General features: G+C 61.2%; 113 protein-coding genes, 2 tRNA genes and 2 pseudogenes (2 of these 117 running past the window's edge). 57 read left to right on the top strand and 60 right to left on the bottom strand.

From position 1 onward, the window contains the following. Together OIU37_RS17140 and OIU37_RS17135 are read right to left on the bottom strand one after the other, a co-directional pair. A protein-coding gene (locus tag OIU37_RS17140; RefSeq protein ID WP_264258120.1) for a ribokinase crosses the window boundary here: on the bottom strand, positions 1–591 show its 5' portion. 309 nt of this gene lie to the left of the window's left edge; 591 of the gene's 900 nt are visible here — the first part of the coding sequence; its start codon is at positions 589–591; the stop codon falls past the left edge of the window. Between the two features lie 104 nt (positions 592–695). Next, a complete protein-coding gene (locus OIU37_RS17135) occupies positions 696–1922 on the bottom strand; it encodes a DNA recombination protein RmuC (RefSeq protein ID WP_171601804.1) in 1227 nt (408 codons plus the stop codon). A 207-nt stretch (positions 1923–2129) separates the two neighbouring features. Here OIU37_RS17135 and OIU37_RS17130 point away from each other — a divergent pair, with 207 nt between their 5' ends. The 6 genes from OIU37_RS17130 to truA all read left to right on the top strand — a co-directional run bounded on the left by OIU37_RS17130 (position 2130) and on the right by truA (position 6774). Further along, positions 2130–3626: a globin-coupled sensor protein gene (locus tag OIU37_RS17130; protein ID WP_264258119.1), complete on the top strand. Its 1497-nt coding sequence runs from the start codon at positions 2130–2132 to the stop codon at positions 3624–3626. A gap of 97 nt (positions 3627–3723) precedes the next feature. Beyond that, on the top strand, positions 3724–4239 hold the full coding sequence (gene def / locus OIU37_RS17125; protein WP_020397424.1) for a peptide deformylase: 516 nt from the start codon (positions 3724–3726) through the stop codon (positions 4237–4239). A 63-nt stretch (positions 4240–4302) separates the two neighbouring features. Next, entirely contained in the window at positions 4303–4587 is a 285-nt protein-coding gene (locus tag OIU37_RS17120) for a plasmid stabilization protein (RefSeq protein WP_171602175.1), read from the top strand. Further along, positions 4584–5006 (top strand): type II toxin-antitoxin system VapC family toxin, encoded by a 423-nt coding sequence (locus tag OIU37_RS17115; RefSeq protein WP_171601802.1) that lies wholly within the window; start codon positions 4584–4586, stop codon positions 5004–5006. Before OIU37_RS17120 ends, OIU37_RS17115 begins: the two co-directional genes overlap by 4 nt. A gap of 20 nt (positions 5007–5026) precedes the next feature. Then, complete coding sequence (gene fmt, locus OIU37_RS17110) at positions 5027–5962, top strand: methionyl-tRNA formyltransferase (protein ID WP_264258118.1); 936 nt, start codon at positions 5027–5029, stop codon at positions 5960–5962. Further along, the gene (gene truA, locus OIU37_RS17105; RefSeq protein ID WP_264258117.1) at positions 5962–6774 is read left to right on the top strand and encodes a tRNA pseudouridine(38-40) synthase TruA; all 813 of its coding nucleotides are present in this window, start codon (positions 5962–5964) and stop codon (positions 6772–6774) included. The genes fmt and truA overlap by 1 nt, the downstream gene beginning before the upstream one ends. 6 nt (positions 6775–6780) lie before the next feature. Here the strand turns inward: truA and OIU37_RS17100 are convergent, their stop codons facing one another. The 3 genes from OIU37_RS17100 to dapD all read right to left on the bottom strand — a co-directional run bounded on the left by OIU37_RS17100 (position 6781) and on the right by dapD (position 9518). Beyond that, the gene (locus tag OIU37_RS17100) at positions 6781–7377 is read right to left on the bottom strand and encodes a hypothetical protein (protein ID WP_264258116.1); all 597 of its coding nucleotides are present in this window, start codon (positions 7375–7377) and stop codon (positions 6781–6783) included. Next, positions 7364–8557: a succinyl-diaminopimelate desuccinylase gene (gene dapE / locus OIU37_RS17095; RefSeq protein ID WP_171601798.1), complete on the bottom strand. Its 1194-nt coding sequence runs from the start codon at positions 8555–8557 to the stop codon at positions 7364–7366. Before dapE ends, OIU37_RS17100 begins: the two co-directional genes overlap by 14 nt. A 100-nt stretch (positions 8558–8657) precedes the next feature. Then, complete coding sequence (dapD, locus tag OIU37_RS17090) at positions 8658–9518, bottom strand: 2,3,4,5-tetrahydropyridine-2,6-dicarboxylate N-succinyltransferase (RefSeq protein ID WP_180693936.1); 861 nt, start codon at positions 9516–9518, stop codon at positions 8658–8660. A gap of 192 nt (positions 9519–9710) precedes the next feature. Here dapD and OIU37_RS17085 point away from each other — a divergent pair, with 192 nt between their 5' ends. Further along, positions 9711–10577 carry an LOG family protein gene (locus OIU37_RS17085; protein WP_171601796.1) on the top strand — a complete coding sequence of 289 codons (867 nt, stop codon included), beginning with the start codon at positions 9711–9713 and terminating at the stop codon, positions 10575–10577. Between the two features lie 86 nt (positions 10578–10663). Here the strand turns inward: OIU37_RS17085 and OIU37_RS17080 are convergent, their stop codons facing one another. Then, entirely contained in the window at positions 10664–11302 is a 639-nt protein-coding gene (locus OIU37_RS17080) for an EF-hand domain-containing protein (RefSeq protein ID WP_171601795.1), read from the bottom strand. Positions 11303–11407: 105 nt separating this feature from the next. Next, on the bottom strand, positions 11408–12115 hold the full coding sequence (locus OIU37_RS17075; protein ID WP_171601794.1) for a pyrimidine 5'-nucleotidase: 708 nt from the start codon (positions 12113–12115) through the stop codon (positions 11408–11410). 189 nt (positions 12116–12304) lie between these two features. On the opposite strand from OIU37_RS17075, the gene bchE reads away from it, so the two are divergent. Genes bchE through OIU37_RS17060 form a run of 3 tightly spaced genes read left to right on the top strand, consistent with a single transcriptional unit; the run spans position 12305 to position 15733 of the window. Continuing rightward, on the top strand, positions 12305–13834 hold the full coding sequence (gene bchE, locus OIU37_RS17070; protein WP_180693934.1) for a magnesium-protoporphyrin IX monomethyl ester anaerobic oxidative cyclase: 1530 nt from the start codon (positions 12305–12307) through the stop codon (positions 13832–13834). A gap of 55 nt (positions 13835–13889) precedes the next feature. Next, the gene (locus OIU37_RS17065) at positions 13890–14966 is read left to right on the top strand and encodes a bifunctional transcriptional activator/DNA repair enzyme AdaA (RefSeq protein WP_180693933.1); all 1077 of its coding nucleotides are present in this window, start codon (positions 13890–13892) and stop codon (positions 14964–14966) included. Beyond that, positions 14963–15733 (top strand): isocitrate lyase/phosphoenolpyruvate mutase family protein, encoded by a 771-nt coding sequence (locus OIU37_RS17060; RefSeq protein WP_180693932.1) that lies wholly within the window; start codon positions 14963–14965, stop codon positions 15731–15733. Before OIU37_RS17065 ends, OIU37_RS17060 begins: the two co-directional genes overlap by 4 nt. A 67-nt stretch (positions 15734–15800) precedes the next feature. Here OIU37_RS17060 and OIU37_RS17055 read toward each other — a convergent pair whose 3' ends face one another. Continuing rightward, on the bottom strand, positions 15801–16949 hold the full coding sequence (locus OIU37_RS17055) for an alpha-hydroxy acid oxidase (RefSeq protein WP_264258115.1): 1149 nt from the start codon (positions 16947–16949) through the stop codon (positions 15801–15803). Between the two features lie 68 nt (positions 16950–17017). Further along, positions 17018–17905, bottom strand: coding sequence for an acetylglutamate kinase (argB, locus tag OIU37_RS17050; protein WP_171601789.1), 888 nt, complete (start codon positions 17903–17905; stop codon positions 17018–17020). Between the two features lie 143 nt (positions 17906–18048). On the opposite strand from argB, the gene OIU37_RS17045 reads away from it, so the two are divergent. The 3 genes from OIU37_RS17045 to OIU37_RS17035 all read left to right on the top strand — a co-directional run bounded on the left by OIU37_RS17045 (position 18049) and on the right by OIU37_RS17035 (position 19998). Further along, a complete protein-coding gene (locus OIU37_RS17045; RefSeq protein ID WP_180693930.1) occupies positions 18049–18588 on the top strand; it encodes a sigma-70 family RNA polymerase sigma factor in 540 nt (179 codons plus the stop codon). Continuing rightward, positions 18585–19304 carry an anti-sigma factor domain-containing protein gene (locus OIU37_RS17040; RefSeq protein WP_180693929.1) on the top strand — a complete coding sequence of 240 codons (720 nt, stop codon included), beginning with the start codon at positions 18585–18587 and terminating at the stop codon, positions 19302–19304. The genes OIU37_RS17045 and OIU37_RS17040 overlap by 4 nt, the downstream gene beginning before the upstream one ends. Positions 19305–19443: 139 nt before the next feature. Further along, a complete protein-coding gene (locus tag OIU37_RS17035) occupies positions 19444–19998 on the top strand; it encodes a fasciclin domain-containing protein (protein WP_171601786.1) in 555 nt (184 codons plus the stop codon). A 171-nt stretch (positions 19999–20169) separates the two neighbouring features. Here OIU37_RS17035 and OIU37_RS17030 read toward each other — a convergent pair whose 3' ends face one another. From OIU37_RS17030 to rpmH, 8 genes are all read right to left on the bottom strand, one after another. Then, the gene (locus OIU37_RS17030) at positions 20170–21246 is read right to left on the bottom strand and encodes a sensor histidine kinase (RefSeq protein ID WP_240604173.1); all 1077 of its coding nucleotides are present in this window, start codon (positions 21244–21246) and stop codon (positions 20170–20172) included. A 136-nt stretch (positions 21247–21382) separates the two neighbouring features. Continuing rightward, complete coding sequence (locus OIU37_RS17025) at positions 21383–21658, bottom strand: hypothetical protein (RefSeq protein ID WP_003556110.1); 276 nt, start codon at positions 21656–21658, stop codon at positions 21383–21385. 121 nt (positions 21659–21779) lie between these two features. Next, complete coding sequence (locus OIU37_RS17020) at positions 21780–22004, bottom strand: hypothetical protein (protein WP_027666179.1); 225 nt, start codon at positions 22002–22004, stop codon at positions 21780–21782. Positions 22005–22134: 130 nt separating this feature from the next. Then, positions 22135–22344 carry a cold-shock protein gene (locus OIU37_RS17015; protein WP_003545000.1) on the bottom strand — a complete coding sequence of 70 codons (210 nt, stop codon included), beginning with the start codon at positions 22342–22344 and terminating at the stop codon, positions 22135–22137. Positions 22345–22610: 266 nt separating this feature from the next. Next, a complete protein-coding gene (gene yihA / locus OIU37_RS17010) occupies positions 22611–23264 on the bottom strand; it encodes a ribosome biogenesis GTP-binding protein YihA/YsxC (RefSeq protein WP_027689529.1) in 654 nt (217 codons plus the stop codon). A gap of 154 nt (positions 23265–23418) precedes the next feature. Beyond that, positions 23419–25209: a membrane protein insertase YidC gene (yidC, locus tag OIU37_RS17005; protein ID WP_264258114.1), complete on the bottom strand. Its 1791-nt coding sequence runs from the start codon at positions 25207–25209 to the stop codon at positions 23419–23421. Further along, positions 25209–25610, bottom strand: coding sequence for a ribonuclease P protein component (gene rnpA / locus OIU37_RS17000; RefSeq protein WP_064245136.1), 402 nt, complete (start codon positions 25608–25610; stop codon positions 25209–25211). The genes yidC and rnpA overlap by 1 nt, the downstream gene beginning before the upstream one ends. A gap of 20 nt (positions 25611–25630) precedes the next feature. Further along, positions 25631–25765, bottom strand: a complete 135-nt coding sequence (rpmH, locus tag OIU37_RS16995) for a 50S ribosomal protein L34 (RefSeq protein ID WP_003545006.1) — start codon at positions 25763–25765, stop codon at positions 25631–25633. A 419-nt stretch (positions 25766–26184) separates the two neighbouring features. Between rpmH and OIU37_RS16990 the strand changes: the two genes are divergently transcribed. The 5 genes and pseudogenes from OIU37_RS16990 to OIU37_RS16970 all read left to right on the top strand — a co-directional run bounded on the left by OIU37_RS16990 (position 26185) and on the right by OIU37_RS16970 (position 32865). Then, a complete protein-coding gene (locus OIU37_RS16990; protein ID WP_264258113.1) occupies positions 26185–28182 on the top strand; it encodes a methyl-accepting chemotaxis protein in 1998 nt (665 codons plus the stop codon). 287 nt (positions 28183–28469) lie between these two features. Next, positions 28470–29990 (top strand): ATP-binding protein, encoded by a 1521-nt coding sequence (locus OIU37_RS16985; RefSeq protein WP_171601779.1) that lies wholly within the window; start codon positions 28470–28472, stop codon positions 29988–29990. A 122-nt stretch (positions 29991–30112) separates the two neighbouring features. Beyond that, a tRNA-Arg gene (locus tag OIU37_RS16980) sits at positions 30113–30189 on the top strand. 590 nt (positions 30190–30779) lie between these two features. Beyond that, on the top strand, positions 30780–32651 hold the full coding sequence (locus OIU37_RS16975; protein WP_180693925.1) for an adenylate/guanylate cyclase domain-containing protein: 1872 nt from the start codon (positions 30780–30782) through the stop codon (positions 32649–32651). A gap of 30 nt (positions 32652–32681) precedes the next feature. After that, positions 32682–32865, top strand: a pseudogene (locus OIU37_RS16970) (hypothetical protein). 92 nt (positions 32866–32957) lie between these two features. Here OIU37_RS16970 and OIU37_RS16965 read toward each other — a convergent pair. The 3 genes from OIU37_RS16965 to OIU37_RS16955 form a co-directional block, all read right to left on the bottom strand. Continuing rightward, on the bottom strand, positions 32958–33209 hold the full coding sequence (locus tag OIU37_RS16965) for a hypothetical protein (protein WP_312864197.1): 252 nt from the start codon (positions 33207–33209) through the stop codon (positions 32958–32960). Next, entirely contained in the window at positions 33206–33400 is a 195-nt protein-coding gene (locus OIU37_RS16960) for a hypothetical protein (RefSeq protein WP_168314397.1), read from the bottom strand. The genes OIU37_RS16965 and OIU37_RS16960 overlap by 4 nt, the downstream gene beginning before the upstream one ends. A 214-nt stretch (positions 33401–33614) precedes the next feature. Then, the gene (locus tag OIU37_RS16955) at positions 33615–34040 is read right to left on the bottom strand and encodes a hypothetical protein (protein ID WP_168307900.1); all 426 of its coding nucleotides are present in this window, start codon (positions 34038–34040) and stop codon (positions 33615–33617) included. A gap of 276 nt (positions 34041–34316) precedes the next feature. On the opposite strand from OIU37_RS16955, the gene OIU37_RS16950 reads away from it, so the two are divergent. Next, positions 34317–34904, top strand: a complete 588-nt coding sequence (locus OIU37_RS16950; RefSeq protein WP_264258112.1) for a hypothetical protein — start codon at positions 34317–34319, stop codon at positions 34902–34904. A 64-nt stretch (positions 34905–34968) separates the two neighbouring features. Here OIU37_RS16950 and OIU37_RS16945 read toward each other — a convergent pair whose 3' ends face one another. Then, positions 34969–35691, bottom strand: coding sequence for a bifunctional 2-polyprenyl-6-hydroxyphenol methylase/3-demethylubiquinol 3-O-methyltransferase UbiG (locus tag OIU37_RS16945; protein ID WP_180693923.1), 723 nt, complete (start codon positions 35689–35691; stop codon positions 34969–34971). Positions 35692–35952: 261 nt separating this feature from the next. Here OIU37_RS16945 and OIU37_RS16940 point away from each other — a divergent pair, with 261 nt between their 5' ends. From OIU37_RS16940 to OIU37_RS16885, 12 genes are all read left to right on the top strand, one after another. Beyond that, the gene (locus tag OIU37_RS16940; protein WP_180693922.1) at positions 35953–36273 is read left to right on the top strand and encodes a hypothetical protein; all 321 of its coding nucleotides are present in this window, start codon (positions 35953–35955) and stop codon (positions 36271–36273) included. A 189-nt stretch (positions 36274–36462) separates the two neighbouring features. Further along, entirely contained in the window at positions 36463–36834 is a 372-nt protein-coding gene (locus OIU37_RS16935) for a cell surface protein (RefSeq protein ID WP_180693921.1), read from the top strand. Between the two features lie 154 nt (positions 36835–36988). Next, positions 36989–37294: a hypothetical protein gene (locus OIU37_RS16930; protein ID WP_180693920.1), complete on the top strand. Its 306-nt coding sequence runs from the start codon at positions 36989–36991 to the stop codon at positions 37292–37294. A gap of 291 nt (positions 37295–37585) precedes the next feature. Continuing rightward, complete coding sequence (locus OIU37_RS16925; protein ID WP_180693919.1) at positions 37586–38257, top strand: class I SAM-dependent methyltransferase; 672 nt, start codon at positions 37586–37588, stop codon at positions 38255–38257. A gap of 19 nt (positions 38258–38276) precedes the next feature. Then, positions 38277–38912, top strand: coding sequence for a TetR family transcriptional regulator (locus OIU37_RS16920; RefSeq protein WP_180693918.1), 636 nt, complete (start codon positions 38277–38279; stop codon positions 38910–38912). A 308-nt stretch (positions 38913–39220) separates the two neighbouring features. Then, a complete protein-coding gene (locus OIU37_RS16915; protein ID WP_264258111.1) occupies positions 39221–40117 on the top strand; it encodes an aldo/keto reductase in 897 nt (298 codons plus the stop codon). A gap of 629 nt (positions 40118–40746) precedes the next feature. Continuing rightward, the gene (locus OIU37_RS16910) at positions 40747–42024 is read left to right on the top strand and encodes an alpha/beta hydrolase (RefSeq protein WP_171601768.1); all 1278 of its coding nucleotides are present in this window, start codon (positions 40747–40749) and stop codon (positions 42022–42024) included. Positions 42025–42201: 177 nt separating this feature from the next. After that, positions 42202–43452, top strand: coding sequence for an FAD-binding oxidoreductase (locus tag OIU37_RS16905; protein ID WP_264258110.1), 1251 nt, complete (start codon positions 42202–42204; stop codon positions 43450–43452). Between the two features lie 9 nt (positions 43453–43461). After that, positions 43462–44172 carry an SDR family oxidoreductase gene (locus OIU37_RS16900; protein ID WP_171601766.1) on the top strand — a complete coding sequence of 237 codons (711 nt, stop codon included), beginning with the start codon at positions 43462–43464 and terminating at the stop codon, positions 44170–44172. Between the two features lie 15 nt (positions 44173–44187). After that, complete coding sequence (locus OIU37_RS16895) at positions 44188–45225, top strand: 4-hydroxyproline epimerase (protein ID WP_171601765.1); 1038 nt, start codon at positions 44188–44190, stop codon at positions 45223–45225. 28 nt (positions 45226–45253) lie between these two features. Beyond that, on the top strand, positions 45254–45676 hold the full coding sequence (locus OIU37_RS16890) for a hypothetical protein (RefSeq protein WP_171601764.1): 423 nt from the start codon (positions 45254–45256) through the stop codon (positions 45674–45676). Between the two features lie 236 nt (positions 45677–45912). Further along, on the top strand, positions 45913–46266 hold the full coding sequence (locus tag OIU37_RS16885; protein WP_171601763.1) for an ADP-ribosylation/crystallin J1: 354 nt from the start codon (positions 45913–45915) through the stop codon (positions 46264–46266). 132 nt (positions 46267–46398) lie between these two features. On the opposite strand, the gene OIU37_RS16880 is transcribed toward OIU37_RS16885, so the two are convergent. Next, positions 46399–47067, bottom strand: a complete 669-nt coding sequence (locus tag OIU37_RS16880) for a TetR/AcrR family transcriptional regulator (RefSeq protein ID WP_171601762.1) — start codon at positions 47065–47067, stop codon at positions 46399–46401. 81 nt (positions 47068–47148) lie between these two features. Between OIU37_RS16880 and OIU37_RS16875 the strand changes: the two genes are divergently transcribed. Continuing rightward, the gene (locus OIU37_RS16875) at positions 47149–47889 is read left to right on the top strand and encodes an SDR family NAD(P)-dependent oxidoreductase (protein ID WP_180693914.1); all 741 of its coding nucleotides are present in this window, start codon (positions 47149–47151) and stop codon (positions 47887–47889) included. Between the two features lie 144 nt (positions 47890–48033). On the opposite strand, the gene OIU37_RS16870 is transcribed toward OIU37_RS16875, so the two are convergent. Both OIU37_RS16870 and OIU37_RS16865 read right to left on the bottom strand, forming a co-directional pair. Continuing rightward, positions 48034–48849 (bottom strand): oxidoreductase, encoded by an 816-nt coding sequence (locus tag OIU37_RS16870; RefSeq protein WP_264258109.1) that lies wholly within the window; start codon positions 48847–48849, stop codon positions 48034–48036. A 179-nt stretch (positions 48850–49028) separates the two neighbouring features. Then, positions 49029–49325, bottom strand: a complete 297-nt coding sequence (locus OIU37_RS16865) for a YciI family protein (protein WP_171601759.1) — start codon at positions 49323–49325, stop codon at positions 49029–49031. Between the two features lie 149 nt (positions 49326–49474). Here OIU37_RS16865 and OIU37_RS16860 point away from each other — a divergent pair, with 149 nt between their 5' ends. Further along, complete coding sequence (locus tag OIU37_RS16860) at positions 49475–49915, top strand: helix-turn-helix domain-containing protein (protein WP_182210742.1); 441 nt, start codon at positions 49475–49477, stop codon at positions 49913–49915. Between the two features lie 63 nt (positions 49916–49978). Here OIU37_RS16860 and OIU37_RS16855 read toward each other — a convergent pair whose 3' ends face one another. Continuing rightward, complete coding sequence (locus OIU37_RS16855; protein ID WP_180693912.1) at positions 49979–50575, bottom strand: TetR/AcrR family transcriptional regulator; 597 nt, start codon at positions 50573–50575, stop codon at positions 49979–49981. Positions 50576–50628: 53 nt separating this feature from the next. Between OIU37_RS16855 and OIU37_RS16850 the strand changes: the two genes are divergently transcribed. Both OIU37_RS16850 and OIU37_RS16845 read left to right on the top strand, forming a co-directional pair. Beyond that, a complete protein-coding gene (locus OIU37_RS16850) occupies positions 50629–50868 on the top strand; it encodes an SDR family oxidoreductase (RefSeq protein ID WP_319004733.1) in 240 nt (79 codons plus the stop codon). Positions 50869–50918: 50 nt separating this feature from the next. After that, positions 50919–51884 (top strand): SDR family NAD(P)-dependent oxidoreductase, encoded by a 966-nt coding sequence (locus OIU37_RS16845; protein WP_264258108.1) that lies wholly within the window; start codon positions 50919–50921, stop codon positions 51882–51884. A gap of 53 nt (positions 51885–51937) precedes the next feature. Here OIU37_RS16845 and OIU37_RS16840 read toward each other — a convergent pair whose 3' ends face one another. From OIU37_RS16840 to OIU37_RS16830, 3 genes are all read right to left on the bottom strand, one after another. Beyond that, positions 51938–53482: a bifunctional diguanylate cyclase/phosphodiesterase gene (locus OIU37_RS16840; RefSeq protein WP_264258107.1), complete on the bottom strand. Its 1545-nt coding sequence runs from the start codon at positions 53480–53482 to the stop codon at positions 51938–51940. Positions 53483–54045: 563 nt separating this feature from the next. Then, positions 54046–54720: a hypothetical protein gene (locus OIU37_RS16835; RefSeq protein ID WP_264258106.1), complete on the bottom strand. Its 675-nt coding sequence runs from the start codon at positions 54718–54720 to the stop codon at positions 54046–54048. Between the two features lie 84 nt (positions 54721–54804). Then, a complete protein-coding gene (locus OIU37_RS16830) occupies positions 54805–56337 on the bottom strand; it encodes a winged helix-turn-helix domain-containing protein (protein WP_168307881.1) in 1533 nt (510 codons plus the stop codon). A gap of 118 nt (positions 56338–56455) precedes the next feature. Here OIU37_RS16830 and OIU37_RS16825 point away from each other — a divergent pair, with 118 nt between their 5' ends. Together OIU37_RS16825 and OIU37_RS16820 are read left to right on the top strand one after the other, a co-directional pair. Further along, complete coding sequence (locus tag OIU37_RS16825) at positions 56456–56890, top strand: cupin domain-containing protein (protein WP_168314566.1); 435 nt, start codon at positions 56456–56458, stop codon at positions 56888–56890. A gap of 20 nt (positions 56891–56910) precedes the next feature. Further along, on the top strand, positions 56911–57393 hold the full coding sequence (locus OIU37_RS16820) for a RidA family protein (RefSeq protein WP_168307879.1): 483 nt from the start codon (positions 56911–56913) through the stop codon (positions 57391–57393). A 4-nt stretch (positions 57394–57397) separates the two neighbouring features. On the opposite strand, the gene OIU37_RS16815 is transcribed toward OIU37_RS16820, so the two are convergent. Beyond that, positions 57398–57874, bottom strand: coding sequence for an RbsD/FucU family protein (locus OIU37_RS16815; RefSeq protein ID WP_182210672.1), 477 nt, complete (start codon positions 57872–57874; stop codon positions 57398–57400). Continuing rightward, positions 57858–59105, bottom strand: coding sequence for an ROK family transcriptional regulator (locus OIU37_RS16810; protein ID WP_182210674.1), 1248 nt, complete (start codon positions 59103–59105; stop codon positions 57858–57860). Before OIU37_RS16810 ends, OIU37_RS16815 begins: the two co-directional genes overlap by 17 nt. Positions 59106–59330: 225 nt before the next feature. Between OIU37_RS16810 and OIU37_RS16805 the strand changes: the two genes are divergently transcribed. From OIU37_RS16805 to OIU37_RS16775, 7 genes are all read left to right on the top strand, one after another. Then, positions 59331–60350 (top strand): sugar ABC transporter substrate-binding protein, encoded by a 1020-nt coding sequence (locus OIU37_RS16805; RefSeq protein ID WP_182210676.1) that lies wholly within the window; start codon positions 59331–59333, stop codon positions 60348–60350. A gap of 156 nt (positions 60351–60506) precedes the next feature. Then, positions 60507–61571 carry an ABC transporter permease gene (locus OIU37_RS16800; RefSeq protein WP_182210678.1) on the top strand — a complete coding sequence of 355 codons (1065 nt, stop codon included), beginning with the start codon at positions 60507–60509 and terminating at the stop codon, positions 61569–61571. A gap of 2 nt (positions 61572–61573) precedes the next feature. Further along, positions 61574–62356 (top strand): ATP-binding cassette domain-containing protein, encoded by a 783-nt coding sequence (locus OIU37_RS16795; RefSeq protein ID WP_180693908.1) that lies wholly within the window; start codon positions 61574–61576, stop codon positions 62354–62356. Next, a complete protein-coding gene (locus tag OIU37_RS16790) occupies positions 62353–62985 on the top strand; it encodes a nucleoside triphosphate hydrolase (RefSeq protein ID WP_264258105.1) in 633 nt (210 codons plus the stop codon). The genes OIU37_RS16795 and OIU37_RS16790 overlap by 4 nt, the downstream gene beginning before the upstream one ends. Before the next feature lie 175 nt (positions 62986–63160). Continuing rightward, positions 63161–64207, top strand: coding sequence for a dihydroorotase (gene pyrC, locus OIU37_RS16785; protein WP_264258104.1), 1047 nt, complete (start codon positions 63161–63163; stop codon positions 64205–64207). A 180-nt stretch (positions 64208–64387) separates the two neighbouring features. Continuing rightward, a complete protein-coding gene (locus OIU37_RS16780) occupies positions 64388–65566 on the top strand; it encodes a GGDEF domain-containing protein (RefSeq protein WP_240604153.1) in 1179 nt (392 codons plus the stop codon). A 190-nt stretch (positions 65567–65756) separates the two neighbouring features. After that, on the top strand, positions 65757–66293 hold the full coding sequence (locus OIU37_RS16775) for a VOC family protein (RefSeq protein WP_264258103.1): 537 nt from the start codon (positions 65757–65759) through the stop codon (positions 66291–66293). A 659-nt stretch (positions 66294–66952) separates the two neighbouring features. Here OIU37_RS16775 and OIU37_RS16770 read toward each other — a convergent pair. Next, entirely contained in the window at positions 66953–67435 is a 483-nt protein-coding gene (locus OIU37_RS16770; protein ID WP_264258102.1) for a DUF1772 domain-containing protein, read from the bottom strand. 2 nt (positions 67436–67437) lie between these two features. Continuing rightward, positions 67438–68259 (bottom strand): NmrA family NAD(P)-binding protein, encoded by an 822-nt coding sequence (locus OIU37_RS16765; RefSeq protein WP_264258101.1) that lies wholly within the window; start codon positions 68257–68259, stop codon positions 67438–67440. A gap of 101 nt (positions 68260–68360) precedes the next feature. Here OIU37_RS16765 and OIU37_RS16760 point away from each other — a divergent pair, with 101 nt between their 5' ends. The 3 genes from OIU37_RS16760 (at position 68361) to OIU37_RS16750 (ending at position 70767) form a co-directional block, all read left to right on the top strand. Then, complete coding sequence (locus tag OIU37_RS16760; protein WP_171601750.1) at positions 68361–69017, top strand: TetR/AcrR family transcriptional regulator; 657 nt, start codon at positions 68361–68363, stop codon at positions 69015–69017. 71 nt (positions 69018–69088) lie between these two features. After that, positions 69089–69778, top strand: coding sequence for an orotate phosphoribosyltransferase (locus tag OIU37_RS16755; RefSeq protein WP_168307867.1), 690 nt, complete (start codon positions 69089–69091; stop codon positions 69776–69778). Positions 69779–69840: 62 nt separating this feature from the next. After that, the gene (locus OIU37_RS16750; RefSeq protein WP_171601749.1) at positions 69841–70767 is read left to right on the top strand and encodes a carbohydrate kinase; all 927 of its coding nucleotides are present in this window, start codon (positions 69841–69843) and stop codon (positions 70765–70767) included. 205 nt (positions 70768–70972) lie between these two features. Here the strand turns inward: OIU37_RS16750 and OIU37_RS16745 are convergent, their stop codons facing one another. After that, the gene (locus tag OIU37_RS16745; RefSeq protein ID WP_264258100.1) at positions 70973–71353 is read right to left on the bottom strand and encodes a metalloregulator ArsR/SmtB family transcription factor; all 381 of its coding nucleotides are present in this window, start codon (positions 71351–71353) and stop codon (positions 70973–70975) included. 169 nt (positions 71354–71522) lie between these two features. Between OIU37_RS16745 and OIU37_RS16740 the strand changes: the two genes are divergently transcribed. Continuing rightward, the gene (locus OIU37_RS16740) at positions 71523–72485 is read left to right on the top strand and encodes an acyl-CoA desaturase (RefSeq protein ID WP_264258099.1); all 963 of its coding nucleotides are present in this window, start codon (positions 71523–71525) and stop codon (positions 72483–72485) included. A gap of 75 nt (positions 72486–72560) precedes the next feature. Here OIU37_RS16740 and otsA read toward each other — a convergent pair whose 3' ends face one another. From otsA to OIU37_RS16725, 3 genes are all read right to left on the bottom strand, one after another. Beyond that, positions 72561–73976, bottom strand: a complete 1416-nt coding sequence (otsA, locus tag OIU37_RS16735) for an alpha,alpha-trehalose-phosphate synthase (UDP-forming) (protein WP_180693900.1) — start codon at positions 73974–73976, stop codon at positions 72561–72563. Positions 73977–74668: 692 nt separating this feature from the next. Continuing rightward, positions 74669–76294: a glucose-6-phosphate isomerase gene (pgi, locus tag OIU37_RS16730; protein ID WP_264258098.1), complete on the bottom strand. Its 1626-nt coding sequence runs from the start codon at positions 76292–76294 to the stop codon at positions 74669–74671. A 137-nt stretch (positions 76295–76431) separates the two neighbouring features. Further along, positions 76432–78132 carry a long-chain fatty acid--CoA ligase gene (locus OIU37_RS16725; RefSeq protein ID WP_264258097.1) on the bottom strand — a complete coding sequence of 567 codons (1701 nt, stop codon included), beginning with the start codon at positions 78130–78132 and terminating at the stop codon, positions 76432–76434. Positions 78133–78380: 248 nt separating this feature from the next. On the opposite strand from OIU37_RS16725, the gene OIU37_RS16720 reads away from it, so the two are divergent. Then, positions 78381–78773, top strand: a complete 393-nt coding sequence (locus tag OIU37_RS16720) for a PRC-barrel domain-containing protein (RefSeq protein WP_171601745.1) — start codon at positions 78381–78383, stop codon at positions 78771–78773. A 314-nt stretch (positions 78774–79087) separates the two neighbouring features. On the opposite strand, the gene OIU37_RS16715 is transcribed toward OIU37_RS16720, so the two are convergent. From OIU37_RS16715 to OIU37_RS16690, 6 genes are all read right to left on the bottom strand, one after another. Then, positions 79088–81541, bottom strand: coding sequence for a glycoside hydrolase family 2 protein (locus OIU37_RS16715; RefSeq protein WP_264258096.1), 2454 nt, complete (start codon positions 81539–81541; stop codon positions 79088–79090). Positions 81542–81622: 81 nt separating this feature from the next. After that, positions 81623–82018, bottom strand: a complete 396-nt coding sequence (locus OIU37_RS16710) for a VOC family protein (RefSeq protein WP_182210705.1) — start codon at positions 82016–82018, stop codon at positions 81623–81625. A 96-nt stretch (positions 82019–82114) separates the two neighbouring features. Beyond that, positions 82115–82864 (bottom strand): ABC transporter permease, encoded by a 750-nt coding sequence (locus tag OIU37_RS16705; RefSeq protein WP_264258095.1) that lies wholly within the window; start codon positions 82862–82864, stop codon positions 82115–82117. Next, positions 82861–83805 (bottom strand): ABC transporter ATP-binding protein, encoded by a 945-nt coding sequence (locus OIU37_RS16700; RefSeq protein ID WP_264258094.1) that lies wholly within the window; start codon positions 83803–83805, stop codon positions 82861–82863. Before OIU37_RS16700 ends, OIU37_RS16705 begins: the two co-directional genes overlap by 4 nt. Beyond that, positions 83802–84968, bottom strand: a complete 1167-nt coding sequence (locus tag OIU37_RS16695; RefSeq protein ID WP_264258093.1) for an ABC transporter permease — start codon at positions 84966–84968, stop codon at positions 83802–83804. The genes OIU37_RS16700 and OIU37_RS16695 overlap by 4 nt, the downstream gene beginning before the upstream one ends. Before the next feature lie 85 nt (positions 84969–85053). Further along, positions 85054–85962 carry an ABC transporter substrate-binding protein gene (locus tag OIU37_RS16690; protein WP_168307857.1) on the bottom strand — a complete coding sequence of 303 codons (909 nt, stop codon included), beginning with the start codon at positions 85960–85962 and terminating at the stop codon, positions 85054–85056. A gap of 521 nt (positions 85963–86483) precedes the next feature. Between OIU37_RS16690 and OIU37_RS16685 the strand changes: the two genes are divergently transcribed. Then, positions 86484–87731 carry a LysR family transcriptional regulator gene (locus tag OIU37_RS16685; protein ID WP_171378041.1) on the top strand — a complete coding sequence of 416 codons (1248 nt, stop codon included), beginning with the start codon at positions 86484–86486 and terminating at the stop codon, positions 87729–87731. Beyond that, a complete protein-coding gene (locus OIU37_RS16680; RefSeq protein ID WP_264258092.1) occupies positions 87728–88453 on the top strand; it encodes a copper homeostasis protein CutC in 726 nt (241 codons plus the stop codon). The genes OIU37_RS16685 and OIU37_RS16680 overlap by 4 nt, the downstream gene beginning before the upstream one ends. Here OIU37_RS16680 and OIU37_RS16675 read toward each other — a convergent pair. The 7 genes from OIU37_RS16675 to OIU37_RS16645 all read right to left on the bottom strand — a co-directional run bounded on the left by OIU37_RS16675 (position 88450) and on the right by OIU37_RS16645 (position 96511). Further along, complete coding sequence (locus OIU37_RS16675) at positions 88450–89469, bottom strand: zinc-binding alcohol dehydrogenase family protein (RefSeq protein ID WP_264258091.1); 1020 nt, start codon at positions 89467–89469, stop codon at positions 88450–88452. The genes OIU37_RS16680 and OIU37_RS16675 overlap by 4 nt on opposite strands. A gap of 63 nt (positions 89470–89532) precedes the next feature. Continuing rightward, entirely contained in the window at positions 89533–90507 is a 975-nt protein-coding gene (locus OIU37_RS16670) for an ABC transporter permease (protein ID WP_003545129.1), read from the bottom strand. Positions 90508–90628: 121 nt separating this feature from the next. Beyond that, complete coding sequence (locus OIU37_RS16665; RefSeq protein WP_264258090.1) at positions 90629–92182, bottom strand: sugar ABC transporter ATP-binding protein; 1554 nt, start codon at positions 92180–92182, stop codon at positions 90629–90631. A 104-nt stretch (positions 92183–92286) separates the two neighbouring features. After that, positions 92287–93276 (bottom strand): ABC transporter substrate-binding protein, encoded by a 990-nt coding sequence (locus OIU37_RS16660; protein WP_171601736.1) that lies wholly within the window; start codon positions 93274–93276, stop codon positions 92287–92289. 208 nt (positions 93277–93484) lie between these two features. Then, a complete protein-coding gene (locus tag OIU37_RS16655) occupies positions 93485–93931 on the bottom strand; it encodes an RbsD/FucU family protein (protein WP_264258089.1) in 447 nt (148 codons plus the stop codon). A 9-nt stretch (positions 93932–93940) separates the two neighbouring features. Further along, a complete protein-coding gene (locus OIU37_RS16650) occupies positions 93941–94960 on the bottom strand; it encodes an aldo/keto reductase (protein ID WP_264258088.1) in 1020 nt (339 codons plus the stop codon). A gap of 48 nt (positions 94961–95008) precedes the next feature. After that, positions 95009–96511: a UxaA family hydrolase gene (locus tag OIU37_RS16645; protein ID WP_264258087.1), complete on the bottom strand. Its 1503-nt coding sequence runs from the start codon at positions 96509–96511 to the stop codon at positions 95009–95011. A 340-nt stretch (positions 96512–96851) separates the two neighbouring features. Between OIU37_RS16645 and OIU37_RS16640 the strand changes: the two genes are divergently transcribed. Beyond that, positions 96852–97751 carry a GntR family transcriptional regulator gene (locus tag OIU37_RS16640; RefSeq protein ID WP_168314547.1) on the top strand — a complete coding sequence of 300 codons (900 nt, stop codon included), beginning with the start codon at positions 96852–96854 and terminating at the stop codon, positions 97749–97751. Positions 97752–97812: 61 nt separating this feature from the next. Here the strand turns inward: OIU37_RS16640 and OIU37_RS16635 are convergent, their stop codons facing one another. Beyond that, positions 97813–98289, bottom strand: a complete 477-nt coding sequence (locus OIU37_RS16635) for a nucleoside deaminase (RefSeq protein WP_168307847.1) — start codon at positions 98287–98289, stop codon at positions 97813–97815. Between the two features lie 361 nt (positions 98290–98650). Between OIU37_RS16635 and OIU37_RS16630 the strand changes: the two genes are divergently transcribed. Further along, positions 98651–100648 (top strand): ABC transporter ATP-binding protein/permease, encoded by a 1998-nt coding sequence (locus OIU37_RS16630; RefSeq protein ID WP_264258086.1) that lies wholly within the window; start codon positions 98651–98653, stop codon positions 100646–100648. Positions 100649–100683: 35 nt separating this feature from the next. On the opposite strand, the gene OIU37_RS16625 is transcribed toward OIU37_RS16630, so the two are convergent. Together OIU37_RS16625 and OIU37_RS16620 are read right to left on the bottom strand one after the other, a co-directional pair. Continuing rightward, positions 100684–101064: a GFA family protein gene (locus OIU37_RS16625; RefSeq protein ID WP_264258085.1), complete on the bottom strand. Its 381-nt coding sequence runs from the start codon at positions 101062–101064 to the stop codon at positions 100684–100686. Positions 101065–101095: 31 nt separating this feature from the next. After that, a complete protein-coding gene (locus OIU37_RS16620) occupies positions 101096–101554 on the bottom strand; it encodes a MarR family winged helix-turn-helix transcriptional regulator (protein ID WP_264258084.1) in 459 nt (152 codons plus the stop codon). Positions 101555–101681: 127 nt separating this feature from the next. Between OIU37_RS16620 and OIU37_RS16615 the strand changes: the two are divergent. Beyond that, positions 101682–102052 (top strand): annotated as a pseudogene (locus OIU37_RS16615) (nuclear transport factor 2 family protein). 83 nt (positions 102053–102135) lie between these two features. Here the strand turns inward: OIU37_RS16615 and OIU37_RS16610 are convergent. From OIU37_RS16610 to OIU37_RS16580, 7 genes are all read right to left on the bottom strand, one after another. Then, positions 102136–102582, bottom strand: coding sequence for a hypothetical protein (locus tag OIU37_RS16610; RefSeq protein WP_264258083.1), 447 nt, complete (start codon positions 102580–102582; stop codon positions 102136–102138). A 40-nt stretch (positions 102583–102622) separates the two neighbouring features. Beyond that, positions 102623–104113 carry an MDR family MFS transporter gene (locus tag OIU37_RS16605; protein WP_180693887.1) on the bottom strand — a complete coding sequence of 497 codons (1491 nt, stop codon included), beginning with the start codon at positions 104111–104113 and terminating at the stop codon, positions 102623–102625. Positions 104114–104370: 257 nt separating this feature from the next. After that, positions 104371–104781, bottom strand: coding sequence for a hypothetical protein (locus tag OIU37_RS16600; protein WP_180693886.1), 411 nt, complete (start codon positions 104779–104781; stop codon positions 104371–104373). A gap of 219 nt (positions 104782–105000) precedes the next feature. After that, the gene (locus OIU37_RS16595; protein WP_264258082.1) at positions 105001–105324 is read right to left on the bottom strand and encodes an addiction module antidote protein; all 324 of its coding nucleotides are present in this window, start codon (positions 105322–105324) and stop codon (positions 105001–105003) included. 158 nt (positions 105325–105482) lie between these two features. Beyond that, positions 105483–105956, bottom strand: coding sequence for a hypothetical protein (locus OIU37_RS16590; protein WP_264258081.1), 474 nt, complete (start codon positions 105954–105956; stop codon positions 105483–105485). Between the two features lie 206 nt (positions 105957–106162). Further along, positions 106163–106238: transfer RNA gene (locus tag OIU37_RS16585), tRNA-Thr, on the bottom strand. 122 nt (positions 106239–106360) lie between these two features. Then, entirely contained in the window at positions 106361–107320 is a 960-nt protein-coding gene (locus tag OIU37_RS16580) for a nitronate monooxygenase family protein (RefSeq protein ID WP_264258080.1), read from the bottom strand. 286 nt (positions 107321–107606) lie between these two features. Here OIU37_RS16580 and OIU37_RS16575 point away from each other — a divergent pair, with 286 nt between their 5' ends. Next, on the top strand, positions 107607–108791 hold the full coding sequence (locus OIU37_RS16575; protein WP_180693882.1) for a regulator: 1185 nt from the start codon (positions 107607–107609) through the stop codon (positions 108789–108791). A gap of 73 nt (positions 108792–108864) precedes the next feature. Here the strand turns inward: OIU37_RS16575 and ppk2 are convergent, their stop codons facing one another. Continuing rightward, positions 108865–109746, bottom strand: a complete 882-nt coding sequence (gene ppk2 / locus OIU37_RS16570) for a polyphosphate kinase 2 (RefSeq protein ID WP_264258079.1) — start codon at positions 109744–109746, stop codon at positions 108865–108867. Positions 109747–109986: 240 nt separating this feature from the next. Here ppk2 and phoR point away from each other — a divergent pair, with 240 nt between their 5' ends. Together phoR and OIU37_RS16560 are read left to right on the top strand one after the other, a co-directional pair. Beyond that, positions 109987–111210: a phosphate regulon sensor histidine kinase PhoR gene (gene phoR / locus OIU37_RS16565; RefSeq protein ID WP_180693880.1), complete on the top strand. Its 1224-nt coding sequence runs from the start codon at positions 109987–109989 to the stop codon at positions 111208–111210. A gap of 197 nt (positions 111211–111407) precedes the next feature. Then, a protein-coding gene (locus OIU37_RS16560; protein ID WP_171601714.1) for a substrate-binding domain-containing protein crosses the window boundary here: on the top strand, positions 111408–112022 show its 5' portion. 420 nt of this gene lie beyond the right edge of the window; 615 of the gene's 1035 nt are visible here — the first part of the coding sequence; it begins with the start codon at positions 111408–111410; its stop codon lies off the right edge, out of view.

Genomic DNA, 112022 nt, shown 5'->3' with positions numbered 1-112022 from the left:
TGCGGCGTCCATGCCCTCCTGCCCGGCGAGCCGCTCGAACTCGGTCTCGTTGGCGATGACGATATCGGCGAGCCGGCCGAGGCGGGCCGCATCGGGGATCAGCGGCGCGAGGTTGAGGATGCTGGTGACGCCCTTGGCGCGGGCGGCCGACAGCGCGCGTTCGACGGCGGCAGCCGGCACTTCGAGCTGCAGCATCAGGATATCGCCTTCGTTCATGCGGCCGATCGCCGTCTCGGCATCGGCGGGCGCGACGAAGCCATTGGCGCCGGGAACGACGGCAATCATGTTTTCGCCGTCGCCGCCGACAAGGATCAGCGCCGTACCTGTGGGACCGTCGACATGTTTGATCAGAGAAAGGTCGGTGCCTGCATCATCGAGCAGGGCAAGCGCCTCCGCAGCGAAGGCATCCTTGCCGACGGCGCCGGCCATATGCACGTAACGTCCGGCGCGGCGCGCTGCCAGCGCCTGGTTGGCGCCCTTGCCGCCGGCGGCCGTGGCAAAGCCGTTGCCGGCCACCGTCTCGCCGGGCTTCGGCAGGCGCTCGGTCGTGGCGATGAGATCCATGTTGATGGACCCGAAAACTGTGATCATGAATGTGTCCCGTCTTCTAGAGCATGATGCCGAAAAGTGTGATCGGTTTTCGCACGACATCATGCTCCTAGTGCTTCATGCGGGCGAGACACTGCCCGAAGCGGTCACTCCTCGTCAACCACCCGGAGCTTGAGAAGGCCGGTGCGGCTTTCGACCGATTTGACCGCGGCTTCGCCGTCGCGGGCGGTTTTTGCATCGCCGCCCCCCGCCTCGAATTCCAGCGCTTCGATCCTGGCGCCGCGCTTGGTGAGCTTGTCGGCTGACGTGACCACCATGTCGATATCCTTCTGCGCCATGGCGAAATGGCCCTGCAGTTTGCGCACCCGCTCATCGAGGCGGCTGAGATCGTCCATCAGGATCGCCACTTCGCCCTGGATTAGATGCGCCTGCGCCCGCATGCGCTGGTCCTTAAGCACGGCCTGGATGACCTGGATCGACAGCATCAGCAGCGACGGCGAGACGATGACGATGCGTGCGCGATGCGCCTTCTGCACCACCGGCTCGAAGTGCTCGTGGATCTCGGCGAAGATCGATTCTGACGGCACGAAGAGAAAGGCCGTATCCTGGGTTTCGCCCTGGATCAGATATTTCTCGGAAATGTCCCTTATGTGGACCTCCATGTCGCGGCGGAACTGCTGGCCGGCGATCTTGCCGGCCTCGGGACTGCCGGCGTCGCGGATCGCGTTCCAGGCTTCGAGCGGAAATTTCGCGTCGATCACCAGCGGCGGCGCGCCGTTCGGCATGCGGATCGTGCAGTCCGGCCTCGAACCGTTGGACAGCGTCTGCTGGAAGGCGTAGGCGCCCATCGGCAGACCGTCGGCGACGATCGTTTCCATCCTGGACTGGCCGAAGGCGCCGCGCGTCTGCTTGTTGGACAAAATGGCCTGCAGCCCGACGACATCCTTGGCGAGCGTCTGGATATTGTTCTGCGCGGCATCGATGACCGCCAGCCGCTCCTGCAGCCGCTGCAGGTTCTCATGCGTCGATTTCGTCTGCTCGGTGATCGTCGAGCTGACGCGCTGCGACATGCCGTCGAGGCGTTGGCTGATCGTCTGGTTGAGTTCGCTCTGCCGTGCGCCGAAGACCTCGGTCATCGCCGCGATGCGGCCCTGCATCTCCGCCTGGATCTTCAAAAGCTCGGCCATCCGCGCTTCGTTTTCCTGAGCACGAAAGCTCGCTTCCTCCGCCTGCTCGCGGCGAAGGCTGGCGCCGCGCAGCAGAAGCACGATCACCAGCAGGGCGAGGGCGGCGAGAACGGCGCCGATAAGCGCCAGCATGGCCGGGCTGATCGAGGCAAGGGCAAGAGAGAGCGATTCGGAATGGATGGTCATGCCGCAAGCATAACAGAAGAAATGGCGATATATAGATCAAAACGTGAACGGAATGGGTGGGCCTCAATATCCTCGCAAGCGACCGCTCTTCCTCGCTCGGGGCAGAAGAAATCGTCGTCCGATTTAACGATTGCTCAACCATATTGGCCAAAACCTGCGGCGCAGAAATTCCTTCCCGCGCGCGTCGCGCCAAGTACAGAGATCTCCATGACCGCCCAGCAGACCGACAGTGCCCTCAGGCAGCGCCTCGATTTCATCGAACTGGATGAGGCAGCGCGCAAGTCGATGCGGGATCTGCGCCCGGTCATATCAGAGCTGATCGGTGGCGCCCTCGATAAATTCTACGCCAAGATCGCCAAGACCCCGGCTGTCGCGGGCTTCTTCGCCGATAAGAACCATGTCGGCCACGCCAAGAAGCGCCAGCAGGACCATTGGGCCAATCTCGCCGGCGGCGCGTTCGACGAGAGCTATGTCAACGGCGTGACCGCGGTCGGCCGCACCCATGCCCGTATCGGGCTGGAGCCGCGCTGGTATATTGGCGGTTACGCCATCGTCATGTCCGAACTAGTCAAGGGCATCATGGAGAAGCAATGGCCGTCGATCTTCGCGCGCCGAGAGGGCAAGGCATTGGCCGAGGAGCTGTCGGCCGTCATCAAGGCCGGCATGCTCGACATGGATTATTCCATCTCGGTCTATCTCGAGACGCTCGAAGCCAAGCGTCAGGCACTGGAGGAGGAACGCGCTCAGGCCGAATCCGACCAGGCGATCGCGCTGGAGCAGCTGCGCCGCGGCCTGGAAGCGCTGTCGAACGGCGATCTCGAGGCCACCCTGCCGTCCGATCTGCCGGGCAATTTCCGGCAGATGGCCGAGGATTACAACCGCGCCGTCAGGGCGCTAAGCCAGTCCTTTGCCTCCGTGCGTGAGACCTCAGGCCATATCATGAGCGGCGCCGACGTCATTTCCAAGGCAACCAACGATCTGGCGCTGCGCACTGCGCAGCAGGCGGCAGGCGTCGAGGAGAGCTCGGCCGCCCTGCAGCAGCTTTCTGTCAGCGTCGGCCAGACGGCCGCCAATGCCGAGAAGGCGTCGGACGCCGTGCGCGAGACGCAAGAGAAGGCGAAGAACTCCGGCGAACTCGTCACCAGCGCCGTCTCGGCGATGGCCGGCATCGAGAAATCCTCGACCGGGATCTCCAAGATCATCGGCGTCATCGATGAGATCGCCTTCCAAACCAATCTGCTGGCGCTGAACGCCGGCGTTGAGGCGGCCCGTGCCGGCGATGCCGGCAAGGGTTTTGCCGTCGTCGCCCAGGAAGTCCGCCAGCTCGCCCAGCGCACCGCGGAAGCGGCCAAGGAGATCAAGAACCTGATCTCGCAGAGCTCGACACAGGTCAATCAGGGCGTCGGCATCGTCTCCAGCACCGGCGAGGCGCTGAACGACATGATTAGCCGCATCGACATCATCAACCGTTTCGTCGCCGATATCGCCGCCGCCGCCCGCGATCAGGCGACCGGCGTCAACGAGGTCAGCATCGCCGTCCGCAACATGGGTGCGATCACCCAGCAGAATTCGGACATGGTCGAGCACTCTTCAGCGGAAACCCGCCGCCTCAAGGATGAGGTGGAGACCCTGATCGAGCTGCTGCGGCGCTTCCGCGCCCGGCCGGAGGGCCGTTCAGCCGGTGCGGCCCTCCGGGCAGCCTGAGGGGAATATGGCGAAATTCCGGGCGGGGATGCAAAAAAGCGTATTCCCCGCCTGCCGGATAATTCCATAGTCGGAAAAGATGGGTTATGGGAACGCCATGACCATCAAGCCACTCATCATTCTTCCCGATCCCGTTCTCCGCCAGCTGTCCAAGCCGATCGAGCGGGTGGACTCCGACCTGCAGCGTCTTGCCGACGATATGCTGGAAACCATGTACGACGCGCCGGGCATCGGCCTTGCGGCGATCCAGATCGGCGTGCCGCGCCGCATGCTCGTTATCGACATCTCGCGCGAAGGCGAGGAAAAGCAGCCGCAGGTCTTCATCAATCCGGAGATCGTCAAATCCTCCGACGAGCGCTCCGTCTATGAGGAAGGCTGTCTTTCGATTCCGGACTATTATGCCGAGGTCGAGCGCCCGGCTGTCGTCTCGGTCAAATATCTCGACCGAAACGGCAAGGAACAGACCGTGGAAGCCGACGGCCTGCTCGCCACCTGCCTGCAGCACGAGATCGACCACCTGAACGGCGTGCTCTTCATCGACTATATTTCGCGGCTGAAGCGGGAGATGGTGATCAAGAAATTCACCAAGGCGGCGAAGTCGAAGGCGCTCTGACGCGGCGTTGAAAATTCATTGGCGAGACACTATGATATCATTGATATCATAGTGAGGTGCCGAATGGGTGATTTTCTGATCAGAAACATTTCCGAAGCATTGAAGCGAGACATTGCGCAATCGGCCCAGCGCAGCGGAAACAGTCTTTCTGACGAGGCCAAGGAGCTTTTGCGCGAAGCACTGAAAAGAAAAGCCGAAGCAAAGCCCGAGACTTTGTCGGCGTATGACGCGATACGTGCCGCTTTCGTCAGCGAAAACGCGGTAGACGATGAATTTGCTGCAATCATGGACGAAATCGAGGCCGCGCGGAAAAAGGATTTCGGCCGTCCGTTCGAGGATTTCGAATGATTGTTCTCGATACGAATGTGATTTCCGAGTTCGCCAGGCCTTTGCCGAATGAAAAGGTGAAGGCCTGGATATTGCGGCAGGATGGCTCGAGAATCTGGCTTTGCACGGTCGGCTTGATGGAACAGATTTACGGCGCCGAAAGGGTTTTCTTGAAGACAGGATCGGACCGCTTCTTTCGCGCGATCGAGAATTTGGTAAAAGGCCAGTTTCGCGATCGTATCGTCGGCTGGGATTTGGAAACGGCTATGGCAACCGGTCGCTTGCGGGCGAAACGCGAAAGCATGGGGCGGCCGATTTCGGTCCAGGATGCTATGATTGCCGCCATCTGCCTTGTCAACGGCGCGACGCTTGCGACCCGCAATACCCGAGATTTCGAGGGGTTTGATCTCAAGCTCGTAAACCCGTTTGAAGACGGTTGATCCTCAATTGGCGAGATAAAATGTCTCTTCGCATCATCTTCATGGGAACCCCGGAGTTCTCGGTTCCGACCCTGCGCCTGCTCGTCGATGCTGGGCACAGGATTGTTGCGGTCTATACGCAGCCGCCGCGGCCGGGTGGGCGGCGCGGCCTCGATCTACAGAAATCGCCAGTGCATCAGGCGGCCGAACTGCTCGGCCTGCCGGTCTTCACCCCGGTCAATTTCAAGGACCCCGAAGAGCGCGAGAGGTTTCGTGGCTTGAATGCCGATGTCGGCGTCGTCGTCGCTTACGGGTTGTTACTGCCGGAAGCGATTTTGAACGGCACCCGCGATGGCTGCTACAACGGTCATGCCTCGCTGCTGCCGCGCTGGCGGGGTGCGGCACCGATCCAGCGGGCGATCATGGCCGGCGACGCAAAGACCGGCATGATGGTTATGAAGATGGACAAGGGTCTGGATACCGGCGCCGTGGCACTCACCCGCGAGGTCGAGATCGGCCCGAACATGACGGCTGGCGAGCTGCACGACCGGCTGATGCTGGTCGGCGCCAAGGCGATGGCGGAAGCCATGGTGAAACTCGAAATGAACGACTTGCCGCTGACGCCGCAGCCGGAAGACGGCGTGCTCTATGCCGCCAAGATCGACAAGGCCGAGACGCGCATCGATTTTTCCAGGGACGCCGGGGACGTGCACAATCACATCCGCGGCCTGGCGCCGTTTCCGGGTGCCTGGTTCGAGCTCGAAATCGCAGGCAAGCCGGAGCGGGTGAAGGTGCTGGCGTCCGAACTGGCTGAAGGGCAGGGTGCTGCCGGGCAATTGCTGACGGACGATCTCGTGGTCGCCTGCGGCTCGGGCGCGGTACGGCTGACCAGGCTGCAGAAGGCCGGCGGCAAACCGCTGGCGGCGGCCGATTTCCTCAGGGGCACGCCGCTTGCGGCGGGCACGAGGCTTTCCTGATGCCGCGTTTCCGCATGACCGTCGAATATGACGGCGGCCCTTATGTCGGCTGGCAGCGGCAGGAGAACGGCCCTTCGGTGCAGGGCGCGATCGAGGCGGCGGTGCTGTCGCTGACCGGTGAGACGGTGTCGGTGCGCGGCGCCGGACGCACTGATTCCGGCGTACATGCCATGGGGCAGGTGATCCATGCCGATCTTTCGAAGGACTGGTCGCCCTACCAGCTGCAGAATGCCTTGAACGCGCATCTGAGGCTTGCCGGCGAGCGGGTCTCCATTCTCGATGTCGAGGCGGCTGCCGAATTTTTCGATGCGCGCTTTTCGGCGCTGCGGCGCCATTACCTCTATCGCATCGTCAGCCGCCGGGCGCCGCTGGCGCTCGAAGCTGGCAAGGCCTGGTGGGTGCCGAAGGTGCTCGATCACGAGGTCATGCATGCCGCCGCCCAGAGGCTGGTCGGCCGGCACGATTTCTCCACCTTCCGCGCCGCCCATTGCCAGGCAAACAGCCCGGTCCGCACGCTCGACCGGCTGGATGTGACGCGCAATGGCGAGTTGATCGAGATCCGCGCCACGGCGCAGAGTTTTCTCCACAACCAGATCCGTTCCTTCGCCGGCACGCTGAAGCTCGCCGGCGAAGGCAAGTGGACGCCTGATGATGTCGAGGCGGCGCTCGAGGCACGCGACCGCAAGGCCTGCGGCCCGGTGGCGCCGCCGGACGGGCTCTATTTCATGCAGGTGGATTATCCCGACGTGATCCCCGACCGCCGAAGGGCGGTCACCGATACCAATGACGAGGATGCTGATGATCCCTCGTAAGCTTGGTCAGACGGGATAGATGCCGAGGAAGTGCTGCAGATATTCCGAAAGGATCATCGACGGCACGAGCAGCACCAGTGTCAGCGCCCCGGTCATCAGCGCATGGCCATGGCAGATCATCCGGAGAATGCGCGCCAGTACGAAGACCTGCGCCAACATGAAGGCCAGCAGCAGCAGCGAGACGAGCCCGACGGAGGCGGGCAGGAAGAACACCAGCGCCAGCAGCAGCCCGTTGATATAGGAGAGCGGCACACCGAGCCAGTTGACGCTGACGACGACGGGCGCGAAACGCTCGCCCATTCGGAAGGCAAGCAGCAGCAGCCCGGCAAAGATCAGCGGCACGAACCAGTTGGCGACCTCGACGAGGCCGAGCCTGATATAGAAGGGAAAATCGACATCGGCTTCCGGCGGCATCGCCCGCAGGAAGGTCTGTCGCCACCAGAGCCATGAAATACCCATCGGCGGCAGGCACCAGAGCATTGCCCAGAACGAACGGTTGACGCCGCGCTCGGACATATCGAGGTAGCGGAAGCCGCGCGGATCCAGCCGGATGAGCAGCCAGAGGCCGGCCAGATAATATTGAACCTCCCTAAAGCCCGGCATTGGCGAACCAGCGGGCGATGAAGGTTTCGTAGATTGCCGTCAGCGTCTCCAGATCGGCGACAGCGACGCGCTCATCGACCATGTGCATCGTCTGGCCGACAAGGCCGAACTCGACGACCGGGCAATAATCCTTGATGAAGCGCGCATCCGACGTGCCGCCGGTGGTCGAAAGCCGCGGCGACTGACCGGCAACGCTTTCGACGGCCGACGACAGCGAGGCGATCAGCGCATTGTTGCGCGTCAGGAAGACATGGCTCGGCCGGTCGGCCCAGATGATATCATAGGCCACCGGTTGGCGGCCCGGCCGCAAGGCGCCATCCCGGGCGGCGGCGTCGAGACGGCGCAGGATTTCGGCACGCAGCGTTTCGACGGTCCAGCTGTCGTTGAAGCGGATGTTGAAGCTTGCCGATGCCTTGGCCGGGATGACGTTGGTTGCCGGATTGCCGACATCGACCGTGGTCACTTCGAGGTTCGACGGCTGGAAATCGTCGGTGCCGCCGTCAAACGGCGGGTCCATCAGCGCCTGCGTCAGCTGCAGCACGCCGCGCACCGGATTGTCGGCGAGGTGCGGATAGGCGGCATGGCCCTGCACGCCGTGAACCGTGATCTTGCCCGACAGCGAACCGCGCCGGCCGATCTTGATCATGTCGCCGAGCCTGTCCGGATTGGTCGGCTCGCCGACAAGGCAGGCATCCCAGCGCTCGCCGCGTTCGGCCGCCCATTGCAGCAGCTTGATCGTGCCGTTGATCGCCGGGCCTTCTTCGTCGCCGGTGATGAGGAAGGAGATCGAGCCGGCCGGTGGCCCGTTTTTCTCGATATGGCGGGCGGCGGCGGCGACGAAACAGGCGATGCCGCCCTTCATGTCGACTGCGCCGCGACCGAAAAGCTCGCCCTTGGAAATCTCGGCGGCAAACGGTGGATGCGTCCAGGCGGCTTCGTCGCCGACCGGCACGACATCGGTATGGCCGGCAAACATCAAATGCGGACCGTCCTTGCCGAGGCGGGCATAGAGGTTTTCGATGTCGGGTGTTCCCTCTTCGCTCGCCTTCACCCTGTCGACCGCAAAGCCGAGCGGCGCAAGCATCGCCTCCAGCGCCGACAGTGCGCCGCCTTCGGCGGGCGTCACGGACGGGCAGCGAATCAGCGTCTGAAGATTAGCGACGGGGTCGGTAGCGGTCATGGGGTCGGACTATCCGGCGGGAATGGCAAAGACATGGCAAGGCGGGGCCGCCTCGCGTAAAAAGACGCCGTCTGTTTACCGGATCAACGTCCCGGTGTCATCAATCTCTGAGCAGCTCGTTGATGCCGGTCTTCGAGCGGGTCTTTTCATCGACGCGCTTGACGATGACGGCGCAGTAGAGATGCGGCGCCGGCTGGCCGTTGCCCATCGTCGCATTGCCCGACGGCATCGAGCCGGCGACGACGACGGAATAGGGCGGCACTTCGCCGTAGGTCACCTCGCCGGTGGCGCGGTCGACGATCTTGGTCGACTTGCCGATGAAGACGCCCATGCCAAGAACCGAACCTTCGCGCACGATGCAGCCTTCGACGACCTCCGAACGGGCGCCGATGAAGCAATTGTCCTCGATGATCGTCGGGCCGGCCTGCATCGGCTCCAGAACGCCGCCGATGCCGACGCCGCCGGAGAGATGCACATGTTTGCCGATCTGCGCGCAGGAGCCGACCGTCGCCCAGGTATCGACCATCGTGCCTTCGCCGACATAGGCGCCGAGATTGACGAAGGAGGGCATCAGGATCGCGTTCGGGGCGATATAGGCCGAGCGGCGCACGACGCAGTTCGGCACGGCGCGGAAGCCGGCGGCGCGGAAGTGGTTCTCGCCCCAGTTTTCGAACTTCGAAGGAACCTTGTCCCACCAGGTGGAGTTGCCCGAGCCGCCCTTCACCACGTCCATGTCGTTGAGGCGGAAGGACAGCAGCACGGCCTTCTTCAGCCATTGATTGACCGACCAGGCGCCGTCGGCGGAGCGTTCGGCGACACGGGCCTTGCCGGCATCGAGTAGATCGAGCGCTGCTTCGACCGCATCGCGAACCTCGCCCTTGGTCGACGTGTTCACATTGTCGCGATTGTCGAAGGCGGCTTCGATGATCTTTTCGAGGGATGCGAGGTCGGTGGCGCTCATGAGAATTCCTTAAACTTCGATCTTTATCGTGGAGACGGCGGGGTCTCCGGAATGCGGTTGGCGGGGTGTATCCTGCTCTACAGCATGAAGCCGTAGAACGGAATGATTTTTCCGACAAGATCATATCTGGATTCAAGGCGTTATAGCGACATATCCGGCTTCGTGGCCGGCAATACTGAAAGGCATTTCGACATGGCGAAGGGACGAAACGGCGGTTCGCGGCGCAAGGATGGTGTATGGGACCCGCTGAAGAGCAGCTCGACCGACAAGCAGCGCGCCGAAGCCGTGCCGAAAACGCCGCAGACGATGTCGCCTGCCTATCGCCTTGCCTATGTCGACGAGGATTTCCTCTGCCGTGAGGAGCTGCGGCCGATCCGCCTGCAGCTGGAACTGATGAAGCCGGAGATGATGCTGACCGAACGCGGCATCCGCTCGACCGTCGTCATGTTCGGCGGTGCCCGCATTCCCGCCCCCGGCCAGAGTGCCTGGGCGGCGCGCAACGACATCCAGCGCGCCAATCTGGAGGCGGCGTCCGTCTATTATGACGAGGCGCGCAAATTTGCCCGTCTCTGCTCGAAATATTCGGCCAGCTTCGATTTCCAGGAATATGTCATCGTCACCGGCGGCGGCCCCGGTGTCATGGAGGCCGGCAATCGCGGCGCAGCCGACGAGGGCGCTCCTTCGATCGGCCTCAACATCGTGCTACCGCATGAGCAGGCGCCGAACGCCTATGTAACGCCGGAGCTCAGCTTCAACTTCCACTATTTCGCCATCCGCAAGATGCACTTCATGGTGCGCGCCAAGGCGATCGCCGTCTTTCCCGGCGGCTTCGGCACGCTCGACGAATTCTTCGAGTGCCTGACGTTGATCCAGACCGGCCGCATGGAGCGCCTGCCGCTGATCCTTTTCGGGGAGGCGTTCTGGAGGAGCATCATCAATTTCGACGCATTGGCGGAATTCGGGACGATTGCGCCCGACGACGTCAAGCTGATCAGCTTCGTCGATACGGCCGAAGAGGCATGGAAGATCGTGCAGAATTTCTACGAACACCGCGAATAGGAGCCAGAACGCGGCGTTTCGACGAATCTCCCACTCTTTCCCCACCGGAGCAGGGAAAGAGTGGGGATATATCGGCTTGTCCGGCCTTACAGAAGTGGCCGGTCCGGCATGTCGTCGATCGAGATGACGCCGTCCTTGTTGCGGTCCATCCGAGTGAACAGCTTGTCCATGCCGGCTTCAGCTTCCTGTTTGGAAATCTGGCCGTTCTGGTCGGTGTCGACCCGGTGCATCATGATCGAGGCACGCATGATGTTGCCGCCATGGCGCATCCAGCGATGGCCGTCACGACCTTCGTGACCACCCTGAGGCGGACGGCCCTGGTCGTTATTATCAGGCGTCGCGTCTGCGGTATTCGCATCCTTGTTATTGCTGGCATCCTGCTTGCGCTGATCTCTCATCGCCTGCATCTGCGCTTTCTGGTATGCGCCGATTTCGCCTGGGGTCAGCGAGCCGTCATTGTTGGTGTCGATCGCAGCGAAGATCTTGTCGATGCCGGCGGTCGCCTCGTCCTTGGAGATCTGTCCGTCCTTGTTGGTGTCGAACTGCTTGAGCATTCTGACATAGGTGATTTCGCGGAAGGCGGCCGGTCCCGGACCGTGCACAGGACCGTGCCTGCCGGGGTGCTGACGCGGCCCGTCACCGGGTGCGGCAAAGCCTGTCCCAGCGGCGGCGCCGAAGATGAGGGTGGAGGAAAGCGCTGCCAGTATCAGCTTGTTGCGGTACATCGTGTTTGCCTTTCGTAAGATGTCCCCTCACGAAAGAAGATATGGCCGCGGACCCGGAAGACCCAGTTAAACATCGGTAAGCTTAAGTGAAAACTTCGTAATACTTCAGCCGGTAATCTTGCCGAGGAAGGCAGCGAGATCGTCGGTGACGAAATCGATATGATCCTCTTCGCCGCTGGTCTTTTCCCACCATTCGACCACCGTCTCTTCCAGATTGCGTGGCACCAGCAGCACGGTCTGCATGCCGAGCGCCTTCGGCACCGTCAGGTTGCGCGGCAGATCCTCGAACATGGCCGCCTTGGTGGTTTCGACGCGCTTCAGCGCCGTGAACTTGTCGTAGGTCGCCTGCGCCGGCTTCGGCACGTAATCGGCGGCGACGATATCGAAGATGTCGTCGAAATGCTCGAGAATGCCGAGCGCCTCCGCCGTCATTTCGGCATGCTTGACGCTGCCATTGGTGAAGATGAACTTGCGCCCCGGCAGCGCCTTGATCGCCTCGCCGAGTTCCGGCTGCGGCGTCAGCGCCGCGTAGTCGATCGCATGCGCCTTTTCGAGAAAGTCGTTCGGATCGATGCCATGGTGGATCATCAGGCCCTGCAGTGTCGTGCCATGCTCAAGGTAATATTGCTTCTGCAGCTTGCGCGCCTCTTCCCGCTCCATCTGCAGGAGTGCCGCGACATAGGCGGTCATGTTCTTGTCGATCTGCGCGAAGAGATTGACATGATGCGGATAGAGCGTGTTGTCGAGGTCGAAGACCCAGTCTGTGACGTGCTGGAAATCGGCTTTGTCAGGCGTGCGGTCGATCTTGGTCATGGCGGTCTTATGGCACGGCTGCTGCGGGAAACCAAAGGCTTTTGGCTCTCTGGTTCGCCTGCCATCGGCTTCCGCAAAAATGCCGTCAGATTTTCACAACTTTAAGAGGATTTAGGCTGAATATTGCCATTGATTGCTGGTGACTTTCTGCCTGCGTCAGACAGGGGGACCCGCAAGGGGTAAAGTCGTATGAAGATCGTTCTGATCAATCCGCCGCATACGGCGATCGGCAGTCGCATTCCCGACGATCACCTTCCACCGCTCGGCCTTCTTTCGATCGGCGGCCCGCTGATCGACGACGGTCATATCGTCAGTCTCGTCGATGCCGAATTCGGGCCGATGACGATAGCCGAGATTGTCAGCCGTGCGGTGATCGGTGACCCCGACCTGGTGTTGATCGGCCATTCGGGCTCGACCTCGGCTCATCCCACCGCCCGTGCAATCGCCGAGGCGATCAAATGCCGCGATCCGAAAATCTCCATCATCTATGGCGGTGTCTTCCCGACCTATCACTGGCGGGAGGTGCTGGCCGAGACTGCGGCATTCGATATCCTGGTGCGTGGCGAAGGCGAGGAAACGATGCGGCGCCTCGCCGAAGCCCTGGCGACACATCGCCCGCTCGCAACCATTCCCGGCATCGCCTTTCGCGATGGCGATGGCGAAGTCCTGGCAACACAGCCGGCGCAGGCGATCGCCGATCTCGATGCCTATCGCGTCGGCTGGGAGCTGATCGATCATCGCCACTACAGTTATTGGGGCGGCAAGCGCGCTGTCGTCATGCAGTTTTCACGCGGCTGTCCGCATCTTTGCAACTACTGCGGCCAGCGCGGCTTCTGGACCCGCTGGCGTCACCGCTCGCCGGAACTGTTTGCCCGCGAGATCGCCAGGCTTTATCGCGAGGAGGGTGTCGAACTTATCAATCTCGCCGACGAGAATCCGACCTCCTCGCGAAAGGCGTGGCTCGCTTTTCTAGAAGCGATGATCACCGAGAATGTGCCGGTGCAGATCGTCGGATCGACACGGGCCGATGATATCGTCCGCGATGCCGATATCCTGCATCTCTACCGCAAGGCGGGTGTCGTGCGCTGGTTGATCGGTATGGAAAACACCGACGAGGCGACCTTGACGCTGATCAAGAAGGGAGGAGCCAAGACAACCGACAGGGAGGCGATCCGCCTTCTGCGCCAACACGATATCCTGTCCATGGCGACCTGGGTCGTCGGTTTCGAGGAGGAGAAGCTGAGCCACCTCTGGCGCGGCTTCCGGCAATTGCTCTCCTATGATCCCGACCAGATCCAGGCGCTCTATGTGACGCCACATCGCTGGACACCCTTCTTCCGTATCGCCCGCGATCGACAGGTCATCGAAACCGATATCCGTAAATGGGACTACAAGCATCAGGTGCTGAAGATGCGGCATCTCAACCCGATCGTGCTGGTCGCCTGCGTTAAGCTCATCGAGGTGGCGGTCCAGGCGCGGCCGAAGGCGTTAATGCGCATCCTCTTTCATCGCGATCGCGAGCAACGCCATTCCATGCGCTGGTATACGCAAATGGGTCGTCGCGTCTGGTTTCATGAGATCCTCGAATTCCTCTTCCGCCGCCGCCATCTCAAGGATGGCCCGACGCTCGAGAATTTCTGGGGCGCCCCGCAGGATTCAGCGGAGGAATCCATGTTGCGCCCGCAACGGCATGTGAAAAGCCTCGATGCGGCGGAATAAAATAGACGCCCGATTTTCGGCGGACGGCGCAGGCACGGGATGCTAGAAAGCGGTCATGCTTTTCGAACGCCCCGATGACGATACGCTCTATGATGCCCTGATCGCGCGCAGTGCCGATTATGAGGGCCAGGCCTATGTCTGCGTGAAGACGACCGGCATCTTCTGCCGTCTGACCTGCCCGGCGCGCAAGCCGAAGCGGGAAAATACGCTCTTCTTCGACACGATCGCCGCCTGCATGCACTCGGGCTTCCGCCCGTGCCAGCGCTGCAGGCCGCTGGAGCAGCCGGGCAGGGAGCCGATCGTCGACGAGCTGCTTGCTGCACTCGACCGCGAGCCGCAGTTGCGCTGGACCGAGGATGAGCTTGTGCGCCGCGGCCACGATCCTTCGACTGTGCGCCGCGCCTTCAAACGCGGGCTCGGCATGACCTTCCACGACATCGTCCGCTATCGCCGGCTGGGTGAAGCGGCCCGGCAGCTGGCCGATGGCGCGCGCGTCATCGATGCGCAGCTCGATGCGGGATATGACTCCCCAAGTGGTTTCCGGACGGCTTTCCAGCGGCTGGTCGGCAAGGCGCCGGCGCTGTCGCAGAACCGTGAACTGCTCTTTGCCGACTGGTTCGAGACGCCGCTCGGGCCGATGGTGGCCGTCGCCGACCAGACGCATCTGCATCTTCTCGAATTCCACGACCGTAAAGCGCTGCCGACCGAGCTCGAAGCACTGCAGAAGCGCACCCGCTCCTCGGTCGCGGTCGGCCGCACCCCGGCGATCGACCAGATCGAGGCGGAGATCCGGGATTATTTCGAAGGGCGGCTCACCATCTTCAAGACGCCGTTGGCGCTCGGCGGCACGCCTTTCGAAAAACATGTCTGGGCAAAGCTCATGGAGATTCCTGTCGGCCAGACGCGCGCCTATGGCGATCTCGCAAGGGAAATGGAAAGGCCGGAAGTCGTGCGGGCCGTCGGCCGCGCCAATGGCGCCAATCAGCTTGCCATCATCGTGCCCTGCCATCGCATCCTCGGCGCGGATGGTTCGTTGACCGGCTATGGCGGCGGGCTTTGGCGCAAGCAATGGCTGCTGCGGCATGAAGAGAAGATCAGAGCACAAGCAGCTAACGTGGAGGAGACCGCATGAACCAGACTGAAAAGGCCAAGGCATTCGGAGCATTGCATCGCAAGGGCGACCCGGTTGTTCTCTACAATATCTGGGATGCCGGCACGGCGAAGGCGGTCGCCGATGCCGGCGCTAAGGCGCTTGCCACCGGAAGCTGGTCGGTGGCCGCTGCCCATGGTTATGCCGACGGCGAGAAGTTGCCGATGTCGGTGCTGGTCGAAACGGCGAAGTCCATCACCGCTGCCGTCGACCTGCCGCTTTCGGTCGATTTCGAAGGCGCCTATTCGGCTGAGCCTGACGGTGCGGCGGCCAACGTTGCCAAGGTGGTGGAGGCCGGCGCCGTCGGCATCAATTTCGAAGATCAAGTGGTCGGCGGTGGCGGGCTTTATCCGGCCGAGAGGCAGGCGGCCCGCATCCGCGCCATTCGGGCCATGGCGGAAGGTAAGGGCGTCCCCTTCTTCATCAACGCCCGTACCGATCTCTTCCTGGCCGAGAGCGATCTTTCCAAACATGCCGGTCTGGTTGACGAGGCGATCGAGCGCGGCAAGGCCTATGCGGCCGCCGGCGGCAGCGGCTTCTTCGTGCCTGGTTTGATCGATCCCGCCTTGATCGAGAAGATCTGCGCGGCATCGCCGCTGCCGGTCAACATCATGATGCGGACAGGCGCCCCGGATGTGAAGACGCTGGCAAAACTCGGCGTCGGCCGCGTCAGTTATGGTCCGGGGCCTTACCGGTCGATGATGGAAAAGCTGAAACAGGAGGCGGCGGCGATTTATAGCCTGCTCTGACGTCGAATGCCCGAGGGCCGCAGGTCTGCTGCGACAGGCTGCGGCCCGCAATGAAATCCCGTTCCGCTCAGGAACGGAAGCGCAGATTTCGCCGCGTCAGCTGGCTGACCGAGGTGCAGCCCATCAACTTCATGCCGCGCTCGATCTCGGTGCGCATCGTCTCCAGCGCCCGTTCGACGCCGGGCTGTCCGGCAGCGGCAAGCGGGAAGAGGTAGTAGCGTCCGAGCCCGACGGCCTTCGCCCCCAACGACAGCGCTTTAAGAACATGCGTTCCCCGCTGCACGCCGCCATCCATCATCACGTCGATCCGGTCGCCCACGGCGTCGACGATCTCGGCCAGCTGGTCGAATGCGCTGCGCGAGCCGTCGAGCTGGCGTCCGCCATGATTGGAAAGCACGATGCCGCTGCAGCCGATCTCGGCCGCGCGCTTGGCGTCTTCCACCGACATGATGCCCTTCAGGCAGAATGGCCCGCCCCATTCGCGCACCATTTCCGCCACGTCGTCCCACGACATCGAGGGGTCCAGCATCTCGGTGAAGTATCGGCTGATCGACAGAGCGCCGCCATCCATCTTGACGTGGTTTTCGAGCTGCGGCAGGGCGAAGCGCTCGTGCGTCAGCCAGTCGATCGCCCAGGAAGGCTTGATCGCGAACTGGGTCATGCCGGCAAGATTGAGCTTGAAGGGAATGGCAAAACCCGTGCGCTTGTCACGCTCGCGATTGCCGCCGGTGATGCTGTCGACCGTCAGCATCATCGCCTGCACGCCGGCATTTTTCGCCCGCGCCATCATCTCGCGGTTGAGGCCGCGGTCCTTGTGGAAATAGAACTGATAGACCTGCGGCCCGTTGCTGATCCGTCTCGCTTCCTCGAGGCTGATCGTGCCGAGCGAGGAGACGCCGAACATCGTGCCCTGTTTTGCCGCCGCTGCCGCGACCGCCCGCTCCCCCTGGTGGTGAAAAAGCCGCTGCAGCGCCGTCGGCGAGCAGTAGACGGGCATCGCCAGCTTCTGCCCCATGACCGTCACCGACATGTCGACCTCGGCCACACCGCGCAAAACGTCGGGCACCAGATCGCAGGCCTCGAAGGCCGCCGTATTGCGCCGGTACGTCACCTCGTCATCGGCACCGCCGTCTATATAGTCGAATATCGGCCCGGGAAGACGCCGTTTCGCCATGCGCCGGAAATCGTGAAAATTATAGCAGTCTGTCAGGCGCATTTTTTCCTCGATACCCTGTTCCGGTGTGCGGAAGATTCGCCCCTTACCGGTAAAGGGCGCAGCCTCGTTCAGGGAATGATCAGCGTTCCGATACCATGCTCGGTGAAGATCTCGAGCAGGACGGAATGGGCAGTCTTGCCGTTCAGGATGACGACACCCTGCACGCCGGCCTTGATCGCATCGATGCAGGTCTCGACCTTCGGGATCATGCCGCCGGAAATCGTGCCGTCGGCGATCAGCGCGTGCGCTTCGGCGACGGAAAGCTCCTTGATGAGCTGGCCGTTCTTGTCGAGCACGCCGGGCACATCGGTCAGGAACAGCAGCCGGGTGGCGTTCAACGCACCGGCAATGGCGCCGGCGAAGGTATCGGCATTGATATTGTAGGTGGCGCCGTCGCGGCCAGGCGCCACGGGGGCGATGACCGGGATCATCTCGGAGCGGGCAAGCAGATCGAGCAGTGTCCGGTCGACCTCGACCACTTCGCCGACGAAGCCGAGATCGAGCACGCGCTCGATGTTCGAATCCGGATCCTTGATGGTCTTGCGCGCCTTTTCGGCGAAGACCATGTTGCCGTCCTTGCCGCAAAGGCCGATCGCCCATTCGCCGGTCTGGTTGATGAGCGCGACGATTTCCTTGTTGATCGAGCCGGCGAGCACCATCTCGACGATCTCGACCGTTTTCTGGTCGGTGACGCGAAGGCCGCCCTCGAATTTCGATTCGATGCCCATCTTGCTCAGCATGGCGCCGATCTGCGGGCCGCCGCCGTGAACGACGATCGGGTTGACGCCCGATTGCTTCAACAGCGCGATGTCGCTGGCAAAGGCCTTGCCGAGCTCGGGATTGCCCATGGCGTGGCCGCCATACTTCACGACAATCGTCTTGTTCTCGTAACGCTGCATGAAGGGCAGCGCCTTGGCCAGAAGCCGTGCCTGCATTTCGCTTTCGGTTTCGTTCATGGGAACCCCGCAGAATTGTTCGCGGCCTTTTATCGCAAGTTTCTGACAGAGGGAATAATCCAGAGGGCAATAGTTTTTCGTATCTGTCGCGGAGCCGGACGTCGTTACCGTCTGGCGCACGCAAGCTTGAGATGAGGAACGGCATGCGAGGCGATGAGATCGCAGACTTGATCGGCCGCGTCGCACTCGGCGATCGCAGGGCTTTCGTGGCCCTTTACAACCAGACCGGACCGAAACTTTTCTCGATCTGCCTGCGTATCTTGAAGGATCGCACGGAAGCCGAAGAAGCCCTGCAGGAAGTCTATATCAGCATCTGGCAACGCGCTCGCAGCTTCTCCGTCGCCTCGGGTTCGTCCTCGGCATGGCTGGCCGCAATTGCCCGCAACCGCTCGATCGATGCGCTGCGGGCGCGCAAGCCCGTCGCCGACGAATTGGACACGGTCTACGATCTTGCCGATGCCGGGCCCGACCCGGAAATGCAGACGGTGACCAAGGATGAAGGAAGGCGGATTGACACCTGCATGGAAGAGTTGGAAGCTGATCGTGCGGTCGCGGTGAAACGGGCTTATGTCGAAGGGCTGAGCTATCAGGAACTGGCCGATCAGTTTGGTGTCCCGCTGAACACGATGCGGACCTGGCTCAGGCGCAGCCTCTTGAAACTGAGAGAGTGCATGGAACGATGACATCGCCCGACAAAAGCAAGGGAGACCGCTCCCGCGACGAGGTTCTCGCCGGCGAATATGTGCTTGGCGTCCTGTCGTTGCAGGATCGCCGGGTGGTGGAAGAGCGCATGCGCCACGACCGCCCCTTCGCTGCGATCGTCAGCCGCTGGGAAACCAACCTCTCCTCCTTCAACGACGAGTATGAAGGCGTTGCTCCGAACCGGCAAACCTTCAAGCAGATCGAGGCGCGGCTGTTCGGCGATGGCCAAAAGCCCCCATCCTTTTCGCAGGGGCTCTGGAATTCCGCCGTTTTCTGGCGCTCGCTGAGCTTCGCCTGCATCGTCGTCGCCGTCAGCGCCGTCATCTTCGCCTCCGGCGTGATGCCGGAGCCGCAGGGGCCTGCACCACTGGTGGCCTCGCTTTCGGGCCAGAACAGCACCATCAATCTTCTCGCCTCCTACGAGCTTCAGAGCGGTCGGCTGAAGATCGTGCCGGTGGCCGCCGGCAAGCCGGAGGAGAAGTCGCTGGAACTTTGGCTGGTACCGGGCAGCGGGATGACGAGATCGCTTGGCGTCTTCCAGCCGGGCGAAAGCGGTGAACTTGTCATTCCCGCCGAACTGCGCAGCATGATAGCCGATGGCGCAACACTTGCCGTCAGTCTCGAACCCTTCGGCGGTTCGCCGACCGGCCAGGCGACCGGTCCGGTGATCGCAAGCGGCGCCCTGCACCGACCATAAGCGCACCGGCAATGATCGTGCCCGCCGTCAATCAAATTTCTCCTGTCTGAAACTCTTCGGCGCGGCCCTCCGTAGTTCGAATTGTCCGGACGACGCTCAGGCATAAAGCCCGCGGATGGTGTCCGGTGAGGAGAAAATCATGATCAAGTCCGTATTGCGCGGCTTCGCGCTCGCCACTGCCATGTCCGCCGTCGCCTTTGCCGCCGCGAAAAACCCGACGGTCGGCGGTGCTGCGATGTTCGAAAGCAAGAACATCATCGAGAACGCCGTGAACTCCAAGGATCACACGACGCTGGTCGCAGCCGTCAAGGCAGCCGGCCTGGTCGGCACGCTCGAGGGCAAGGGCCCCTTCACCGTCTTTGCGCCGACCAACGAAGCTTTTGCCGCCCTGCCGAAGGGCACCGTCGATACGCTGCTGAAGCCGGAAAACAAGGCAACGCTGACCAAGGTTTTGACCTGCCACGTCGTTGCCGCCGATGCGATGGCCAAGACCGTTGCCAAGATGATCAAGGATGACGGTGGCGAGCACGACATCAAGACCGTCGGCGGCTGCGTGCTGAAAGCCAAGGAAAACATGGGCAAGATCAGCCTGACCGATGAAAACGGCGGCGTCTCCCATGTGACGATCGCCGATGTCAAGCAGTCGAACGGAGTCATCCACGTCGTCGACAAGGTGCTGCTGCCGAAGATGTAAGCCCGCCCGTATCGGCAGACGCATTGGGGCGCTCTTCGGGGCGCCCCAAACACAAATCGATGAGGTGGCTAGCGCATAACCCCGAAAATCGGAATCGATTTTCGGAAAGGATTACGCGCAGATTCAAAGTGATAGAGCGTCCTTAGCGCGTCTGAAAAGACGCGCGGCGCTCTATTGGGTTGCTTCGGCTCTCGGGAAGACGAGGGAGACACTCATGCCGGTGTCAGGGGAAGAGCTGACTTCAACCTCGGCGCGGGCATTCTGCTTCAGCGACTGCACGATCATCGCGCTCAGCTTTCCCGGCTGCGGCCAAGTCACATCCTGGGGAAGACCGACCCCATTGTCAGCGACAGTGATCCTGCACCCGGTATCGCCGACGACACAACGGAGCGTGATTTCGCCGCCATCGCGCCCCACGAAGGCATGCTTCAGCGTATTCGTGAGGAGTTCGTTGATGACGAGGCCGGCCGGCATGGCGACATCGACCGACACCGGCCAGGTATCGACCTTCATGTCCAGCCGGATCCCTTCCACGGCGTGTGCCGCCATCACCGAGGCGGCAATCTGGCTGACATAGGTGCCAAGATCGACTGTGGCGCCTTTCTCTTCGTCCGACAGTGAGCGATAGAGCAGGGCCAAGGCTTCAATCCGCCCGGCAAGCCGTGCAAACCTCTCGCTTTCCTCATTCTGTTGAGCATTGCGCGCCTCCATTCGGATGAGTGCCGTGATCATCTGAAGATTATTCTTCACGCGATGCTGAAGTTCCCGCAGAAGGATATCTTTCTCCGTCAGCAGTTCGCTGAAGCTCTCCGCGGCCGTCGCCTCATTGCGGGCAGCAAAGGCCACCAATCGGAAAAGCGGCGTGTCATCATCGTCGACGATCGTATTCGACCAGACGTCGATAATGACGGTGCTCTCGGGTTCGGCCACCAGCGAGAAGGCACCAATATACTCTTCTGCAGAGGTCACAGCGGCGGTAAGCGGCACCTCTCCGGAGACGGCGGTAGATTTCAATTCAATGTCAGGCCAGGGCTTTCCCTGGACTTGGGTTGCCTCAAGCGCCGTCAGCCGTTCGAATTCGAGATTGACATAAATCAGCGGCTCGTCGCCACCGAGTTCGGAGACAGCCACCGCGAATGGCACATGGTCGAGAAAGTGTCGAAACCGGTCATCATCAAGGGCTTCGGCAAGATGGGGCAAGTTGCCGACGCCTTCCGGCGAAATCGGCTGGTCTTTGCTATCGGTCATCAAATATTACTCGTGGACGCGGCTGCTCTCGGACAACAGGAGAACTAGGGTTGCTTTAAAAACTGCAGGGACGCAAGCGCAATCAACGCCGGTCAGTCCATGCAAGCCGTTTCTTAACTCGGCGATTATTCGTGATTTAAGCCCTGTCATAGGTAAATGACGTCAGCAGGGTCGTGACGAAATTGCTCGCCCTTTCCTTGACTAGCACTTCCGTCCACTCATCAGTCCCGCGCAGCCGCAAATCCGTGTAAATACTGTCGACGGCTGCTTCTTCGATACGCTTGATATGCGTCTTGAACGAAGCCTCGCCGCCGCCGTGATACATGTCTCTGATCACCATGCGCAGAATTTCCTGAATGGCGATCTGCCAGGCCGTATTGATCGACTGAAGTTCCTGCGGAGTCTCTGCCATTGATGCTTCCTTGATGCGAGTGAATGCCAGCACGCTTTGGGTCGTGCTGTAGCGCCCGATCTGCAAGCCCGTCATTTCAGACGCGTTTTAAATCTCGATCCTTGCCGATCGGTGCGCGATCTCAGCGGGCTCTGGCGCGTTTCGCAATGAGGGCAGAGGTTGCCGACACCCGGTTACTATGTTCCCTCGCAAGCCGGGCTTCCCGAAGCCGCAACGTCTTTGCCTGTTGCGATTGTGCGTCGGATTCGAGCTCTTCGGCCGCCTGGTTCTTTGCGAAGAACTGGGTCTGGACGTTGCCGAAGGCAATCTCCGCCCGCTGGCGAGACTTGCTGTATGTTTCTGTCATGTTGGCTCCGATACGGATGGGCTCGACGCGCGAGCGAAAAAAAAGGCCAGGCAAATCGCCTGGCCTTGGATTGATAACGTGCTTCCGGCAGTGCCAGTACATCCGTGGTCAAAGGGAAGCAGATATCGATTTAAGCGTTCTGGAGGTTGCAAGCGGACATCTTGCCCGACTTGTTGTCACGCTCGAGGTCGAAGCCGATCTTCTGGCCTTCGACGAGTTCGCGCATCCCGGCGCGCTCGACGGCAGAGATGTGAACGAAGGCGTCGTCGCCGCCATTGTCAGGCTGAATGAAGCCGAAGCCTTTGGTGGAATTGAACCATTTAACTGTGCCAGTGGCCATGATGATGAACCCTTTCATAGCAATATTGAAGAATCGCAACGCCAAGGCAGTGCGGATGGTGATAGCGATTTTTGAAAGGAAGTTCGTTCAGAGCGCGGCGCCAATCGCGCGATAACCAAGCCAGCAAGCAAAATTCGATGGTCGCTATCTAGCTCATCAAGCCTGCGACGTCAACCGCTAGTTTCTGTTAGCGATACGTTCAACTGTGGGATGCCGCGGAGACATTTACACCAAACATGACTTCGCGTCCGGGTACTCAGGCCTTCCTACTTCCAGCGGGCGATGCCGACGGTTTCGGCGATCGCTTGCCGCAACTCGTCCAGCCCGTCGCCCTTTTCGGACGAGGTGGAGAGCACGCCGGGATAGGCGGCCGGGCGCTTGCGGATCTTCTCGGCCGTTTCGGCAAGCAGCTTCGGCACACCAGCCGCCTTGATCTTGTCGGTCTTGGTCAGCACGATCTGGTAGGAGACGGCGGCTTTGTCGAGCAGATCAAGCACGTCATCGTCGTTCTTCTTGATGCCGTGGCGGCTGTCGATCAGCACATAGACGCGCTTCAGCGTCGCGCGGCCGCGCAGATAATCGAAGACGAGCTTGGTCCATTTGTCGACCTGCTCCTTCGGCGCCTGCGCATAGCCATAACCCGGCATGTCGACGATCGCCGTCGGCGGCAGGTCGCCGCCTTCGCCGGAATAGCCGTCCGGAACGAAATAGTTCAGTTCCTGCGTGCGTCCCGGCGTATTCGACGTGCGCGCCAGACCTTTCTGGCCGACCAGCGCATTGATCAGCGACGACTTGCCCACATTCGAGCGACCGGCGAAGGCCACTTCCAACGGCCCTTCCGGCGGGAGGAAATTCAGGGAGGGCACGCCGCGGATGAAAATCCATGGGTGGCCGAAGAGCGGCTTTTCGATGTCGGACATGCGGGTTCTGCAATCTCTGGGTTCGGACTTTTACCGGGCTTCGTGGTTTTGCGGGCGGATGTCAAGCTTTGACGGGCGCGTGCGCGGCATGCCTTGTTTCCTTCGTCCGCCGACCGGAAATGAAAAGCCCCGCCGGAGCGGGGCTTGGCAAGCGTCATTTCGACGGCGCTTCTTTTCGTCGGAACAGACCCTTCAAATTGTCGAAGAGTTCGACCTTGACGCCATGACGTTTCATGATCAGCCCCTGCTGTGCCACCGAGAGCGTGTTGTTCCAGGCCCAGTAGATGACCAGGCCGGCCGGGAAGCTGGCCAGCATGAACATGAACACCAGCGGCATCCAGTTGAAGATCATTGCCTGTGTCGGATCGGGCGGCGTCGGGTTCATGCGCATCTGCACGAACATGGTGACGCCCATGATCAGCGGCCAGACGCCGAGGTGCAGCAGCGTCGGCCCCTCGAAAGGCAGCAGGCCGAACAGATTGACGATCGTCGTCGGATCGGGTGCCGAAAGGTCCTTGATCCAGCCGAAGAAGGGTGCGTGCCGCATTTCGATGGTGATGTAGATCACCTTATAGAGCGAGAAGAAGATCGGGATCTGCAGCGCCACCGGCCAGCAGCCGGCGATCGGATTGATCTTCTCTTCCTTGTAGAGCTGCATCATCGCCTGCTGTAGCCCCATGCGGTCGTCGCCGAATTTCGCCTTCAGCTCCTCCATCTTCGGCTGCATGCGCTTCATGTTCGCCATCGAAGCGTACTGCTTGCTGGCAAGCGGGAAGAACAGGAGCTTGACGACGATGGTGGTGCAGAGGATCGCCACGCCGAAATTGCCGAAGTAGCGGAAGAAGAAGTCCATCAGCTTGAACATCGGCTTGGTGATGAAATAGAACCAGCCCCAGTCGATCAGGCGGTCGAACTTCGGGATCGAATAGCTGGCCTCATAACCGTCGATTACAGGCACTTCCTTGGCGCCGGCGAAGACGAGGTTCTTCAGCTCGATCGATTGGCCCGGCGCAACGGTGAAGGCATCATCCTTGTAATCGGCCTGATAGCGCGGCTGGCCATCGGCAAAGTGGGAGAAGCGCGCCTCATAGGCCGCACTTTGCGGCGGAACGATCGTCGCCGCCCAATATTTGTCGGTGATGCCAAGCCAGCCGCCGGTGGATTTCGCCGGCTTGACGGCTTCCTCCTCTACGGCGCTATATTTGGTTTCGATCAGGCCGTCGCCGATCACGCCGATGAAGCCTTCATGCAGCACGTAGACGGAGGGCGTCGTCGGCTTGTTGTAGCGCGTCACCCGGCCGTAGGAAGACAACGATGCGGGCGCCTGGCCGGTATTTTCGATCTTGTCGGCGACGGTGAACATGTAACGTTCGTCGACGGAAATGGTGCGGGTGAAGGTCAGGCCCTTGTCATTGGTGTAGGAGAGCGTCACCGGCGTCTTTTCGGTGAGCTTGGCGCCCTCGGGCGCGGTCCAGAGCGTCGCTGCGCCGGGAACGGCGCCTGTCGCGTCGCTGCCGATGTAGCCGAGTTCGGTGAAATAGCCGTCCTTGGTCTCGGCCGGGCTGAACAGCGTGATGATCGGGCTCGAGTCGTCGACGGTCTCGTGATAGCCCTTGAGCTTCAGATCGTCGAGACGGGCGCCGGCAAGGTTGATCGAGCCGGAAAGTGCCGGCGTATCGATGACGACGCGCGGGGACTTCTGCAACGCCTGCTCAAGCGTCGCTGTCGCGGCTGCCTGGCCGGAAGGTGCCGTACCGCTCGGCTGGGCCGGCGTCTCGCCGCCGGCTGCCGGCTGCTGCACCTGCTCGGTCTGTTGCTGCGCCTTCTGGGCTTCCTGCGCCTTGCGCTGGGCTTCGATGCGCGGATTCATATAGAGAAACTGCCAGCCGAGGACGATCAGCACCGAGAGAGCGATCGCAATGAAATAATTGCGGTTGTTTTCCATCATACGTTCCTGGGGCGTCCGTCTCCGGAGCGCCGGTGTTTCGGCCTGGTTTCCACGCGGGATTTCAGTTCCGCGGCCAATTCCTGGAAGGACGCGTCAAGCACGTCCCTGCGCGCGACAACCACATAGTCGTGTCCGGGCTGCATTGCAAACCCCGCATGAAGCCGCACCGCCTCTTTCAGGCGGCGGCGCATGCGGTTCCGTTCGACCGCGTTGCCATGTTTTTTGGTGACTGTAAAACCGACGCGTGCCTGGCTGTCGGGTTCCTTCCGGTCGAGGACTTCGAGAAGGAAGAGGCCGCCCCGGCGTTTTTCGCCCTCGCGCGCGGCAAGAAACTGCGGGCGGCTTTTCAGCCGCCCGACAGTGTGTTTCTTTTCACTGGTCGTCAATTCGCCCGCCATCTCTTACCGGGCAACCCGGTTTACGCCGACAGACGATTGCGGCCCTGCGCGCGGCGGGCAGCGATGACCTTGCGGCCACCCTTCGTGGACATGCGCGCACGGAAACCGTGGCGACGCTTGCGAACAAGCTTGGATGGTTGGTAGGTACGCTTCATTTATTTTAAACACCGCGGAGTGCGGCCCTTCTTGAATTTGCATAATGCAAGGAGCGTTATTTTTCGAACGGGCGGGCCATGAAGGCTTGAGTGACCGAACGTGCGCGGGCTTATAAAGGATGAAGCCCACAAAAGTCAATTATGCCGGATAATTTCACTCTACGCTGCCGGCTCTTAAAGTAATTTCGCACCATGGTGTTAAGAAATGAGGCCTGCCCCGACTGGTTGTAGTTTTCGTCGCGGCAGATCGATCGTCCCGGTTTTCAGGCGTTTACGCCTTCCGGCCGCATTCGGCATGGATCATTTCCGAAGCCATAATCGTAAATATTAGAAATCTAACTTTAATAAATTTCGCCGATATTCAACGCATCGACTGGGAATTTGCTTTCCAGGCAGTGGCGTAGCTAGGAGGCATTGCATTGAAGATCCGTGGCAAAATTAATCTGCTGGTTTGCGTGATGGGCGCGGTGGCACTTCTGATCGGTGCAACGGCATTGTCCGCCATGCACGAATACAGTCGCAACCTGACGGCTTACGAGCATGCCGCCAGCCGCGCCTATGCCGGCGAACGCCTCAACCGTTTCGTCACCGCCGTGGTCATGGAATCGCGCGGCATCTATGCCGCCAAAACGATCAAGGATACGCCGAACTTCGCCAAGGGCTTGCTTGCTGGCCTCGACGAGATCGACAAGGTGATCTCGGGCTGGGCGCCGCTCGTTCCCGAGGATGAGAAGGACGATTTTGCCAAGCTTGTCGCCCGCGCCGCGGAATTCCGCACCTTCCGCGCGGAAACGGCCCGCCTCGGCACTGAAGTCGGCCCCGAGGCCGCAAGCCAACAGGGTAACAATGAGGCCAACCGCGCCAATCGCAAGGCGTTCCAGGCGGAAATCGATGCCGTCGTCGCCATCGACAAGGCAGCGCTGGAGACCGTCAATGCCGAGATCGAGAGCTTCCGCTCCTGGGTGCTGATGCTCGTGCTCAGCATCACCGGCATCGGCATCTCGGTCGGCATCGGCATGGGCTTCTATATCGGCACCAGCCATCTCAGCCGCCCGATCAAGCGCGTCACCCATGCGATCAAGGAAGTCGCCGACGGCAATTTCGACGCCGAGGTCCCCTTTGCCGGCCGTCCGGATGAGATTGGCGAGATGGCCGCAGCGGTTGCGGTCTTCAAGGCGAACGGCCTTGCCGTCAAGCGCCTGAATGCCCAGGAGGCGGCAATGCGCGCCAAGAGCGACGACTTGCAGTCGAGCATGTCCGTCGTCGTGGCGGCGGCTGCGGCCGGCGATTTCAGCCACCGCATCAGCAAGGACTATGAGGACGACAACCTCAACCAGTTTGCCGGCAACATCAACACGCTGCTGTCGAGCGTCGATGCCGGCATCGGCGAGACCCGCCGCGTCATCGCAAGCCTTGCCGAGGGTGACCTCACCCAGACGATGAGCGGCAGCTTCCAGGGCGCCTTCGCCGAACTGCAACAGAACGTCAACAATACCTTCGTCACGCTGCAGGCGACGATGCGCGAAGTGCGCGAGACGACGGAAGCGATGAACGGCAACACCGCCGAGCTGCGCAATGCCAGCGACGACCTGTCGAAGCGCACCGAGCAGCAGGCGGCCGCCCTCGAAGAGACCTCGGCAGCGCTCGACGAGATCACCGCCGTCGTCCAGAATTCCACCGAGCGGGCGCATGAAGCCACCATCATGGTGTCCGAAGCCAAGGAGAATGCCGGCCGCTCCGGCGTCGTCGTGGGCAATGCCGTCGAGGCCATGGGTCGCATCGAGCAGGCCTCGCGCGAAATCAGCCAGATCATCAACGTCATCGATGAGATTGCCTTCCAGACCAACCTCTTGGCGCTGAATGCCGGCGTCGAGGCGGCACGCGCCGGCGATGCCGGAAAGGGCTTCGCGGTGGTGGCGCAGGAAGTGCGCGAACTCGCCCAGCGTTCGGCAACGGCTGCCAAGGACATCAAGGCGCTGATCACCAAGTCGGGCAACGAGGTGCAGGTCGGCGTCAAGCTGGTCCAGGCAACCGGCGAGGCGCTGGCCGAAATCGGCACCCGCGTCATTGCCATCAACGATCATATCCATTCGATCGCCACCGCCGCGACCGAACAGTCGACCGGCCTCAAGGAAGTCAATACCGCCGTCAACCAGATGGATCAGGTGACACAGCAGAATGCAGCGATGGTGGAAGAGACCTCCGCCGCCACGCACAGGCTTTCAGCCGAAGCCGGTGGACTGGTGCGCCTCATTGCCCGCTTCAAACTGCCGGATGATGCGCCGGCACCTGTGGCGCTTGTCCGCAACGAGCCGCAAAGACCGGTTGCCTCGCCCGCCCGCCGGGCGATCGCCAAGGTCGCCCGCGCCTTCGGCGGCAATGCGGCGCCTGCCGAACAGAGCTGGGAAGAGTTCTAAGCTTTACTGATCACGCGCCTTTTAACGCCGCCTCCGGGCGGCGTTAGTTTTTTCTCGATTCCCACTTCGTCGTTTCATCCGCTGAAAGGCTGATATTTGCTGCGCGGGCCGCCGCAAATTAGTCCCTCCCCTTGTGGGGAGGGGTTGAGGGGCCTTCCTCCTCCGGTCGGCGTTTCCTTTGTGACGACATGACGCTGCTCGCAAAGATTTGAAAGCGGAGCATCTTGGTCTAATATAGAGCTCAACGGTAAGGGCGGCCTGGGTGCTGCCGATCGGGCGAGACGAGAATGCCGATGAGAGATCAGGGCGACAATCCTTCGGCGGAAACCCCGGCGGCCGGCGAGGCCGCAAGGGCGCCGTGCCCGTCTGCCGGCTTGTTCGGCGGTCTTTCCGGCAAGCTGCTCTGGCTCACCGTCTTCTTTATCATGCTCGCCGAAATTCTCATCTTCTTCCCCTCGGTCGCCAGCATGCGCGTACGCTGGCTGCAGGACAGGCTGAATACGGCCGCTGCCGCCGCCATCGTCATCGATGGGCTGCAGCCGGTCGAACTGCCGCGCGCGCTGCAGAAGGAGACCTTGGAGGCGACCGGCACCAAAGCGATCGTGCTGCGCAAGGAGGGCACCTCGCGGCTGTTGGCGACGACCGATATGCCGACCTCCGTCGACGAATCCTACGATCTCACCGATGTGCCGCCGGTAACGGCGATACGCGACGCGCTCGACACGCTGGTCTTCGGTGGCGGCAGGATGATCCGCGTCTATGGCCCCGTCGGGGAAACCAACACCGGCGTCGAGGTGGTGATGAAGGACAGGCCGCTGCGCAGGGCGATGTTCGTCTATTCCCGCAATGTCCTGTTGTTGTCGGTGCTGATCTCGCTGTTCACGGCGACGCTGATCTTCTTTGCGATCAACCGCATCCTCATCGGCCCGATCCGCCGGCTGACCGGCAGCATGCAGCAATTCTCCTCCGATCCTGACAACCCGGCCCATATCTATATCGGCGACGGCGGCCGCGACGAACTGGCGGTCGCCGGCCGCAATCTCACCTCGATGCAGATGGAACTGCAGAAGACGCTGAAGCAGCAGAAGAACCTTGCCGCTCTCGGCCTCGCCGTCTCCAAGATCAATCACGACATGCGCAATATCCTGGCCTCTGCGCAGCTGATGTCGGACAGGCTGGTCGATGTCGACGATCCGATGGTCAAGAGCTTCGCCCCGAAGCTCTTGCGCACCATCGACCGCGCCGTCGGTTATACCACCGAGGTGCTGTCCTACGGCAAGGCGAGCGAATCGGCGCCGCGCCGCCGCCATATCCTGCTTTTGGAACTGACCCAGGAGGTCAAGGACATATTGGCGATCGATCCGCAGAGCGGCATCGAATTCGTCGAGCAGATCGGCGCCGATCTCAAGGTCGATGCCGATGGCGAGCAGCTTTTCCGCGTCATCCACAATCTCTGCCGCAACGCGTTGCAGGCGCTGACCGCGCCGGGCGAGGGCGGCCCGGGGTCTATCCGGCGCATCACCGTTTCCGCCCAGCGGGTCGGCAGCGTCGTCAGTATCACGGTAGACGATACCGGCCCCGGCATGCCGCTGAAGGCCCGCCAGAACCTCTTTGCCGCCTTCCGCGGCTCCGCCCGCTCCGGCGGCACCGGCCTCGGCCTGACCATCGCCCGCGAGCTGGTGCTCGCCCATGGCGGCACGATCGCGCTGGTGGAAAAACCGACGGTCGGCACGCAGTTCCGCATCGAGATCCCCGATCGCCCGGTTTCGCTGGAGGATTACCGCAGCCGGACGCACATCGAAAAGTGACAGGGGTTCGCAAGGCGCGGCTGCTGGCAGACAAAGAAGCGATTTTTTCAGAAATGCTCTTGCATTGTCCCGAAGGACGTTTTAGAGGATCGCCACGCAAGCGGCACCGCCGCATTTTGCACGCACCCGTAGCTCAGCTGGATAGAGCACCAGACTACGAATCTGGGGGTCAGGAGTTCGAATCTCTTCGGGTGCGCCATTTCCATACAAAGAACTGGGCACTCCTGCCGCAGCCGCTCCGCTCATCACGAAACGCTCCTGAACGTCCCGCCTTCCGTGGATGCGGATTTCGTCGTCATCGACTTCGACCTGATCGATAACGGAGCGAAGGTAGGCGCGGCGGAATGGTATCGGCCCTTGCGTTACGTTCTCCCGCATGAGGCGGGCGAACGCGTCGGTCTTCTTCTCAGTCACGCGCGTGTCGGGACGCTACGGCGAAGGCTCGCTCCAGCGCGGCCTTCGCGTGATCGCGCTCGTCCTTCAGCGAAGCGATGCGGCCCTCCTGCGAGTGACGATCGCTTGCGCGAAGAAAAGCGGGCTCTGGAATATACCACCAAAGCAGGGGCTGCCCGTGTGTATTGCCGTCGCCCTCATCGGTACGGCGACGGGACGGCTCCAGACGAAGTAGAGGCCGGCGGACCGCCAATTGACGGACCGTCTCAATATTCACGCATTTATGAGCTGTAGTGATTACCGCTTCCCGAATTGCAGGACTAGTCTGAATGATCGCCGCACACTAATTGTTAGCAGTGCCGGCCGTGTGCCAGGCCACTCCGTTGGGAGGCTGAAATGCAACGCAAGCTCGCGGCAATCATGGCCGCTGACATCGTCGACTATAGCCGGCTGATGGCCGAGGACGAGTCTTCCACCTATGCGGAGCTGCGCACCGTTTTTGACCACCTGATCGACCCCACTGTCGCCCGCCATGGCGGAACCACCTTCAAAACGATGGGTGACGGCTTCCTTGCGATGTTCCCGAGCGTCAACGAGGCCGTTGATGCGGCACTTGCCATCCAGCAAGGTTTTGACGACGGGCCTTTCAAGCTGCGTATCGGCATCAACCTCGGTGATGTCATCGAGGATAATGGCGATGTCTATGGGGATGGGGTGAACGTCGCGGCCCGGCTTGAAGCCATGGCCGAGCCCGGCCAGATATTCGTCAGCGGCGCTGTGGTGATGGCCGCCGAGCGCAACCGCGGCGATCTGTTCGCCCGGCTCGGCCGCAGGCGCGCCAAGAATATTCCCGAGCTGCTTGAAGTGTACCGCGTAAGGCGGGCGGACTCTCCCCGGTCGATCTGGCAGCAGGTGCCACATGTCCTGCGCTGCAGCGCGGCGCGCTGGTCTTATGGCGTTGCTGCCATCGCTCTCATTCTCATCGGCACCCAGATTTCACCCCTTCCGCTGGCAGCGATGGTGAGCGGCATCCCAACTGCACTCTCTCTAGACCAGACCCGTCGAGACCCCAGACCCTCGATTGCCGTCATGCCGTTCGCAACCATGAGCGGTAGCGGTGACCAGCCTTACTTTGCGGACGGACTGACCGAGGACGTGACCACGGCGCTCGCTCGTAATCCCGAGCTTCAGGTCATCGCCCGCGATTCCACTTATGCGGTGCGCGGTCAGGAAACGGATGTACGCAAGCTCGCGGCAAAGCTTGGCGTTGATTACGTGGTTGAAGGCAGCGCGCGCCGGGAAGGCGACCAGCTCCGCGTTTCGGCGCAGCTCATTGATGTAGGCACGGGGGCGCACTTGTGGTCGCGCAGCTTCGACAAGAAGGTTGCTGACGTTTTCGCCGTCCAGAGCGAGCTCACCACGGAAATCGTCGCGCAGCTCGCGCCTTATATCGGTCGAAGCGAAGCGGCAGCGGCGGCGCTGCGGCCGACGGATAATCTGCAGGCCTATGATCTCGTCTTGCAGGCCCGCAACCGTTACCGGCACGGCGCCACTGACCATAACGCTATTCTCGATGCCCGTGGCCTGTATCAGCGCGCCCTGGAAATGGACCCGGCTTATGCCGCAGCCCGCGCAGGCCTTGCGCTGACCTATATCGGCGAAGTGGCGCAAAGGCCCGGCGGTCAGGCGGCCGCGCCCGAGCTGGATCTGGGTCTCAGTGAGGCGCGGCAGGCCGTGCGGCTCGATCCCAATCTCGGTTTTGGATATCAGGTCATCAGTTTCGGACTTGCACTGCAGGCGGACTATTCCGGCGGACTGCAGGCGGCGCAGCGCGCGGTCGAACTGAACCCCAACGATCCCGACAGCATGATGGCGCTGGCAAAGGCGCAGGTTCGGTTTGGAGAGTATTCAGACGCTGTCGCCAATGCCGAGCGGGCGCGCCGACTGCACCCGATGGCACCGGAATATTATGCCTATGTGCATGGTCAGGCGCTTTATGCCGATGGCCGCCGCGAAGAGGCGGCCACGGTCATCAGCGAGTGTCTTGTCAGAGCGCCCCGCGATGCGAATTGCCTGCTCATCCAAGCCGCTTTGCAGGGTGGAAGTGGAGAGATTGAAAAGGCGCAGGCTACCATGGCGAGCCTTGTTGAAGCCCATCCGGCATTCTCGCTGGAGGCGGAAAGGGCTTATCGCCGGTTCGGCGACAAGCCCTTGATGGAAGAGTTCCTAGAGGACCTGGCAAGAGCCAAAGCGCCGGAGACGGCTTGACGTTCCTGTCAGCGTCGCGGTTTTAGAACGATCCGTTCGTCGACAGAAGGCGACGATGATCTCTGGGTCGCTGATCCGGACGCCGGCACGGTAGTGCCTCTTCCGTCTCCCAAGTCGGGCTGGCTGAAAGCGGTGACCGACCTTCGCGCGACCGGGTCAATTGTGACGAAGGGCGTCTGCGGAGGCAGCATTGTCTGGCCATTATGATGGCTGATCGCGTATAATCTCTGCGTCATCACGCTTGATGGCGGGCCGAGATGACCGCTCGCCGTCCAGCGCCAAATAGGCGCCGCACGGCGCGTCTCCTCATTCCTTGATCGGGATTCCGGCTTCGATCGCAGCGTCGATGAACGCCTGTCGCGCCTCTTCCCGGTTTCGTTTGCCCGCGGTGCCATAGGCCGTGAGGGAATTCCGATAGAGCAGGTTCATCTGATAGCTGTCGGCAAGGCCCGCAATGCCTTCCGGCAAATCGGCGCTGAGGGACCAGCGGACCCGCATGCCGTCTTCATCCCGCGACAGGACGGTCATAGTCTGGCGAAACGCGCCGCGCGCCGTCACCGGCGGGCGCCTGATTTGTCGAACCAGAATGACATATCGGTCTCGGTCGCTTTTTGAACGCGGTAGCTGCGCTCGACGCCGGTCGCTGGCGCGTAGCCGGGGATCGTGACGCCGCCGGCGGACCATGCCGGATGGGAGAGTATGAGGCAAACGCAAAACCAGACGAATCTCTTCCAGTGCAGTGATGTCACGCGGGCATGGCCTCCGAACATTGAAGGTTGTGGCGCGCCGTCCGGCTGCCGGCCGCGAGCTTATTGGCTGATGAAGAGAATGGGTAGTGCCAACGTTACAATAATCGTTTTGCGGGAAATTGCTTCAGATTTTCAAGATTGAGATCGGGAGATCAAGGTTAAGCACTTCTCATCGGCCGCTCCAATCTCTGCCCCAAGACAGCGAAGCGAAAAACTATTGAGCGGTCGGGTGGTCTCTCAAATAGTCTTCCCTTTCTTCCTTCCCGACCAAAGATGAGTAATAGCCGCTGCAAACCAGATATGAGCACTCATCCGGGTTGCCCGTTTGCCATCCCGGCTGGCAGAGTACAACGCGATGGAATTTGGCGTTGCAAAGTCCGTGGTTTGCTAAGAGCCGCGGATCGTTTCCGAAATACGCGCTTATGGCTTTCTCGCGAGTCCAGGCAGGAACGATTTTCCAATCAGCGTCACCGCCCTCATCGCTCACGTTGGCGGTCGCACAGAACGCCCAGTTAGATATCATGATCGGCTGATCGCAGGGAAAGGCTTGGACGGCACTTGCCAGTAAGATCGAAAACAATGCCGGCAATCGCCGGACGCAAACGACCACGCTCTTCTTCCCCATACCGCTTATTCGCATCGCGCTTCAACCCCGAGATTCATTGCAGCGATGCTAGCAGAAGGGACTGGATAATATAAGATCATAACTAGGAATATTTTCCTAGTTCATGGATCGTTCTTGCGCTAGGTTTGCCGCTATTGGAACCACGGACTGTTAGATGCTGAGCAAATTTTTTCTCAGGAATGAGGCGATGGCCCGGACGAGCTTTGGCCGTCACGCGCTGCATGAACGGAGTTCCCGCAACAGGCTCGGGAGGGCGGGCGGATACCGACCGACAACACCGGCGAGGGGCTGATGGCGGAATTCAACCCTCGCGACAAAAGCCGAACCAGTCAAGGAAAGACGCGGGCGATGGTGCGCAAGCATACCGCCCCGCCGAGCGGAACGGATGACGGCAGTCTTCGCTGGCAATGGTTCACCATTCAGCTGCTGGAATCTGCGGCCTTCACCACATTGAGTGCGAATGCCTGCCGCGCCTTCTTCCGCATCGTCATCGAGCACACGTCGCACGCCGGCCTGGAAAACGGCAAGCTTGTCGTGACCCATCCTCACTTCGTGTCTTACGGCGTGACCGGCGAATATGTGGCCGATGCGATCGATGAGCTCGAATATAAGGGGCTGATAAAAGTTCGCCGCGGCCTGGTGGGCAGCGGGGTCGCGCATCCCAACCGGTTCACGCTGACTTTTGTCGGTGACCATGAGGGTGCGCCGCCCACCGACGAGTGGAAGCGATGCACGGCGGAAAGATGCCGGAAATGGTCCGAGACCGACCGCAAGATTGCCGCCGACAAACGCGGGCGCGTCGGCAGGAAGAAAAAAGCCCCACTTCGGAATCCCGAATTCCCCCCGCTTCGGGATTCCGAAATTCGCCGCGCTTCGTGAGCTGTGCAGGTGAAGAAACGTTGAATGAATTCAATGCCGCAACCAATTTCGGGATTCCGAAGTGCTATATAGATCTTGGTTGGGAGTTCTGTCGAAGGCACTTTGCCACGATCAGAAACTCCGTCTCCCGACCCCCGATCTTCCCGGCCGAAACCGTGCGAAGCAGAAGGCCGAAAGCTTCATAGAGCCAATAAAGCGGGGGAATTCGGTCCTTGAGCGCATGCACCTGTGTCGACACATACTCGCCGACGAATACGACATCCATGCCGAGTTCTTTCAATGTCCCCGCAATCTCTGAATGGGATGCCTCTGCGGCATGCTCGACGCGAAAGGGGGCATAACCCGGCTTTCCGGCGTTTTTCTGCCTGAGCACGTAGCGATAGAACAAGACGTGGGTCCACCAGGGCGTCAGATCGGTGAAGATCCCCTTGGCTGAGTTCAAGATCGGGCCCTTGACGAACACCAGTCCACCGGGAGACAGGGTGTCATGGGCTCTCAACAAGGCAGAGCGCGGGCTTTCCAAATGCTCGAGAACGTCCCAGAAGACGCAGGCGTCGAAGTGACGATCTCCATAGTCGATGGTTTGAGCATCGCCGAGGATCCGCTCAGCGGCGTCCTTGTTCTTCTCGAGCTGCTCCTTGGAGATATCGACAACGGTATATCTCGCTCCTTTCAAGGGGATATGCGTGCGGGAGCCGCCTCCGACCTCGAGGATATTTGTGTCTGTCTTGCTGGAAAAAGCTGATTGTGCGTGCGACAGCGCGTCGTTTACCCACGGCGAAACCATAATCTTTCTCTCCCGAAAAGATTAGCGTCTACGACTATAAGTAAGCATTAATATAATATTTAAGCAATATTTAAACTTTCGAGGCGCTGCCGTTCTTAGCCCACATGGCTGACAAGGATGGATATGCTGCTTACCCGTCCGGCCGGAGTTGGCAGGCGAGCGGCGGCTTTTGCCTCGAAGATCGGTTTGCCTAGTTTCGCGCAACCTTGCGCATGTATCCGCAGGTCTGGTGATTCAGAGGCGCTTCAGCCGGAGGAATGCATGGCGGTGGGAATTTTTCGGGCTCTGGCTGTCCTGGCGATGATGACGACCCTTGGCGGCTGCATCGACCATGCCAATGATCCCGTGCTCCTGGCGGTCGGCGTGCCGGTCAATCCGCCTGCTGTTGCGCACGGCCTTTGCATGACCGACGGCAACGCCATGTATGACGAGGCGAGGAAGCAGTATCAGCTGCGCGCCCAGCTGACCGGCTATGCCGGGGCCGATGAGTTGGAAGCCGAAACCACGGCGCGGGCCGCCGCCCATCGCCAATATGTCGCTTGCCTCTCCGGCCAAGGTTACCGGGCATTATACGCGAATTGAGAACAGAGAATTCACGTTTCGTCGCCAGCGCCGTTCGAGCCCTTTCCTGATCGCGACTTTTCACGCTTTTCGGCGATTTAGTCACGCCGGATCGCCTGCAATCACGAGTTTTGGAATTGCGTGTGAGCCATGGAACTCCGCTCATCTGAAAGGCATTTTCCCGAGATAAATCCATAAGGAGGGTTTATCATGAAGATGTTCAGACTTGCCCCATCCACCGCCGCGCTCGGCGCCCTTCTCGCCCTCACGTCGATCATCCCCGCGCAGGCAGCACCCGTTCAGACGGCTCGGCCGCCTGCGGTCTCGGACGTAAAAATGGTGCAATATAAATCACATGCCGGGTCCTGGCATGGCTACCAGGGCTTTCGCACGGAGCGCCCCGGCACCCGCCGCCATTCCGATGGCTACTGGTATCCGCTTGCCGCCTTCGGCGTCGAGGCCGGCACCACGGGCTCTATCGCCCGCCCGCCGGTGAACAGGCCGGCAGCTGAGGAAATGTGCAACCCTACGTTTTCCGGATCGATCGGTCCCGGCAGCATGCCCTGTGATAACGGCTATTGAGCCGGCAAATGAAAAAGGCGGCGATGAGCCGCCTTTTTCTTGATCGGCCCGCCGCTCACATATCCGTGACCTCTGCTTTAGCCCCGTAGTATGTGACAGATCGCCTTCCTAACTCCGGGGCGTAAATTCCACGAATCCTCCCAAGGAGACGATTATGACCACGAGTTTCAAGAACGGCCTGATGGCCGCTGCCTTCGGCGCAATCCTCGGCCTTTCGGCCTTCTCGGCCACGGCAGCTCCCCTCCAGTCGAGCGCGACGGAGCAGGGTGCAGCCGAGCGTCCGGTTGCCCAACAACAAACCACGGTTGAGCACGACAGGCGCACGACCGGTTCGATCGGCGATCGCAGCTCGGAAACCTCAGGTCCGATGACGCCTTACATGATGAACCCGAAGAAGCCTCTCAAGATGGATTGCAAGCTCGGCTTCAACCCGGGGAGCGGCTCCAGCTGCAATTACTGACGAGACGCTTCGGCGTTCGCGATAGTGAGCGGCCCGCAATGGGCCGAAGGGGCGGCCTCAGGGTCGCCCTTTCGCATGTGGGGTGACTGGTTGCGTTGGGTCGATTGTCGCCCGCCTGAAAATGTTGCGCTGAATGCAAAAATGCAATAAGTACAAAATCGGCAAGCTGTTGACGCTGGGTGTTGCGAAAAGCCGGAGCGACGAGCGTTGACGCCTCTGCCTTGGAATTGCCATGCTCGCCGCGATGGTCCTTTTTCATAATCAATCGAATTTCAGACAGGTGGGATAGTCATGACTGCAAAGGCCGCATGCTCCGATTTCCTGCATTTTTTCCGCTCCTGGGTCAGTAACCCGCTTCGGGTCGCGGCCATCGCGCCGTCGGGGGATTCGCTTGCCAGAATTATGACCAGTGAAATTGCCGCACTCGACGGGCCGATTATCGAGCTCGGCCCGGGAACCGGCGTCTTCACCCGGGCGCTGCTGGCGCGCGGGGTGAGTGAAGCGGATCTGACCCTGATCGAGTACGGCCCGGAGTTCATCTCATCGCTGCAGGCGCGTTTTCCGACGGCGCGTGTGTTGCAGATGGATGCCGCCCATCTCGCCCATGCCGATATTTTCGAAGGCGAACCGGTCGGCGCGGTTGTTAGTGGCCTGCCGCTGCTCTCCATGTCGCCGCGCAAGATCGCCTCGATCCTGGCCGGCGCCTTCGCCTACATGCGCCCTGGCGGCGCCGTCTATCAGTTCACCTATGGTCCGCGCTGCCCGGTGCCGCGGCCGATCCTCGACCGTCTCGGTCTGAAGGCGGTGCGCATCGGCGGTACGGTCCGCAACCTGCCGCCGGCCTCGGTCTACCGGATTTCGCGCCGCAAGCCGCTGGAACTGTCGCGCGAGCGCTTCAGCTATCGTGAGAGCGGGGCCGACATCGACGATGTCGCCGCCTTTTCCAACGAAAGCCGCGGCTGAACGATGATGCCGGACCGGAATGGCTGAGGACAAGCGGACGGAAGCGACGGAAGGCAGGCGGGAACGCAAGCGGCGGCAGACGCGCGAGCGCATCGAGCAGGCGGCGATGGCTCTCTTTCTGCAGCGCGGCTTCGACGCCACGACGATCGAGGACATCACCGAGGCGGCCGATGTCTCCAAGCGCAGTTTCTTCGATTATTTCCCCTCCAAGGAAGAGGTGGTTTTTGCCTGGCAGGATGCCTTCGCCGATCGCCTGATGGCGGCAATCGCCGCAAGGCCGGCGGACGAATCCTCCGTCACCGCGGTCGAGGCGGCGATCACCGCAACCGTCATCGCGGCCGTCGACGAGCCTGGTCTGGCGCTTGGGGACCTCATCCATCGCACGCCGGCGCTGAAGGCCCGCGACCAGCTGAAATACGCCAAGCTCGAACAGAAGCTCGCCGAGGCGCTGCTTCTGCGCAAGGGAGGGGATCCGCTTGAGCGGCCCCGCATGCGCGTCCTTGCGGCAACCGTCATCGGTGCGCTGCGCGTCGGGGCTGAGCTCTGGCAGCAGCGCCCGCCAAGTGCTTCGCCGCAGGATTTCGCCCGGGAGATTTTCGCCGACCTCTGGAAGATGCTGGCGGAATTCGGCGACGAGGCAAAGACCAGGCGTTGACGTGGGGCCGCCTGAGCCTCCGTGTGTACTTTCAACGACATCAGCTCGATGTCGATGTTTCCGCTCATCCCTGTCATCAGGCCCTGTTATCGGAACCGGGCCGTCCTATATCTGCAAGCGTCGCGGCGGCCGCATTCTGATGATCCCGCGACAGGCGGATCATCACCATGCCGGGCATCGCTTTCGATCAGGGCAGACATTCGCACTCGAAGGCATCTCCGAAAGCCTCGGCATCCGTGCCGCGGCTGTTCAACCGCATCTGACCGTTCGACCGATTTCAATGATTGATTGATAAGAGAGGAAAGACCATGTCCAGTTACAACGCAGCCCCATACAACGCGGCAAAGTCAGGTACCTTCAAGATCGGCGGCGATATCGAGATCAACCGTCTCGGTTTCGGCGCCATGCGCGTCACCGGCAAGGGCATCTGGGGCGAGCCTTCCGATCATGCCGAATCCATCCGAACGCTGAAGCGCCTGCCGGAACTCGGCGTCAACTTCATCGATACGGCCGATTCCTACGGTCCCGATGTCTCCGAATGGCTGATCAAGGAGGCCCTACATCCCTATGGCGGCAAGTCTGTCATCGCCACCAAGGGCGGCCTGACCCGCCACGGCCCCGATATCTGGCTGCCCGTCGGCCGTCCGGAATATCTGATCCAGCAGGCGCATAAGAGCCTGCGCAATCTCGGCGTCGAGCAGATCGATCTCTGGCAGCTGCATCGGATCGATCAGAAGGTGCGGGCCAAGGAACAGTTCGATGCGATCAAATCGCTGCTTGATACCGGCCTCATCCGCCATGCGGGTCTGAGCGAAGTATCCGTTGCCGACATCGAGGCCGCCTCGAAGCATTTCAAGGTTGCGACCGTCCAGAACCGCTACAATCTCGTCGACCGCACCAGCGAGGACGTGCTCGATTACTGCGCCAAGCACAATATCGGCTTCATTCCGTGGTATCCGCTGGCCGCCGGCGACCTCGCCAAGCCCGGCTCGCTGCTCGATACCATCGCCAAAAAGCACAATGCAGCACCCAGCCAGATCGCGCTCGCCTGGGTGCTGAAGCGCAGCCCGGTCATGCTGCCGATCCCCGGCACCTCCAAGGTCAAGCATCTCGAGGAAAACGTCGCGGCCGTCGACATCACCCTCTCGAACGAGGAATTCTCGGCCCTCGACGCTGAGGGCAGCAAGGTCTTCAAGGCTGCTTGACGGGCAAACCCAAGGCTGTCCGGTTTGCGCTAGTCGCTGCCCCTCACCCTAACCCTCTCCCCGTTCTGACGGAGAGAGGGGACGTGCTCTGCGAGAGGTAACGGGAATCGAGAGGGCGCGGCATATCCCCTTCGCCCCGTTTACGGGGGTCCGAAGGACGGGTCGAGACCTGTGGCTCGACCCCGGTCGGTGCCGGCAGCCGGATGAGGGGCAGTTCCCCAGGCCGGGGCCACAATTTTCGGCATAATTTGACCATCCGGTCAAACATGCTGCAAAATGAGGCGGGCGTCTGTTATTTTGAGGGCAAGCATTGCGTCCAGCGCATTGCTGCATTGCGGTATTTTCGCTATTCCGAATCAAAAGAATTGGCTATTACTATCTTCGTAAGCAGCGCACTCCTCCTCCCAGCGCTCTTACATCGGACTGACAACACTCCTCCTCCCAGTTGTCAGTCAGGATCAAGAGCCCGGCGCACCTCCTCCCGCGTCGGGCTTTTTTCTTTTTTCCCAAGTCTCTATTTTCTCATGCCCAAAAAGGCTTTCACCTCTCGCGGTTTGACTCGGCAAGCCCCGTCGGACTATTTGAACAGGCGCCGCCTGTCCGGTGCGTGAACCGATTGGAGTTTGGTGATGATCGGCAAAAGAGGCGGCTTGCCCGCGGCTCTGACAGGTCTTCTGGTTGCAACGATGGCGCTCACCGGCTGCGGCGGCAGGCCGGTCGGTGTCATGCAGGCGGCCGGCACCGCGGCCCCCGGTACCTCCAAGGTCGACCTGCTCGTTGCGACGACGCGCGCTGCCGACGACAATCCCGCTGTGCTATTCTCCGGCGAACGCGGCACCGGGCTCGCCGTCAATGCCGTCGAGGTCTCGATCCCGCCGGAAGCCAATCGCAAGGCCGGCCAGGTGCAATGGCCAAGCCGCTTGCCGGCCGATCCGTTGCGCAATTTCGTCACCGTTTCGGTCGATCCCCTGGAAGGCGAGCGGGCCGGCGAGACCTGGTTGAAGACCCATATGCCGAAGAGCCGCCGCGTGCTGGTCTTCGTCCACGGCTTCAACAACCGTTATGAGGATGCCGTCTACCGCTTCGCGCAGATCGTTCATGATTCGCATGCCGACGTCGCTCCGGTCGTCTTCACCTGGCCGTCGCGCGGCAGCATCTTCGATTATAATTACGACAAGGAAAGCACCAACTATTCCCGCGACGCGCTGGAGGAACTGCTGACCCGCACCGCCGCCAATCCCGCTGTCAGCGACATCACCATCATGGCCCATTCGATGGGCACCTGGCTGACGGTCGAATCGCTCAGGCAGATGGCGATCCGCAACGGTCACGTCGCACCGAAGATCAACAATGTCATCCTTGCCTCGCCGGATCTCGATGTTGATGTCTTCGGCCGCCAGTTCGCGAGCCTCGGCAAGGAAAGGCCGCACTTCACCATCTTCGTCTCGCAGGACGATCGCGCTCTGGCGCTGTCGCGGCGCATCTCCGGCAATGTCGACCGGCTCGGCCAGATCGATCCCTCCGCCGAACCTTACCGCAGCAAGCTCGAGGCGGCCGGCATCACCGTGCTCGACCTCACCAAGCTCAAGGGCGGCGACCGGCTGAACCACGGCAAGTTCGCCGAAAGCCCCGAGGTGGTAAAGCTGATCGGCGACCGGCTGATTGCCGGCCAGACGATCACCGATTCCAATGTCGGTCTCGGCGAGGCCGTCGGCGCCGTGGCGATGGGCGCTGCCCAGACCGCCGGAAGTGCGGTCAGTGTTGCCGTCAGCACGCCGATTGCGATCTTCGATCCGCGCACGCGGCGCAACTACGACGCCCAGCTGAAGCGTCTCGGCCAGTCGGTGAACAACACCGTCGGTTCGGTCGGCGACAGCGTCGGCGCCGGCTTGCCGGAAAGCCAGTAAAGTTCCACAGAGCAATTCCAGGCAAAGTGCGAAGCGGTTTTGCCGGGAATTGCGTAAAACAATAGGTTAGAGCGATTCTGCGTTTCCATGAAAAGCTGAACCGCTCTAGGCATCACCGCCGTTGTGATATATCAGATTCATCGCGGCAATCTTGTCTGCCGTGCGATGGGTTGATTCATGGCGGATGAGACGAAGAAAAGCGTAGTCGTCGTCGGCGCGGGCGTGATCGGCGCCTCGATCGCCTTCGAGCTGCAGCGGCGTGGTTTGCAGGTGACGCTGATCGACAAGGGCGAGCCGGGACGTGGCACCTCTTTCGGCAATATGGCGAGCATTGCGCTCGATTTTGCCGCCGGTTCCGGCCCTTCGACCTGGAAGAAAATCCCCGGCTGGCTGCTCGATCCCGAAGGCCCGGTCTGGCTGCGTCCCTCCTATGCCGCCAGGATGCTGCCCTGGTTCCTGCGCTTCCTCGCTGCCGGCCGGCCGTCGCGTCTCCGAGAGATCGAGGATGCCGGCATGAGCCTGTCGAACCGGGCGCTTGGCGATTTCAGGGAGATGCTCCAGGCGATCGGCGCACCCGACTTGATGACCGAAGAAGGCTGTCTGGCGATCTATGAGACGGAGGCGGAATTCGCCGCCGATCGCGGCCACCTCGCCATGATGCAGCACTACGGCCTCGAATTCGAGGTGTTGAGCAACGGTGCCATTCAATATTACGAACCCACTTTGTCGCCGGCGATCGCCAAAGCCGTGCTGCTCCCCGACAACAAGTCGATCCGCGACCCCTATCAATTGGTGGTCACACTCACCGAAGCCGCAAAGGCTGCGGGCACGACTTTCGTCTCCGGCACTGTGCGGAATATCGAGCGCAGGGGCGATGGCACCGCCGTCGTTCTCCTCGAGGATAGCCGCCGCATCGAGGCGGGTTCGGTGGTGCTTGCCGCCGGCGTCCACACCCGTTTCCTTGCCGAAAAGCTCGGCGAGCCGATCCCGCTCGAAACCGAGCGCGGCTATCACACGCAGATCATGAAGCCCGGCATCGCGATGCGCTATTCGGTGATCTGGCCGCACCGCGCCTTCATGGTGACGCCGACGGCGGGCGGCATTCGTGTCGGCGGCAATGTCGAGCTCGCAGGTCTCGATGCCGCGCCGGATTTCCGCCGTCCGCGGGTGCTGGTGCGCCATGCCCAGCGTGCGCTGCCGGGCCTGAAGGTCGAGGAGACGACGGAATGGATGGGGCATCGTCCGGCGCTGCCCGATACGATCCCGATCATCTCGCCCTCGTCGAAGATGCCCGGCGTTTTTTATGCGACCGGCCACGGCCATCTCGGCCTGACCTTTTCGGCAACGACAGCGCTGGTGATCGCCGATATGGTGACCGGGCTCAAACCATCCCTCGATATGACCCCGTTCCGCATAGACCGATATTAGGAGGCCCCGATGTCCGATACCACTAAACCCGTAGCGCTGATCACCGGCGGCGGCCGCGGCATGGGCGAGGCGATCGCTCGCGAGCTCTCCGCCCAAGGCTATCAGCTGGCGCTGATGTCGCCTTCGGAAAGCTGCGAGAAGCTGGCGGCCGAACTTGGCGGCGTCGCCTCGCGCGGCGTGGCCGAAAAGGCCGAGGATCTCAAGGCGATCTTCGACCTGACGATGAAGACCTATGGCCGCATCGACGCCGTCGTCAACCTGAGCGGCCATCCGCCGAAGGGCGACCTGCTCGATATTTCGGATGAGAACTGGACGCTCGGTTCCGACATGATGATCCTGTCGCTGGTCCGCATGGCCCGCCTGGTGACGCCGGTCATGCTGAAACAGGGCAAGGGCGCCTTCGTCAACATCACCACCTTCGCCGCTTATGAGCCGACGCTGGTCTTCCCGGTTTCCTGCACCTACCGCGCCGCTGCCGGCGCCTTCACCAAGCTTTATTCCGATCGTTATGCGGCCGACAATATCCGCATGAACTGCATTCTGCCGGGTTATATCGATAGCTTGAACCACAAGCCCGGGACCGCCGAGACGGTCCCGATGAAGCGCATCGGCTATGTGGAGGAGATCGCCAAGACCGCGGCCTTCCTGCTCTCCGACGGCGCGGGTTATATCACCGGCCAAAATATCCGCGTCGATGGCGGCGTCACCCGTCACGTCTGATCTGGAGTTTTCGATATGAGATGGAAGCGCACGATCCAGTTGCTGGATGTCCATGCCGAAGGCGAGATCGGCCGCGTCGCGATCGGCGGCGTGCCGAAGATCCCCGGCGATACCGTGGCCGCGCAGCTGCATTGGCTGAACACCGATCCGAAGGGTGACGAGCTCCGCCGCTTTCTCTGCCTCGAGCCGCGCGGCGCCCCGATCGGCTCCGTCAACCTGCTGCTGCCGGCAAGGCATCCTGAGGCGGATGCCGCCTTCATCATTCTGCAGCCGGACCAGGCGCATGCCAGCTCCGGCTCGAATTCGATCTGCGTCACCACGGCCTTGCTCGAATCCGGCATCGTCGAGATGAAGGAGCCGGAGACGATCGTCACGCTCGAAACCGCCGCCGGCCTCGTCAAGGCGACGGCGACCTGCCGCGACGGACGCTGCGAGAAGGTGAAGCTCACCATGGTGCCCTCCTTCGTGCATGAGCTCGATGTCGGGATCGACACGCCGCATTGGGGAAAGATCAAGGCCGATATCTGCTATGGCGGCATTTTCTATGCGCTGGTTGATGTCGGCCAGATCAATCTGACGATTGAGAAGGCCAATGCCGCCGGCCTCGTTCAGGCCGGGATGATCCTCAAGGAGCTGATCAACCGCGACATCAAGGTCGTCCATCCCGAGATCCCGGCGATCTCAGGCGTCGCCTATGTCATGTTCCGCGATACCGAAGCCGACGGCACGGTGCGCACCTGCACCACCATGTGGCCGGGCCGGGCAGACCGTTCGCCCTGCGGCACCGGCAATTCCGCCAATCTCGCCACGCTCTATGCCCGCGGCAAGGCCAAGGTCGGCGACACCTTCACCTCGAAATCGATCATCGGCTCCGAATTCGAAGTGGGCCTCCAGGCGGTGACAGAGGTGGCCGGCCGCCCCGCCGTCATCCCCACCATCACCGGCCGCGGCTTCACCTTCGGCCTGACCCAGGTGGCCCTCGACCCCTTCGATCCGCATCCGGGTGGTTTTGCGCTGACGGATGTCTGGGGGCCCGCGGCGGGAGAGATTTGAGCGTTTATCGGAAACATATTGGATCTCAATGAGCTATCCCGGCCGGAGACTTCCTTTCACGGTTGAAGTTGGGAAACATGGGGAGCCTCCGCCGCTCAATGTTTCTCATCTGTCGGAGGGCCGCATCGTTCTGATTGGGGGTAGCCGGATATCGGGCACGTATGAACTTCGGCAAGAAATTACCTTTGTTGACGAAGGCAAACGTTGGGAGAACGAGGACCTGTACTCCAAGCTAGTCGATCTCAATTCGAATGGGGTTCCCTTTCAATTTCAACCAAGAGAAATGGGATCGCCTGATATGCTGATGGCCTGGTGGCAAGAGATCGGGAAGATCAAAGTGAGCTTCAAGGAGATTTTCTGGCGTAGTCCAGATGATTGGTTGCTCACGACGATTGAGCCTCCTGTCATCGGAACGCGTGGTTGGGCCGGACCCAAACCTTTCGGATGTTGAGTTTTGACCAAAGAATCTCGCTAGCGCGGCAATGCATGTGAAAAAGTTGGTCGCGGAACGCCGGGCTACGAGGATTTGAACGGGCTTCGCAATACGCTTTGGTCTTACCTTAATCACTATAAGTCGACCCTTTACGAGCACGGCATTGGTTTGCCTTTCTCTGAAGATCAACCGTTTGAATGACGTCCAAAGGCTGGCTCGCTGAGAGACTGTCGGATTGCCGCAGAGAGAAGAACATGAGCAAAGATATCGAGACCGTGACCCTATGGCGTCCGGTCGGGCCTGAGGAACTGGCGCTTATTCGCGATCTCGACATGCGCGGATTTCCTCCGCGCTTGCCCGACCAGCCGATCTTCTATCCCGTGCTGTCGGAAGATTATGCCGTGAAGATCGCGCGCGACTGGAATGTACCGAGGAGCGGGTCAGGCTTCGTGACGAAGTTTGACGTGAGAAAGGATTACCTCGACGGCTATGCGGTCCAGGAAGCGGGCGGCCGGGCGCATCTCGAATACTGGATACCTGCAGAGGAGATGGATCAGTTCAACGCAGCGATCGTCGGAACGATTGAGGTCACGAAGACGTTTCCGTAACCGTTTCCTGTTCTTCGCGAATGGTGCGCTTCGGCTTGGCCGATGCAAGCGCCGTTGCTCCCGCGGTCCCGCGAAGCTTCCGCGACCAAAAGGTGACACAGGAGCATCCGCGTAACGATATTCGAAACGCGGTCAGCCCAGCCTGCGCTCAGCATCCCCGGTTCGAGTGTCCCAACCCAGCATGGCCAGCTCGGCGACGGCCTCCAGTTCGCCGCGGGTCGCTTCGTCGCGGGCCAGGATCGACATGCCGTTCTGAACGGTCTGCACGAAGCGGGCGAGTGCGTGGACGTCGGTCGAGACTGGAATTTCGCCTGCTGATATCGCCTGGTTCAGGCGCAGCTTCAGGCGCTCGAGCGTGACGGCGCGGGCGGCTCGTACGAGTTCGCCGAGTTCCGCGTGGCCCTCGCTGCCGACCGAAGAGAGCGCCACCATGCAGCCGCGGGGAATATCCACGACACAGCCGGTCAGGGCAGCGGCCGAATCCATCAGAAACGACCTCACCGCCTCACGGGCCGTGCCTGCGGAAAAGAAGCCGGCCCAGACGAGCGCCTCGTTGTTGTCGCGATAGTGGCGCAACGCCTCGGCATAGAGCGCCTCCTTCGAGCCGAATGCCGCGTAGAGACTCGGCGATCCGATCCCCATCGCCTCGGTGAGGTCGGCGATCGATGTCGCCTCGAAGCCCTTGATCCAGAACAGGCGGGTCGCCTGCGCCAGGGCGGCTTCCCGATCGAACGCTCGCGGCCTCCCGCGACTGCGGGCAGGGGTTTCATTGACGTGCGACATCTCATCCGATTTTTGCATCGATCATTATATAAACCCATTGACACCCCATCGCAACGTGCATAGCTATTTATGTGTCGATCACTACAGAAAGAGAAGATCATGACAGAACTGGCTGGAAAGCGTGCCCTCGTCACGGGTGGCTCGCGTGGCATTGGCGCCGCCATCGCATTGGCGCTTGCAGACAAAGGCGCTGATGTCGCCATCACTTATGAGCGTTCGGCCGATCGCGCCGCCGACGTCGTGCGGGCTATCGAGCGCAAGGGCCGCAAGGCGCTTGCCATCCAGGCCGACAGCGCCGATCCGGCGGCCGTGAAGCGCTCGGTTGACGAGGCGGCCCAAGCACTTGGCGGTCTCGACATTCTCGTCAACAATGCCGCAATCGCGCTTTACGGTGCGATCGCCGATGTCAGCGTCGAGCAGATCGATGCGCTGCTGGACGTCAATGTGCGGTCGCCTCTGCTGGCTTCGCAGGCCGCCATTCCCTATCTGCAGGCGGGAGGCCGCGTCATCACGATCGGCTCGGTCGGCGCCGAACGCATCGTCGGTGACACCGGCACGGTCTATTTCATGACAAAATCCGCGCTCCACTCGTTTACCCGCGGCCTCGCGCGGGAACTCGGATCTCGCGATATCACCGTAAATCTGGTCCAGCCGGGTTCGACCGACACCGAAATGAATCCCGCCAACGGCGACTTCGCCGACTTCCAGCGTGCCCTGATCCCACTTGGCCGTTACGGCGAGCCGGAAGATGTGGCGGCGGCTGTGGCTTTCCTCGCAAGCCCCGCTGCAAGGCACATCACAGGAACCATCCTCACAGTGGATGGCGGCTTGAACACCTGAATCGGGATCTGTTGCCTCGCGCCTGCAAGACATGGGGGTCGAGAGAGAGCGGTCCCTTCGAATGCGAGCCGATCGCTATTAGTGTCTTGCCTGCGTCTCGTGCCGGATACCGGCATGAGACGCATTGTTGAGCCGCAGCCTGTGTCAGACTGGCAGCTTCATCTGCTTGCGCAGGCTCTTGTCGAATGCACTGGCGGGAACGAAGCGGCGCAGGAAGTGCAGTTGACGGGCGGCTTTGCTGGCGGGATAGCGCAGTTTCGGCGATTTCGCGGTGGCTGCCTTGACGACCGCTTCGCCAACCGCTTCGGGCGCATCGCCTGCTTTGATGGCGCTGTTCCAGACAGAATTCATCGTTTTGCGGGCTCCATCGTAGACGCCAATCATCCGGTCGGGCGGCGTTGAGTTATGGTCGAGAGCCGTGCGGGTAAATGCCGGTTCGACAAGCAAAACGCGGATCCCCAACGAGCGGACTTCATGGTCGAGGGATTCGGAGTAGCCTTCAACGGCATGTTTCGTAGCAGTATAGAGCGCGCTGAACGGGCTCGGAATAAAGCCAACGACCGAGCTGATGTTGATGATGCGGCCGCTGCGCTGGTTTCGCATGATCGGCAAAACCTCGTTCGTGACGCGAATGATACCGAAGACGTTCAGGTCGAAGAGCGCCTGAGCTTGTTCGACGGAAGACTCTTCCGCTCCGCCGATCAGCGCGCCGCCGGCATTGTTGACAAGCAGGTCGATCCGGCCAGCCTGTTTCATGATCTCGGCGATCATGCTGGCGACGGATTGACCGTCCGTCACATCGCAGGTCAACATCGTAATGCCATTGGCCGAGCCGACTGTCGCCTTGCGGCTGGTTCCGAAGACGCGGTAGCCCGCGGTTACCAAAGCCTTTGCGGTGGCGCGGCCGATACCGGCCGCTGCACCTGTGACGACGGCGACGCCCCTATTGTTGCTGCTCATTTCAATTTTCCTTTGGTACCGCCAAGAGCGATGGGTTGTGGGATATTTTGGTCGTCGTTTTCAGGTCGGATGGCGTGATGAGACCATCCGTTCGAACCCGGGTTGTTGGGGATAGAGGGTGACTTGTTCAGCAGGTGAGCGCTGGCGAAAGCCCTTTGGAAATCAGCGCCAATGCAGCGTCAGCCGCGCGCCTTTAGATGGAGCATCGGATGATGTTCATAATAGCCGGCGCCGTTTTTCACGATGGGATCTTCCGAGGTGATCGCCTCGATGTCTTGATCATCGGCAATCTGGTAAAGCGAGACACCGTAGCCGCCGGCAGGATCCATCACCGGACCATGGGCGACGATCTTTCCCTCATCGAGAAGCGCATCCAGAAAAATCCCGTGCTGCTTCAGCCATTCCTGCTCGTCGGCAGACATGGTCGCCAGAAAGTCTGTGCGCGGCGGAATGTATTTGCAGAGGTAGTATTTCATGATTTGGCTCCTCAGTTGACGTCCTAAAGACGATAGCGACGCCCATCGACTGACCCTGCCTGCATTTGGATCGTCCTTTGCGGTGGAATATCGTTCCGCATTCAGTTACTATCAATTTACAACTAAGTCACTATCAAAAAGATATCAATATGAAGAATCTTTCAAACCAGCCCTGTCTGATTGCCCGTAGCCTCGCCTTGGTGGGTGATGCTTGGAGTATGCTGATCATGCGCGATGCTCATGCCGGGTCGACCCGCTTCGACGCGTTCCGCAAGAGTCTGGGCATAGCACCGACCATGTTGACCAGTCGGCTGGCGGCTCTGACAGAGGAGGGGCTCCTGGAGAAACGGCGTTATTCTGAGCGGCCGCCCCGGGATGAGTATGTCCTGACAGAAGCGGGTCAGGATTTCCTGCCGGTGCTGTTTGCTCTCGGCGCCTGGGGCCGGAAGCACCGTGCCGGTGGCGATGTCACCCAATTTTTCGATGAAGAGACGGGAACCGAGATCGATCCGGTAACCATAGACCGTGTAACCGGCGCACCGATCGGTAGCCGCCCCATTCGCATCGTTATGCCTAAATCCGGCGCGTAGGCCTTTGAGGGTGGGGACATCTTCCCCGCCTTTAGTTTGCCTCCGTCGCGTAACACCGTGATATCAAAGTGTGAAACGGCCGGTCGGCCAGGTGGACAGCGCTTGTTCGACAACGGCCTCCAGCATCTCACGGCTGAACCCGGCTTTGGCCTGCACCGCCATGCCATGCGTGAGAGCCATCACGAAAGCTGCAAGGGCATCGGCTTTGGCCGTCTCCGGCAAGTCGCCCTCGGCCTTTGCCCGTTCGAAGCGTTCACGAAGCTGCGCCTGACCAGCCGCACGGAAATCGATCAACGCTTGCCGCACAGGTTCGGCGTCATCCGATCCCGCCACGGCGCCATTGATGCCGAGGCATCCGGTATGGTCGGGATAACGCGTATTGAGATCGGCTGCGTTGAAGAGGATATGTGCAGCAACTTGACGCGACGTGGGCAGCTGCAGCGCCTCCGGAATATAGTGCAGGAATCGCTCGGAATAGCGATCGAGGGCCAGGCGGAAGAGGGCTTCCTTGTTGCCGAATGCAGAATAGAGGGCGGGTCTCTCGACGCCGGCAGCCTCGGTCAGGTCGGTATAGGAGGCGCCCTCGTAGCCCTTGCGCCAGAAGACGCATAAAGCGGCATCGAGCGCTTTCTCCACATCGAATTCGCGATGGCGTCCCATCAGGTCAATCCAGCTTATTTCATAATGACCGTTACTAAACCGGTTGACAGCGCATGTCAAATTTCCTACCGATTGTTATCGTAATGAATGTTATGAAATCTGAGGGGGTGCGGACCGACATGCCGGCAGAGGTGCTGGGCGAGGGTGTCCCCGAGGCGCTCATGAACCTGCACGCCATTCGACGGATTGCGACGCTTGAGGAGGTGTCTGCCCTCATCTGTCATCTGGCAGGGCCGAACGGCAGCTACATCACCGGTGGCGTGATCGACGTGGCCGGTGGCTTGGCAATCTGAACGTCGAAGACCAAGACGAAACTCTTACCCGCGCAATTGAAGGAAAAGAAATGACCGAGAAATTTGGTGCAAAGTCGACCGCCGACGAGGTGCTTGCCGGCGTCGATCTCAAGGGAAAGCGGTTTCTCATTACCGGCGTATCGTCAGGCATTGGGCTTGAAACCGCCCGCGCATTGGCGGCTCACGGCGCAAGCGTCGTCGGCGCGGTCAGGGACCTCGCCAAAGCCGAGCGGGTCACGGCATCGGTGCGTGACGCCGCGTCGCAAGGAGGTGGCAGCCTGGAGCTGATCGAGCTCGATCTGGCATCCCTGCAAAGCGTTCGCGCCTGTGCCGACAGGCTGTTGGCGGCCGGCCGGCCGTTCGATTCCATCATCGCCAATGCCGGCGTCATGGCAACCCCGTTCGCTCGGACGGCCGACGGCTTCGAACTCCAGTTCGGGACCAACCATCTCGGTCATTTCGCCTTGGTCAATCGGATCGAGCCGCTGCTTACCGATAACGGCCGCCTGGTGGTGCTGTCGTCCCAGGCGCATCGCGTCGCCGATGTCGACCTGGACGATCCGAATTTCGAGCGACAGGCCTACGATCCATGGCTCGCCTACGGCCGATCGAAGACGGCAACGTCTCTCTTCGCCGCGGAATTCGACACGCGGCATCGCGACCGCGGCATTCGAGCCGCCTCGGTGATGCCCGGCAATAGCCTCACAGATCTGCCCCGCCATCTCCGGCAGGAAGACTTGCAGGGCCTGTTCGAGGCCGTTGGCAAAGCCCGCGCCGAAGCCGGTCTTCCGCCGGCAGAGCTGAAAGACATCCCGCAGGTGGCGGCAACGTCGATCTGGGCCGCAGTCGTGGCTGATAAGGACGAAATCGGTGGACATTATCTCGAAGATTGCGCGGTCGCGCCGATCAATGACACGCCCAACCCCTTTGCCGACGGCGTCAGGTCCTATGCGCTCGACGCCGACAAGGCCAAGCGACTTTGGGCGAAAAGTGAGGAATTGATAAGTGTAACTTGAAGTCGGTAAGCTCGTATCGGCTCTCATTCAGAGCCGACATACCGCGGCCCCCATCAACCGCGTTGCAAAATTCTGGCGCTGACCTGGCCTGTGGCAAGCTCCGCGACCGGCGCTGGCCTGCCAAGCAGATACCCTTGGCCGATGTCGCAACCCAGGTCCTGAAGCCGCTGAAGCTGGCTCTCCTCTTCGATACCCTCGGCCGTTATCGTCACGCCAAGTCCCACACCGAGAGCGATGATCGCCTTGATCACCTTGTCTTGCTTGTCATTGGTCCCGAATGAGGAGACGAAACTCCTGTCGATCTTGATCTTGTCGAACCGGTAGTTGGATAATTGTGAGAGGCTGGAATAACCTGTTCCAAAGTCGTCGAGAGCAATCCTGACGCCTGCGTTCACCAGATCGTCGAGCACGATTCGTGCCGTGACGGCATCTTGGATGATGGCGCTCTCCGTCACCTCAAGCTCGATCCGATGCGCGGGCAGACCGACATCGCCCAATATCTTGAGAATTCGCAGCCCCAGTAGTCGGTCGCTCAGTTGGATCGGAGAAAGGTTGAATGACAGGACAAGCTCACTTGGCCACGAAAGCGCATCGGTGCAGGCGTGGCGAAGCAGTTGGTCGGTCAATTCGACGATCAGGCCGGCTTCCTCTGCCACAGGAATGAACTCGTTCGGTGGGATGAATTCGCCGGAGGCCGTCTTCCAGCGTGCCAGGGCCTCGAAGCCGATAATCCTATTCGTCTTCAGGTCTACGAGAGGTTGATAGTAGGGAACGATCTCAGCCTTCTTGATGGCTGCTCTCAGATCCGCTTCCACCCGAACCCGCTTCGCCAACTCGTCCTGCATCGAAGACACGAAGGGCTTCACCAGATTGCGCCCCTGCTTTTTCGCCACATACATCGCACAGTCTGAATGTCGAATGACTTGACTGAGGTCATCGCCGTTCTCCGGATAAAGCGCGAAGCCGACACTGGCGCCGAGGTCGACGGCGACGCCATTGAATGTGAACGGTTTGCCGATCACGGTCACTATGCGGTTCCCCAACGCGACAAGATCGGGATTTCCAGCGCGCCGCGCCAGAACAACGAACTCGTCTCCGCCAAGGCGGAAAACATGCTCACGCGGAAAGAGGGAAGAGAGCCGCTGGGCAACAGTCTTCAGCACCGCATCACCGTGATCGTGCCCGAGGAGATCGTTGATCTTCTTGAAGCCGTCGAGATCGATGCTGAACACGGCGTAGGTTTCTTCCCTTTGATCGGTCATCGCCTGCGCGCATACGGAATCCAGAAATCTGCGGTTGGGCAGCTCGGTCAGCGTGTCGTGACAGGCAATCCAGTCTACATTCTTTTCGGCCTGCAGCCTGCGATGAACCTCCCTCGAAAGATCCCGGATTCTCAGCGCGGAATAAATGAGCCCGAGAAACCCGGAAATATTCAGGGCGAGGAGCGCGTGATCCAGCGGATAGTCATGATGCTTCTCGATGAACCCATCCAGCTCTTCGTGCCATTGGAGCAGCCAAGATAGGCAGAAGAGAAGCAGGAAGATCGCGAGCCAGGCAACAATCTCCATCTGCGGTCTTGTTGGTTGGATGCGAGGCATATGAACAGGCTCCTGTTGTGTGAAGAGCCGTCATGGCCAGTTTGGTACGCGCGCATCACCGAATGCCGATGACGGATGGCGCAACGTCACGGCATCGGTGGTCCCAGGCCGTGATCGAAGACCGCCTCAATTCATTCGGGCGGAATTAAGATGGCCGATATCGCAGTGGCTGGTGAAGCCGCGCGGCACCGACACATCCCAAAGATCGTGCGCTTGGTAGGTTAATGGTGGGTTGCCTTTACCAACGCACGGGAGTTTCGCTGCGCACAATGGATATCTTTGCCGTAAATCGGATGAGGATTCGGTTCCTGTCCATCGGTCGCCGCAATCTCCCGTTCTTTCGAACGGTTGAAGAATCCGCCGGGGGATCGGCATCGAACCGACCGCTGTCGGACCCAATCCAGATAACAATCGCCAACGCGTTTATAGCACTGCGCCTCTTTTCGGACGTGCAGGGGACGTTGCAGCACTTTGAGTAGGCAGGAGAGAGGGAGGAAACTCCCTGGCTAATACACGAAGGGATCCCGGTCGCCGGATGGGTGCAGGGCGCATCCCGGAGCCGATCAATCTGCCAGCATCGTATCCGCCAGGCTATAGCAGTGGCTCGCCTGATAGGCGTTCCGACCTCGGTTCATGTGCGTCACATTGAAAGTCCGAATGGCGCGCAGGATGCGGCGCTCCGCGAGGAATTTACGGATCGAGGCCGAGCCTCGCACAGTGATGCCGAAAATGTCCTCGCCCCGCGGAAAAAAGTAACCGACGTCTCCGGGCGTCGCGACGCAGTTCTCGAGAAAAGGCTTGTCCACGTCGCCCTGCGCGGGTGAATGATCCGTGGTGAAATGCGAAAGATGCACCAGGAATCGTGCACGCAGGCCCTCGCCGTCGGCGTAGAGCGTGAAAAGCTCCATCCAGCTCGCATTAACGCGGATGAGCGGCTTGTCGGAGGTCGAGGGCAGACATGAAACTGACCAGTAGTGACGCTCGGTCTTGCGTGGGATGGGGATGCAGGCCTGCCCGTAAACCCCGAGAATTTCCAGAACGTCTTGCGCCTGCGGGCGATGAAGCAGCTTCTCGAACCGGGCGACGTACTTGAACCGCTGTTCCAGGGACTCCAGGCGCTCTTCGGCGTCGATCAAGTCCGCCTCGCTTTCTATCCAATCGCGCTGCTGCTCAGGATCCAGAAACTTGCGCAGACCAGTGGTGCTGCGACGAGGGGTCGTGCTCATGTCAGGTGCCATGTGAGATCCGTGTCCTCATCGTTTCACCGGCCTGATCCCGCGCGTGTCTATGCAACCGCTCGACGTCGGCTCCTGCCGGTCGTTTTAAAGTTCCGCCTCTCGCAGCAGCTCGTCCAGGCGGGTGGCCCATTCCTTGTTGCCATCTCTGAACGGACCAAGCGCATCGCCGGCAGCTTCGGGAAGGTCGCCGGCCGCCGCAGCAAAGCGGCGAGCCTGCTCACGATGTCCCACGGCCGTATGGCAGCACGCCTGAATGCGCAGAAGCGCCGGCCAGTCAGGCCGCGCCTTTAACGCCGTACGCCCCGTTTCGAGCGCGCTCTCGACGTCGCCCGAAAACAACAGTGCAAGCATCAAGAGGCTGAACCAAACCGCATTCTGCGGATCATGGGGGTTGAGTTCGAGGCCGCGAGCCAGGGGCTTGCGCGCGCCGGCCGCATCACCCCAAAAAAGACGGGCCATGCCGAGGACGAGATAGCCCAAGGCGAAACTCGAACCGAGTTCGATGGACCGTTCTGCTGCGAGGATCGCCTGGTCAGCCCTGCCTGTATAGGCCGACACAATCGCCAGCGCATAGTGCGAGTACGGGTTTCGCGCGTCGAGATAGATCGCCCGCAGGGCCGCATCCAATCCTTCCTTCCCGTCCGCGGCGGGGTTATCTGTCCAGCCGTAGGCAATGAGGCCCGCATTGACCCGTGCCCGCCAGATCTGCGCCTCTGGCAGCATGGGATCAAGCTCCGTGGCCTCACGGAAAAATCGACGTGCGACAAGGTGGGTGGACTGCGTGACCTTATGGAAATTGAATGTGCCTTGCCGTACAAGATCCCAGGCAGTGATGTTGCCGGTGTGCGGAGCGACCTGAAGCCCATGGCGCAACAGCAGCTCGGGCTCGACCGCCGCGGCAATCCGCTCGGCGATGGCGTCTTGCACCGCAAATATCTCGGCCACCTGAAGATCGTAATGTTCGGACCAGACGGTGGCGCCTTTCGCTGTGTCGGCGAGGTGCACCGATATCCGGATTTGATCGCGGGTATACCGGATAGCTCCATCCACTAGAAAATCGACGCCAAGTTCGCGCGCGATAGATTGCGGATCCCTCAAGCCATTCCTCCTTGTGAAACTCGCCCCACGTGGCGTGACGCGGAACCATCTGAACCGAACGAGCGCCATGATCAGGTCGTCGGTGATGCCGTCGGCCAGATACTGTCTTTCAGCATCGCCGCCGAGATTTTCGAGCGGCAGTACCGCAATCGCCGGGATCGAACCGGTCTGCGCATGCCATCCGCTATCGGCTGCGTCGGTCCGGCTCTCCACTGGGCCGGAGAATCTGTACCCGACCCGCGGAACGGTGACGATCCATTCGCTGCCGTCTGATGCAGGGCCGAGCAGCTTACGAAGGGCAGCAATCTGAACGGAAAGATTGCTTTCCTCGACGGCCAATCCCGGCCAAACGGCATCCATCAGGGCCGACTTGGAGACGACACCCCCCTGTGCCGAAAGCAGAACGGCAAGCAGCGAAGCACCTCGGGCGCCGATAGCGACAGGCCTATTGTCGCGAAACAGGCATCCGTTCTCGGCAATGAACTCGAAGTGGCCGAAGGCAAGGTGCTGGGTGTTCATGGCCGGGAATGATACCCCGATTTCGCAGCTTTTCGGAATTTTTCGGCTCGGCTTCAGGACTTGCGTCGGCTGAGCGCGCAGATTCTGCTTCAGTGCAACGGTTGAAGTGGTGAGAGCAATGAAGAACGAAGCAACGCAACCGAAAAATCCGCATGTATTAACCGCGAAAGTCGTACGCGGGAGCGGCAGCCATGTCGCCGAGCAGGGGTCAGTCTATCGCTCGGGCGTCTCGGCGGAAAGCGTCGGATCAACCATGCTGTGGCTCGGGACGATTTCGCTACCCGCAGGCAGAAGAACCAGGGCTCATCGCCATGAGGGACACGAGACCGCCCTTCTCATGACCGCGGGCCGGGAGATCGAGATCTGGTCGGGGTCGGAGCTCGAACAGTGCGAATTGGTCCACGCCGGCGACTATCTCTTCATTCCGGCCGGCGTTCCCCATGTGGCCGTCAATCGCAGCACCGAAAACGCCGAGTTCCTCGGTGCCCGCAATGACCCGGCAGCCAACGAGAGCGTCGTTCTGATGCCGGAGCTCGACAACATCGTACCTTGACCCATGCCGGGAGGTGCGCCATGGCCGTCATCGAACAACGTCTGGCCGAAATGGGTCTGGAATTGCCCGAACCTTTGAAAGTTCGCGAAGGGTTGCGAATGCCCTTCGTCTGGGTGCGGGTGCGCGGCAACCGCGCCTACATTTCGGGTCACGTCGCGTGCAACCGCGATGGGACATTGGCAACCCCGCTTGGTAAGGTCGGAGGGGAGGTCTCGCCAGAGCAGGGTTACGCGTCGGCCCGGCTCGTTGCCCTGGCCCATCTCGCCAGCCTCAAACGTGCTGTCGGAGACCTTGATCGTGTCACGGCTTGGTTGCGCGTCTTCGCCATGGTAAATGTTGCTCCGGGTTTCGATGAGACGCCGCTGGTCACAAACGGCTATTCCGATCTGATACTGGAGCTGTACGGGCCCAATGTTGGCGCCCACGCCCGCTCGTCCATCGGCATGGCCATCCCTTTGAATGCGCCCGTAAACTGTGAAGCGGAAGTCGAAATCGACGGGTGACCCGCTAATAGACGAACGGATCCACCTCGGCCGCCGCATGGGCGTCCGCTTCCTTGGGATAGATCACCCCCTTGCGCAGGATGATATTGGCATAGAGCCTGGGCTCGCCGGTCTGGATCACCGCATGGGCAGTCTTCACCCGTCCGTAGAAATCCTGGCCGATCAGCGGCACCACCTGCCGGTGCGGCTCGTGGCGCGCGCAGCAGTCGATCATCTCCTCATGCACGGGGTCGAGCTTGTCGCGCTCGGCCTTGACGGTCGAACGGAAGATTGCTTCCGCCACGAAATCGTCGATCGGCAACACGCTGAGCACGGCGTTGAGAACCGGGATGAGGCGGTGGCCGTCGAGCCGGATCAGCCGGCGGGCATGTTCGACGCCCGGATAATTGCCGTCGACGATGGCGATCTCGTCGCCGTGGCCCATGGCGCGAAGCGTAAAAAGCAGCTCCGGGCTCAACAGCGGATCAAGTCCTTTCAGCATGGTCTACCTCCTTGAAGAGTACGTTCTGGTCGGTGAGGTAACGCGCGAAGATCGGCAGGCTGGCGCCGCCGATGGCGCGCGCCTGGGCGCCGACTGCGCCCTCGATGATTTCGGGCATGACGACGCCCTGCAGGTCGAGCTTGGCGGCTTCGTCGATGGTGGCCTGAACCACGCGGCTGCGCACCCAATCGGGAAAGCCGCCGTCGATGACGGCCGCGCTGAAATCGACGATCGAGGCGGCGGCGACGATCGCCTGCGCCAGCGCTTTGGCGCTGTCCTGGATCCAGGCTTCCATCGGCTCGCCGAAATCCACCCAGCCGTCGGCCGAATACCAGAGCGGCTCGGGATCGATGCCGCGCTCGCGCAGCATGTTTTCGAGCACGAAGATCGAGGCGATTTCGAGCAACTGCTTGGTCTCGCCGTCCTTGCCGCGCACGGGCAGCGGCCCGATCGCGCCCGCCGTGCCGGTGCGGCCGGAAAAGATCGCCGAATTGAGGACGATGCCGCCGCCGATGAAGGAACCGATGAAGAAATAGACGAAATCCGGATAGGAAGGTCCGACGCCGAAGACGAGTTCGGCGCCGCAGGCGCTGGTCGCATCATTCTGCAGAAAGACCGGATGGGAGACGCGGGAGGCGATGTCGGCCTGCAGGTCGATCTCGCGCCAGACCTCCATGGCGCCGGCCGGCGCGCCCACCTCTTCGGCCCAGTTCCAGAGCTCGAAGGGGGCGGCGATGCCGAGGCCGGCAATGCGGCCGCGCTGCTTGTCGTCGAGCCGGTTTTCGAGTTCGCGGATGCCCGAGGTGACGAAGGCAAGGATCTCATCCGGCAGCGGATAGGAATAGGTCCGGTGCAGCTGCATGCGGATGCGGCCGACGAAATCCATCAGCACCAGGTCGGCGCTGCGCCGGCCCATCTTCAGGCCGAAGGAATAGACGGCGTCGGGATTGAGATGCATCGGGATCGAAGGCTGGCCGACACGGCCCCGCACCGGTTCCCCGCGCGACAGCAGTCCTTCCTTCTCCAGCACCCGCATAATGACGGAGACGGTCTGCGCCGACAGCCCGCTGCGGCGCGCGATATCGGCCTTCGACAGCGCGCCGTAGAGACGCACCAGCGACAGCACGAGCCGTTCGTTATAGGCCCGCACCCTGACCTGGTTCGCACCGCCGGCCGGATTCAGAATTGGTGGCGGGACCGGTATGTTTGCCGGTCCATCCAAGGACGACATGGCCGCTCCTCCCGATTGTTGGCCTATGCCCTAATTCGATCGAGCATGCCACATCGGATTAATAATTCAATTGGATTTATTTATTGACAAGGCGATTTCTTTTCGCTCTTAATTGCCGTCGTCAAGGGCACGGGACCGGTGGAGGCATTGCGATCCACGGCGAAGTGTCGTTCTGTAAATTCCGGCCCCGCACGGGCGGCGCCGGCAAACTCTGGGAGGAGTTCCATGAAGAAATCTGTTCTCGCTTTCGGCGCGCTCGCGCTTGGTGTCACCTTTTCCGCTCCTGTCATGGCGGCTGACGTGGCTGCCTGCCTCATCACCAAGACCGACACCAACCCCTTCTTCGTCAAGATGAAGGAAGGTGCGACGGCCAAGGCCAAGGAACTCGGCGTCTCGCTGAAGTCCTATGCCGGCAAGATCGACGGTGACAGCGAAAGCCAGGTCGCAGCGATCGAAAGCTGCATTGCCGATGGCGCAAAGGGCATCCTGATTGCTGCTTCCGACACCAAGGGCATCGTCTCTTCGGTCAAGAAGGCGCGTGAAGCCGGCCTGCTGGTCATCGCTCTCGATACGCCGCTCGAGCCGGCCGATGCCGCCGACGCCACCTTCGCCACCGACAACCTGCTCGCCGGCAAACTGATCGGCCAGTGGGCCAAGGAAACGATGGGCGACAAGGCCAAGGACGCCAAGGTCGGCTTCCTCGACCTGACCCCGTCGCAGCCGACGGTCGACGTTCTGCGCGACCAGGGCTTCATGATGGGCTTCGGCATCGATCCGAAGGACCCGAACAAGATCGGCGACGAGGACGACAAGCGCGTCGTCGGTCATGACGTGACCAACGGCAATGAAGAAGGCGGCCGCAAGGCCATGGAAAACCTTCTGCAGAAGGATCCGAGCATCAACGTCATCCACACGATCAACGAGCCGGCCGCTGTCGGCGCCTATCAGGCGCTGAAGGCCGTCGGCATGGAAAAGAACGTGCTGATCGTCTCGGTCGACGGCGGTTGCCCGGGCGTGAAATCGGTCAAGGAAGGCGTCATCGGCGCCACCTCGCAGCAATATCCGCTGCTGATGGCGTCGCTCGGCATCGAGGCGATCAAGAAGTTCGCCGACAGCGGTGAAAAGCCGAAGCCGACCGAAGGCAAGTCCTTTTTCGACACCGGCGTCTCGCTCGTCACCGACAAGCCGGTTTCCGGCGTCAAGTCGATCGACACCAAGGAAGGCACGGACAAGTGCTGGGGCTGAGCCCTGTCTGATTGAAAGCAGAGCGGCCGGGGCTTGATCCCCGGCCGTTTTCGACGGACGATGTGCCGTCGCCTCACGAGCCGGCTCAGCAAAGACCGGAAGGATATCGGTGACGGCTTCTGCGCGAGTTCGGCGCGCGGATGCGGAGGAGGAACCATGACCGGAACACAGGAATTCGAACGTGTCCTCGACGGCAGCGACAAGAGCGTTGCCTCCTTCGAGCACGAGAATATCTCGCTGATCAAGCGCGCCCAGCATTTTCTCCACTCGACGCCGGCCGCCGTGCCGCTGATCGTGCTGGTGCTGGCAATCATCATCTTCGGGATCACCATCGGTGGGCGGTTCTTCTCGTCCTACACGCTGACGCTGATCCTGCAGCAGATCGCCATCGTCGGTATTCTCGGCGCCGCCCAGACGCTGGTCATCCTGACGGCCGGTATCGATCTTTCGATCGGCGTCATCATGGTGATCTCGGCGGTCATCATGGGCAATGTCGCCATCACTTACGGCATACCGACACCGATTGCGGTCGCAGCCGGCATGCTTGTCGGCGGCCTGTGCGGATTGCTGAACGGCTTCCTCGTCGCCTACATGAAACTGCCGCCCTTCATCGTCACGCTCGGCACCTGGAATATCGTCATGGCGACGAATTTCATCTATTCCGCCAATGAGACGATCCGCGATACCGACGTCGACGAACAGGCGCCGCTGCTGCATCTTTTTGCCATGAGCTTCAAAGCCGGCACCGCCGTGCTCACCCTCGGCGTTATCGCCATGGTGCTGCTCGTCCTGTTGCTCTGGTATGTCCTCAATCACACCGCCTGGGGCCGGCATGTCTATGCGGTCGGCGACGATCCCGAGGCGGCCAAACTCTCCGGCATCCAGACCAAGAAGGTGCTGCTCACCGTCTACACGATATCGGGCGTCATCGCCGCCTTCGCCGCCTGGGTCTCGATCGGCCGCAACGGCTCGATCTCGCCGTCCTCCGCGGTGACCGATTTTAACCTCCAGGCGATCACCGCGACGGTGATCGGCGGCATCTCGCTCTTCGGCGGCCGCGGCTCCATTCTCGGCACGCTCTTCGGTGCCATGATCGTCGGCGTCGTCTCGATGGGCCTCAACATGCTCGGCGCCGACCCGCAATGGAAAGTCCTTTTGACTGGCGTGCTGATCATCGCCGCCGTCGCCATCGATCAGTGGATCAGAAAGGTTTCGGTGTAATCATGGCTCGCGAACCCCTTCTCACCGCCCGCGGTCTCGTCAAGCGTTATGGCCGCGTGACCGCCCTCGACAATGCCGATTTCGACCTCTATCCGGGTGAAATCCTCGCCGTCATCGGCGATAACGGCGCCGGCAAATCCTCGCTCATCAAGGCGATCTCCGGCGCCGTCACCCCGGACGAGGGGGTGATCACGCTGGAAGGCAAGCAGGTGCAGTTCCGCTCGCCGATGGAAGCGCGCGAGGCCGGCATCGAGACCGTCTATCAGAATCTTGCCTTGTCGCCGGCGCTGTCGATCGCCGACAACATGTTCCTCGGCCGCGAGATCCGCAAACCGGGCGTGCTTGGCTCGATGTTCCGCATGCTCGACCGGCCGGCCATGGAAAAGCTGGCGCGCAACAAGCTCACCGAACTCGGCCTGATGACCATCCAGAACATCAACCAGGCGGTGGAAACGCTCTCCGGCGGTCAGCGCCAGGGTGTCGCGGTCGCCCGCGCCGCCGCCTTCGGCTCGAAGGTCATCATCATGGATGAACCGACGGCAGCGCTCGGCGTCAAGGAAAGCCGCCGCGTGCTGGAGCTGATCCTCGACGTGCGCGCCCGCGGCCTGCCGATCGTGTTGATCTCCCACAACATGCCGCATGTCTTCGAAGTGGCCGACCGGATCCATATCCATCGTCTCGGCCGGCGGCTGACGGTGATCGATCCGAAGGAATACACCATGTCCGACGCCGTCGCCTTCATGACCGGCGCCAAGGCGGTGCCGACGGAGCCCGTCGCGGCATGACGGCGAGTGTAGACGAAATTGCCGGCGAGGTTCTGAACCGCGCCGGCAACTCCAGGCGTTTCCTTGTCGCCATCGCCGGGCCGCCGGGTGCCGGCAAATCGACCATGGCCGACAATCTGGCCAACGCCCTGAAGGCGAAAGGCGAGAGTGTCGCGGTGCTGCCCATGGATGGTTTCCACATGGACAATGCCATTCTCATCGAACGCGGCCTGCTGGCCCGCAAGGGCATTCCGGAAACCTTCGATGTGCGTGGCTTCCTGGATATCGTCCGCGCGGTTCGCCCCGCAGATCAGGAAGTTCTCGTCCCCGTCTTCGACCGCTCGCGCGAGCTTGCGATTGCCTCTGCCCGGCCGATTTCTCCCGAGGATCGTTTCATCATCATCGAAGGCAATTATCTGCTCTTCACGCAGGGCAAATGGGCTGAACTCGACGGCATCTTCGACTACACGATCATGCTCGCCCCACCAATCGAGGTGCTGGAAGAGCGCCTTTGGGATCGCTGGCGCGGCTATAAGCTGAGCGAGGAGGCCGCCAGCGCCAAGGTCTACGGCAACGACCTGCCAAACGGCCGGCTGATCCTCGAAAACCGCCGCCCGGCCGATGTGACGCTGGAGATCGCGCTGGCGTGATGCCGCGGCGATTGTTTTCATGTAAAAGCCAATGCATGTCGCCCGGAAGTGTGCAGCGCTTCCGGGATGACGACATACATGAAACAAAGAGCTAAAGCGCGTCGCATGAATCGATTTCAATGCGCCGCGCTTTAGTGCTATCGAGGCCGCAGACGCATCGCTTCGGAGGCCTGCCATGCAATCGATCACCATCCGCCGTCCTGATGACTGGCACCTGCATCTGCGCGACGGCGCCATGCTGGAGGGCGTGATCGCCGATACGAGCCGCACCTTCGCCCGCGCCATCATCATGCCCAATCTCGTGCCGCCGGTTGTCACCACCACTGACGCCAAGGCCTATCGCGAGCGTATCCTCAAGGCCCTGCCGGACGGCCATCGTTTCCAGCCGCTGATGACGCTTTATCTGACCGAACATACCAGCCCCGATGATGTCGAGGAGGGCGCCAGAAGTGGCCTCATCACCGCCGTCAAGCTTTATCCCGCCGGCGCCACGACCAATTCGCATGGTGGCGTCCGCGACATGGAAAAGGCGATGCCGGTGCTGGAGCGCATGGCGAAGATCGGCCTGCCGCTCTGCGTCCATGGCGAGGTGACGACGCCGGAGGTCGATATCTTCGACCGTGAGGCTGTCTTCATCGAGACCGTGCTCGATCCGCTGCGGCAGCGCCTGCCGGAGCTGAAGGTGACGATGGAGCATGTGACGACATCAGACGGCGTCGATTACATCAAGGCGGCCAAGGGCAATCTCGCCGGCTCGATCACCACCCACCATCTGATCATCAACCGCAACGCCATCCTCGTCGGCGGCATCCGCCCGCATTATTACTGCCTGCCGGTCGCCAAGCGCGAAAGCCACCGGCTGGCCCTGCGTGCGGCGGCCGTCAGCGGTGACGCCCGCTTCTTCCTCGGCACCGATTCCGCCCCGCATGTCGATCCGCTGAAGGAATGCGCCTGCGGCTGCGCCGGCATCTATACCTCGGTCAACACGATGAGCTGCCTTGCCCATGTCTTCGAACAGGAAGGCGCGCTGGAGCGGCTCGAAACCTTCGTGTCGCTGAACGGGCCGGGCTGGTACGGGCTTCCGCCGAACGAGGAACGCATCACGCTCTCGCGGCAGGCCGAGCCGGTCGTCTTTCCCGCGAGGATTGAAACCGGCGCCGGTCCGGTGACGGTGTTCGATCCGATGTTTCCCCTGCATTGGCAGGTGGTCCAGCAGGCGTAAGCTTTCAGATTTCAATTTTAAATAGATTTTTTATCCTAAATCCCGGCGTAACGTTAAACGCGTAACATTTGTATTGTGCGGTGCATCATTTGTTAACGGATGCATAAGACATTCCTCAGCACCGACCCCATGAGCTGCCGACATCATCCGGCGCGGCTGCAGTCGCGGAGGCTGAAAAGCATGATGCTTGACTATAATTCCCTCTTGCTGGCGCTCGGCGTTTCCGCGGCCTGCCTTGCCGTGACGCTCATGGGCAGCTGGTTTGTCCGCCGGGCGGAAACCGTGCTGCTCACCGCCACTATCGGCCTGGTCCTCGTCGTCAGCGGCATTTTCGTCTACAGCGCCTATGTGACGACACCGGAGAAATGGTTTGGCGTCGGCAACTTCGTGCTGTTTCATGCCGGTTTCGCCACCATATGGGGTGCGGGCAGACAGTTTCTCACTGGCCACCTGTCCATCCGAGCCATCGCGATCCGCGCGCTCGCGGCGATGATCTTTTCCGTGGTGCCGATGTTATCGGGCTATGACGGTCTGGCTTTCATCGCCGACAATCTCGCCATCGCCCTTTTGCTCTTTGCCACCGCCCGGCAATATTGGCTCGCCCGTGCCGAAGCACCGGCGCCGCTCCTCGGCATTACCGCGCTCTATACGCTGACGGCGATCTCCTTCGTGCTTTGCGCCGCCGTGCTGATAGCAGACGGTAAGCTGGTGCTGGGTCATGCCCCCAGCAACTGGGCCGAAGATCTGAGCCTTGCCGTCTGCATCGCCGGCATGACCGGGATCGGCGCGCTGTCGCTGGCGCTGCATCAATGGCGGCTTGCCGCCCGTCATCGTCTCGATGCGATCACCGATCCGCTGACCGGCCTGCTCAACCGCCGCGCCCTCTTCGACCAATACGGCACCCGCCCGATGGGAACGACCACCGCCGTCATCGTCTTCGATATCGACCATTTCAAATCCGTCAACGACCGCTTCGGCCATGCCGCCGGCGACCGCGTCCTCAATGTCTTCGCCGGTGAACTTTCGGCCCATTGCCGCAGCGGTGACACCGCTGCCCGGCTCGGCGGCGAGGAATTTGTACTGGTGCTGAAGGAGATCATGCCCGGTCGGGCGGAACTGACGGCCGAGCGCATCCGCCGGGCGTTCGAGGTGCGCGAGATCCATATTGGCGACGAAGTGCTGACATGCACGGTTAGCGCTGGCGTCGCCCCCGGCCGGTCGAAGAGCTTGGATTTCGACGCCATGCTGAGTGCCGCCGACAAGGCGCTCTATGTCGCCAAGCGCGCCGGCCGCAACCGGGTCGAGCTTGCCAGCTACCTCAAGGCGGTTCCCGTCGAGGCAACACGCACCGCGTCTTGATTCCTGACCGACGCTCTCATATTATCGCCCTCGGCCGGATGCGGCCAGCCGCCCCGCGACGCTTCTGCGTTATGGTGAATGCATCCAGATACCATCCTTCACATCCCATGCCGTTTGGCGATCGATGGCGAACGGGTCAGCAGACGCGGGCACTGATCTTCCTGTTTGGCGCCAACGGAAGGATGACATCATGCGCGATTTTCGCGATGCCAAGCTCATGGCAAAAACATTGCGGCAGGCCCTTGCCGAGCGCGACATTTCGCTGACCCACAGCGAGACGCTCGAAATCGTCGCCCGGCAGTTCGGGCTCGATCAATGGAATATCCTCTCGGCAAAGATCGATGCGGCAGCGGCGAGCCCCTCTGCCATCGGCATCGAGCCGCCAATGCCGATCTTCCGGATCTTCTCGGTCGAAAAGGCCATGGAGTTCTATTGCGGATTTCTCGGCTTTACTCTCGATTGGGAGCACCGCTTCGGCGAAAATTTTCCGCTTTATTGCCAAGTCTCGCGCGACGGCATGGCGCTGCACCTGAGCGAACATTCCGGCGACGCCAGCCCCGGCGCCAAAGCCTTCGTCCGCGTCGCCAATGTCCGAGCCTATCACGCCGAACTCTCAGGCAAGGACTACCGCTACATGAAGCCGGGCGTCGAGGAAGCCCCGTGGGGGCTGGAGATGACCGTCACCGACCCCTTCAGCAACCGCATCACCTTTTGCGAGCAGACGTAGGACTGGGGGCGGAGAAATTGCTCCGCTCCCCATTATCCTGTGGGATGCGGAGGTCGCGGCTGGGCTCCCCTCTTCTCCCCAGCGGGGAGAAGGTGGCCCGAAGGGTCGGATGAGGGGGCGGCACGGTACTCCCTATATGTTGCCCTTCGCTTACGCTCAGCGCATTCGCGGCTTTGCCGCTCACCCCCTCAACCGCCTGCCGGCACCTTCTCCCCGCTGGGGAGAAGAGACGTCTAGCAGCGCCGGATGCACCATCCGCTGCCCGCGACAAGGTTGACTGGCGTGTCGCCATACATTCCGTCATTCTCGGCCTTTAGCTATGGCTGTCTGGTCAAAAGAGGCAGTGCCGGAGCCATGAGGTCGCGGGCCTGCCTGCCGAGAGGAACAATATGAAATACCTCCCAGTCTTAGTGCTAACATTTCTGTCGATTCTGTTCGGATGGTTATTCTATGAAAGGTACTGGAAGTTCCGAGATTGCATATCGCAAGCCTTATCCAGCTGCCTCACTCCCGACGGTGACAACCTGACGCAAGGCGGTTCGCTGTGGGCTGGTTTGGCAGGGCTGTTCTTGTTGCTCGCTGTGATCTCAGCCTGGCGCGCTTTCCGAAGCCGGGATGCTGGCAAATAAGCTGGAGCGGCCAGCTCTCCCGCTTGCTTCTCAAACGATCATCAACGCCCGCACGAAGGCCACCGAGGCAAGCAGCGAGGCGAACGTCCGCACATGGTTCCACCACGTCCAGTCCCTGACATAGGTGCTCCAGAACTGAACCGCTTCCGGCCCGTTGCCGGCGACCTTTGCCAGCGCATCGTTCATCGGCACGTTGAAGATGATGGTCGAGAGGAAGGAGGCGAAAATGTAGAGGGCTGCCCCCGCCAGCATCAGCGCGGATGCCCCGCCGCGCCAGTCGATCAGGGCGAGCACGACGATGACCAGGCAGAGGATCGCCGTGGGCACGAAGAGGCCCATGAAGGGTGAGCGGACGATCGTCACGTTGATCGAGTTCATCGCCGCGATGCCTTGCTCGGCCGGGATGCGCGAGAAGGCGGTCATGATGAAGGTCGAGAAGGCGAAGAAGATGCCGGCGACGAGACCGCTGCCGATCGCCGCGGCGACGAGGGAGATGATGAGAATGATCTGCATGGTCAGCTCCATAGTCCGGTTGCCGCGGTCCGGCGGGCATATTCGCTGAAATCGGTGGCGGGACGGCCGAGAATTTCGGCCACACCGCCCATGGTGCCGGAGTTGCGCCCATCGAGCACCTGGCCGAAGAGTTCCTTCAGAAGATCGATCAGGTCCTGCGGCAGGCCGGCATCCGCAAGCCCGCCGGTGAAATCCGCCATCGACACCTGCTCATATTCGATCGGCCGGCCAGTGGCCGCGGCGATCTCGGCGACCGCCTGGCGGAATGTCAGCGCTCGCGGGCCGGTCAGTTCGTAAGTCTTGTTGCGGTGGTGCGGATCGGTCAAGGCGGCGACGGCGGCATCGGCAATGTCGTCGGCATCGATGAAAGGTTCGCTGATCTCGCCCGCCGGCAACTGCAGGCGGCCGCCCAGGATCTGCTCGACAAAGGCGCCCTCGCTGAAATTCTGGCAGAACCAGGAGGCGCGCAGGATGGTGGCGTCAATGCCGGAGGCTTTCAGCGCCGCTTCGCTGCGTTGCGCGCCCTCTTCGCCGCGGCCGGAGAGCAGCACGATATGTTCAAGGCCACATTCTAACGCGACCTCGGCGAGTGCCCCGATCGCTTCTGCCGCCCAGGCGACGGAAAGATCCGGCTGGAAGGCGACATAGGCGCTCGATGCGCCGTCAAGCGCGCCGTGCCAGGTCAACCTGTCCTCCCAGTCGAAGGGACGGGCGCTGGAGCGCGATGCGGCGCGAACGCTGTGCCCGCGCTCTTCCAGGCGCTTGATGATGCGGCCGCCGGTCTTTCCCGATCCACCGACGAGAACGATTTCGGAAGTTTGCATGTCAAAACTCCTCCCAAACATTGCAAACAAGAGAAACTCTCTCATTTGCAAAATGAGATAATCTCTCTTATTTTGTTTGTCAACGTGGAAAAGGAGAGAGCATGTCGGAACAGCCGGTCGCAACGCGCAGACGCCAGCAGGAGTCTACCGGCCAGCTGCGCCGCATTCCCAGCCAGCAGCGCGGCCGCGAGCGCTTCGAAAAGATCCTCGCGGTTGCCGCCGAGCTGATCGAAAGCCATGGCAGCGACGGCTTAAAGATGAGCGAGATTGTCGAAAAGGCTGGTCTCTCCTTCGGCGCCCTCTACCAATATTTCCCGGACAAGACCTCGATCATCCGCACATTGGCCGAGCGCTTCAACGAAGAGGGCAGGCGATGCGTCGAGGAGGAACTGGCGAAGGTGACCGACGCTGCAGCCCTGCAGGGCGCGCTCGCCAATATCGTCGACGAATATTACGCCTTCTTCCGCCGCGAGCCTGTCATGCGCGACATCTGGCATGCGACCCATACCGACAAGCTGCTGCAACAGGTCGATGCCGAGGACATGGAATTCCATGCCCAGGCATTTCTCGCGGTGCTTATCCGCCTATGGCCGGATCGCGACCGGAAGGAGCTGCTCGCGATCGCCCGGCTGACGATGCAGCTGCTTGCCGCCGGCGTGCGTTATGCCGTTTCGCTGGATGCGGAGGAGGGCGCTCAGGCAGTCGCCCTGTTCAAGAAGATGCAGATCGTTGATATCGGCCGCCTGCTGCAGCAATAGCCCGCCTTTCGTCTGGAAACGGCGGGCTCTTGCTGCTATTCCCGCAGGGATCCAAGCCGAAGGAGAGCCGCATGATCCAGACCACATTTCCCGACCGTGCCGTGATGGCCGAATTGCTGGCCAAGATGCTCTGGGAAATCAAGGCGGTCCATTTCAATGCCGATCAGCCCTATAAGCTTTCCTCCGGCATGGCGAGCCCGGTTTATATCGATTGCCGCAAGTTGCTCTCCTTCCCGCGCATCCGCTCGACGGTGATGGATTTTGCCGCCAGCACCCTGCTGCGCGACGCCGGTTTCGAGCAGTTCGATTGCATCGCCGGCGGCGAGACCGCCGGCATTCCCTTCGCCGCCCTGCTGGCCGATCGTCTCGGCCTGCCGATGATCTATGTTCGCAAGCAGCCGAAGGGCCATGGCCGCAATGCCCAGATCGAAGGCAACATGCCGGAAGGGTCGCGGGTGCTGGTCATCGAAGACCTGACGACGGCAGGCGGCAGCATGTTCAAGTTCATCGATGCCATCCGTGCCGCCGGCGGTATCGTCGATCACGGCATCGCGCTGTTCTTCTACGGCATTTTCGGCGAACAGCGCTTTGGCGACGGCAAGGTCAGGCTGCATCACATCGCCACCTGGCGGAATGTTCTGGCCGTTGCCAAGGAGCAGAAACTCTTCGACGACAAGACGCTGTCGGAGGTCGAGGCCTTCCTCGATGCGCCGCTGGCCTGGTCGGGAAGAAATGGTGGCGTTAGTGAGCTTTCGCTCTAGCCGGTTGACAAAAGCTCGCTTAATCGGTTGATGAACGTATCAGTGCTGTTGGGAGGAATACGATGATTTTGTGCTGCGGCGAAGCCTTGATCGACATGCTGCCAAGGGACACGACCCTCGGCGAAAAGGGCTTTGCGCCCTATGCCGGCGGCGCGATCTTCAACACCGCCATCGCGCTCGGCCGCCTCGGCATCCCCACCGCCTTCTTCACCGGCATTGCCGATGACATGATGGGCGAAATCCTGCTCGAAACGCTGAAGGCGAGCAACGTCGATTACAGCCCCTGCGCCATCACCCCGCGTCCCTCGACCATCGCCTTCGTCAAGCTGGTGAACGGCCAGGCGACCTATGCCTTCTACGATGAGGGCACGGCCGGCCGGATGATCACCACGGCCGACCTGCCTGATCTCGGCGACGATTGCGAAGCGCTGCATTTCGGCGCGATCAGCCTGATCCCGAGCCCCTGCGGCGAAACCTATGAAGCCCTGCTCGACCGCGAAGCCGCTCGCCGCGTCATCTCGCTCGATCCGAATATCCGTCCGGGTTTCATCAAGGACAAGCCGTCGCATATGGCCCGCATCAAGCGCATGGCTGCGAAGTCCGACATCGTCAAATTCTCCGACGAGGATCTCGAATGGTTCGGCCTGCAGGGCGACCATGATGCGCTCGCCGCCCATTGGCTGAACCACGGCGCCAAGCTCGTCGTCATCACCAAGGGCGCGGAAGGCGCTTCCGGTTATACCAAGGATCGCAAGGTGACGGTGCCGAGTGAGCGCGTCACCGTCGTCGACACGGTCGGTGCCGGCGACACCTTCGATGCCGGCATCCTGGCTTCGCTGAAGATGGATAATCTGCTCACCAAACCGCAGGTCGCCTCGCTCGACGAAAAGGCACTCCGCAACGCCCTGACCCTCGGCGCCAAAGCCGCCGCCGTCACCGTCTCCCGCGCCGGCGCCAATCCGCCCTGGGCGCGTGAAATTGGCCTTTAAGGCTCGATCAAGCGTCTGCCCCTCATCCGCCTGCCGGCACCGACCGGGGTCGAGCCACGGGTCTCGACCCGTCCTTCGGACCCCCGCTTGCGGGGCGAAGGGGATATGCCGCAACCTCTCTCGGTCCCCATTGACGTCGCTCAGGGCACGTCCCCTCGCCCCGTTTACGGGGAGAGGGTTAGGGTGAGGGGCAAATCTCGAACGCTTATTTCGCGAGCTTCGCCGGCACCAATCCGCCCCGGGTGCGGGCCTGGCTTTCCTTCTTGATCGGCCGACCGACCGGGCAGACCTCCTGCACGAAGCCATTAAGCGTGTTGACGAGATTGTTCTCGATCAGGGAATAGTGGACGAACTGGCCCTGTTTTTCTCGTCTGATCAGACCTGCAGCTTCGAGGATGGAAAGATGCTGCGAAACGGCTGGCTTGGACATGCTGAAGCGGTCGGCGATCTCGCCGGCGGTCAGGCCCGAGGCCGAGAGATAGGCGAGGATCTTTCGGCGTGGGGCACTGGAAAGCGCGTGGAATACCCGCTGGGCGGCGCTGACCGAACTGCCTTCTCCTGCGTCATCGAAAGTCTTTTCGTCCAAGTCCGGTCTCCATGCCTCTGGCATCATCACATCGATCCACTAACCAATTAAGCAATTAACGTATTGCTTAATTGTTTCCGCTCATGCAAAGTAATTAGGTAATTGCTTAATTAATGAATTGGTGGGCGATGTTCAAGTGGAGAATGCGCCCGATGGGAGGGAGTTTGTCATGAGCAGTATTTCCACTGGACGCATGATCGACGACGGAAGCGATCCCGTGAAGGGCAGGGTCGTCTGGATGCCAGCAAAGTCGATCTGGATCACCGTCATGACCTTGATCGCCATGATTGGCGGGCCATTGACCCTCACCTGGAATGCTTTTGCCGTCTTTATCCTCCTGACCGCCATCACGATCTGCCTCGGTCATTCGGTCGGCATGCACCGGCTGCTGATCCATCGCTCATTCAGCACTCATATCTGGATCGAGCACTTTCTCGTCTATCTCGGTACGCTGGTCGGCATGGCCGGCCCCTTCGGCATGATCTACGCGCACGATATTCGCGACTGGGCGCAACGGCAGCGAGACTGCCATGACCTCTATGCCCATCGGCGGCCTTTCCTCATCGATGCCTTCTGGCAGATGCATTGCATCGTGGTGCTGGAGCATCCGCCGCGTTTCGTCCTCGAGGAGTGCGAGCGGCGCGACCGCTTCTATCGTTTCCTGGAGGCGACATGGATGGCGCAGCAGATTCCCTTGGGACTCGGGCTCTTTGCGCTCGGCGGACTGCCATGGGTGGTTTGGGGAATTGCCGTGCGGATATCGGTGTCGCTGACCGGACACTGGCTGGTCGGTCATTTCGCGCATCGAGACGGCCATCAGGGCTGGAATGTCGATGATGTCGCGGTGCAGGGCTATAATCTGCCGCGTTTCGGGCTGGTGACCTTTGGCGAGAGCTTCCACGGTAACCATCACGCCTTTCCGGATTCGGCGCGGCTCGGCATCGAGCCGGGGCAGCTGGATCTCGGTTGGTATTTCATCCGGCTGCTGGCAAGGCTCGGTCTGGCATCGGCGATCAAGCTCCCACACATGATCGTGCCAAGGCGGGGGTTGAGACGCATCGACGCAACTGATGCGGCGGGTGACGGTCATCCGCCGCATCACGCAGCAGGTCATGCAGAATCTTGCCCGTGAATGGCTCCTCCTTGCGGCAACGTCTCGATTCCCTCTTCTTCCCTCCGGTCCGAAGGAGTGGTCGACGTCGATCGATCAGGAGGCTATCCGGGAGTCACGCTCCGGTCGAAGCTCGGGAGGAAGCACCAGGTCCCGCAAAAAGTTCTCGCACCAAAGTGAGACGTCGTGGGTTAGCAGATGCTCCATCATCATGCTCCAGCGGTCGCGGCGCTCCTCCAGCGACATGGCAAGACCCCTGGCGAGGGCATTGGCAGTGCCTTCGACATCGTAAGGATTGACCAGCAGCGCGCCCTTCAACTCTCTGGCCGCGCCGGCGAAGCGCGATAGCAACAATACGCCCGGGCGATCGGGATCCTGAGCGGCGACATATTCCTTGGCGACGAGGTTCATGCCGTCGCGCAACGGCGTGACCAGCCCGATCGTCGCCAGCCGGTAGAGGCCGGCAAGCACGTTGCGGCTGATCGATCGGTTGACATAGCGGATCGGCACCCAGTCGACCGTTCCGATGGCACCGTTCACACGGCCTGCCTGTTCGGCGACCATCTTCTGCATATGTTCGTATTCGGGAACTTCCGATCGCGACTTCGGCGTGACCTGCAGATAGGTGACCTTGTTTTGGTAGCCAGGATTGCTGGTGAGGAAGCGTTCGAACGCTTCCAGCCGCTGAATGATGCCCTTTGAATAATCGAGGCGGTCGACCCCGATGATCATGTCCCGGCCTTCAATGCTGCGCCGGGTCTTCTGTACCATGATATTGTTTGCGGCCCTCTCGGCGAACTCGGCGAAGCCCGCGGTTTCGATCCCGATCGGATAGGCACCGGCCTTGAATATCCGCCCATGGGAATCAAACAATCCATTTCCAAGGTCGTCGCCAATTCCCTCCCTCCTGAGATAACCGGCAAAATTCTGGAGGTCGTAATCGGTCTGGAAGCCGACGAGATCATAATGCGAGAGCCCGCGCATGATTTCTTCATGAACGGGCATCGTAACGAGAATGTCGGCCGGCGGCCATGGAATGTGCAGGAAGAAGCCGATCCGGTTCTTCAGCCCCATCTGGCGCAGTTCAGCCGCCAGCGGTATGAGGTGATAATCATGAACCCAGATGGTGTCGTCCGGTTCGATCATCGGCGCCAGCCGGTGAGCTAAGAAGCGGTTGACGCGGAAATATCCGGCCATTTCCTTCCGGCCATATTCGGCGAGGTCCAGTCGATAATGGCAGATGGGCCAGAGAACACGGTTTGCAAAGCCGCGATAATATTCCTCGACGTCGGTGTCGGTGAGATCGGTCAGCGCATAGGTGATGTTGCCCTTCTGCAGTTGCGACAGCGGGCCAGGTTCCCTGTCCCCGCTCGAGTCTCCCGACCATCCCATCCAGATGCCGCCACGCTCCTGCAGGGCTGCCTGCAGCGCAACGGCCAGACCGCCGGCAGCGGCGCTCCCATCTTTGGCGGGCATGGGAACACGATTGGAAACGACGATAAGACGGCTCATGAGCTTCCTTTAAAGAAGATGGGACATGTAAACGCTGCGTGACGAGCGTCTTGAGACATCTCCTGAACTTGGCAGGGACCATGCAGTAAAGGCGCCGACATCGACACAGCCGACCCGGACGCGAGCGGCCCGGTGCAGATGCCAACAAGAACAACGAACGGAGCATTTCCGCACAGATTTTGCTTGAATCTAGGGCGATTCCAACGAATTGAAAGAATTCATTCTATAATTTTTTAACTGGAAGAACGTTCATCCGGTTTCGTACCGCAGGCCGTTCTTCATCATGCCTTCTGGCAGATGCGGCCAGCACTTGGCCGAGCCACGGGTCCGACCAATCCTTCAGACCCCAATAAAAGGGTGAAGGGATATCCCGCAGCCTCTCGGTTCCCTCTTCTCCCCAGCGGGGAGAAGGTGCCCGTAGGGCGGATGAGGGGGCCGGCGAAGCCGGTCTTCACAACGTCGATACGGGCTTCGACCGCGCTCGTCTCGACCGTGTTTAGGGCGCAGGCAGGGTAGGATATGAGGTGAAGGATGTGCCGCGCGGCCCCCTCATCCGCCTGCCGGCACCTTCTCCCCAAGGGGAGAAGAGCACATGCCGCAACCTCTCCGTTTCTCACTCGCCTCTCGCAGGGCACGTCCCTTCTCCCCGTCAGAACGGGGAGAGGGTTAGGGTGAGGGGCAATCTCGATCGTTTACGTCGCAAGCTTCGCCAGCGCCGCAACCAGGCCCTGCGTCGAGGAGTCGTGCGATGCTGCACTTTCCTTGCCTTCGACGACCGGCAGCAGGCCCGTCGCCAGTTCCTTGCCGAGCTCGACGCCCCACTGGTCGAAGGAGTTGATCCGGAAGAGCACGCCTTCGACGAAGACGCGATGTTCGTAGAGCGCGATCAGTCGGCCGAGCGCATAAGGGGTCAGCTTGTCGTAGACGAAGGTGATCGACGGCCGGTTGCCGGTAAAGACCCGGTGCGGCGCGATGAAGTCGGCCTTTTTGTCGTCCATGCCCTTGTCGGTCAGCTGCTTCTTGGCTTCCGCGAAGGTGCGGCCCTTCATCAGCGCTTCCGATTGGGCGAGAACATTGGAGATCAAAAGCTGGTGCTGGTGGCGCAGCTCCGGCTCGAAGGCATTGGCGGCGATCATGAACTCGGCCGGGATGATGCTCGTGCCCTGGTGGATCAGCTGGTAGAAGGCGTGCTGGCCGTTGGTGCCGGGCTCGCCCCAGACGACCGGGCCGGAATTGCCTTCGACCGGCGTGCCGTCGATGGTGACGCCCTTGCCGTTCGATTCCATGTCGAGCTGCTGCAGATAGGCCGGGAAGCGCGACAGGCGCTGGTCGTAAGGCAGGATGGCGCGGGTGGGGTAACCCAGCACATTGCGATGGTAAAAGCCGATCAGGCCGAGCAGCATCGGCAGGTTCTCGGTAATCGGCGCCTTACGAAAATGATTGTCGACGGCATGGGCGCCGTCGAGGAATTTGCCGAAATTCTCAGGGCCGACGGCGATCATCAGCGGCAGGCCGATCGCCGACCAGATCGAGTAACGGCCGCCGACCCAGTCCCAGAAGCCGAAGACGCGGGCGCTGTCGATGCCGAAGGCGGCGACCTTGTCGAGTGCCGTCGAAACGGCGGCGAAGTGGTGCTGCACGGCCGCTTCGCCGAGCGCCTTGGCGATGAAATTGCGCGCCGTCTGTGCATTGGTCATCGTCTCAACGGTGGTGAAGGTCTTCGAGGCGACGATGAACAGCGTCGTTTCCGGCTGCACCAGCTTCAGGATATCGGCGACATGGGCGCCGTCGATGTTGGAGACGAAATGGGCGCGCGGTCCGTCATGGAAGGGGGCAAGCGCCAGCGTCGCCATCACCGGCCCGAGATCCGAGCCGCCGATGCCGATATTGATGACGTCGGTGATCGCCTTTCCGGTCGCGCCCTTCAGCGTGCCGGAGCGGACGTCGTCGGCAAACTTGCCCATGGCGGCAAGCACCGCATTGACGTCGGGCATGACGTCCTTGCCGTCGACCAGAACCGGCGTATTGGAGCGGTTGCGCAGCGCGGTGTGCAGAACGGCGCGATCCTCGGTGAAATTGATCGCCTTGCCGGAGAACATTTCCTCGCGCTTTGCCTCGACGCCGCCTTCTTCGGCGAGCTTCACCAAGAGCTTGAGGATGTCGTCATTCACCGCCGTCTTGGAAAAATCCATCAGCAGGTCGTCAAGCGCGACGGAAAAGCGCGAAAAGCGCTGCTGATCGGCGGCGAAGGCGGCACGGATATCGGTTGCCTTGGTGGCATCAGCGGTGCTTTTCAGCTGTTCGACGATGGCGTTCATGGGAGGCTCCTTTGGAGGCGGAAAGGTTGCGGAAACTATTCGCTTTCTCACCCGCAAATCAAGTTCAGCCCCCTGCCGAAATAGAAAAAAGCCACCCGCGGCAAGCGGATGGCTTTAATTTCATCAGATCGTCAAATTCAGCCGCGCAGGTCCTTGCGCAGGATCTTACCGACCGGCGACTTCGGCAGCTCGGTGCGGAATTCGATGAAGCGCGGGCGCTTGTAGTTGGTGAGGTTGGCGATGCAATGGGCTTTCACCTCGGCTTCCGTCAGGTTGGGATCCTTCCTGACCACGAAGAGCTTCACCGCCTCGCCCGAATGTCCGTCCGGCACGCCGATGGCTGCGGCCTCGAGGATGCCGGCATGCATGGCGGCGACTTCCTCTATCTCGTTCGGATAGACGTTGAAGCCCGAAACCAGGATCATGTCCTTCTTGCGGTCGACGATCTTGGTATAGCCGCGTTCGTCCATGAAACCCATGTCGCCCGAGCGGAAGTAGCCGTCGTTGGTCATCGCCCGCGCCGTCTCTTCCGGCTTCTGCCAATAGCCTGCCATCACCTGCGGCCCGCGGATGCAGATTTCGCCGACCTGGCCGAGCGGCAGCGAATTGCCCTCCTCGTCGCGGATATCGAGGTCGGTGGAGGGGAGCGGCAGGCCGATTGTGCCGGTGAACTCAGGCGAATCGAAGCGGTTGGCGGTGGCAACAGGCGATGTCTCGGAAAGGCCGTAGCCTTCCGTCACCGCCGTGCCCGTCATCTTCAGCCAGCGTTCTGCGACCGGGCGCTGGACGGCCATGCCGCCGCCGAGCGACATGATCAGCGAGGAGAAGTCGAGCTTGGCAAAATCGGCATTGTTCATCAGCGCATTGAACAGCGTGTTGAGGCCGGGGAAGATATGCACCTTCGATTTTTCGAATTCCTTGACGAGGCCGGGAATGTCGCGCGGATTGGCGATCAGGATATTATGGGCGCCAAGCGACATGCCCATCAGCGAATTCACCGTCAGCGCGAAGATGTGGTAGAGCGGCAGGGCGCAGAGGAAATTCAGCACCTCCGGCTCTTTCTTGCGCTCGAAGGCCGATCGCAGCCAGAGCGACAGCTGCAGCTTGTTGGCGAGCAGGTTTTCATGCGTCAGCACCGCGCCCTTGGCGACACCCGTCGTGCCGCCGGTATATTGCAGGAAGGCGATATCGCCACCCGCAAGCGTGACCGGCTGGAGCTCTTTTCCCGCACCTTCGCGCAGCACCTGGCCGAAGCTCTTGTGCTGTGGGATCGACCAGGAGGGAACGAGCTTCTTCACCTTGCGCACGACGAAATTGACGATTAGTCCCTTCGGCCCCAGCATTTCCCCGAGCGAGGTGACGACGACATGGCGCAGATCGGTCTTGTTGAGAACCTGCTCCACCGTGCGGGCAAAATTCTCCAGCACGAAGATCGCCTTGGCGCCGGAATCCCGCAACTGGTGTTCGAGCTCGCGCGGCGTATAGAGCGGGTTGACGTTCACGACGACGAGGCCGGCGCGCAGGATGGCGTAGGTCGCGATCGGGTTCTGCAGCACGTTCGGCATCATCACGGCGACGCGGTCGCCCTTCTGAAGGCCGGTGCTCTGCAGCCAGGCAGCGACCTTGCGCGTCTGGCTCTCCAGCTCACGGTAGCGCATCGCCTTGCCCATGCTGGAAAAGGCGGTCCGGTCGGCGTAACGGGCGCAGGATTTTTCGAGCAGTTCGGTAAGCGAAGCATATTCCAGCGGCGGAATCTCTGCCGGAACGATATCGGGATAGGCGGCAAGCCAGGGTTTGTTGGGCTTGGCTCCGTTCGGATGGACGGAAATGCTGTTCATCTTTGTCCTCTCTCCCTTGCTGCCGCCGCCGGCGCCGAGCCGGCAATCGACTAGAAGGATCCTCCATCTTCCAGTCCGGCAGCTTATGCCATTGCTTGAACGGTTCAAGCCGAATGAAGCTATACTAACCTTGACGTAAACGTCAACATTCACTCGCTGGACGATCGTCGGAAGGATTGGGAACTTTGAGTTCGCCATGACGTTGATCTTGCACACTCATCACGAGGAACACCAAAAGGAGGTGCACAATGTTGAACCAGGATACTGACGCCACCCGCCGTGACCCGAATGTCAAGGACACGCAATCACTGATCGCCAGTGACCGCGTCGAAGGCACCCGCGTCTATGGTCCGGATGGCAGGCACATCGGCTCGATCGAGCGCCTGATCATCGGAAAGCTCGACGGCCGCGTCGCTTATGCGGTGCTGAGCTTCGGCGGCTTCCTGGGCATCGGTCACGATCACTATCCGCTTCCCTGGGAAAAGCTGAACTACGACACCCAGCTGGACGGCTATCGCATTGACCTGACCAAGGAGCAGATCGAAGGCGCCCCGAGCTATTCGGACGATGACGACACCTGGTACAACGATAATGGCCGCCGGGTCTATGATTACTACGGCGTGCCGCCCTACTGGATGTAACGTCGTCCGATAGGCTGAGCTGGAAGGGCCCCGCGGATGCGGGGCCTTTTTGGTGTTTGGCGATGAGCTTCGCTCTTACCCGATCCGGCAGATGCTTGCTCACCCTCATTCCTGTGCTTGTCACAGGAATCCAGTGCGCCCAAGTCCTTGGGCGCGGAAGACTTTTCCGCTTGAGGTTTCGGGTCATTCACCGCGCGGACGCGCGGTGGCTGGATTCCTGTGACGAGCACAGGAATGAGGGAGGTAGAGACCACGGCAGCTAACAGACCACATTTTCAACCGAGTAGCCGGCACAGCCCGGATGTGAGACCTCTTTAGTCCCCTGCAACAAGATCGTTGGCCGAGCGCAATACGGTGCCGACGACAATGTCGTCTGCCACGATCGTCTCCGCTGTCCTCACCACAAAGACATGGCTCTCGCCCGGCAGCAGCGTCACCAGCATCGAATCGACGACGGCATCCGGATCCAGCCGATCCCCCATCAAGCAGAGATCCTTGAGGAAATTTTGCGCCGTCACCTTCACGGCGACCCCACCGTCGATCCCGCTGACATCGACCACCAACCGCGGCGCCGGCAAGGCAAGGTCGATATCCTCGACGAAATAATGAAAAGCCCGCCTGTCGAGCATCTCGACGACAACAACCTCGTCCTTTGGTAAGTCCGGCGTGACGATATCCCCAGGCAGCGGAAATTCCTTGGCCTCGAAGCGGTCGCAGAGCAGGCGCCAGAATTCGAATTCGGCCAGCACGGTGCCGTCGAGCTTCAGGCGTTTGCCGGCAATCTTCGCCCGCCAGAACAGGGTGCGTTCGTTGACCGCCACCGCCGCAAGGCCATCGCGGCGCGGCTGGATCGTCAGCAGGCGCGGATCATAGGCCGCCTTCAGCGCATACCAGAGCGGCTTGCGGCGCCCGGCCGAATCAAGCGCCGCCCATGAGGTGACCGGCCAGCAATCGTTAAACTGCCAGACGACGGCGCCCTTGCAGATATCCCGATGCGAGCGCATGTGCTCGACACCGAAGCGGATGGCGCGGGCCTGGTTGAGCTGGGTTGCGAAGTGCCAGTCATCCATTGTCCGCGGCTCCGGCAGATGGCCGGCGAGGCCGCGGATCAGCTTGTCGTTGCCTTGGGTGGCCTTCTGATGGTGGAAGACGCCGTTCGATTGCGGCGTCAGCGGCGCGTCATGCACGCTTTCTTCGATCGTCGCCCAGGTGGCCGGCGCCTGCCAGCCGAATTCGGAGCAGAAGCGTGGGATATAATTGCGGTAGATCTCGTAGCCGACATCGTTCCACACGTCCCAGATATGTTTGCAGCCATGTCCGTCGGCATTGGGTTCGATCTCCATCGAGCCGGAATAGGGACTGCCGGGATAATAGGGCCGGTCCGGATCGAGTTCAGCGCAGAGTTTTGGCAGCAGGTCGAGATAGTAGCCGAGCCCCCAGCTTTCGCCCGCCTTGATGATCGGCCGCCAGCCCCATTCGTCGAAGCCCCAGATGTTCTCGTTATTGCCGTTCCAGAGAACCAGCGAGGCATGCGGCATCAGCCGCACGACATTGTCACGCACCTCCGCCTCGACCTCGCTTCTGAGCGGCTCTTCCTCCGGATAGGCGGCGCAGGCAAAGAGGAAATCCTGCCAGACCAGCATGCCGGCGCGGTCGCAGGCCTCATAGAATTCGTCGGCCTCGAAGATGCCGCCGCCCCAGACGCGCAGCATATGAATATTGGCGGCCTTTGCCTCCTCGATCCGCGCGGTATAACGCTCAGCCGTAACCCGCGGCGGAAAACAATCATCCGGTATCCAGTTTGCCCCGCAGATGAAGAGCGGCACATCGTTGATGACGAAGGTGAAGGCCGAGCCATGTTCGTCGGCTGCGGTATCGAGCCGCAGCGAGCGGAAACCCAGTTCCCGCTCGAGAGCGTCAAGTACATCGTCGCCGGTTTCGTCGACCAACTTCAGCGTCATCGGGTAGAGCGGCTGCGCGCCGAGATGGTGCGGCCACCAGAGCTGTGGCGAGGGGAGAGCGAGCTCGAAGGAAACCTCGTCTTCGTCAGGCCCAACCGCCACGGTCATGGTCACGCCGCCGATTGCGGCGACGAGCCTCAACGGCGTCTTGTCGCCATGCCGCGCCAGTCTGGCATGCACCTTCACCAGCCCGTCGCCGCCGGGAAGCGTTGCCGACATCCGTGTTTCGGCAAGCCGCGCCCGATCCCAGCTTTCCAGCCGGACCGGCTTCCAGAGGCCCACTGTTACCAGCGTCGGCCCCCAGTCCCAGCCGAAATTGCAGGCCATCTTGCGCATCAGATTGCCCGGACCCGGATAGTTGTTGGGACGGTAGCCGTAATGTTTCTCCATCTCCGCGCCATAGGCGTAGGCGGAGCGGAAAGTGACCGTGAGTTCGTTGGCGCCGGCCTTCAGCAGTGCCGAAACATCGAAACGATGGGTGCGGTGCATGTTGAAGGTACGGCCGATCGCTTCGCCGTTCAGGGATATCACCGCGACCGTATCGAGCCCGTCGAAGACCAGTTCCTGCACCCTGCCATCATCAGGCATCGCCTCGAAGCTGCAGCGATAGGTCCAGTCGGTCTTGCCGATCCAGTCATTGGTGATCTCGTTGACGTCGATATAGGGATCGGGGATCAGCCGGTTGGTGAGAAGGTCGAGATGCACGCAGCCCGGCACCGTCGCCGGTACTGCAGCCGGCAGGCCCGGCCTGCCTGTATCGTTACAGGAGAGCGTCCAGCCGGAATTGAGCGCAGTCTTTTCGATCATGGCGGGCTCCTCATGCATGCCGCTTCAAGCTGTGGGATTATCTGTGGCTTGGAACGTATCGGTGGTTCGGCGTCGGATGCCTTAGAGAAAACGGCCGTGGCGCTGCAGCACTTCGATCTTGTAGCCATCGGGATCGCTGATGAAGAAGAACAGGCCGAAGAGCTTGCCGTCGCGGTTGAGCTCCACCAGTTCACCGGGCTTGAGCCCAAGCTTCGACAGCCGCTCGCGCTCGACCGCCACCTCTTCGACAGAAACGGCGAGATGGCCATAGGCATTGCCCTGATCGTAGGGCGCGGTCCGGCCCTTGTTGACGGTCAGTTCCAGCTCGAAGCCGGTCTCGGCATTGCTCATATAGATCAGCGTGAAGGTTTCGAAATCGACGCGGTCGGCGACCGAAAGGCCGAAGGCCCTGCTGTAGAAATCGACGGAGCGCGCCTCGTCGAGAACGCGGATCATGGAGTGGATCATCTTCGCCAAGGCGGCCTCCCATTGCACTACAGCGCCGCGCGTCTTTTTAGACGCGCAAAGGACGCTGTAGCACTTTGAATTACTGCAGCCTTGGTACCCGTCCTCTTACGCCGCGCGCAAGCCGATTCTTCGCGTAATCGCTCCTTCGACCAAGCCCATGGCATCATAGATCAGCACCGCCATGAGGCCGACGATCAGGCCGCCCTGCAGGATGAAGGCGGTGTTGTCGGAAATCAGCCCGGCGATGATCACCTCGCCGAGGCCCTTTGCCGCAACCGTCGAGCCGATCGTCGCCGTGCCGATATTGATGACGGTCGCCACCTTCAGCCCCTCGAGGATCAGCGGCAGGGCCAAAGGCAACTCGACGCGAAACAGCCGCTGCGTGCCGTTCATGCCCATGCCGTCGGCGGCATCGAGAATTTGCGGCGAAACCTGCTTGAGCCCGGCGACGGTGTTTTCGAAGATCGGCAGCAGGCCGTAGAGAAAGAGCGCAATCAGAGTCGGCATGGCGCCGAAGCCGGTGGCGGGAACCGCGAGCGCCAGCACCGCGACCGGCGGAAAGGTCTGTCCGGCATTGGCGATGGCGCGCGACAGCGGCAGGAAGTCAGCCCCGCTTTCCCGCGTCACGAAGATGCCGCCAACAACGGCAAGCACGGCGCTGCAGACGATCGATCCGATCACCAGCTGCAGGTGGCCGGCGGCAAGCGAGGCAAGGCTGTTCTGCGTATAGACAACAGGCGCATTGTTGCTGGTCAGCGGGGTGAGCAGGAAGGAAAGCCACTCCGTCCTGAACAGCAGGATCAGGAGCAGGGCAAACGCCGCCAGGCGGAAGAGATTGGCGACGACGAGCTTCATGCCTTGCGGCCCAGTTCGAGAAGCCGGGTCATCGAGATCGATCCAACCGGCGCCTTCTCGCCGTCCTGCACGGCCGCCTCGTCGACCCCCTGCCAGATCATTTCGGCCAGCGCATCACGCAGGCTGAGCGACTGCGGCAGGGCATAGGCGAGACCGTTCTTTGCCGGCTCCATGCTTTCCTTCAGCGGCAACAGCGACATCAGCTTCAGCGCCCGGTCGGAGGTGCCGGTCAATTGCTGCACGAAGGGATCGGCCGGTTCGGTGAGGATCTTTTCCGGCGTCGAGCATTGCAGCAATCTGCCCTGACTCATCACCGCGATCTGGTTGCCGAGATGGAAGGCCTCGTCCATGTCATGAGTGACGAGAATAACCGTCGTACCGAACTGTTTCTGGATCGCCAACAGATCGTCCTGCGCCTTGCCACGGATGACGGGATCGAGCGCCCCGAACGGTTCGTCCATCAACAGCAGTTCTGGTTCGGCCGCCAGCGCCCGGGCGACACCGACGCGCTGCTGCTGGCCGCCGGAGAGCTGATGCGGATATTTGTCGGCAAATGTTGCCGGATCGAGGTTGAAAAGCCCGAGCAGTTCCTCGACCCGTTTGGCGATACGGGCGGAATCCCAATCGAGGAGCTGCGGGACGGTGGCGATATTCTGCGCCACGGTCCGGTGCGGAAAGAGGCCGTGCCCCTGGATGGCATAGCCGATCTTGCGGCGAAGCTCGGTCACCGGCACGTCCATCACATTTTGCCCGCCGACGAAGATCTCGCCTTCGGTGATCGGCACCAGCCGGTTGATCATCCGCATCAGCGTCGATTTGCCGGAGCCCGACGTGCCGACGATGACGGTGATCTCGCCCTTCTCGACGCTCATCGAGACGTCGTCGACGACAGTGGCGGCGCCATAGCGCTTGGTGACGTTCCTGATCTCGATCATGCTCATGCGGCGGATCCCCGGATGCTGTCGATGACCGCATCGAGGATGACGGCCGATGAGAAGGCGAAGAAGACGGTCGGCACGGCGCCGAGCAGGACGAGGTCCATGGCCGTCTGGCCGAGCCCCTGGAAGATGAAGATGCCGAAGCCGCCGCCGCCGATCAGCGCCGCGATCGTCACCATACCGATCGCCTGCACCAGCACAATGCGGATGCCGGTGAGGATGACCGGGAAGGCGAGCGGCATGTCGATGCCGGTCAGGATCTGCCAGCGTGTCAGCCCCATGCCGGCCGCAGCGTCGCGCACTGAGGGGTCGACCCCCTGAAGGCCGACGACGGTGTTGGCGACGATCGGCAGCAGCGAATAGAGCACCAGCGCAATCAAGGCAGGCGCCGTGCCGATGCCGCGGATGCCTATCGCGGCGGCGAGCGGCACATGGGTGGCGAGATAGCCGAGCGGCAGCATCAGCAGGCCGAAGAGCGCCAGACTCGGGATCGTCTGAATGAGGCTGAGCCCCTGCAGCACAATGGCCCGCAGCTTCGGCACCCAGAAGCAGAGAATGCCGAGCGGCAGGCCGAGAATAATGGCGATGGCAAGCGAGCCGAAGGCCAAGAGCAGATGCGAGATCGCTTCGGTCTCGAATTGCGGGGCCCGCGTTGAGAATTCCTTCATGATCGAAAGGCTGTCGAGCAGGCCGGAGAAGAGCGAGAAGAAGAGCAGCGCCGTGTAGGCTGCAAGGGCTGCGACCCGCATCCAGGGCGCCAACCGGATCTTCACCAGCGCATCGGATATGACGAGGCCGATCACGGCAAACAGCACCCAGAAGCCGCCGCCGGGCGTCATGCGCGCCACCGTGCTGCCGGGCGGCGTTGCCGCCGTCGAGACGAGGCCGATCGCCACGATCAGCGCCGCAAGGCAGAGCGTTGCGATAACAAGCCGGGCCACCGCATTGGTGAGGAACAGCGTGGCGAAGGCGGTGAGAAGGAGAAGCACGGTCAGGATAATGACGGAAGGCTGGGGAAGAAGCTGCATCAGCAGCATCGGCTTGCCGGCGGCAATGCGGTTCGCCTTCACGTAGATGAAGGGCATCAGTGCTGTCGCCGCGATACCGCCGGCCACCAGAACCACGCCGAGCCGGTCCAGTTTGCGGACCGCTAAGGTTTCTTCCATCAAATCAACCCTGTCTGGCCAACCCTGTCAGCCCAACCCTGTCAGCAAAGGAGGCTCCGCCCTTGATGGGCGGAGCGGGCTATGACTACTTCAGGAAGCCTTTTTCCTTGAGATAGGCTTCGGCAACCGATTTAGCCGGCTCGCCGTCGACCTGGATCTTGGCGTTGAGTTTGCGCAACTCGTCGGCGGTCAGGCTCTTGAAGATCGGCGAGAGCACTTCCTCGATCTTCGGATTGGCCTTCAGCACCTCTTCGCGGATGATCGGCGTCGGGGCATAGACCTGCTGCACATTCTTGTCGTCTTCAAGAACGGTGAGTTCGGCCGCTTCGATCGCGCCGTCGGTGCCGTAGACCATGGCGGTATTGACGCCGTTCGTTTGGTCGGCGGCCGCCTTGATCGTTGCCGCCGTGTCGCCGCCGGAAAGAACGACCATCTGGTCGGGCTTCAGCTGGAAGCCGTAGGTCGTCTGGAAGGCGGGAAGCGCGCCGGCCGAATTGACGAATTCGGCGGAGGCGGCAAGCTTGGCAGCACCGCCTCCGGCAACCCATTTGCCGAAGTCCGTGAGGCTCTTCAAGTTGTTCGGCCCGGCGACGTCGCTGCGCACGGCGAGCGCCCAGGTGTTATTAGCAGGCGACGGCGTCAGCCAGACGATCTTATTGGCGTCGTAATCGAGCTTCTTCGCCAGCTCATAGCCCTGGTCGATGTTCTTCCAGGCGGCGTCATCGGCCTTGTTGAAGAAGAAGCCGGCATTGCCGGTATATTCCGGATAGATGTCGATTTCGCCGGCGGTGATTGCCTTGCGCACGACGGGTGTTGCGCCAAGCGCGATGCGGTCCTGCGTCTTGATGCCGTTCGCTTCGAGAGCGAGCGCGATGACGTTGCCGAGCAGCGTGCCTTCGGTGTCGATCTTCGACGAGACGACGACGTCCGCGGCCTGGGCCGCGCCCACTGCGAAGGCGGAGAGCGAAACGGCAAGTGCGAGTTTCTTCAGCATGGAATATCCCCTTGTTAAACACCGTTGACCTACAGCGCCACACGTCTTTCAGACGTGCAAGGACGCTGTAGCACTTTGAATTTCTGCATAATTTCTCCTGAAATCAGTTCCGATTTCAGGAATTATGCAGTGGCCCAAGCCCTTGGCGGGAGGCTTGCGCGCAGGAAAATCCGCCGGCGAGGGCGACGACGCCGCCATCATGCCGGAATTGCGTGCGTGATGGAAATAGCGTGCATGCCCGAAAAATCGATGCAAGCCCCCTCCAGTATTTGCGGTCGCGGCACGATTATGGCGGCGAATGCACCTCCGCGCGCGGAAACGCATTCCCTTTTCCAAGGCCGGCGCGATTTGTTTTTGTCCCCTTGCGTGTTTCCACGATATTCCCCGGCTCTTTCGCGGTTTCCCGCCGCCGGGATTTTTTATGACGGGAACGATAGCCAGCCTCTCCGGAGGCAGGGATATCTTTTTTCGTGAACACATCATATCGTCCGGTTTTCCCAGCGCTTTCCGGAGGTGGCCGTTTGCATCTTGGTGCCTTGTTCATTGCCAGCCATGTCCTGACCTCCGGTTCGGTCCGCGAGACCGCGCGGCGCTTCCAGCTGTCGCCCTCCACCGTCTCGACGGCAATCCATAATCTCGAGACCGAACTGGCGATGACGCTGACGGAACGCGCCTCAGGCGAGCTCGCGACGTTGATTGCGAGCGGCAGGGTGCTGGAAGGCCTGGAGCCGATCATGGCTGCGATCGCTGAGCTCGGCCAATGGGCCGGTCACGACGGCGCCGCCGCCGAGATCGACGAGGCCTGGGCATCGCGCATTCCCGTCAAGATCGTCACGATGGAGCGTTTTCTCGAAGTTGCCGACCAGGGCAGCATCAACCGGGCCGCCCGCCGCCTTCGCCTCGGTCAGCCGCAGCTTTCGCTTCAGCTTGCCAATCTTGAGAAATTTCTTAAGCACCGTCTGTTCGAGCGCCAGGCGCAGGGCTCGGTGCTGACGGAGGAGGGCAGGCGCGCCTACCAGATCTTCATGGCGATCAGCCAGGCGTGGAACGACCTGAAATCGTCGGCCGACGAGCGTTATCGGCGCACCGCCCGGTCGCTGCGCATCGGCTCGATCATCCCGACCGGATCGGAAAGCTGGGTGGCGCGCTGCCTGGGCACGCTAGTCTCGGAATGGAATCTCCGCCGCAATAACAATGCGATCTCGCTGGTCTCGATGACCGCCGACGATCTGCGCGAGGCGCTGAAGAGCGGCCGCATCGATGTCGCGATCCTGGATTCGGTCTTCGGGCTGGAAAGCTTCCGCCATCGCGAATTGCTGCAGACCGACATGGTGGTGATCGCGCCGCCTGATAGCACCGAGACCAGTGTCGCCGATCTCGTCGCCGGCCACCCGATTTGCATGCCGAGCCCGCGTACCGGCCTCGGCCATGCTGCCATGGCCTTCAGCTATGAACGCGCGCCCAACCGGCGCCTGCGCGGCCAGGATATCACCGCGGCGGATTCACTGCCTGTCATCGTCGACCTCGTCGCCAATCACGGTTACGTCTCCTTCCTCGGCCGGGTCAGCGCCATGCCGATCGCCGACAAGGTGCGTATCGTCGATCTCGACGAGCATCTGCCGATGTCCTATCACGTCGCCTTCAACCATCGCAAAGCCGCCGCCGATGCCTGCGCAATGATCATCGAGGCGGCGGCGAGAATTACGTCAGAAACCGTCGCGCGTACCATAACGCTGACGGACGCCGGAGCCAGGGAGACTGCAGCGTGACGATCTTGCTGGAAGTGTGCGTCGACAGCGCCGAAGGCCTTGCCGCCGCGATCGAGGGTGGCGCCGGGCGCATCGAGCTCTGCTCGGCGCTGGAACTCGGCGGCCTGACGCCGGTGCCGAGCCTGATGCGGATCGCCGCCCGGGCACCCATTCCGGTCTACGCGATGATCCGCCCGCATGCCGGTCCCTTCATCTTCGACGGGGCAGATGAGGAGGCGATGATGATCGACATCGATGCCGTGCGCGCCGCTGGCCTTGCCGGTGTGGTCATCGGCGCCAACCGGCCGGATGGCACGCTCGACATGCCGTTGATCCACCGTTTGAAGGCGCATGCCGCAGGCCTCGGCTCGACGCTGCATCGCGCTTTCGATCTGGTGCCGGATGCCGACCAGGCGCTGGAACAGGCGGTCGAGCTCGGCTGCGAACGCATTTTGACCTCCGGCTGCTCGCTGAAGGCTACCGACGGTCTCGAAACGCTGAAGCGCCTCTCGGCAAAGGCGGCCGGGCGCATTTCGATCATGCCTGGCAGCGGCATCCGCCCCGCCAATGTCGGTGAAATATTACGGGCGACCGGCGCCCGCGAGGTCCACGGTTCCTGCAGCTCACCGGTTGAAAGCCGCGATCCGCGCGCCGTGGCTTTCGGTTTCGAGGCGAGGAGAATGAACCGGACCGATGTTACGGTGGTCAGGGAGATGCATCGGACAATCAAGGCCGCGATTTAATTCCCGATAGTGATTACCGCTTTGATCAGGCCATTCTTTTCGTGCGCCCAGCGCGCGAGGTCGCGCGGCGCATCGGCAAGCGTCGTGCGGTGGGTGATGAGTTTGTCCACCGGCACCAGGCCTTTGGCGATTGAACCCGCCACATGTTCGAAATCGACGCGAGTGGCGTTGCGGCTGCCGATCACCATCATCTCGCGCTTGTGGAATTCCGGATCGGAGAAGCGGATATCGTCCTTGACGACGCTGACCAGCACCAGCGCGCCGCCATGGGCGACGAAGGAGAAGGCCTTTTCCATCGAAGGCCCGTAACCCGTCGCGTCGAAGACCACGTCGAAACTGTCGCCATTGGTCTTTTCCCGTACGGCCTCCGCTGTCGCCTCGTTGGCAACGATGCCGGAAGTGAAGCCGAAGCGTTCCGACGCCATCTGCAGCCGCTCGGTGCTGGTATCGAGCAGCGTCACCTCATGTCCTGCAATGCGCGAGAAGATCGCCGCCCCGAGCCCGATCGGCCCGGCGCCGATGACCAGCGCCCGCGCGCCGGCGCCGGTCATCGAACGGCGCACCGCATGGGCGCCGATCGCCAGGAACTCGGTCGTCGCCGCCGCTTCGAGGCTTACACCTTTGGCGGCATAGAGGTTCTCTGCCGGGACTGAAATCTCCTCGCAGAAGGCGCCATCCGTATGGACGCCGAGCACCTTGATATTGGTGCAGCAATTCGGCTTGCCCTGACGACAGGCGATACACTGCCCGCAGGAGAGATAGGGATTGACGATGACGGGCGTGCCGACCGCCATGGCAACGCCGTCGCCCGCTTCCAGCACCGTCGCCGAGATCTCATGCCCCATCACCCGCGGATATTCGAGGAAGGGATGTTTGCCCTCGAAGATGTGGTAATCGGTGCCGCAAATGCCGACATGGCTGACGGCAAGCCGCACCCAGCCAGCGGCGGGAGCCGCAGGCGAAGGACGCTCGACGATCTCGAGCACGCCGGGCTCCCGGCAAAGAACTGCTTTCATGACGGATCTCGCATTCCTGAGATGGAGGAAGCCGGCTTGTTCAGGCCGGCTGTCTCTTGTCGCTCAATTGCTCCGGCGGCGGCGCAGCTGGTCGAAGAACACGATCACGATGATCAGCAGACCGGTGATGATGCGCTGCCAGAAGGAGTTGACGTTCAGAAGGTTCGCGCCGTTGTTGATGGTGGCGAGAATGAAGGCGCCGATCAGCGGGCCATGCACCGAGCCGACCGCGCCAAACAGGCTGGTGCCGCCGATGACGGAGGAGGCGATCGCCTGCAGTTCCCAGCCGTCCGCCTGTGTCGCATTGCCGATGGCGATGCGCGAGGCAAGCAGCACGCCGACGAAGGCGGCGAAGGAGGCAGACAGGATATAGGCGAGGTAGATCATGCCCTTGACATTGACGCCGGAAAGGCGCGCCGCCTCGGCGTTCGAACCGACCGCGAAGAGATACCGGCCCCAGCGGCTCAGATGCAGGAAGATGAAGGATGGGACCGCCACCAGGATGACCATCCAGAACAGGCTCGGAATACTGAGCAAATCGGCGCGGGCGAAATTGCTGAAACCTTCATTGGTGATGTTGATCGTCGAGCCGTTGGTGATCAGCAGACCGATGCCGCGCAGGGATGTCAGGGTTGCCAGCGTGATGATGAACGGAGGCAGGCCCATATGCACGATGCCGAAGCCATGAAAGGCGCCGATCGCCACACCCATCAGCAGCGTCAGCGCGATCGCACCCCAGACCGGCACGCCCGCCTGCAGCAGCCAGGCGATGATCACGGTGCAGAAGCCGACGATGGCGCCGACCGAAAGGTCGATGCCGGCGGTGATGATGACAAAGGTCTGACCGAGCGCCAGGATTGCCGTCATCGCGCCCTGACGCAGCAGGTTCGAGATATTGAGCGGCGTCCAGAAGCTCGGGGTGACAACGCCAAGCACGATCCAGAGGAAGATCAGCAGGCCGATCAGCGTCAGGCCGAACAGGATGTTCATTTTCCGGCGCGGCGGCGGCGCGACGATTTCGGTGGGGGTGGCAGTCATGAATTTTCTCCCTCTTAGAGAATTTCCGCTTTTCTCCGAAGCGCGGGAATTCTCCATCTATTTGTTTTACGCAATTTCCGGACGCAAAACCGCAGCGCACTTTTGCTGGAATTGCTTGTGCTCAGACGCCGATCGCTTCGCTGAGCACTTCTTCATGCGTCGCCGCGTGATAATAATGGCTCGCGACGATTGTGCCGGCGCGGAAGACGTGCAGCCGGTCGGCCAGTTCGTAGACCTCAGGCAGGTAGGAAGAGATCAGGATGATACCGGCGCCGTCCTTCAGAAGCTGGGCGAACAGCCGGTAGATTTCCGCCTTGGTGCCGACGTCGACGCCGACGGTCGGCTCGTCGAAGATGAAAAGCCGGGCGCCGTGGCTCAGCCACTTGCCGATGACGATCTTCTGCTGATTGCCGCCCGACATGCTGGAGGCCGGAACGCGCCGGCTCGGTGTCTTGATGCTGAGATTGCGGATCTGCTGGTCGGCATTGGCCGATTCGCGCGCGTGGTTGATCACCGGCCCGTGGCTCAGCCGCCCGAACACCGGCAGGTTGATGTTCAGCCCGATCGGCAGGTTGAGGCAAAGCCCCTGGTCGCGCCGGCTTTCCGGCGCCAGCGCAATGCCGAGCTCCATGGCGGTGCGTTCATTGCGGATGTCGACACGTTTGCCCATCCATTCGACATCGCCGGATGTCGTCGGCTGGCGGCCGTAGAGCCCGAGCGCAAATTCGCTGCGCCCGGCGCCGATCAGGCCGTAGAGGCCGACGATCTGTCCCGCCTTGACGCTCAGCGATACATCTTCGAAGCCCGGGCCGGAGAGGCCGTTGACAGTGAGGATCGTCTCGCCGATCGCAATTTCTTCCTTGTGGTAGATCTGTTCAATCGAGCGGTTGATCATCAGCGAGATCAGTTCGGCATCGTTGGTCTCGCCGATCAGGCGCGTGCCGACATGCGTGCCGTCGCGCAGCACCGAGACACGGTCGGCAAGCTCGAAGACTTCCTCCATGCGGTGGCTGATATAGACGATGGTGACGCCTTCGCCTTGCAAGCGTCGGATCAGCTTGAAGAGCTGCGCCGATTCCTGGCGGGTGAGATAGGCGGTGGGTTCATCGAAGATCAGGAATTGCGTGCCGCGCATCGCCGCGCGCGCGGTTGCCACCAGCTGCTGCTGGCCGATGGTCAGTTCGCTCAGCAGTGCACCCGCCGGCAGGCCGAAGCCGAGATCGTCGAGCACGGCCTGTGCCATCTTCTCCATCTGCTTCTTGCGCATCAGGCCGAAGCGGTTGACCTCGTCTCCGAGGAAGAGATTGGCGGCGACCGTCAGGTGCCGGCAGAGCACGACCTCCTGGTGCACGGCGTTGATGCCGCGCGCAATTGTCTCGTTCGGTGTCGCCAGTGCCACTGGTTGGCCGCACCACAGCACTTCGCCGGCGGTGCGGGTAATGACGCCGGTCAGCAATTTGATGAGGGTGGATTTGCCGGCGCCGTTTTCGCCGACGATCGCGTGGATTTCGCCGGCAAGAAAGGTCAGCGTCGCTGGCTTCAGCGCCTGCACATGACCGTAATTCTTCTGCAGGCCCCTGAGTTCGAGGATAGGCGATCCGGCGGGAATTCGATTGGCTTCTTTCAGCGTCGCGCTGTCATCATGGCGATGACTGACCTCTTCCAGTCCGATCATGGGACCTCTCCTCCTTGTGTCGCGTCTGCTCTCCATCCCCTGCAAAACATAGCACGGATGGAAAAGGCCGCGCCGGTTTTTGAGCCGGCGCGGCCTCTCTCGTCTTACTTGATCTTCGGGTTCAGGAGCGCGTCGATCTTCGGATCGGCCATATTCGCCTTGGTCACGAGGTTGGCGCCGGTATCGACATTTTCCGGAACCTTCTCGCCCTTGGAGACGGCAAGCGCGGTCTTGATGCCGTCATAGCCCATGCGGTAGGGGTCCTGAACGACGAGGCCGGCAATCGCGCCGTCCTTGAGGAAGCCGACCGTCTTGTCGTCGCTGTCGAAGCCGATGACTTTGATCTTGTCGCCCAGCTTGTTTTCGGCGATCGCCTGGCCGACGCCCTGCGCCAGGATCAGGTTCGAGGCGAAGACACCGACGAGGTTCGGGTTGGCCGTGATCAGGTCAGTCATCATGTTAAGGCCGGTCGTCGCCTGGCCGTCACCGTACTTGTCGGCGATCACCTTCAGACCCGGATATTTGGTCTTGACCTGATCCAGGAAGCCTTCGCGGCGCTGCTCCAGCGAGCCGACGCCCGGAAGGTTGGTGAGGATGACGATTTCGCCTTCTTCCTTGCCCGTCATCTCCTTGATGGCGGCGGCAAGACCGTCGGCGGCGATGCGGCCGCCCTGGACGTTGTCGGTCGTCAGGAACGACTTGAATGCCTTGGAGTCGGCGCCCGAGTCGATGCCGATGATCGGAACCGACTTGGCGGCTTCGTCGATCGGCTTGCCGAGCGCCTTGAATTCCGTCGGCGAGATGACGATGGCGGCCGGCTTGCCGGCGACGGCGTTCTCAAGAATGCTGATCTGGCCGTTGACGTCGGATTCGGCCTGTGCGCCGAGTTCCGGCACGTTGACGCCGAGATCCTTGCCGGCCTTGCGGGCGCCGGCCAGAACGATCTGCCAGTAGAAGGACGTCGTGTCCTTGACGATGATCGGGATCGTCACGTCGGCTGCAAACGACGGTGCCGGCATCGCCGTGGCGATGACGGCGGCGCCCGCAAGCGCGGTGAAGGCGCGGCGAGACAGAAGGGATTTCACGATGCTCATTTGGGTTCTCCTCTCAGGGTGCGTTCTCCTCCGAATAAATCGGCCGCTGAACGCAGGCGGACGATTTTTATCGATAAAAAACATTTGCCAGGTGAAGCTAGCCGAGGCGCAATCAAATTGCAAGAGTGCCAAACCGGCTTTTTTGCTTTGGTAAACTCCCGCCAAGCAACTGATTTTATTCCAATACAACGATACCCTAAAATAGGGATCAGGCCTTGTCGACCTCGTGCGGATGGACGACCCCCTTTTTCAAAATCAGGTTGCCGTAGAGCCGGAATTCCGTCGTCGCGACGATGTAGGTGGCCTTGCGGGCCATCGCGTAAAACGCAAAACGCTCCACCGGCACGATGCGGAAATCGCCGGCGTGCTTGGAAACGATCTGCTGGAACTCGGTGCAGACCTCCGGCATCGCATCGGGATCGCCGACCACCTCCATCCGCCACGCCGCTTCCGGCACGAAAGTGTCGAGCGGCATATGGGTCAGGATGGCCTCGGTCATCGCCGTGGCGCTGACGCCGTCGGCACGAATGACCGGCGGGCCCATAGAGCCCGAGGGAAAATTGGCGTCCGATATGACGATGTCGTCGCCATGTCCCATGGTCTTCAATGCATGGAGCAGGTCGGGGCCAAGCAGCGGATGAATACCCTTGAGCATAGTCTCTCCTCAGACTCGGACGGCTTCGGCGCCGAGCGGCGGCGCAACCAGCGTATAGGGTTCGAATTCGGCATAGATCTCGTCGGCAAGCCGCGGCTCGACGATCTCCATATTGCGCGTCAGGCTCGAGGGCTTGGCCGTGCCGATCAGCACCGATGCGACGATCGCCTCGCGCAGCGGAAACTGCAGGGCGGGCGCTGCCAGCGGCACGCCGTGGCTCTTGGCGATCGCCTCCATGGCGCCGACCTTGGCAAGCACCTCGTCATCAGCCGGCATATAGTCGAAATGCGAACCCGGCACCGGGCCGGTGGCGAGGATGCCGGAGTTGAAGACGCCGCCGACGACGAGCGACGTGCCTTTCTGCCGGCAGAGCGGCAGCAGTTCGGCAACGGCCGAGCGGTCGAGCAGCGTGTAGCGGCCGGCGAGCAGGATACAGTCGAGATCGGAATGGCGCATGACCTCGAGGCAGACGGGCACCTCGTTGACGCCGAGGCCGAAGGCGGAGATCGCGCCAGACGACTTCAGCTCCTCCAGCGCCTTCACGCCGGAATCGAGAAACTGCTTCTGGTGGACCGCATTCTTCGCCGCGCCATGGGTGTAGACGCCGAGGTCGTGCACATAGAGGATATCGATGCGGTTGAGGCCGAGCCGCGCATAGCTGAACTCGACCGAGCGCATGATGCCGTCATAGGAATAGTCGTAATCGGCATCGAAGGAGAGCGGATCAACATAGCTGTAATCAGGCACGGTGCCGGTCGGCACCGGCCGAAGCAGCCGGCCGACCTTGGTGGACAGCACGTAAGAGCCGTCCGGCTGGTCGCGCAGGAAATCGCCGACCCGCCGCTCGGCAAGGCCGAGCCCATACCAGGGCGCCACGTCGAAATAGCGGATGCCGCTGTCCCAGGCTGCCTGCAGCGTGTCCATCGCCTGCTCGCGCGGGCAGGCGCGGTAGAGGCCGCCGAGAGCGGCCGCGCCGAAACTGATTTCGGTCACCTCCAGCTTGGTCTTGCCGATCTTTCTCGTCTTCATCACGCCTCCTCGCGAAGAACTGTCTATTTAAAGCGTCGCGCGCAGATTTCAGAGCGTCGCACCGAGATGCCACGGCACGAATTCATTGTCGCCGTAGCCGAAGATCTCGCTCTTGGTCTTCTTGCCCGAGGCCGTATCGATGATGAGGTCGAAGATCTCGCGGCCCTTGCCGCTGATTGTCGCATCGCCGGTGGCGATGGTGCCGCAATCGATGTCCATATCCTCTTCCATCGAGGCATAGAGCGCCGAATTGCTGGAAAGCTTCAGCGACGGCGCCGGCCGACAGCCGAAGCAGCTGCCGCGGCCTGTGGTAAAGGCGATCATGTTTGCCCCGCCCGCCACCTGGCCGGTTGCCGAGACGGGGTCGTAGCCGGGCGTGTCCATGAAGACGAGGCCGGGGGCCGTGACCCGTTCGGCATAACCATAGACCGCCGTCAGCGGCGAACGCCCGCCCTTGGCGACGGCGCCGAGCGACTTTTCGAGAATAGTGGTGAGACCGCCGCGCTTGTTGCCGGGCGAGGGGTTGTTGTCGAGCGAGGCGCCGTGCAGGGCGACGTACTCCTCCCACCAGGCGATCTTGTCGTCGAGCTTCTTTGCCACCTCGTCGCTGACGGCGCGGCTGCGCAGCAGATGTTCCGCACCATAGATTTCCGAGGTCTCCGACAGGATAGCCGTGCCGCCGGCCGCCGCCAGCAGGTCGGCCGCGACACCCAGCGCCGGATTGGCGGTGATGCCGGAAAAGCCGTCCGAGCCGCCGCATTGCAGGCCGATGATGATCTCGCCGATCGACATCGGCACGCGCTTTTCTTTGCCGACATCAGCGGCGATTTCGCGCAGCATGCCCATGGCGCGTTCCACCGCGCGGCGCGAGCCGCCGGCATCCTGAATGTTGAAATGCCGCTTCGAGGCGCCCGCACCACTCTGGCCATACAGCGTCAGCTGATTGACCTCGCAGCCGAGGCCGATCATCAGCACGCCGCCGAAATTCACATGTCGTGTATAGCCGGCGAGCGTCCGGTGCAGCACGTTCATGCCGTCGCCGGTCGAGCTCATGCCGCAGCCCTGGTCATGCACGATCGGCACGAAACCGTCGATGCCCTCGTAATGCGGCAGGATCGTCCGGTTCGCCTCGTCGGCGATTGCCCGGCAGACCGTGGTGGAACAGTTCACGCTGGCGATGATGCCGATATAGTTGCGGGTTGCCGCCCGCCCGTCGGCGCGGCGATAGCCCATGAAGGTGCGCCCGACGTCGTCGGCTGTCGCCGTTTCCGGCGCCGAATTGGCGGTCGCTGCCAGCCGGTCGTTTTCGAAATGCAGGTTGTGGCTGTGCACGTGGTCGCCGGCCTTGACCTCGGCGGTCGTGCGGCCGATCGCCTGTCCGTATTTGACCACCGGTGACCCGAGCGGAATATCCGCTATCGCCACCTTGTGGCCGGGGTCGATCTTCTCACGTGTCTGAATGCCGGCAACCGTCGAACCCGGCGCGATTGCCGCCGTTGCGACCGCGACATTGTCGCCGGCCGAAAGGATGATCCAAGGCAATTTATCCAATGTCGTCTCCCTAGAGCATGATGCCGAAATGTGTCAGCGGTTTTCGGACGACATCATGCTCTAACTATTTAATTTAGAACAGGATTCAGATTTTTAGGCCATCCCACCTAAAATCATCCTGTTCTAGCGAAACGCTCGCTGCATCGGCGAAAGCGCATTGATTTTGTTTTTTATCTACAATAAACATTTTCAAGTCAACGGGAATATTGATCCTGTGGACGAGGGAGGCAATGAGCCGCAGGCGACCGGAAATAAGCTAAAGGTCGTTTGAACAAGCCCCGGTCCGCTCCGTCCTGCTTTGAAGCGGGGCGACGGTCACGAGGGCGGAAAGCGGGGTCTGGTGGCAAGGCAGAATACGGTCTTCAAGGAAGCCTATAACAGGTATGCCGCAGCCCTGCGCACGGATACCGCGCTGCCCTCGGAACCGGAGATCGCCGCCCAGCTCGGCGTCAGCCGTTCGACGGCGCGCGCCATCCTGACGCGGCTCAGCGAAGAGGGCATCATCCGCTGGAACAAACGCCAGAAGATCGTGCTGCGCCAGCCGACCGACCACGACCTCTTTCCCTCTGAAGAAACCGACTCCCTGCATGATATCATCGAGCGCAGCTTCATGCAGCGCATCCTTGCCGATGATGCAGCACCCGGCATGCAGATCAACGAATTGGAGCTTGCCCGCGAGATCGGCACCGGCACGACCAGCGTGCGCGAGTTCCTGATCCGCTTCTCCCGCTTCGGCCTCATCGAGAAACGCCCGAACAGCCACTGGACGCTCAAAGGCTTCACCCGCGAATTCGCCCTCGAACTTGCCGATGTGCGCGAAATGTTCGAGCTGCATTCCGCCGCCGAATTCGGCCGGCTTCCAAGGGATAATCAGAGCTGGGCCGATCTTGCCGCCATCCGCGACGAACATCACGCCATGCTTGCCGACATCAACCAGCGCTTCAAGGATTTCTCCGTCCTCGACGAGCGCTTCCACCTGCTGATCCACCGAGCCTCGAAGAACCGCTTCATCGCCGATTTCTACGACGCCATCGCCATCGTCTTCCACTATCATTACCAGTGGAACAAGACCGCCGCGCGCCAGCGCAACGAGCGCGCCATCCACGAACATCTGGATTATATCGCAGCGCTGGAATCCGGCGACCAGGCGGCGATCGAAACCGCCTGCCGCGCGCATCTGCACTCCGCCCGCCAGACCCTGCTGCAATCCTTGCCGCAGATCGCCACCGAAACCGCCTGAGGGCGAGCAACTCCAGACACCGCTTCGATGTGCTCGCCAGCGGCATTCGGGAGGAATGAGGCTATGCCTTGCCCAGATGCTTCGGCCAGAATTCCTGATGGACCTCGGCGGCTTCGTCTTCGAGATTCGGGTCCGGGCCAACCACAGTGACGATGCGTGCGCCGGTTTGCAACACCGCCCGGCTCGGCACGTTCAACCCGATCCCGGCGATCTCGCCAAGCCGCGTTTCGGAGCATGCAAACACCATACGCCCGATGCCCGACCAGTAAATCGCCCCGGAGCACATCGCGCACGGCTCGGTGCTGGTGTAGAGCGTGCAGCCCGCGAGAAAAGCGGTGTCGTAGTGTTGTGCCGCCAGTTTAACCAGATTCATCTCGGCGTGGTTCGTCATATCGTGGCCGGTGAAGACGCTGTTTTCGGCGCGGAGAATGACTTCGCCGTCCTTCACCAGCACCGACCCAAACGGTTCGTCGCCGTTTTCCACCGCAGATTTCGAGAGCGCAATCGCCTCGCGCAAAAACGGCTCGTGGTTTTCCATCAGGATTTCCCCAGACACTAGAGCGGGCTGATCTTGTCTGGAATCGAAGGGTTTTCCAAGAGGGTGCAAATCAGATTCAAGATGCTGGCTGGGGGAAAGGCGGCCAGCATGGACGGGTAAATCCGTCACGATATGTCGGCAAATCCTCGGGGCTGATCCGGGTGCTGCATCAAAGCGGTTGAAATAACCTCTTCGATGCATGCCTCGACCTGTCCTTCTGACCCCGTAAACGGGGCGAAGGGGATATGCCGCACTCTCCCCGTTTTTACGGGGAGAGGGTTAGGGTGAGGGGCAGATGTTTTCGATACGGCGGATGGCAGCCATCATGAAACCTTTTGATTTGTAAGCCGTTATCGTGCTCATGACGGCCGCCAAACTCAATCCGAAATCGGTCGATGGCACCGAACCGCACGGTGCCGAGAAGTCGCGCCAGGAGAAGGCGTCGACTGCCGAAGTCGTGCTGCCGCCAGATGCCATCCCACCCGATCCGGAGTTGACGCCTGAGGAAGCCGAGCAGGCGCGCAAGCGGTATTTGCTGAAGCGTTTCTGGATCAGCGCGCGCCGCTATTGGGGCCGTGGAGGTGACAAACTCGCCTGGCCGTGCACCATCGGCCTATTGACCCTGATCTGCATGAATGTCGGTTTCCAGTATGGAATCAATCTCTGGAACCGCGCGATTTTTGACGCCCTTGAGCAACATAATGCCCGCACCGTCTATGTCTTGAGCGTCGTATTCCTGCCACTGGCGCTCGGAACTGCAGCCCTTGTTACGACACAAGTCGCCCTTCGCATGATGATTCAACGCCGCTGGCGTTCCTGGCTGACGACCGCCGTCATCGCGCGCTGGCTCGCAAGCGGTCGTTACTATCAGCTGAACCTCATCGGCGGCGACCATAAGAACCCCGAAGCGCGCATCGCGGAGGATTTGCGGATTGCCACCGAAGCACCTGTCGATTTCATCTCCGGTGTCATTGCCGCCTTTCTGTCGGCCTCGACCTTCATCCTGGTGCTCTGGACGATCGGCGGGGCACTCACTCTGACGATCGCAGGTTCGACCGTCACTGTTCCCGGCTTTCTCGTGATCACTGCGGTCCTCTATGCCGCGATCACATCAAGTTCGATGACGGTCATCGGCCGCCATTTCGTCCGCGTCTCCGAGGCTAAAAACCAAGCGGAAGCCGAATTTCGCTATACGCTGACGCATGTGCGGGAAAACGGCGAGAGCATCGCATTGCTCGGCGGCGAAGAGGAGGAGCGGAACGACCTCGGCAAGACCTTCGCCAATGTGCTTAGGCAATGGGCGCTGCTTGCACGCCAGCACATGCGCACAGCGCTTGTGTCGCAGGGATCGAGCCTGTTTGCGCCAGTCGTCCCGGTTTTGCTGTGCGCTCCCAAGTATCTCGAAGGCAGCATGACGCTTGGGCAGGTCATGCAGGCTGCCTCTGCCTTCGCCATCGTTCAGAGCGCGTTCGGATGGCTGGTCGACAACTACCCCCGTCTTGCCGATTGGAACGCCTGTGCACGGCGCATCGCTTCGCTGATGATGTCGCTCGATGGGCTCGAGCGCGCCGAACAGAGCGACTCTCTGGGGCGCATCAAGCATGGTGAAACCGAAGGCGATGCGATGCTCAGCCTGAACGAACTCTCCGTATCGCTTGACGATGGCACCGCCGTGGTCAAGGAAACCCAGGTCGTGATCGAAGCGGGCGAGCGGGTGCTCGTCGCCGGCGAATCCGGGTCCGGCAAGAGCACGCTGGTGCGGGCCATCGCAGGTCTTTGGCCGTGGGGTGAGGGCAGCGTCAATTTCCACGCCGACAGACGATTGTTCATGTTGCCGCAACGGCCCTATATCCCTTCGGGCACGCTTCGCCGTGCCGTCGCCTATCCCGGCGCCGCCGATAGCTGGACGCTGGACAAGATCAAGGCGGCGCTCGACAAGGTGGGGCTCGATTATCTGAACGACAAGATCGAGGAAGATGCGCCCTGGGACCAGACCTTGTCTGGCGGTGAAAAGCAGCGGCTCGCCTTCGCGCGTCTGCTGCTCCACCATCCCGATATCATCGTGCTGGATGAAGCAACCTCAGCACTCGATGAGAAGAGCCAGGATAAGATGATGCAGATGGTGATCGATGAATTGCCTGACGTGACCATCATCAGTGTCGCGCATCGGGCTGAGCTCGAAGCCTTCCATAGCCGCAAGATCACGCTGGAGCGGCGCGAGGGCGGCGCAAAGCTTGTCAGCGATATTGATCTTGTCCCGCGCAAGAGAAAACGGAACTTGCTGTCGCGCGTTTTGAAGAACCCCTCACTGCCGAAAGGCAGCACGAGTTCGAATGAAGGTGGCACCGTCCCAGAATAGAAATTGAAGGGCGCTCGCGGATGAGCAACAGCTACCTATTGCTCGTTCTGGGGCAGGTTGTCGGTGATGTCGTAGTAGTCGCCTTTGTCAGCGACAAAGATATGCATTTTCAGTTTGGTTTCGGTCGGGCCATCAAATGCACCCATCGCGACAGCAATCCAGTCATGATGAGGTGGATCCCAAAACAGCGACGATCCACATACGGCGCAAAATCCACGCCTCACCTTTTCTGAGGATTGATACCAGGTGACACTTTCGCCTCCCTGGATGGTGATCTGACGCTTTGGCACGTCGGTCGAAGCGAAAAAATGGCCGGATTGTTTTCGGCATTTGGAGCAATGGCACGCATCCGGCGCTCTGAGATCGCCGTCGATTTCAAAAGTTACCGCGCCACACAGACAGGATCCTTTATGCATAAACGTTCCTCTCATAAGCCCGATCGCGCCTCTAAAACCGCGCCGAGGATTCCGCGCTTGCAATCTGATCCAGATTTTCGATCAGCCGCGTGAGCAGATCGACAAGTTGTCCCGCTTCCGCACCCGTGAACCCAGTCAATGCCTCTTTATTTCCTTGGAACAGGGCGACAATTGCCTCCGGCATGCGTTCCTGTGCGGTTTTCGTCAGCACGATGCGGCTGCTGCGACCGTCAGCCGGGTCGGGTGTCCGCTCAATCAATCCATCCCTCTCCATGCGAGCGAGCATCTGCGCCATCGGCGGTTGCTCGACCCTGGCAAAGCGGGCGAGGTCGCGTTGCGTGCTGGCCTTGCCATTTTCCAGCGCCACCAGCACAGGCAACTGGCCAACACCGAAGCCGAGCGGTTTAAGGCGTGACTCGCTGAGACGGGCGAATCCCCGCGCCGCAAGACTGATGAGATGCCCCGGCGTAGAAAGCACGTCTTCATCCATTCCGCTTGACCCCTTGTCTGCGCTTGACCGCAAGATATATATGTACGTATGTATATTGATGTGCGGCATGAGGCAAGGCCGTTTCGATGCCGCGCAGCGAATGTTTCAATCCCATCGAGGAAATGACATGTCTCAAAATGACGTCGAAATGATCAAGCGCATCTATGCCAGCTTCAACGCCAGAGACATCGACGCTGTCCTTGCCGTCCTGTCCGATGATGGGCCAACGGCATGGATGGCGGCCACGTTCATGGCCGTCAGGCCGTACGCGACTATTGGACACGGCAGTGGGCCGTCATCAGTCCCCATGTCGAGCCGGTCACATTTGAAGAAACGCCAGATGGCGCTATCGCTGTCGAGGTGATCCAGTCGGTATTCGACCTCGATGGCCGGCCGCTGGAAGGGCAAAGTCATGGCCTGAAGGATAAGACCGTGACGCATATCTTCCGCATGGAAGGCGACAAGATCGTCCGTTTTGATATCCGGGATGCCCACTAAGCTTGCACTCACTATGCTGGGGCAACTCTCCCAACATAATCCACCGGTGTGACAAGGCAGTGCAGAACAGCATTGTCTGGAATCTACCAGAATTTCCACCATGGACGCTTTGGATCGGGAGACACCGAACGCTCGGACGCGAGTATGACATTCGTCGGCGTCACGATGATCTCGCCATCACGGCCATAATATTCTCCCTCTTCTCCCTGGACTTTGGCATCGAGAGATTGGGCGATAAGCCACATTTTCCGACAGATTTCTTGATCGGGATTTTTAACGACGATGTTGCCTCCGCTCCACCAAAGCCATGCGGCATTTTCCCGATTTTCGCCGCGTGAGTATCCTATCCACACGCAAATGCCCGCCTGTTCCACCCGTAAAACACCCCCGTCGACGGTGGGGGTTTCAGCAAAACCGTCATGCTGAATTTCGGAATCATTGGCGACATATTCGAGCCAATCGTCGAGAGCGATCGACGGAGACGCATCGAACCAATTTGTCTTGCGAGTAATGTGAAGATCGTAACCCATCAGAGCCTCTTACCTAAGTCGCGCCGAACGGCTGAACCGCTTAATGCGAGGCGGCCTCGCTGGCGACAGCCGCCCTCTCGCGCTTCTGGCTAGGCCCGACCGGGATCAGCCAGGTGGTGAAGAAGGTCAGCACCGCGACGACGACCACGCCCCAGAAGCTCCAGTGCAGGGCCGCGTTGAAGACGGCGCGGATCGCCGGATCGGCGGCGAGTGTTGAAAGCCCGGTCGGCTGGTTCAGCGCCTGATGCAGGCCCGCCGCCGCCGCGCCGCTCGCATAATGGTTGATGCCGGCATTGAGGATGGCGCCGAGCACGGTGGCGCCGAGCGTATTGCCGAGGCTGCGGGCAAAGATGATCGAGGCTGTGGCGCTGCCGCGCATCGACCATTCGACGCTGTCCTGCACAAGCACGATGCTGGTGAGGCTGATGAGACCCATGCCGAAGCCCATGAAGAACGAGCCGGCGCCGGCAACGACCGGCGAACTGTCAGGGGTCAGGAACAACAGGAAACAGGCGCCGAAAGGAAACATCAGGCTGCCGACTCGCAGCGTGCGGCGGATGCCGAAGGCCTTGTAGAAGCGGCTGGAGAGCATCACCGCCAAGGGCCAGCCGACGACGAGCATGGTCAGCGTGAACCCCGCGACAAGAGGCGAGCGGCCGAGCACGCCCTGCACATAGAGCGGCAGGATTGTCGAAAGCCCGATCAGCGCCATGCCGGCCAGCAGCGTCGCCGCATTGCTGGTCGCGATCAGCCTTCGGCTCCAGAGCGGGATCGATATGATCGGCTCCGGCGCCCGCTTCTCCTGGGCGAGAAAGAGCAGGCCCGTGACAACGAAGACGGCGAAAAGCGAAAGCAGGATCCAAGCGCTCGCATCGGTTTCCGTCAGCATGACGAGAAGCGCCACGATCGAGATCGAAAACAGCACCGATCCGAGGTAATCGATCTTTGCCTGCTTGTGCGCCACGTCCTCCTTGAGGAAGACCATGAAGGCGATGATCGAGATGACGCCGATCGGCAGGTTGATCCAGAAGATCCAGGCCCAGGAGATATTGTCTACGATTATGCCGCCGGCAAGCGGCCCGACGACGGCCGAGGTCGCCCAGACGGTCGCCATCGCGCCCTGCACGCGGCCGCGCTCCTCGAGCTTGAAGAGATCGCCGATGATCGTCATCGTCACCGGCTGGATGGCGCCGGCGCCGAGCCCCTGCAGCAGCCGGAACAGCACCAGCGACATCATCGACCAGGCAAGCCCGCAGAGCAGCGAGCCGACCAGGAAGATGAGGATGCCGCCGATCAGCACCGGCTTGCGCCCGAAAATGTCGGAAAGCTTGCCGTAGATGACTGTGGTCGTCGACTGCGCCAGCAGGAAGGCCGAAAACACCCAGCTGTAATAGGAAAAGCCGCCGAGCTCCCCGACGATGCGCGGCATCGCGGTCGCCACGATCGTCGCCTCGATCGCCACCATGAAGGTCGCGAGCATGATGGTGGCGACGATAAGCACGCGGTTCGAGCGTTGCGCTGCATTCGGCATGACGATCCTCTTCGGGTGCTCCGCAGATGCCGGAAATATCGGCAGGCCGGCTGGGTGTGGGGCGATGTGCCGCTTGCGGAGTGATGCCGTCCTTTTACGACCTCAAGCCCGGCCGGTAAAGCAGGCATCGACTGCTTTCTCTCGGCAGCCAGTCTTTCGCGCATTTCGGCGAGTGGCGGCCGAAAGCGAAGGCCCGGCGCCATTCCGCTCCGGGTCTTCGCTTTTGTCAGAAGGAAAGGCGAACAATCACCTCATCCTCACTGCGGGCATGCCTCACTGAGCGAGCCGGTGTCCGCGCTTCCGCTGGTGCAACCCGGCGTTTGCTGCAGATTGGGATTGACCCCGCCGGGATTGATCGTGCTGCGGCCGCTGTTGAGATTGACGCCGCCACCGCCGGTCGTGCTGCCGGTGGTGCCGGGATCGGTTCCGACAGAACCTGTGCCCGTCGAGCCGGTGCCGACCGTCCCGGTGCCCGTTGCACCGCCGCCGACCGACCCAGTGCCAGCTGACCCGGCGCCTGCGGAACCGGCGCCCGAACTCCCCGATCCGCCGATAACCGGCGCCACCGAAAGCCGCCCATTGGCATCCGCCCCACCGGCCGTCTGCGCCATGGCCGAACCGGCGAGACCGATCGAAAGCAGTGATATCGCGATGAACTTGCAGGACATGATGTTCTCCATGCTTGTTGTCTCACGGGAGGAAACCGGCACGGGGGTGGCATTGTTCCTGTCGGAGTTGCGGTTTTCACGGTCGTTTGATTGAGACAGATAACGGCCTGGGGCGACTACTGGACCTGTATCTCCATGAGGGACAGAAAGCGGGCTGTCGAGGCTCGAAATTTTCTTTGATGTCAGATCGGCCGCAGCATCGGAATTGTATCGTGGCTGCTATGCAGATCGGCGCTCGTCCTCGCGCGCATCTGAATCATCCACACGCGTCGCTGTCAGCTTGTATCCGAGAGCTGCAGCTACACCGATGAGCGTTGAAAGCTTTGGGTCGCCTTTCTCACTGAGCGATTTGTAGAGACTCTCGCGACTAACGCCGGCATCCCGGGCGACTTGTGACATGCCGCGAGCTTTCGCAACAACGCCCAATGCATGGGCGATATAACCTGCATCCCCGCTTTCAAACGCATCGTCAATGAGATGGGCCCGAGATTCTTCGGCATCCAGGAACTCGGTTGCGTCAAAAGGGATGATTTCAAGCGCCATCTCATATCTCCTTGGACATTTCGATTGCTCGCTTGATGTCCCGCTCCTGGCTACCCTTGTCGCCCCCGCACAGCGTCTATTCCTGCAGCATGGAGGAGGAATTCTGAGATCTTACCCGCTAGCCGACTAGTCTGTTGGCGGTGTAAACAGCCATCCTGTCATTCGTCATCCATCAACTGAAACTTCCGCGCCGCCTGAGGGCAGAGGAGCTTGAACTGCTCGATCAGCGGCGGCATGCCTGAGGCGCACGACACATCTGCGTCCTCTGGTAATGGGAAAGTGACACGCAGCGGTTCTCCGCGAGGAGGAACGAAGGACAGGGTGCCTTCGCTGCAATTGGCGGTGGAGCGGTAGGCGTCTTTCCCATTCGCTTTAGTATACGTCGCCACGCACTGCTTCACAGTAAGTTTGCCGCCATGTGCTGTTGTCTCACCTCCTGGGTCTCGCTCGCAGTATTCCCGGAAATTGGCTTGAGTGACCTTTCCTTTCATAACTGCGGTGCTTGAATCGGTGCCGGTCCTGCTGACAAGCGTTCCGTTCCATCCAGCACATGAGGCGAGAGGGAAGTCTGCTGCCTGCGCAGCGGACAAGCTAAATGTGAAAAGCGCGATACTTAAAAGAGATGCCCTCATAGATCCTCCTAATCGCCAAGCTGCTCTCGTTCGATCGATATCGGTCGCGCATGTGTAGATGAAGGGCAGCCCAGCCGCCTAGAGTGAAGTCGCGCTCAAACTGTTGAAGCTTGCCTGCCAAGTGGCCAAAGGTAATCTTATAAAGTGAATTCAGAATTTTAAGAGAGGCTTAAAATGTAGGTTTTCAGCACGCGACTAAAGAAAAATGGTGCCGCTTGCAGGACTCGAACCTGCGACCCCATCATTACGAATGATGTGCTCTACCACCTGAGCTAAAGCGGCGTTTCACGGCCGAAGCATGCGGCCTGCGATTTGCATGGCGCTGATACAGGCATTGATCGAAGATTTCAAGCGCCCTGTCATGGCTTTGGCAAAAAAGAGGGGAGGGGCCAAGAAGGCGCGGCTCAGAGCGCCAGCCGGGCACGCGCCGCCCTGTATTCGGCTTCCAGCCGGTCGACGAGTTTGGCGACTGGCTCGACGGCCTTGATGGCGCTGATGCCCTGGCCGCTGCCCCATATGTCCTTCCAGGCCTTGGCGCCGCCGACAGCCTGCTCGAAATCCATCTTCGAGACATCGGCAAGCGGCAGGTTGTCCGGGTCCATGCCGGCAGCCACGATCGAGGGCTTGAGATAGTTGCCGTGCACGCCGGTGAAATAGTTGGAATAGACGATATCGCTGGCGGCCCCTTCGACGATCGCCTGCTTGTAGGCGTCCGCGGCGCGCGCTTCTTGCGTTGCGATGAAGGGCGAGCCGATATAGGCCATGTCGGCGCCCATCGCTTCTGCGGCGAGGATCGCGCCGCCGGTGGCGATGGCGCCGGCCAGCAGCAGCGGCCCGTCGAACCATTCGCGGATTTCCTGGACAAGGGCAAAGGGTGAGAGCGTGCCGGCATGGCCTCCGGCGCCGGCGGCGACCGCTATCAGCCCGTCGGCGCCCTTGCGAATCGCCGAATGGGCGTGGCGGTTGTTGATAATGTCATGCAGCACGATGCCGCCATAGGAATGGACGGCGGCATTGACCTCCGGCACGGCGCCCAGCGAGGAGATGACGATCGGCACCTTGTATTTGACGCAGAGCATAAGGTCGTGCTCCAGCCGCTTGTTCGACATGTGGACAATCTGATTGACGGCAAAGGGGGCCGCCGGCCTCTCCGGATGGGCGGCGTCGTGGCGGGCGAGCTCCTCGGTAATCTCCGCCAGCCATTCGTCGAGCTGGCTTTCCGGCCGGGCGTTCAGTGCCGGAAACGCTCCGACGATGCCGGCCTTGCATTGCGCCAGCGTCAGCGCCGGATGCGAGATGATGAACAGCGGCGAGCCGATAACCGGCAGTCTCAATCTGTCCTTGAGGATCGGGGGCAGGGCCATGCTTCACCACTTCCATTGACGTTTACGAAAACGTCAATCTCATAACAGAGATGAAAAGCCGATAAAAGACCGGCTGCCATGCCTTCGTCGATTTCGGCCCGAATATATACGCCCGAGAAAGCTAATAGAATAAGGCCCGTAAGCGGTGAAAGCAGCCGATATCCCCGCCGATCGACCGAGGCCGGGCCTGCAAGGCTTGCGGTTTGCCGCACTTGCCGCTACCGAATTTTGATGGAGAACGGCAGGGATTGCAGTCCGATGCCGAATTCAAGGTGAAGGACTGAATGTGAGCGGATTAGAAACGGCCATCAGAACAGCGCTCGAGAATTCCGATCGCGATAATCCGGAGGTTCGAGCGAGGATCTATCAGTCGGCCCGCCAGGCGCTGGAAGCCGGACTGCGCAAGCAGGACATCACCGACACCGAGGTCGTCGCCCATCACCGCCATCGCCTGGAAAGCACCATCCACGCCATCGAAGGCGAGGAGCGCGACCGTCTTCACCCCCGCCAGAGGCCGCCTGAAGTGCCCGTGCCGCCGGTCGTGGAAATGCCCGCACCGCCGGTTCACCAAGCCGAAGCCGATGAGTTCGACGGCCCCGTGGTATCAGGTGAGACCCGCGCGCCGGAGGTTATGCATCGCGGCGACGAGTCCAGCCTTGACGACGTGCATGCCGGCAATGCCGATCATCTGGCCGCCGCCCCCGTCGGCGAGGAGCGGCTCGCGCGCGGTCAGCGCGCCACCAATATGGATTTCCGCCCTGAGCGGGCGGCGGGCCGCCGCAAGCCTAGAAAATTCTTTTCGCGACTGCTCGTCTGGTGTGTCCTGCTGGCCTTCATCGGCATCGGCGCCTGGTGGGCGCATACGTCGGGCCTGCTGATGACGGCGGCCGAGCGCGACACCAGCGTCGCCAATCCGCCGGCAAGCACCCAGCCCGAGGATTTCACCGGCAATGATGAGAGCGCCGGGAATGCGGGCTCTCACACCGATCAGCCGGTGACTATCGATCCGCAGAACAGTTTCTCGGCCGATTGGATTCCGCTGTTCAAGCCTGAGGACGCCGACAAGATCCAGAGCGGCCCGCGGGCGCGCACCGAAAAAATCGCCGAGAACGACGGCCCCGCCGTCCGGCTGATTTCCGAAAGCGGTGCGGCCGATGGCAATATCTCGATCAGCGTGCCCCCATCGGTGCTGCAGCAGCTTGCCGGCAAATCTTCGACGATCGCGCTGACGCTGCAATCCACCACCGACGAGCCGACGCAGATCACTGTCGAATGCAATTTCCAGACGCTCGGCAATTGCGCCCGCCATCGCTTCAACGTCACCCGGGAAAAGTCGGATGCGCTGCTGCAGGTGAAGTTCGACCGCTCGCTCGCGCCGAATTCGCCGGGCACGCTGACGATCAACAGCGATCTCGACGGCAAGGCGCGCGGCATCAACCTCTTCGCTATCCGCATCCTGCCGGGGCAGTAAGGCCGGTCCCGGCTGAGCCGGTGACCCCAGCCCCGGCGAAGCCGGTGGCGTCGGTCCCGATGCGATCGGTGCCCTATTTCAAAAAGCCGGGGCCTGAGCCGATGATTTCCGCGTCGACCGTGCCGAGCCCCTGTTTGTCCTTGCCGTCATAATCCATCTTGTTCAGCATGTGGCGGATGAGTTCGAGGCGCGCCCGCCGCTTGTCATTGGCGCGGATCACCGTCCAGGGTGCGAAATCCGTATGGGTTTCCTTCAGCATCCGGTTGCGCTTGTCGCTGTAATCGTCCCATTTCGTCAGCGCCGCGATATCCATCGACGACAGTTTCCAGACTTTCAGCGGATCGTGCCGGCGGTCGTGGAAACGTTTGAGCTGCATCTCGCGGCCGATATCGAGATAGAATTTGAAGAAGAAGATGCCCTCATGGGCGATGATCTTTTCGAGCTGCGGCGCCTGTTTGAGGAAATCTTCGTATTGCTGCGGCGTGCAGAAGCCCATGACCGGCTCGACGCCGGCGCGGTTGTACCAGGAGCGGTCGAACAGCACGAATTCGCCGGCTGTCGGAAACTGCGCGACATAACGCTGGAAATACCATTGTCCCTGCTCGCGGTCGGTCGGTTTGGTCAGCGCCACGACCCGCGCAAGGCGTGGGTTCATATTCGCCGAGGAGGCCGAAATCGCGCCGCCCTTGCCGGCAGCGTCGCGCCCTTCGAACAGCGCCATCACCCGCTTACCGGTCGCCTGCAGCCAGAACTGCACCTTGACGAGTTCGATCTGCAGCTTTTCCAACTGCTCCAGATAGTCCTCCTCCTTGAGCTTCTTCTTGTGGGGAAAGTCGCCGGATTCCAGCGCGCGTTCGTCCACCCAGGCCGGCAGGGTGGGATCGTCGACGTCGAAGATGCGCTTCTTCCCGCGGATCTCCAGCTCCACGGCCCTGTTTTCGACGTCCTCGTCCATATCAGCCTCCACGCCCGATCGCTTCTCTTCCTGCAAGCGAACATATTTACCGTTGAAAATCAAATCTCTCGCGGTCGATCGGCAATTTTTCGTGGGTTCGGCTGCGGCTTTTCACTTCGGAGCGGCCGGCCGAAAACTTCTGTCATGAATTGCCGCTATCAGGCAGAGTTCCAATATAAGAAAAACGAATCGACGCCGCGAGGGCACTTGCCAGACGAAACTCCATGGAGAAAAAGCCTGTTGGCGCGCATAAGGCGCGAACGGCCGGTGCTGCTTGCGGCAATCCTCAGCGCGCTCGCCGCGCTTGCCGCCGGTATGAACAAGTGGGTTGTGCTTGTCCTGCTGCTTATGATGATCCTCACCGCGCTTTTCAACGAGGCGCCCATCATCAAGGCGGAACCCGCCGAGCCGGTCGAGATCGAGCCGGAGCTGCCGCCAAGCCGCCTGCCTGAAGTTTCCGCCACGCTTGCCGGCCTCGATATCCCCGTCATGGTGCTCTCGGACGATGCCTCGGTGCTCTTCCAGAACCGCGCTGCCGAAAAGGCCTTCGGCGAAGTGGCGCTCGGCGCCCATATATCGGCCCGCCTGCGCTCGCCGGGCGTGCTCGACATGGTGCGCGAAACCATCGCCACCAACGCGCCGAACCAGATAGAGCATGCCGAGCGGCTGCCCTCCGAGCGCGTCTATATCGTGCGCAGCGCACCCGTCGAATTCGCGGCCGATGACGGGCCACGTGAGCGCTATTTCATCCTGTCCTTCCGCGATATATCGGAGGTCCGCCGCATCGACCGCATGCGGTCGGATTTCGTCGCCAATGCGAGCCATGAGCTGCGCACGCCGCTTGCCTCGCTGCGTGGCTTTATCGAGACCATCCAGGGGCCGGCGAAGAACGATCTGAAGGCGCAGGCGCGCTTCCTCAATATCATGCTCGACCAGACGACGCGCATGAGCCGGCTGGTCGACGACCTGCTGTCGCTCTCCCGCCTGGAGCTGAAATCGCACATCGCGCCGGATGAGAAGGTCGATCTGGTGCCGCTGCTCGGCCATGTCAGAGACGCGCTTGTGCCACTGGCAAGGGATGTCGGCGTCGACATCAACCTGCATCTGCCCGACGGCAAGGTCGAGGTGCTGGGAGACCGCGACGAACTCGTCCAGGTCTTCGAGAACCTGATGGAAAATGCCTGCAAATACGGCCAGGAAGGCGAGATCGTCGATGTCTGGCTGAAGAACGGCACCGGCCAGCCGGTCGAGGTCAGCATCGTCGACAAAGGTCCGGGCATTCCGGCGGAACATGTGCCGCGCCTGACCGAGCGCTTCTACCGCGTCAGCATCGAGGACAGCCGCTCGAAAAAGGGCACCGGCCTCGGCCTTGCGATCGTCAAACACATCCTCACCCGCCACCGGGCGCGGCTGATCGTCAAGTCGGAAGTCGGCAAGGGGACCGATTTTACCGTCCGTTTCTGACCATATGTCGCAACACTTTTACGTTGCATAATTTTATTGTTTTAAATCAATATCTTGTATTGTCACAAATGTTTCATCGATTTGACATAAAAGGACGAGGCTTCAAGAGCTAAGAGAGTCCCGCCGATGAAAAAAGGCACTGCGAGGGCCTCTCTAATGGCCGCACTCACACAAGCCCAAATGCCGGGAGATTTCTAATGAACACCTTCAAGCTCACCGTTGCCGCGCTCGCTGCAACTGCTGCTTTCGCTGGCGCTGCCGTCGCCCGCGACCAGATTCAGATCGCTGGTTCGTCCACCGTCCTGCCTTACGCAAAGATCGTTGCCGAGTCCTTCGGCGAAACCTTCACCAACTTCAAGACGCCGGTCGTCGAATCCGGCGGCTCGGGCGCTGGCCTGAAGGAATTCTGCAAGGGCGTTGGCGAAGACACCATCGACATTGCGAATTCCTCGCGTCCGATCAACAAGAACGAAGTGGAAGCCTGCAAGGCTGCCGGTGTAACCGACATCCAGGAAGTCAAGATCGGTTATGACGGCATCGTCTTCGCAACCGACGCTTCCAACCCGGATCTCGCTTACGTTCCTGCCGATATCTACAAGGCCCTCGCAGCCCAGGTCGTCGTCGACGGCAAGCTCGTCGCCAACCCCTACAAGAAGTGGTCGGAAGTCAACCCGAAGCTCCCGGCTGTTGATATTGCCGCCTATATCCCGGGCGAAAAGCACGGCACGCGCGAAGTCTTCGAACAGAACGTTCTCGCTGCCGGCTGCAAGGCCTCTGGCGCAACCGACGTCATCGCCAAGGAAATCGCCGAC

This window comes from Rhizobium sp. BT-226 (assembly GCF_025847085.2).
GTDB lineage: Bacteria > Pseudomonadota > Alphaproteobacteria > Rhizobiales > Rhizobiaceae > Rhizobium > Rhizobium sophorae.
The sequence above is the reverse complement of the archived record's forward strand: the minus strand, read 5'-3'. Positions and strand labels throughout refer to the sequence as shown.

Coding starts and splice junctions, on each gene's coding strand:
- OIU37_RS17135 (WP_171601804.1), bottom strand. CDS start 1,922: ATGACCATCCATTCCGAATCGCTCTCTCTTGCCCTTGCCTCGATCAGC.
- OIU37_RS17130 (WP_264258119.1), top strand. CDS start 2,130: ATGACCGCCCAGCAGACCGACAGTGCCCTCAGGCAGCGCCTCGATTTC.
- def (WP_020397424.1), top strand. CDS start 3,724: ATGACCATCAAGCCACTCATCATTCTTCCCGATCCCGTTCTCCGCCAG.
- OIU37_RS17120 (WP_171602175.1), top strand. CDS start 4,303: ATGGGTGATTTTCTGATCAGAAACATTTCCGAAGCATTGAAGCGAGAC.
- OIU37_RS17115 (WP_171601802.1), top strand. CDS start 4,584: ATGATTGTTCTCGATACGAATGTGATTTCCGAGTTCGCCAGGCCTTTG.
- fmt (WP_264258118.1), top strand. CDS start 5,027: ATGTCTCTTCGCATCATCTTCATGGGAACCCCGGAGTTCTCGGTTCCG.
- truA (WP_264258117.1), top strand. CDS start 5,962: ATGCCGCGTTTCCGCATGACCGTCGAATATGACGGCGGCCCTTATGTC.
- OIU37_RS17100 (WP_264258116.1), bottom strand. CDS start 7,377: ATGCCGGGCTTTAGGGAGGTTCAATATTATCTGGCCGGCCTCTGGCTG.
- dapE (WP_171601798.1), bottom strand. CDS start 8,557: ATGACCGCTACCGACCCCGTCGCTAATCTTCAGACGCTGATTCGCTGC.
- dapD (WP_180693936.1), bottom strand. CDS start 9,518: ATGAGCGCCACCGACCTCGCATCCCTCGAAAAGATCATCGAAGCCGCC.
- OIU37_RS17085 (WP_171601796.1), top strand. CDS start 9,711: ATGGCGAAGGGACGAAACGGCGGTTCGCGGCGCAAGGATGGTGTATGG.
- OIU37_RS17080 (WP_171601795.1), bottom strand. CDS start 11,302: ATGTACCGCAACAAGCTGATACTGGCAGCGCTTTCCTCCACCCTCATC.
- OIU37_RS17075 (WP_171601794.1), bottom strand. CDS start 12,115: ATGACCAAGATCGACCGCACGCCTGACAAAGCCGATTTCCAGCACGTC.
- bchE (WP_180693934.1), top strand. CDS start 12,305: ATGAAGATCGTTCTGATCAATCCGCCGCATACGGCGATCGGCAGTCGC.
- OIU37_RS17065 (WP_180693933.1), top strand. CDS start 13,890: ATGCTTTTCGAACGCCCCGATGACGATACGCTCTATGATGCCCTGATC.
- OIU37_RS17060 (WP_180693932.1), top strand. CDS start 14,963: ATGAACCAGACTGAAAAGGCCAAGGCATTCGGAGCATTGCATCGCAAG.
- OIU37_RS17055 (WP_264258115.1), bottom strand. CDS start 16,949: ATGCGCCTGACAGACTGCTATAATTTTCACGATTTCCGGCGCATGGCG.
- argB (WP_171601789.1), bottom strand. CDS start 17,905: ATGAACGAAACCGAAAGCGAAATGCAGGCACGGCTTCTGGCCAAGGCG.
- OIU37_RS17045 (WP_180693930.1), top strand. CDS start 18,049: ATGCGAGGCGATGAGATCGCAGACTTGATCGGCCGCGTCGCACTCGGC.
- OIU37_RS17040 (WP_180693929.1), top strand. CDS start 18,585: ATGACATCGCCCGACAAAAGCAAGGGAGACCGCTCCCGCGACGAGGTT.
- OIU37_RS17035 (WP_171601786.1), top strand. CDS start 19,444: ATGATCAAGTCCGTATTGCGCGGCTTCGCGCTCGCCACTGCCATGTCC.
- OIU37_RS17030 (WP_240604173.1), bottom strand. CDS start 21,246: ATGACCGATAGCAAAGACCAGCCGATTTCGCCGGAAGGCGTCGGCAAC.
- OIU37_RS17025 (WP_003556110.1), bottom strand. CDS start 21,658: ATGGCAGAGACTCCGCAGGAACTTCAGTCGATCAATACGGCCTGGCAG.
- OIU37_RS17020 (WP_027666179.1), bottom strand. CDS start 22,004: ATGACAGAAACATACAGCAAGTCTCGCCAGCGGGCGGAGATTGCCTTC.
- OIU37_RS17015 (WP_003545000.1), bottom strand. CDS start 22,344: ATGGCCACTGGCACAGTTAAATGGTTCAATTCCACCAAAGGCTTCGGC.
- yihA (WP_027689529.1), bottom strand. CDS start 23,264: ATGTCCGACATCGAAAAGCCGCTCTTCGGCCACCCATGGATTTTCATC.
- yidC (WP_264258114.1), bottom strand. CDS start 25,209: ATGGAAAACAACCGCAATTATTTCATTGCGATCGCTCTCTCGGTGCTG.
- rnpA (WP_064245136.1), bottom strand. CDS start 25,610: ATGGCGGGCGAATTGACGACCAGTGAAAAGAAACACACTGTCGGGCGG.
- rpmH (WP_003545006.1), bottom strand. CDS start 25,765: ATGAAGCGTACCTACCAACCATCCAAGCTTGTTCGCAAGCGTCGCCAC.
- OIU37_RS16985 (WP_171601779.1), top strand. CDS start 28,470: ATGCCGATGAGAGATCAGGGCGACAATCCTTCGGCGGAAACCCCGGCG.
- OIU37_RS16975 (WP_180693925.1), top strand. CDS start 30,780: ATGCAACGCAAGCTCGCGGCAATCATGGCCGCTGACATCGTCGACTAT.
- OIU37_RS16955 (WP_168307900.1), bottom strand. CDS start 34,040: ATGCGAATAAGCGGTATGGGGAAGAAGAGCGTGGTCGTTTGCGTCCGG.
- OIU37_RS16950 (WP_264258112.1), top strand. CDS start 34,317: ATGGCGGAATTCAACCCTCGCGACAAAAGCCGAACCAGTCAAGGAAAG.
- OIU37_RS16945 (WP_180693923.1), bottom strand. CDS start 35,691: ATGGTTTCGCCGTGGGTAAACGACGCGCTGTCGCACGCACAATCAGCT.
- OIU37_RS16940 (WP_180693922.1), top strand. CDS start 35,953: ATGGCGGTGGGAATTTTTCGGGCTCTGGCTGTCCTGGCGATGATGACG.
- OIU37_RS16935 (WP_180693921.1), top strand. CDS start 36,463: ATGAAGATGTTCAGACTTGCCCCATCCACCGCCGCGCTCGGCGCCCTT.
- OIU37_RS16930 (WP_180693920.1), top strand. CDS start 36,989: ATGACCACGAGTTTCAAGAACGGCCTGATGGCCGCTGCCTTCGGCGCA.
- OIU37_RS16925 (WP_180693919.1), top strand. CDS start 37,586: ATGACTGCAAAGGCCGCATGCTCCGATTTCCTGCATTTTTTCCGCTCC.
- OIU37_RS16920 (WP_180693918.1), top strand. CDS start 38,277: ATGGCTGAGGACAAGCGGACGGAAGCGACGGAAGGCAGGCGGGAACGC.
- OIU37_RS16915 (WP_264258111.1), top strand. CDS start 39,221: ATGTCCAGTTACAACGCAGCCCCATACAACGCGGCAAAGTCAGGTACC.
- OIU37_RS16910 (WP_171601768.1), top strand. CDS start 40,747: ATGATCGGCAAAAGAGGCGGCTTGCCCGCGGCTCTGACAGGTCTTCTG.
- OIU37_RS16905 (WP_264258110.1), top strand. CDS start 42,202: ATGGCGGATGAGACGAAGAAAAGCGTAGTCGTCGTCGGCGCGGGCGTG.
- OIU37_RS16900 (WP_171601766.1), top strand. CDS start 43,462: ATGTCCGATACCACTAAACCCGTAGCGCTGATCACCGGCGGCGGCCGC.
- OIU37_RS16895 (WP_171601765.1), top strand. CDS start 44,188: ATGAGATGGAAGCGCACGATCCAGTTGCTGGATGTCCATGCCGAAGGC.
- OIU37_RS16890 (WP_171601764.1), top strand. CDS start 45,254: ATGAGCTATCCCGGCCGGAGACTTCCTTTCACGGTTGAAGTTGGGAAA.
- OIU37_RS16885 (WP_171601763.1), top strand. CDS start 45,913: ATGAGCAAAGATATCGAGACCGTGACCCTATGGCGTCCGGTCGGGCCT.
- OIU37_RS16880 (WP_171601762.1), bottom strand. CDS start 47,067: ATGCAAAAATCGGATGAGATGTCGCACGTCAATGAAACCCCTGCCCGC.
- OIU37_RS16875 (WP_180693914.1), top strand. CDS start 47,149: ATGACAGAACTGGCTGGAAAGCGTGCCCTCGTCACGGGTGGCTCGCGT.
- OIU37_RS16870 (WP_264258109.1), bottom strand. CDS start 48,849: ATGAGCAGCAACAATAGGGGCGTCGCCGTCGTCACAGGTGCAGCGGCC.
- OIU37_RS16865 (WP_171601759.1), bottom strand. CDS start 49,325: ATGAAATACTACCTCTGCAAATACATTCCGCCGCGCACAGACTTTCTG.
- OIU37_RS16860 (WP_182210742.1), top strand. CDS start 49,475: ATGAAGAATCTTTCAAACCAGCCCTGTCTGATTGCCCGTAGCCTCGCC.
- OIU37_RS16855 (WP_180693912.1), bottom strand. CDS start 50,575: ATGGGACGCCATCGCGAATTCGATGTGGAGAAAGCGCTCGATGCCGCT.
- OIU37_RS16850 (WP_319004733.1), top strand. CDS start 50,629: ATGTCAAATTTCCTACCGATTGTTATCGTAATGAATGTTATGAAATCT.
- OIU37_RS16845 (WP_264258108.1), top strand. CDS start 50,919: ATGACCGAGAAATTTGGTGCAAAGTCGACCGCCGACGAGGTGCTTGCC.
- OIU37_RS16840 (WP_264258107.1), bottom strand. CDS start 53,482: ATGCCTCGCATCCAACCAACAAGACCGCAGATGGAGATTGTTGCCTGG.
- OIU37_RS16835 (WP_264258106.1), bottom strand. CDS start 54,720: ATGGCACCTGACATGAGCACGACCCCTCGTCGCAGCACCACTGGTCTG.
- OIU37_RS16830 (WP_168307881.1), bottom strand. CDS start 56,337: ATGAACACCCAGCACCTTGCCTTCGGCCACTTCGAGTTCATTGCCGAG.
- OIU37_RS16825 (WP_168314566.1), top strand. CDS start 56,456: ATGAAGAACGAAGCAACGCAACCGAAAAATCCGCATGTATTAACCGCG.
- OIU37_RS16820 (WP_168307879.1), top strand. CDS start 56,911: ATGGCCGTCATCGAACAACGTCTGGCCGAAATGGGTCTGGAATTGCCC.
- OIU37_RS16815 (WP_182210672.1), bottom strand. CDS start 57,874: ATGCTGAAAGGACTTGATCCGCTGTTGAGCCCGGAGCTGCTTTTTACG.
- OIU37_RS16810 (WP_182210674.1), bottom strand. CDS start 59,105: ATGTCGTCCTTGGATGGACCGGCAAACATACCGGTCCCGCCACCAATT.
- OIU37_RS16805 (WP_182210676.1), top strand. CDS start 59,331: ATGAAGAAATCTGTTCTCGCTTTCGGCGCGCTCGCGCTTGGTGTCACC.
- OIU37_RS16800 (WP_182210678.1), top strand. CDS start 60,507: ATGACCGGAACACAGGAATTCGAACGTGTCCTCGACGGCAGCGACAAG.
- OIU37_RS16795 (WP_180693908.1), top strand. CDS start 61,574: ATGGCTCGCGAACCCCTTCTCACCGCCCGCGGTCTCGTCAAGCGTTAT.
- OIU37_RS16790 (WP_264258105.1), top strand. CDS start 62,353: ATGACGGCGAGTGTAGACGAAATTGCCGGCGAGGTTCTGAACCGCGCC.
- pyrC (WP_264258104.1), top strand. CDS start 63,161: ATGCAATCGATCACCATCCGCCGTCCTGATGACTGGCACCTGCATCTG.
- OIU37_RS16780 (WP_240604153.1), top strand. CDS start 64,388: ATGATGCTTGACTATAATTCCCTCTTGCTGGCGCTCGGCGTTTCCGCG.
- OIU37_RS16775 (WP_264258103.1), top strand. CDS start 65,757: ATGCGCGATTTTCGCGATGCCAAGCTCATGGCAAAAACATTGCGGCAG.
- OIU37_RS16770 (WP_264258102.1), bottom strand. CDS start 67,435: ATGCAGATCATTCTCATCATCTCCCTCGTCGCCGCGGCGATCGGCAGC.
- OIU37_RS16765 (WP_264258101.1), bottom strand. CDS start 68,259: ATGCAAACTTCCGAAATCGTTCTCGTCGGTGGATCGGGAAAGACCGGC.
- OIU37_RS16760 (WP_171601750.1), top strand. CDS start 68,361: ATGTCGGAACAGCCGGTCGCAACGCGCAGACGCCAGCAGGAGTCTACC.
- OIU37_RS16755 (WP_168307867.1), top strand. CDS start 69,089: ATGATCCAGACCACATTTCCCGACCGTGCCGTGATGGCCGAATTGCTG.
- OIU37_RS16750 (WP_171601749.1), top strand. CDS start 69,841: ATGATTTTGTGCTGCGGCGAAGCCTTGATCGACATGCTGCCAAGGGAC.
- OIU37_RS16740 (WP_264258099.1), top strand. CDS start 71,523: ATGAGCAGTATTTCCACTGGACGCATGATCGACGACGGAAGCGATCCC.
- otsA (WP_180693900.1), bottom strand. CDS start 73,976: ATGAGCCGTCTTATCGTCGTTTCCAATCGTGTTCCCATGCCCGCCAAA.
- pgi (WP_264258098.1), bottom strand. CDS start 76,294: ATGAACGCCATCGTCGAACAGCTGAAAAGCACCGCTGATGCCACCAAG.
- OIU37_RS16725 (WP_264258097.1), bottom strand. CDS start 78,132: ATGAACAGCATTTCCGTCCATCCGAACGGAGCCAAGCCCAACAAACCC.
- OIU37_RS16720 (WP_171601745.1), top strand. CDS start 78,381: ATGTTGAACCAGGATACTGACGCCACCCGCCGTGACCCGAATGTCAAG.
- OIU37_RS16715 (WP_264258096.1), bottom strand. CDS start 81,541: ATGATCGAAAAGACTGCGCTCAATTCCGGCTGGACGCTCTCCTGTAAC.
- OIU37_RS16705 (WP_264258095.1), bottom strand. CDS start 82,864: ATGAAGCTCGTCGTCGCCAATCTCTTCCGCCTGGCGGCGTTTGCCCTG.
- OIU37_RS16700 (WP_264258094.1), bottom strand. CDS start 83,805: ATGAGCATGATCGAGATCAGGAACGTCACCAAGCGCTATGGCGCCGCC.
- OIU37_RS16695 (WP_264258093.1), bottom strand. CDS start 84,968: ATGGAAGAAACCTTAGCGGTCCGCAAACTGGACCGGCTCGGCGTGGTT.
- OIU37_RS16690 (WP_168307857.1), bottom strand. CDS start 85,962: ATGCTGAAGAAACTCGCACTTGCCGTTTCGCTCTCCGCCTTCGCAGTG.
- OIU37_RS16675 (WP_264258091.1), bottom strand. CDS start 89,469: ATGAAAGCAGTTCTTTGCCGGGAGCCCGGCGTGCTCGAGATCGTCGAG.
- OIU37_RS16670 (WP_003545129.1), bottom strand. CDS start 90,507: ATGACTGCCACCCCCACCGAAATCGTCGCGCCGCCGCCGCGCCGGAAA.
- OIU37_RS16665 (WP_264258090.1), bottom strand. CDS start 92,182: ATGATCGGACTGGAAGAGGTCAGTCATCGCCATGATGACAGCGCGACG.
- OIU37_RS16660 (WP_171601736.1), bottom strand. CDS start 93,276: ATGAGCATCGTGAAATCCCTTCTGTCTCGCCGCGCCTTCACCGCGCTT.
- OIU37_RS16655 (WP_264258089.1), bottom strand. CDS start 93,931: ATGCTCAAGGGTATTCATCCGCTGCTTGGCCCCGACCTGCTCCATGCA.
- OIU37_RS16650 (WP_264258088.1), bottom strand. CDS start 94,960: ATGAAGACGAGAAAGATCGGCAAGACCAAGCTGGAGGTGACCGAAATC.
- OIU37_RS16635 (WP_168307847.1), bottom strand. CDS start 98,289: ATGGAAAACCACGAGCCGTTTTTGCGCGAGGCGATTGCGCTCTCGAAA.
- OIU37_RS16630 (WP_264258086.1), top strand. CDS start 98,651: ATGACGGCCGCCAAACTCAATCCGAAATCGGTCGATGGCACCGAACCG.
- OIU37_RS16625 (WP_264258085.1), bottom strand. CDS start 101,064: ATGCATAAAGGATCCTGTCTGTGTGGCGCGGTAACTTTTGAAATCGAC.
- OIU37_RS16620 (WP_264258084.1), bottom strand. CDS start 101,554: ATGGATGAAGACGTGCTTTCTACGCCGGGGCATCTCATCAGTCTTGCG.
- OIU37_RS16610 (WP_264258083.1), bottom strand. CDS start 102,582: ATGGGTTACGATCTTCACATTACTCGCAAGACAAATTGGTTCGATGCG.
- OIU37_RS16605 (WP_180693887.1), bottom strand. CDS start 104,113: ATGCCGAATGCAGCGCAACGCTCGAACCGCGTGCTTATCGTCGCCACC.
- OIU37_RS16600 (WP_180693886.1), bottom strand. CDS start 104,781: ATGTCCTGCAAGTTCATCGCGATATCACTGCTTTCGATCGGTCTCGCC.
- OIU37_RS16595 (WP_264258082.1), bottom strand. CDS start 105,324: ATGGCGCTTGAAATCATCCCTTTTGACGCAACCGAGTTCCTGGATGCC.
- OIU37_RS16590 (WP_264258081.1), bottom strand. CDS start 105,956: ATGAGGGCATCTCTTTTAAGTATCGCGCTTTTCACATTTAGCTTGTCC.
- OIU37_RS16580 (WP_264258080.1), bottom strand. CDS start 107,320: ATGGCCCTGCCCCCGATCCTCAAGGACAGATTGAGACTGCCGGTTATC.
- ppk2 (WP_264258079.1), bottom strand. CDS start 109,746: ATGGACGAGGACGTCGAAAACAGGGCCGTGGAGCTGGAGATCCGCGGG.